At 37.6% G+C, this 115,343-nt stretch carries 92 protein-coding genes (1 of these 92 running past the window's edge); 66 read left to right on the top strand and 26 right to left on the bottom strand.

Annotated features, from left to right (window positions below):
- A protein-coding gene (locus BUC16_RS14665) for an RNA polymerase sigma factor (protein ID WP_073371555.1) crosses the window boundary here: on the bottom strand, nucleotides 1-336 show its 5' portion. 180 nt of this gene lie to the left of the window's left edge; the window shows 336 of its 516 coding nt (coding positions 1-336); its start codon is at nucleotides 334-336; its stop codon lies beyond the left edge, outside the window.
- Nucleotides 337-596: 260 nt separating this feature from the next.
- Between BUC16_RS14665 and BUC16_RS14660 the strand changes: the two genes are divergently transcribed.
- The 4 genes from BUC16_RS14660 (at nucleotide 597) to BUC16_RS14645 (ending at nucleotide 4,808) form a co-directional block, all read left to right on the top strand.
- Nucleotides 597-1,640: a hypothetical protein gene (locus BUC16_RS14660; RefSeq protein ID WP_073371554.1), complete on the top strand. Its 1,044-nt coding sequence runs from the start codon at nucleotides 597-599 to the stop codon at nucleotides 1,638-1,640.
- Between the two features lie 268 nt (nucleotides 1,641-1,908).
- Nucleotides 1,909-2,490 (top strand): porin family protein, encoded by a 582-nt coding sequence (locus BUC16_RS14655; RefSeq protein WP_084546283.1) that lies wholly within the window; start codon nucleotides 1,909-1,911, stop codon nucleotides 2,488-2,490.
- A 480-nt stretch (nucleotides 2,491-2,970) separates the two neighbouring features.
- Entirely contained in the window at nucleotides 2,971-3,738 is a 768-nt protein-coding gene (locus BUC16_RS14650; RefSeq protein ID WP_073371552.1) for a membrane metalloprotease, read from the top strand.
- Between the two features lie 287 nt (nucleotides 3,739-4,025).
- Entirely contained in the window at nucleotides 4,026-4,808 is a 783-nt protein-coding gene (locus BUC16_RS14645; protein ID WP_073371551.1) for a sulfite exporter TauE/SafE family protein, read from the top strand.
- Between the two features lie 86 nt (nucleotides 4,809-4,894).
- On the opposite strand, the gene BUC16_RS14640 is transcribed toward BUC16_RS14645, so the two are convergent.
- From BUC16_RS14640 to BUC16_RS14625, 4 genes are all read right to left on the bottom strand, one after another.
- The gene (locus BUC16_RS14640; protein WP_073371550.1) at nucleotides 4,895-5,284 is read right to left on the bottom strand and encodes a DUF1398 domain-containing protein; all 390 of its coding nucleotides are present in this window, start codon (nucleotides 5,282-5,284) and stop codon (nucleotides 4,895-4,897) included.
- Between the two features lie 19 nt (nucleotides 5,285-5,303).
- A complete protein-coding gene (locus BUC16_RS14635; RefSeq protein ID WP_073371549.1) occupies nucleotides 5,304-5,738 on the bottom strand; it encodes an acyl-CoA thioesterase in 435 nt (144 codons plus the stop codon).
- Nucleotides 5,739-5,954: 216 nt separating this feature from the next.
- The gene (locus BUC16_RS14630; protein WP_073371548.1) at nucleotides 5,955-7,454 is read right to left on the bottom strand and encodes an MltF family protein; all 1,500 of its coding nucleotides are present in this window, start codon (nucleotides 7,452-7,454) and stop codon (nucleotides 5,955-5,957) included.
- Between the two features lie 87 nt (nucleotides 7,455-7,541).
- Nucleotides 7,542-8,396 carry an EamA family transporter gene (locus BUC16_RS14625; RefSeq protein WP_073371547.1) on the bottom strand — a complete coding sequence of 285 codons (855 nt, stop codon included), beginning with the start codon at nucleotides 8,394-8,396 and terminating at the stop codon, nucleotides 7,542-7,544.
- Between the two features lie 354 nt (nucleotides 8,397-8,750).
- On the opposite strand from BUC16_RS14625, the gene BUC16_RS17755 reads away from it, so the two are divergent.
- Nucleotides 8,751-8,894 carry a hypothetical protein gene (locus BUC16_RS17755; RefSeq protein ID WP_170860882.1) on the top strand — a complete coding sequence of 48 codons (144 nt, stop codon included), beginning with the start codon at nucleotides 8,751-8,753 and terminating at the stop codon, nucleotides 8,892-8,894.
- A 414-nt stretch (nucleotides 8,895-9,308) separates the two neighbouring features.
- Here the strand turns inward: BUC16_RS17755 and BUC16_RS14615 are convergent, their stop codons facing one another.
- Nucleotides 9,309-9,995 (bottom strand): hypothetical protein, encoded by a 687-nt coding sequence (locus BUC16_RS14615; RefSeq protein ID WP_073371545.1) that lies wholly within the window; start codon nucleotides 9,993-9,995, stop codon nucleotides 9,309-9,311.
- Nucleotides 9,996-10,473: 478 nt separating this feature from the next.
- Here BUC16_RS14615 and dnaK point away from each other — a divergent pair, with 478 nt between their 5' ends.
- From dnaK to BUC16_RS14595, 4 genes are all read left to right on the top strand, one after another.
- Complete coding sequence (gene dnaK / locus BUC16_RS14610; RefSeq protein WP_073371544.1) at nucleotides 10,474-12,360, top strand: molecular chaperone DnaK; 1,887 nt, start codon at nucleotides 10,474-10,476, stop codon at nucleotides 12,358-12,360.
- Between the two features lie 448 nt (nucleotides 12,361-12,808).
- Complete coding sequence (gene corA, locus BUC16_RS14605) at nucleotides 12,809-13,879, top strand: magnesium/cobalt transporter CorA (RefSeq protein ID WP_073371543.1); 1,071 nt, start codon at nucleotides 12,809-12,811, stop codon at nucleotides 13,877-13,879.
- Nucleotides 13,880-13,939: 60 nt separating this feature from the next.
- On the top strand, nucleotides 13,940-16,033 hold the full coding sequence (pta, locus tag BUC16_RS14600) for a phosphate acetyltransferase (RefSeq protein ID WP_073371542.1): 2,094 nt from the start codon (nucleotides 13,940-13,942) through the stop codon (nucleotides 16,031-16,033).
- A 62-nt stretch (nucleotides 16,034-16,095) separates the two neighbouring features.
- Complete coding sequence (locus BUC16_RS14595) at nucleotides 16,096-17,292, top strand: acetate/propionate family kinase (RefSeq protein ID WP_073371624.1); 1,197 nt, start codon at nucleotides 16,096-16,098, stop codon at nucleotides 17,290-17,292.
- 76 nt (nucleotides 17,293-17,368) lie between these two features.
- Here BUC16_RS14595 and fumC read toward each other — a convergent pair whose 3' ends face one another.
- Nucleotides 17,369-18,754 carry a class II fumarate hydratase gene (gene fumC / locus BUC16_RS14590; RefSeq protein WP_073371623.1) on the bottom strand — a complete coding sequence of 462 codons (1,386 nt, stop codon included), beginning with the start codon at nucleotides 18,752-18,754 and terminating at the stop codon, nucleotides 17,369-17,371.
- A 188-nt stretch (nucleotides 18,755-18,942) separates the two neighbouring features.
- Here fumC and BUC16_RS17655 point away from each other — a divergent pair, with 188 nt between their 5' ends.
- The 14 genes from BUC16_RS17655 (at nucleotide 18,943) to BUC16_RS14520 (ending at nucleotide 45,952) form a co-directional block, all read left to right on the top strand.
- Nucleotides 18,943-19,107 (top strand): hypothetical protein, encoded by a 165-nt coding sequence (locus BUC16_RS17655; protein WP_132006427.1) that lies wholly within the window; start codon nucleotides 18,943-18,945, stop codon nucleotides 19,105-19,107.
- Nucleotides 19,108-19,439: 332 nt separating this feature from the next.
- On the top strand, nucleotides 19,440-21,839 hold the full coding sequence (locus BUC16_RS14585; RefSeq protein WP_073371541.1) for a glycoside hydrolase family 31 protein: 2,400 nt from the start codon (nucleotides 19,440-19,442) through the stop codon (nucleotides 21,837-21,839).
- 77 nt (nucleotides 21,840-21,916) lie between these two features.
- Nucleotides 21,917-23,923 (top strand): glycoside hydrolase family 97 protein, encoded by a 2,007-nt coding sequence (locus BUC16_RS14580; RefSeq protein ID WP_073371540.1) that lies wholly within the window; start codon nucleotides 21,917-21,919, stop codon nucleotides 23,921-23,923.
- A gap of 3 nt (nucleotides 23,924-23,926) precedes the next feature.
- The gene (locus tag BUC16_RS14575; RefSeq protein ID WP_073371539.1) at nucleotides 23,927-25,519 is read left to right on the top strand and encodes a GH39 family glycosyl hydrolase; all 1,593 of its coding nucleotides are present in this window, start codon (nucleotides 23,927-23,929) and stop codon (nucleotides 25,517-25,519) included.
- A gap of 32 nt (nucleotides 25,520-25,551) precedes the next feature.
- On the top strand, nucleotides 25,552-27,777 hold the full coding sequence (locus BUC16_RS14570; protein ID WP_084546268.1) for a glycoside hydrolase family 3 C-terminal domain-containing protein: 2,226 nt from the start codon (nucleotides 25,552-25,554) through the stop codon (nucleotides 27,775-27,777).
- Nucleotides 27,778-27,785: 8 nt separating this feature from the next.
- A complete protein-coding gene (locus tag BUC16_RS14565; protein WP_073371538.1) occupies nucleotides 27,786-29,288 on the top strand; it encodes a cellulase family glycosylhydrolase in 1,503 nt (500 codons plus the stop codon).
- Between the two features lie 70 nt (nucleotides 29,289-29,358).
- Nucleotides 29,359-30,861 (top strand): family 43 glycosylhydrolase, encoded by a 1,503-nt coding sequence (locus BUC16_RS14560; protein WP_073371537.1) that lies wholly within the window; start codon nucleotides 29,359-29,361, stop codon nucleotides 30,859-30,861.
- A gap of 41 nt (nucleotides 30,862-30,902) precedes the next feature.
- The gene (locus BUC16_RS14555) at nucleotides 30,903-33,311 is read left to right on the top strand and encodes a glycoside hydrolase family 95 protein (protein WP_073371536.1); all 2,409 of its coding nucleotides are present in this window, start codon (nucleotides 30,903-30,905) and stop codon (nucleotides 33,309-33,311) included.
- Nucleotides 33,312-33,596: 285 nt separating this feature from the next.
- Entirely contained in the window at nucleotides 33,597-37,196 is a 3,600-nt protein-coding gene (locus BUC16_RS14550; RefSeq protein ID WP_170860881.1) for a hybrid sensor histidine kinase/response regulator transcription factor, read from the top strand.
- Between the two features lie 426 nt (nucleotides 37,197-37,622).
- Entirely contained in the window at nucleotides 37,623-40,610 is a 2,988-nt protein-coding gene (locus BUC16_RS14545) for a glycoside hydrolase family 2 protein (RefSeq protein WP_073371534.1), read from the top strand.
- Nucleotides 40,611-40,841: 231 nt separating this feature from the next.
- Nucleotides 40,842-42,149 carry a rhamnogalacturonan acetylesterase gene (locus tag BUC16_RS14540; RefSeq protein ID WP_073371533.1) on the top strand — a complete coding sequence of 436 codons (1,308 nt, stop codon included), beginning with the start codon at nucleotides 40,842-40,844 and terminating at the stop codon, nucleotides 42,147-42,149.
- Between the two features lie 482 nt (nucleotides 42,150-42,631).
- The gene (locus BUC16_RS14530; protein WP_170860880.1) at nucleotides 42,632-43,972 is read left to right on the top strand and encodes a DUF8694 domain-containing protein; all 1,341 of its coding nucleotides are present in this window, start codon (nucleotides 42,632-42,634) and stop codon (nucleotides 43,970-43,972) included.
- Nucleotides 43,973-44,093: 121 nt separating this feature from the next.
- Nucleotides 44,094-44,405, top strand: a complete 312-nt coding sequence (locus BUC16_RS14525; protein ID WP_073371530.1) for a hypothetical protein — start codon at nucleotides 44,094-44,096, stop codon at nucleotides 44,403-44,405.
- A 107-nt stretch (nucleotides 44,406-44,512) separates the two neighbouring features.
- Entirely contained in the window at nucleotides 44,513-45,952 is a 1,440-nt protein-coding gene (locus BUC16_RS14520; protein WP_073371529.1) for a sialate O-acetylesterase, read from the top strand.
- A gap of 132 nt (nucleotides 45,953-46,084) precedes the next feature.
- On the opposite strand, the gene BUC16_RS14515 is transcribed toward BUC16_RS14520, so the two are convergent.
- Nucleotides 46,085-47,239 (bottom strand): HupE/UreJ family protein, encoded by a 1,155-nt coding sequence (locus BUC16_RS14515; RefSeq protein WP_084546264.1) that lies wholly within the window; start codon nucleotides 47,237-47,239, stop codon nucleotides 46,085-46,087.
- A gap of 487 nt (nucleotides 47,240-47,726) precedes the next feature.
- On the opposite strand from BUC16_RS14515, the gene BUC16_RS14510 reads away from it, so the two are divergent.
- The 5 genes from BUC16_RS14510 (at nucleotide 47,727) to BUC16_RS14490 (ending at nucleotide 56,019) form a co-directional block, all read left to right on the top strand.
- Nucleotides 47,727-52,262: a rhamnogalacturonan lyase family protein gene (locus BUC16_RS14510; RefSeq protein WP_073371527.1), complete on the top strand. Its 4,536-nt coding sequence runs from the start codon at nucleotides 47,727-47,729 to the stop codon at nucleotides 52,260-52,262.
- A 218-nt stretch (nucleotides 52,263-52,480) separates the two neighbouring features.
- Nucleotides 52,481-53,182, top strand: coding sequence for a DUF2225 domain-containing protein (locus BUC16_RS14505; RefSeq protein ID WP_170860879.1), 702 nt, complete (start codon nucleotides 52,481-52,483; stop codon nucleotides 53,180-53,182).
- 342 nt (nucleotides 53,183-53,524) lie between these two features.
- On the top strand, nucleotides 53,525-54,673 hold the full coding sequence (locus BUC16_RS14500; protein ID WP_073371525.1) for a BamA/TamA family outer membrane protein: 1,149 nt from the start codon (nucleotides 53,525-53,527) through the stop codon (nucleotides 54,671-54,673).
- 41 nt (nucleotides 54,674-54,714) lie between these two features.
- Nucleotides 54,715-55,323 (top strand): hypothetical protein, encoded by a 609-nt coding sequence (locus BUC16_RS14495; RefSeq protein ID WP_073371524.1) that lies wholly within the window; start codon nucleotides 54,715-54,717, stop codon nucleotides 55,321-55,323.
- Between the two features lie 102 nt (nucleotides 55,324-55,425).
- The gene (locus BUC16_RS14490) at nucleotides 55,426-56,019 is read left to right on the top strand and encodes a hypothetical protein (RefSeq protein ID WP_073371523.1); all 594 of its coding nucleotides are present in this window, start codon (nucleotides 55,426-55,428) and stop codon (nucleotides 56,017-56,019) included.
- Nucleotides 56,020-56,033: 14 nt separating this feature from the next.
- On the opposite strand, the gene BUC16_RS14485 is transcribed toward BUC16_RS14490, so the two are convergent.
- Nucleotides 56,034-57,296 (bottom strand): NAD(P)/FAD-dependent oxidoreductase, encoded by a 1,263-nt coding sequence (locus BUC16_RS14485; RefSeq protein WP_073371522.1) that lies wholly within the window; start codon nucleotides 57,294-57,296, stop codon nucleotides 56,034-56,036.
- A 15-nt stretch (nucleotides 57,297-57,311) separates the two neighbouring features.
- On the bottom strand, nucleotides 57,312-58,373 hold the full coding sequence (locus BUC16_RS14480; RefSeq protein ID WP_073371521.1) for a class I SAM-dependent methyltransferase: 1,062 nt from the start codon (nucleotides 58,371-58,373) through the stop codon (nucleotides 57,312-57,314).
- A gap of 192 nt (nucleotides 58,374-58,565) precedes the next feature.
- On the opposite strand from BUC16_RS14480, the gene flxA reads away from it, so the two are divergent.
- From flxA to flxY, 32 genes are all read left to right on the top strand, one after another.
- Nucleotides 58,566-60,086, top strand: a complete 1,521-nt coding sequence (gene flxA, locus BUC16_RS14475; protein WP_073371520.1) for a flexirubin biosynthesis tyrosine ammonia-lyase FlxA — start codon at nucleotides 58,566-58,568, stop codon at nucleotides 60,084-60,086.
- 34 nt (nucleotides 60,087-60,120) lie between these two features.
- Nucleotides 60,121-61,236 carry a WG repeat-containing protein gene (locus BUC16_RS14470; protein WP_073371519.1) on the top strand — a complete coding sequence of 372 codons (1,116 nt, stop codon included), beginning with the start codon at nucleotides 60,121-60,123 and terminating at the stop codon, nucleotides 61,234-61,236.
- Between the two features lie 16 nt (nucleotides 61,237-61,252).
- Nucleotides 61,253-61,984 (top strand): flexirubin biosynthesis SDR family reductase FlxB, encoded by a 732-nt coding sequence (gene flxB, locus BUC16_RS14465; RefSeq protein WP_073371518.1) that lies wholly within the window; start codon nucleotides 61,253-61,255, stop codon nucleotides 61,982-61,984.
- A gap of 18 nt (nucleotides 61,985-62,002) precedes the next feature.
- Nucleotides 62,003-63,238, top strand: coding sequence for a beta-ketoacyl-[acyl-carrier-protein] synthase family protein (locus BUC16_RS14460; protein ID WP_073371517.1), 1,236 nt, complete (start codon nucleotides 62,003-62,005; stop codon nucleotides 63,236-63,238).
- Complete coding sequence (locus tag BUC16_RS14455; RefSeq protein ID WP_073371516.1) at nucleotides 63,231-63,482, top strand: acyl carrier protein; 252 nt, start codon at nucleotides 63,231-63,233, stop codon at nucleotides 63,480-63,482. Before BUC16_RS14460 ends, BUC16_RS14455 begins: the two co-directional genes overlap by 8 nt.
- A 68-nt stretch (nucleotides 63,483-63,550) precedes the next feature.
- A complete protein-coding gene (locus tag BUC16_RS14450; RefSeq protein ID WP_073371515.1) occupies nucleotides 63,551-64,444 on the top strand; it encodes a lysophospholipid acyltransferase family protein in 894 nt (297 codons plus the stop codon).
- Between the two features lie 273 nt (nucleotides 64,445-64,717).
- Complete coding sequence (locus BUC16_RS14445; RefSeq protein ID WP_073371514.1) at nucleotides 64,718-65,626, top strand: NADPH-dependent FMN reductase family protein; 909 nt, start codon at nucleotides 64,718-64,720, stop codon at nucleotides 65,624-65,626.
- 10 nt (nucleotides 65,627-65,636) lie between these two features.
- Nucleotides 65,637-66,770: a dialkylresorcinol biosynthesis protein DarB gene (gene darB, locus BUC16_RS14440; protein ID WP_073371513.1), complete on the top strand. Its 1,134-nt coding sequence runs from the start codon at nucleotides 65,637-65,639 to the stop codon at nucleotides 66,768-66,770.
- Between the two features lie 5 nt (nucleotides 66,771-66,775).
- A complete protein-coding gene (locus BUC16_RS14435; protein WP_073371621.1) occupies nucleotides 66,776-67,210 on the top strand; it encodes a hotdog family protein in 435 nt (144 codons plus the stop codon).
- A gap of 12 nt (nucleotides 67,211-67,222) precedes the next feature.
- A complete protein-coding gene (locus BUC16_RS14430) occupies nucleotides 67,223-67,687 on the top strand; it encodes a hotdog family protein (protein WP_073371512.1) in 465 nt (154 codons plus the stop codon).
- Nucleotides 67,688-67,691: 4 nt separating this feature from the next.
- On the top strand, nucleotides 67,692-68,096 hold the full coding sequence (gene DarG / locus BUC16_RS14425) for a flexirubin biosynthesis protein DarG (protein WP_073371511.1): 405 nt from the start codon (nucleotides 67,692-67,694) through the stop codon (nucleotides 68,094-68,096).
- Entirely contained in the window at nucleotides 68,096-69,094 is a 999-nt protein-coding gene (darH, locus tag BUC16_RS14420) for a BtrH-related acyltransferase DarH (RefSeq protein WP_073371510.1), read from the top strand. Before DarG ends, darH begins: the two co-directional genes overlap by 1 nt.
- A gap of 9 nt (nucleotides 69,095-69,103) precedes the next feature.
- Nucleotides 69,104-69,856: an ABC transporter ATP-binding protein gene (locus BUC16_RS14415; protein ID WP_073371509.1), complete on the top strand. Its 753-nt coding sequence runs from the start codon at nucleotides 69,104-69,106 to the stop codon at nucleotides 69,854-69,856.
- Nucleotides 69,846-71,129, top strand: coding sequence for an ABC transporter permease (locus BUC16_RS14410; protein ID WP_073371508.1), 1,284 nt, complete (start codon nucleotides 69,846-69,848; stop codon nucleotides 71,127-71,129). The genes BUC16_RS14415 and BUC16_RS14410 overlap by 11 nt, the downstream gene beginning before the upstream one ends.
- Nucleotides 71,104-71,550 (top strand): acyl-CoA thioesterase, encoded by a 447-nt coding sequence (locus BUC16_RS14405; RefSeq protein ID WP_073371507.1) that lies wholly within the window; start codon nucleotides 71,104-71,106, stop codon nucleotides 71,548-71,550. Before BUC16_RS14410 ends, BUC16_RS14405 begins: the two co-directional genes overlap by 26 nt.
- A gap of 139 nt (nucleotides 71,551-71,689) precedes the next feature.
- Nucleotides 71,690-72,823 carry a beta-ketoacyl-[acyl-carrier-protein] synthase family protein gene (locus BUC16_RS14400; protein ID WP_073371620.1) on the top strand — a complete coding sequence of 378 codons (1,134 nt, stop codon included), beginning with the start codon at nucleotides 71,690-71,692 and terminating at the stop codon, nucleotides 72,821-72,823.
- Nucleotides 72,823-73,440: a 3-oxoacyl-ACP synthase gene (locus tag BUC16_RS14395; RefSeq protein WP_073371506.1), complete on the top strand. Its 618-nt coding sequence runs from the start codon at nucleotides 72,823-72,825 to the stop codon at nucleotides 73,438-73,440. The genes BUC16_RS14400 and BUC16_RS14395 overlap by 1 nt, the downstream gene beginning before the upstream one ends.
- 2 nt (nucleotides 73,441-73,442) lie before the next feature.
- Nucleotides 73,443-73,700, top strand: coding sequence for a phosphopantetheine-binding protein (locus BUC16_RS14390; RefSeq protein WP_073371505.1), 258 nt, complete (start codon nucleotides 73,443-73,445; stop codon nucleotides 73,698-73,700).
- Between the two features lie 145 nt (nucleotides 73,701-73,845).
- Nucleotides 73,846-75,048 carry a beta-ketoacyl-[acyl-carrier-protein] synthase family protein gene (locus BUC16_RS14385; RefSeq protein ID WP_073371504.1) on the top strand — a complete coding sequence of 401 codons (1,203 nt, stop codon included), beginning with the start codon at nucleotides 73,846-73,848 and terminating at the stop codon, nucleotides 75,046-75,048.
- Nucleotides 75,045-76,109, top strand: coding sequence for a beta-ketoacyl synthase N-terminal-like domain-containing protein (locus tag BUC16_RS14380; protein WP_073371503.1), 1,065 nt, complete (start codon nucleotides 75,045-75,047; stop codon nucleotides 76,107-76,109). Before BUC16_RS14385 ends, BUC16_RS14380 begins: the two co-directional genes overlap by 4 nt.
- Nucleotides 76,103-76,876 (top strand): polysaccharide deacetylase family protein, encoded by a 774-nt coding sequence (locus tag BUC16_RS14375; protein ID WP_073371502.1) that lies wholly within the window; start codon nucleotides 76,103-76,105, stop codon nucleotides 76,874-76,876. The genes BUC16_RS14380 and BUC16_RS14375 overlap by 7 nt, the downstream gene beginning before the upstream one ends.
- Nucleotides 76,866-77,501, top strand: coding sequence for a flexirubin biosynthesis/transport protein LolA2 (gene lolA2 / locus BUC16_RS14370; protein ID WP_073371501.1), 636 nt, complete (start codon nucleotides 76,866-76,868; stop codon nucleotides 77,499-77,501). Before BUC16_RS14375 ends, lolA2 begins: the two co-directional genes overlap by 11 nt.
- Complete coding sequence (gene lolB2 / locus BUC16_RS14365) at nucleotides 77,467-78,114, top strand: flexirubin biosynthesis protein LolB2 (RefSeq protein ID WP_073371500.1); 648 nt, start codon at nucleotides 77,467-77,469, stop codon at nucleotides 78,112-78,114. The genes lolA2 and lolB2 overlap by 35 nt, the downstream gene beginning before the upstream one ends.
- Nucleotides 78,115-78,119: 5 nt before the next feature.
- The gene (locus tag BUC16_RS14360) at nucleotides 78,120-78,716 is read left to right on the top strand and encodes an outer membrane beta-barrel protein (RefSeq protein ID WP_073371499.1); all 597 of its coding nucleotides are present in this window, start codon (nucleotides 78,120-78,122) and stop codon (nucleotides 78,714-78,716) included.
- Nucleotides 78,717-78,720: 4 nt separating this feature from the next.
- The gene (locus BUC16_RS14355; protein ID WP_073371498.1) at nucleotides 78,721-79,356 is read left to right on the top strand and encodes a porin family protein; all 636 of its coding nucleotides are present in this window, start codon (nucleotides 78,721-78,723) and stop codon (nucleotides 79,354-79,356) included.
- 5 nt (nucleotides 79,357-79,361) lie between these two features.
- Nucleotides 79,362-79,733 carry an ApeI family dehydratase gene (locus BUC16_RS14350; RefSeq protein ID WP_073371497.1) on the top strand — a complete coding sequence of 124 codons (372 nt, stop codon included), beginning with the start codon at nucleotides 79,362-79,364 and terminating at the stop codon, nucleotides 79,731-79,733.
- A gap of 16 nt (nucleotides 79,734-79,749) precedes the next feature.
- Nucleotides 79,750-80,235 carry a hypothetical protein gene (locus BUC16_RS14345; RefSeq protein WP_073371496.1) on the top strand — a complete coding sequence of 162 codons (486 nt, stop codon included), beginning with the start codon at nucleotides 79,750-79,752 and terminating at the stop codon, nucleotides 80,233-80,235.
- 44 nt (nucleotides 80,236-80,279) lie between these two features.
- Nucleotides 80,280-81,431: a DUF2062 domain-containing protein gene (locus BUC16_RS14340; protein WP_141226168.1), complete on the top strand. Its 1,152-nt coding sequence runs from the start codon at nucleotides 80,280-80,282 to the stop codon at nucleotides 81,429-81,431.
- Nucleotides 81,432-81,434: 3 nt separating this feature from the next.
- On the top strand, nucleotides 81,435-85,118 hold the full coding sequence (locus BUC16_RS14335) for an MMPL family transporter (RefSeq protein ID WP_073371495.1): 3,684 nt from the start codon (nucleotides 81,435-81,437) through the stop codon (nucleotides 85,116-85,118).
- On the top strand, nucleotides 85,115-86,632 hold the full coding sequence (locus BUC16_RS14330) for a phytoene desaturase family protein (protein WP_073371494.1): 1,518 nt from the start codon (nucleotides 85,115-85,117) through the stop codon (nucleotides 86,630-86,632). Before BUC16_RS14335 ends, BUC16_RS14330 begins: the two co-directional genes overlap by 4 nt.
- Nucleotides 86,633-86,646: 14 nt before the next feature.
- On the top strand, nucleotides 86,647-88,317 hold the full coding sequence (locus BUC16_RS14325) for a C45 family autoproteolytic acyltransferase/hydrolase (RefSeq protein ID WP_073371493.1): 1,671 nt from the start codon (nucleotides 86,647-86,649) through the stop codon (nucleotides 88,315-88,317).
- Nucleotides 88,314-89,612: a flexirubin biosynthesis putative acyl-CoA ligase FlxY gene (gene flxY / locus BUC16_RS14320; protein ID WP_073371492.1), complete on the top strand. Its 1,299-nt coding sequence runs from the start codon at nucleotides 88,314-88,316 to the stop codon at nucleotides 89,610-89,612. The genes BUC16_RS14325 and flxY overlap by 4 nt, the downstream gene beginning before the upstream one ends.
- Nucleotides 89,613-89,670: 58 nt before the next feature.
- Here flxY and BUC16_RS14315 read toward each other — a convergent pair whose 3' ends face one another.
- On the bottom strand, nucleotides 89,671-91,755 hold the full coding sequence (locus BUC16_RS14315) for a TonB-dependent receptor family protein (RefSeq protein ID WP_073371491.1): 2,085 nt from the start codon (nucleotides 91,753-91,755) through the stop codon (nucleotides 89,671-89,673).
- Nucleotides 91,756-91,780: 25 nt separating this feature from the next.
- The gene (locus tag BUC16_RS14310) at nucleotides 91,781-92,344 is read right to left on the bottom strand and encodes a helix-turn-helix domain-containing protein (protein WP_244534372.1); all 564 of its coding nucleotides are present in this window, start codon (nucleotides 92,342-92,344) and stop codon (nucleotides 91,781-91,783) included.
- 214 nt (nucleotides 92,345-92,558) lie between these two features.
- Here BUC16_RS14310 and BUC16_RS14305 point away from each other — a divergent pair, with 214 nt between their 5' ends.
- Both BUC16_RS14305 and BUC16_RS14300 read left to right on the top strand, forming a co-directional pair.
- Nucleotides 92,559-94,241, top strand: coding sequence for a GH39 family glycosyl hydrolase (locus tag BUC16_RS14305; protein WP_073371490.1), 1,683 nt, complete (start codon nucleotides 92,559-92,561; stop codon nucleotides 94,239-94,241).
- 203 nt (nucleotides 94,242-94,444) lie between these two features.
- On the top strand, nucleotides 94,445-95,143 hold the full coding sequence (locus BUC16_RS14300) for a DUF1826 domain-containing protein (protein WP_073371489.1): 699 nt from the start codon (nucleotides 94,445-94,447) through the stop codon (nucleotides 95,141-95,143).
- 86 nt (nucleotides 95,144-95,229) lie between these two features.
- On the opposite strand, the gene BUC16_RS14295 is transcribed toward BUC16_RS14300, so the two are convergent.
- From BUC16_RS14295 to BUC16_RS14240, 12 genes are all read right to left on the bottom strand, one after another.
- Nucleotides 95,230-97,134 carry a discoidin domain-containing protein gene (locus BUC16_RS14295; protein ID WP_073371488.1) on the bottom strand — a complete coding sequence of 635 codons (1,905 nt, stop codon included), beginning with the start codon at nucleotides 97,132-97,134 and terminating at the stop codon, nucleotides 95,230-95,232.
- A 41-nt stretch (nucleotides 97,135-97,175) separates the two neighbouring features.
- Entirely contained in the window at nucleotides 97,176-97,961 is a 786-nt protein-coding gene (locus BUC16_RS14290; protein WP_073371487.1) for a glycerophosphodiester phosphodiesterase family protein, read from the bottom strand.
- 85 nt (nucleotides 97,962-98,046) lie between these two features.
- Entirely contained in the window at nucleotides 98,047-100,347 is a 2,301-nt protein-coding gene (gene bglX / locus BUC16_RS14285) for a beta-glucosidase BglX (RefSeq protein ID WP_073371486.1), read from the bottom strand.
- A gap of 41 nt (nucleotides 100,348-100,388) precedes the next feature.
- Nucleotides 100,389-101,756, bottom strand: coding sequence for a glucoamylase family protein (locus BUC16_RS14280; RefSeq protein ID WP_073371485.1), 1,368 nt, complete (start codon nucleotides 101,754-101,756; stop codon nucleotides 100,389-100,391).
- Between the two features lie 64 nt (nucleotides 101,757-101,820).
- Complete coding sequence (locus BUC16_RS14275) at nucleotides 101,821-102,651, bottom strand: LamG domain-containing protein (protein ID WP_073371484.1); 831 nt, start codon at nucleotides 102,649-102,651, stop codon at nucleotides 101,821-101,823.
- 28 nt (nucleotides 102,652-102,679) lie between these two features.
- On the bottom strand, nucleotides 102,680-104,146 hold the full coding sequence (locus tag BUC16_RS14270) for a RagB/SusD family nutrient uptake outer membrane protein (RefSeq protein ID WP_073371483.1): 1,467 nt from the start codon (nucleotides 104,144-104,146) through the stop codon (nucleotides 102,680-102,682).
- A 19-nt stretch (nucleotides 104,147-104,165) separates the two neighbouring features.
- The gene (locus BUC16_RS14265; protein WP_073371482.1) at nucleotides 104,166-107,159 is read right to left on the bottom strand and encodes a SusC/RagA family TonB-linked outer membrane protein; all 2,994 of its coding nucleotides are present in this window, start codon (nucleotides 107,157-107,159) and stop codon (nucleotides 104,166-104,168) included.
- A gap of 244 nt (nucleotides 107,160-107,403) precedes the next feature.
- On the bottom strand, nucleotides 107,404-110,151 hold the full coding sequence (locus tag BUC16_RS14260; protein ID WP_073371481.1) for a helix-turn-helix and ligand-binding sensor domain-containing protein: 2,748 nt from the start codon (nucleotides 110,149-110,151) through the stop codon (nucleotides 107,404-107,406).
- A gap of 560 nt (nucleotides 110,152-110,711) precedes the next feature.
- Nucleotides 110,712-110,894, bottom strand: a complete 183-nt coding sequence (locus BUC16_RS14255; RefSeq protein WP_244534371.1) for a hypothetical protein — start codon at nucleotides 110,892-110,894, stop codon at nucleotides 110,712-110,714.
- Nucleotides 110,895-111,008: 114 nt separating this feature from the next.
- Nucleotides 111,009-111,965, bottom strand: coding sequence for a HipA domain-containing protein (locus BUC16_RS14250; RefSeq protein ID WP_073371479.1), 957 nt, complete (start codon nucleotides 111,963-111,965; stop codon nucleotides 111,009-111,011).
- Nucleotides 111,958-112,290, bottom strand: coding sequence for a HipA N-terminal domain-containing protein (locus BUC16_RS14245; protein WP_073371478.1), 333 nt, complete (start codon nucleotides 112,288-112,290; stop codon nucleotides 111,958-111,960). The genes BUC16_RS14250 and BUC16_RS14245 overlap by 8 nt, the downstream gene beginning before the upstream one ends.
- Before the next feature lie 5 nt (nucleotides 112,291-112,295).
- A complete protein-coding gene (locus BUC16_RS14240; RefSeq protein WP_073371617.1) occupies nucleotides 112,296-112,514 on the bottom strand; it encodes a helix-turn-helix domain-containing protein in 219 nt (72 codons plus the stop codon).
- A 381-nt stretch (nucleotides 112,515-112,895) separates the two neighbouring features.
- On the opposite strand from BUC16_RS14240, the gene BUC16_RS14235 reads away from it, so the two are divergent.
- The 4 genes from BUC16_RS14235 to BUC16_RS14220 are packed head-to-tail and all read left to right on the top strand — an operon-like array spanning nucleotide 112,896 to nucleotide 114,452.
- Nucleotides 112,896-113,651 (top strand): hypothetical protein, encoded by a 756-nt coding sequence (locus BUC16_RS14235; RefSeq protein WP_073371477.1) that lies wholly within the window; start codon nucleotides 112,896-112,898, stop codon nucleotides 113,649-113,651.
- Nucleotide 113,652: 1 nt separating this feature from the next.
- Nucleotides 113,653-114,048 (top strand): DUF5675 family protein, encoded by a 396-nt coding sequence (locus BUC16_RS14230; RefSeq protein WP_073371476.1) that lies wholly within the window; start codon nucleotides 113,653-113,655, stop codon nucleotides 114,046-114,048.
- 10 nt (nucleotides 114,049-114,058) lie between these two features.
- On the top strand, nucleotides 114,059-114,283 hold the full coding sequence (locus BUC16_RS14225; RefSeq protein WP_073371475.1) for a hypothetical protein: 225 nt from the start codon (nucleotides 114,059-114,061) through the stop codon (nucleotides 114,281-114,283).
- Nucleotides 114,270-114,452, top strand: a complete 183-nt coding sequence (locus tag BUC16_RS14220) for a hypothetical protein (protein ID WP_073371474.1) — start codon at nucleotides 114,270-114,272, stop codon at nucleotides 114,450-114,452. Before BUC16_RS14225 ends, BUC16_RS14220 begins: the two co-directional genes overlap by 14 nt.
- 78 nt (nucleotides 114,453-114,530) lie before the next feature.
- On the opposite strand, the gene BUC16_RS14215 is transcribed toward BUC16_RS14220, so the two are convergent.
- Together BUC16_RS14215 and BUC16_RS14210 are read right to left on the bottom strand one after the other, a co-directional pair.
- Nucleotides 114,531-114,710 (bottom strand): hypothetical protein, encoded by a 180-nt coding sequence (locus tag BUC16_RS14215; protein ID WP_073371473.1) that lies wholly within the window; start codon nucleotides 114,708-114,710, stop codon nucleotides 114,531-114,533.
- 28 nt (nucleotides 114,711-114,738) lie between these two features.
- The gene (locus BUC16_RS14210) at nucleotides 114,739-115,188 is read right to left on the bottom strand and encodes a DUF6943 family protein (RefSeq protein ID WP_244534370.1); all 450 of its coding nucleotides are present in this window, start codon (nucleotides 115,186-115,188) and stop codon (nucleotides 114,739-114,741) included.
- Between the last annotated feature and the right edge of the window lie 155 nt (nucleotides 115,189-115,343).

Genomic DNA, 115,343 nt, shown 5'->3' with positions numbered 1-115,343 from the left:
TTGCTTGAATTCTTCTTCTTCCAATAAATATTCGGGGCTTTGATTGTTGGTGTCCAAATTGGGTGCGTCTTTGGCATATCTCAATACCACTTTTTGATGCTTTACGTTGTTCAGGAATAAATGGTTGATGCTGGTGAACAAATAGGTTTTTACTTTACCAAAGTCGATTTTGGAACAATTCTCCCAAATTTTGGCAAAGGCATCCTGCACCAAATCCAATGCCGCTTCATCATCGCCACATTTGTAATACGCAAAATTATTGGCCGATTGCACGTGCTTCAAGTAAAAATCCCTAAAGTGATTTTCGTCGCAAAGTTTACTGTTTTCGTCGCTCATTTGGTATCTATTCTTTTTTGTGTAGGTTGTAAAAGTAAATTATTTTTTCAAAAAGCAGTTGAGTTAATTATAACTCCTTTTTCATAAAAAATATTTTAAAATGTAATTTGCTGTTTTTTAGTTTTTTGTGAATTTATTTGTAAAATTTTAGATTTTTTGTAAAATTTTGGTAGGGTAAAAAGGGAGGTAGTTGTCTTACTTACAGAAAGGCGGTGAAAACATCGCTTGTGAAAATAAAAAATATACTAAATTTGAAAATTATGAAAAATTTGAAAACCATTACAGGAGTTGCATTGATGATACTAATCTGTTTTACATCATGCCAAAGTGAAATCGATGACGTACAGGGACAAAATCCCAATACGAATTCAGCCAACTCGACCACAACCAATAACCTGGAACGTACTTCCATGTATGATGGTTCATTTGATGATTTCTTGGATGGAGCATCATGTTCTTCCATTTTATTGCCTGTTAGTGCCAAAGTAAACGGAGTTCAAGTTTCTATTTTGAGTCAATTGGATTACCAACAAGTTATTTCCATTTTTGGACAGTTCAACAATGACCAAGACACGGTTGTGTTGCAATTTCCTTTCAAAGTTAAATTGAGTAATTATACCGAGGCTACGGTTAATAACCAAACGGAGTATAATGCCATTCTTAATGCGTGTACATCGGCGGAAGCCTCAGGTGAAGATGCCATTTCTTCGGTAAATATTACATTCCCCATTACAATTTTAACGTATAATTTAAGCTTGCAACAAACGGGAAGTGTCGTGATTACATCCGAACAGCAATTGTATGCGTATATGTCCAATGTAAGCAGCACAGAATTGTATTCGGTAAAGTACCCAATTTCAGTGACAATTGCTGATGGAACTAAACTGACGATTTCAAGTGACGCCGAATTGCAAGCCGCCATAACTGCTTCTCTAAAAACGGATGCAGCGATGGAAGCAGCTGTCGAAAATTCGAAAAAACTGGAAGCCATCCTTGTCAACGGAAAGTTTAAAGTAGATTCATTTGTGAGCGCAGGAGTGAACTCAGCAACGAATTATAAAGATTATACAGTGGATTTTGCCAATAATTTGTCGGTATCTGCTGTAAATTTGTTGAATACCACTGTAAATGGTACCTATGCGGTAAGTTCACAAGTAGATGTTTTTCTGAATCTAAATTTTTCGGGTAATGCCTCGTTTTTATTATTGAACAATAAATGGAAAGTAACAAGTTTTACTGCAAGTACAATATCAATGCAAAGTTCAACCAATGCCGCTGTTACATTAGTGTTAAAACAAATATAGGCACAGCTTGACTGGTTTTTAAAAGAACAGCTGCCAAATTTGATGCAGCTGTTTTTTTAAAATAAACGCATAATTTATAAATAACTATGAAGAAATAATTACTGTACTAATGGCTTGAGGTATTGGTCATCAAAAACAGGATATGATATTTCAAATATGGTTTCAGGCAGAACAGCACCCCAATTGGATGTGCAATGTATAGCAGATCTCTATGGTAAAGGTGGAAAATAGAAAATATAATTTGAATAACTTTAAAAATAGAAAACAGATGAAAGTAAAATATATAACACTAGCTTTATTTTTTGGTATAATAGCAACGATAAAAGCGCAAGAAAATACAATCCATAAATCAAATGCAGGCATAAAAGGAGGTTATAATCTGGCTGCCGTAAGTTTTGATGGAGATGGAGAAACAGAACAACGACACAGCTTTCATGTAGGGGTTTATGGTGAGTCATTTATTAGCGAGAGTTTTTCTATACAACCAGAATTAATGTATTCTCAACAAGGATATGTGATTACAGATAGTAACGGAACATTTACCCAAAAATTGAATTACATCAATTTGCCGCTAATGCTTAAAGCCTATCCTTCGCAAAACTTCTTTTTGGAAGCAGGACCACAAATTGGATTGGCTGTTTCGCATAAAGAGGAATATGAAGGACTTTTTAGCAGTTCCCAAGAGTTTGATCCCAAGAGTTTTGATTGGGGATTTAACTTTGGTGGTGGTTTTAAAACAGATTCTAGCATCAGCTTTGGCGTTCGTTATCACCTAGGTTTAGGAGATTTATATGATGAAAGTAAAGCATACAACAGGGTTTGGCATTTCTCTATAGGCTTTGATTTATAAAATTAAACGCTATGCACTAAACTTTCAAACGAAAAAAAAACAAAATTGCAAATACTGAATTTTATGCCCAGACTTATGACATTAATGGAGACCATAATCTCTTTGTTTTTTAATTAAATTGGAAGCTGAACTTGATATTTGGTACGACAGAAAATGCAAGAAATGGTTTGAAATGCAGTATCGTTTAGGTTTTTCATCGGATTATTTTTCTAAAACAGACATCAATTTTTTAATGGACGGAATGTTTATCACGAAAGTCAGGATTTTTAAAAAATATTTACCTTAGGCATTATGCCATATTGAAAGGAGATTTGTTGGAAACCCCTTTGAAACCTTATTACAAGCAAACTATTTTATTGAGTTATGCCAAAAGTTTTTGAATAAGTGTCTGACCTTAAAATAATGAAATTTATAATAAGTACTATTTTTTTGAGTTAATTTTATCATAGAAAATCAGTCATAATTAATATACCTAGAATCTTGAGAAAAATATTAGCAATTTTAACTATAGGGTTTGTCCTGTTTGTTTCCTGTTCGAGAGAAGATGATCCAATAGATAGAGGTTATGTCGTTAATCCCATTACCAATAAACAAGCAACAGGAAGTTCTTCCAACGATTTGTTGTCGGATAAAAAGTTTACGAGTATGGTGATAGAAGTGGTTTATGTCACGGGATTTGAACCATCAACGGCAGCCATTAATAATTTTGTGTCTTTTATTACGGCAAGAACTTATAAACCGAATGGAATAACCGTTCAAAAAAGAGCGATTCCATCTCCTGGAAAAGCAACTTTCACGGTTACGGAAATTGCTGAAATAGAAAAAGCCAACAGAACCAAATACAATACCGCTGACCAAATCGCGGTTTGGGTACTTTTTGTGGATGGAAAATCATCAGTTGACACCAGTACGTCTGTTGTTTTGGGTCAGGCTTATTGGAATACCTCTTTCGTTATTTACGAAAAAACAGTTCAAGGTTTGAGCGACAGTCCATTGGAACCCAATAGAACTTTGATTGAAACCACTGTAATTACGCATGAGTTTGGACATATTCTGGGTCTTGTCAATTTGGGAGCTACCATGCAAACCAATCACGAAGATACATCCCATCCCAAACATTGCAATGCATCGACTTGTTTGATGTATTGGGAATCAGAATCAGGTAAAAATTTTTCAAATATGGGATCCACGGCACCACAGTTGGATGCCCAATGTCTTGCAGATCTCCGTGCCAAAGGAGGAAGGTAAAACGACAACCACAATGTGCAACAAATTACTACCTTAAACACCAAAAAGAGCCTAAATTAATTTTGCTGTTTTTTAGTTGTAAAGCATTAATTATTTTAATTACATTTGTCCCATAAAGTCTATTTGATTGATGGAACTTGTGGTGAATATTTAGTATTTTTTCATTTATGATGAGTTTTTTTTTAAATCATGTCCATAATAATGATATTTAGTTACTGAATTTAGTATTTGATGAATGGTTTTATAATTTAAAAATAGATTTTGGTTTAAAAAAATAATAAGTTTTTATGGATTTTGAAATAGGGTTGGTAATTGCAGGTTTGGTGGTTGGTTTTATTGTTGGTTTGACTGGTGTTGGAGGAGGTTCGCTCATGACTCCTATTTTATTGTGGTTCGGGATTAGTCCCACTACTGCCGTTGGAACCGATCTATTGTATGCTGCCATAACCAAATCCGGTGGTGTCTATGTTCACAATAAAAAGAAAAACATTAACTGGACTATTACAGGTTGGCTTTCATTGGGTAGTATTCCTGCGGCCTTGTTGACATTATACATACTTCACGTTCTAAATGCTGATACTACAGCCTTGAATAATGTAATTAAGTTCAGTTTGGGTTGGGCGCTGGTTATAACTTCCGTTGCCATTATATTCAAACATAAAATAATGGTATTTTCACAAAAACATGCCGGTGATAAATTTCATAAAGAAAGTAAAACACAAAATGTATTGACAGTTGGCATTGGTGTTTTGTTGGGGGTGACCGTAACTCTTACTTCCATTGGAGCGGGAGCTTTGGGAACGGTAACGCTCTTTTTTCTGTACCCACTTTTGCCAACGCCACGATTGGTGGGAACCGAAATTGCCCACGCCGTACCTTTGACGCTTGTTGCAGGATTGGGACACGCCACTATGGGGAATCTGGATTTAGTTTTATTGGGACAGTTGTTGTTGGGATCGCTTCCCGGTATTTATATTGGAAGTATGTTGAGTGGAAAAGTGCCCGATTTAGTGCTTAGAAACGCCTTGGCCCTGATGTTGCTTACTGTGGGGTTGAAGTATATTACCTAGATTTAAAAAATAGAATCAACCAAAGAGGCTGTCTATTTTAGACAGCCTCTTTGGTTAAATTAAAAATCGAATCTGCGAGATAAAAGCTAGCTTGGAATTTTTTCAATTAAAATGGGAGCATCAGACAAGTCAAAATAAGTGCATGTCATTTCGATGATGTTCACGCTCCATTTTGCAATGCCGCATTGTGCCGCGTGATTGCAAAAAGTAAGATAATCGGTTTGACCGTCTTGGTGCATCACCAGAAATTCGATGAAACGTTCTTTGTTCGCCGATGGCAAAACAGAAATGTTGTTGTAAGTATCAGTCGCGGCTGCCCTATAATTATCGACACCAAAATACTCCACGTGGCCGTCGTTGACAAAAGTGTCGTAACCTTGAACCCCTAAATCGATTAAGTCTTGAATGTAAGCAGGAAAATCAGCACCGGATTTGACCTTGGAATGTGCTTCTTTTATTTGGGGAATCGTGAACATAATGGAATAGTTTTTTAAATTACAAAGCTTTGAAATCAGTTGTTTTTGGGAAAATACTTAGCGCATTTACAACAATTTGTGGAGTGGGAGTAGCCAGTTTACGTAGTTTGGTATCCATCCAGGCTCCATCCACGGTAATGACGGCGCACAACGCGTCGTCCCTGTAAAACTCGTGAACGATAGACCAACGGGAAGCATCGGCATTCATTTTTGCCATTTTGGTTTCCATGATAATTATGTCAGAGAGGTTGATTTCTCTTTTGAAAACACACTCTTCCCTAAACAATACGGGACCAATATGCTGTGCCTGCATTACTCTTAGGGTCAACCCTAATTGTGTTAGAATTTCGACACGGTGTTGTGCTCCAAAATCATAATATGCACTGTGTCTCAAGTGAAAATTGGGGTCTAAATCCGACCAGCGAAAAGACAATTGTTTGCTAAATGTAGCCATTAAGGTTTAAATTTTTTGTTGGCTAAAATTATGAATAAAAGTTGGGATGTCATAAAAAACAGCTATTCATTTTATGGTAAAAAAAAATTAAACCCATATGTTTAATTGGCAAATATGCAGGTTTTAATAATCTGGAATAGATACTAAATGTTCCGAAATGCAACGAACGAATTAAGTAAATCGGGACAGTGGGTTCTATTTGTGATTTAACTGGGTTTAAGGTCTTAGTTTTTTGCCACGTTGTTCGGCATAGTAACTCAACGCTCTATAGGACGCATAAAACTTGTATATATTACTTACATATTGTGTCGTTTCGCTACCAATTTCTCGGGCTGCAATTATTTCTACATTGTCAAACCATAGATTTGGATTCAGGCCTTTTGTTTTTGCGATTTTTCGCAATTCGTTTACCTGTCCCGGACCTGCGTTATAAGCAGCCAGTGCAAGTAAGTGTCGATTCAGTTCATCGATTTCGGGATCAGTAAAATACTGGTCAATCAACCAGCGCATGTACATTGTGCCTGCGTGAATATTACTGTCCACTTTTCTAATATCCCTTATGTAGAAAGGTTTACTGGCAGCGGTGGAAGGTAAAACCTGCATAATGCCCACGGCACCTCTATTGCTCACAAGCTTTTGATTTAATCCTGATTCCTGATACCCCTGTGCAACCAAAAGTAGCCAATCAAGGTTGTATCTATCGGCATATTTCAGAAAAGGTGCTTTAAGTACATTAACCTGTGAAAAGGTTTTGTTGGTGTATATTTTGGGTAGCAGGTTCGCATTTTTGACATACTTATTGTATAGAGAGTTGCCTATCAAAGTGCCTTTTGCGTGTTTTTCCAAGAACTGGTCCGCAGCTTTTCTTAATTTTGGGGAATCCTTCCTGAAAACCCAACCATAGGAAATATTCTGGGCCAGTGGAATTTTATCATACAACACCAAATTAGGCATTACTTTGGACCATAGCGCTGCCAAATCTTCGACTACTGCCGAAAAGGGTATGACACCGGAGTTGACCATTTCGAGTACATCTTCTGTTTCCAAATAAGGATCCAGTGTTTTAATAATGACAGGTTTTAGCCCTTTGTTTTTCAGAGAATGATTTAGCTTTATGGCAGCGGATTCATAACTGCTTCCTTCACGAAGATAAATTTCCTGTCCAGAAAGATCGGCCAGGGTATTCAATTTTGGTGATTTTGAACCTCCCACAACAATTTCTTTAAGTCCAGTAATGGAGGGGATGGAGAAATCAACCAATTTTTTCCTTTCATCGGTAATTGTCATGCCGGCAAAGGCTAGGTCGCCATAGCCTTCACGTAAAAGAGGTATTATCTGGCTGCGATTTACGGGTATGAATATTATCTGTATTTGCTGAGGTTTCAAACGCAATTGTTTGTTGAGCGATTTTTCAAAAAGGGAAAGTGCTTCAAAGGCAATACCGCTTCGTTGTTTCATGTTTATGGTATAGTAAAGATAGGTATAGGGAACCAATGCTCTTATCTTTCTGCGGACGACCATACTGTCGAGATCCCCAAACTGTGCTTTTCCCAGTCCCAAAAATTCATTCTCGGAATTGAAATTGTACCATGTAGTATCTTTGGCGGCACCATTTGTTTTTGTCGAATCTGGAATTGTGGTTTGTTTTTCTTGCCTACAGGAAACACCGCTAAAGGAAATAATTAAAAAGGCAAGCACTATTCTTGCTGTTTTCATCCTCTATATGTTTTTTGGTTGAAATAAAGTTACATAAAAAAAAAATGATTATTAGGTAGTTGGCCATTTCTTTTAAAATACAAATTATTAATTCAATTGGGAAACCACAATGAAAACCACTGCAAGCAAGGCTAGAAATAGACCTATAATGTTTTGTTTTGTTACTTTTTCCTTGAAAATAAAAATACCGACAAGACTGCCAATGACAATAACGCCCATATTCATTCCGGCAAAAACGGTGGAGGGATTTTGTGTAAATGCCTGATGTGCCTTGAGATAAAACAGGATGTTTCCAAAATTGAAAACTCCGACCAAACCTCCGAAAATGATGCTTTTGAAATCCATTTTAGCTTTTTGGAAAAGTATTTCATACGCATTGAAAAAGATCATTAATACAAGTGCCATAGAAAAAATAACAAACAACGAACTCGTAAATGGCAGAGTGGAAGTGAGGGCGATTTGCTTAAAAAGAAGGTCTATCGCACCAAAACCAAGCAATACAAGAGCGGGGTAAATCCATTTGTTTTCCTTGTTTTCGGTAGGTTTGTCCAAAATAAGGACTATTGCCGGAAATCCGAACAAAAGTGCCGTCAACTTAAGTCCACTGAATTGCTCTCCAAAAAACAACCAAGCTCCTAAAATGGAGATAATCAGAGACAATCGTTGGGCTACATCCGTTTTTACGATCCCCATATGTTTTATGGAAGTCGCCAGAAAAAGAAACACGACAGGCAACAAAATACCTAATGGAACAAGAATTTCCCAAGGCGAGGATGCGTCCAAAACCGTTAAATCTGGGGAGAAAGACAAATAACACAGCACCAAGGCGAATACATAATTAGAGGCTACAATTTGCGTGGCAGAAGCATTGTACTTGCGGGCAATTTTGAAAATCACGCCCACTGTCACACTGCAAATCACGCTCAGAATAAGAAACAACATATTTCCATTTTTATTCCTGCAAAAATACTGTTTATAAGTCGGCCTACAAAACTACGCTAACGTATGTTGAGAGAAAATTTAGTGTATATCATAGGACGTCTGGCTCCGCAAAGTCTCCGACTTTGAGGTAGTGATTTTCGGTTTTCAACCGACTTTATTTTGTGTTTAATTTTAAGTCAGTCACAGACTGACAAACGCATCCTCAAAGTCGGAGACTTTGCGGAGCGGGGTTAAATTGGCACGCAAACTTTTCCATTTTCCATTTTTTTTTCCAAAATTGAAAGCAACTTAACGACGCTTTTGTAACAAAAACGAACTTTTCTAATTATATATATAACTATAAAATTTTTTAAAATGGAAAAATTAGATTTTATTGGAATTTTTGGAACAATTGGCTCAATAGCAACAATCATTCAATTAATTATGACTTTCAAAAAGAAAAAACCAAAACCACGAAAAAAAGGTTCGGGTTGTGATTTAACAAGAGGTCGATATTAAATAATTTTTTTTTTTACTAAAATATTTTTCGGCTTCTTTTCTGTTGATTGTTTTTTGGTAAATAAGATAAGAGCTTAGTACTAACGTTCCGCGGCTTGGCGCATTAGCTTAATTGTGGTAGAAGTTTGAATCGTGATGGTTGGTTGGGGTAGTTAATTCAGTATTAGGCTCCGCAAAGTCTGCGACTTTGAGGTAGTGATTTTCGGTTTTAAACCGACTTTATTTTGGGTTTAATGCTGTGCGATTTAATGCTGTACGAAGTCTCCCGACTTCGTACCTAATCCAATATGCTTTTATAATTAATTCGTTGGTATCGATAGTGTTAATCAAATATGGTAATGGGTACGAAGTTGGGAGACTTCGCACAGCAATCCCACTTTCAAGAAACACTTCGGGTAGCGGAGAGTTTGCTTATTATTTAAAAATTTCTTTAATCAAAACGCCAAGATATTCTTCACATGTAGTTGTAAAGTCCTTTAAAAATTCAACAGTGTTTATTTTAAAACTAACTTCTTCCTGAAAATATTCAATTTTATGCTGTTTAAGTTTACGCATTCCACGTATTGAATTTAAGTTTTTTGTCTTTGTTTTATTTAATTGGTTTTCATTGTGAACAATTGCGTTACGGATATTTCTAAATTCTTCAATATCAGCCCAAAGTTTTTCACTTGACTTTGCTGAATCAAGTTCACAAACTAAATTCATATATTTTCTTATTGTATCAATGTCGCTTGTTCCTTTCAAATCTTTGATTTTAAGGTCGCTTTCAGACAATTCTTCACATATTTTCCCAAGTTTAGCAAATTGTATTTCAAACAATGAAAACAGATTTATAAAAATTGAATTGTAAAAAAGATAGTCGAATTCGAATAAATACACTCCTTGACTTTTTAGATCATCACTATTTACTTTAAAAAATTCAGTGAATTTATCATCATCTAATAAATCTTCTGGTGAAATATCTAGTTTCTCGTTTAAATATTCAAGTTTTTGCTCTCGAAATGAAACAACATCTTGACAGATAGTAAGCAATGAGTCAAAACTCTTTTTAATATCAATGTGAACCTTTATTAACTTTATGATAATCTCGTCTTTTTTCATGGGGATGTCGTGCAAATTACCGCTAACTCGTTTATTAGGTGAAACAAACCTTAGTATATACACCCAAAAAAGGTTAGATTGGGGGAGTTTTGTTTCGTTTTATATTTCATCAAATATATTTATTTTTTCTTACAAATTATATTGTTTGCGTACAGATGCTTTCTAAATAAAACTAATCCTTTAATTTACTCGAAATTCTCTAGCCCAGATGGTTAAATTGCTCTCGCAATTACCTCTTGTGGCGGTGTTCGCCACAAGAGATACAGTGAACAGCTGGATTGGCTCCTCGCAATGACATCACCCCGACCTTCGGCCACCCCCTCAAAAGGGGAATTAAAATGCCATCTTGTCATATCTTTTTCCGCCAATTTTAACACAACCTGACAATTTATTTCTATTTTTTCTAATTGGCACAAAGATTGACTATTGCAACTCGAACTGTAAAATAAGTATTCAATAAAATTAAATATAAATAAAAATGGGTAAAATAATCGGAATTGATTTAGGTACTACAAACTCTTGTGTTTCTGTAATGGAAGGTAATGAAGCAGTTGTTATTCCTAATGCAGAAGGAAAAAGAACAACACCATCTATCATCGCTTTTGTTGAAGGTGGAGAAATTAAAGTGGGTGATCCTGCGAAAAGACAAGCAGTAACTAATCCAACTAAGACTATTGCTTCTATCAAACGTTTTATGGGACATTCTTTTGCTGAAATCACTGAAGAAGCAAAAAGAGTTCCTTATTCAGTAGTAAAAGGAGACAACAATACGCCACGTGTGGATATTGACGGTCGTTTGTATACTGCACAAGAATTGTCGGCCATGACACTTCAAAAAATGAAAAAAACTGCTGAAGACTATTTAGGTCAAACAGTTACTGAAGCGGTTATCACCGTTCCTGCTTACTTTAACGATGCACAACGTCAAGCTACAAAAGAAGCTGGTGAAATTGCAGGTCTTAAAGTAATGCGTATTATCAACGAACCTACTGCTGCTGCTTTGGCTTATGGTTTGGACAAAAAAGGTAAAGATCAAAAAATTGCCGTTTACGATTTAGGTGGTGGTACTTTTGATATTTCTGTTCTTGAATTAGGAGACGGAGTTTTCGAAGTATTGTCTACAGACGGAGACACTCACTTAGGAGGAGACGATTTTGACCACGAAATTATTGACTGGTTGGCTGACGAATTCAAAGCTGAAGAAGGTATCGATTTGCGTTTGGATCCAATGTCATTGCAACGTATCAAAGAAGCTGCCGAGAAAGCTAAAATTGAATTGTCATCTTCTGCTGAAACTGAAATCAACTTGCCTTACGTAACTGCTACAGCTTCAGGACCAAAACACTTGGTTAAAAAATTAACTAGAGCTAAATTCGAACAATTGACAGATGCATTAGTAAAACGTTCTATGGCTCCAGTGGCTAAAGCGTTGAAAAATGCTAACTTGAGCGTTTCTGATATTGACGAAGTTATCTTGGTAGGAGGTTCTACTCGTATCCCAAGAATCGTTGAAGAAGTAGAGAAATTCTTCGGTAAAAAAGCGTCTAAAGGAGTTAACCCTGATGAGGTTGTTGCAATTGGAGCAGCTATTCAAGGTGGAGTTCTTTCTGGAGATGTGAAAGATGTATTGTTATTGGACGTTACACCTTTGTCTTTAGGTATCGAAACTATGGGTGGAGTTATGACTACATTAATTGAGTCTAATACAACTATCCCAACTAAAAAATCTCAGGTATTCTCTACTGCTTCTGATTCTCAACCATCTGTTGAGCTTCACGTATTGCAAGGAGCTAGAGCAATGGCTGCTGATAACAAAACTATCGGTCGTTTCCACTTAGATGGTATTCCACCAGCACCAAGAGGAGTTCCTCAAATTGAAGTAACTTTTGATATTGATGCTAATGGTATCATCAAAGTAACTGCTACTGACAAAGGAACAGGTAAATCTCACGACATTCGTATCGAAGCTTCTTCTGGATTGACTTCTGAAGAAATCGAAAGAATGAAACAAGATGCTGAAGCTAATGCTGAATCTGACAAAATTGCAAGAGAAAGAGCTGAAAAATTGAACGAAGCTGACGGAATGATCTTCCAAACTGAGTCTCAATTGAAAGAACTTGGAGCTAAATTGACTGATGATAACAAAGTGGCTATCGAGTATGCATTGACTGAATTGAGAATGGCTCACCAATCTCAAGACATTCCTGCAATTCAAACTGCTCTTGACAACATCAACGCAGCTTGGAAAAAAGCTACTGAAGCAATGTACGCTCAAGGAGAACAAGGTCAACAAGAAGCACAACCACAAGGTGATGCTCAACAAGGAGACAATGTTGAAGACGTTGAATTCGAAGAAGTAAAGTAAGCAGAGAACCAATTTTGAACAACAAAATTGCGTGAATCGCTTATCCCGATTTTTATCGGGATATTAAATAAGAAAAACCGAGCCAGAAATGGCTCGGTTTTTTTGTTTTGATAAGAAACCCGACATTTTTTTGAAAGCTGTCGGGTTTCTTATTTGATTAAAACTTGCCATATAGGTTTTAAATTTATTGTGATAAATTAATCTAACGCTATGTATTTCATTATTTTTTGAAAACATTAATGTTTGTCGGAAGTCTAGTTTGTTTTTATAGTAATTTTATTTATAAAAATCAAATGATTTATCTCATAAAAGTCCTTATTATTTGTAAATACATTTGCAACGTATAAGAAATATGCGGAAAAATTTTTTTGTTTCAGGAAATCAAAATTTATAAATAGAGGCAAACTTTTTAAAAGATTTTCGTAATATTACTATATAAAACGATTTGATGAGAAAGATTAAGTACAAGAAAGGCAGAAAAATCCAACCTTATAATCTGGAATATACCGGAATTCATAAAAGAACAGATTCGGAAATGCAGCTGTTTGTTTATGATGACAATAATATGTTTGAGTATCCTGAATTTGAAACTTCTGACTTGGAAAAATGTATTGATGTACAAAAAACAAATTGGCTCAACATACACGGTCTTAATGACCTCGATTTGTTGAAAACTGTCGGCAATCATTTCAAGATAGACAATTTTATGCTTGCGGATATTTTGAACACGAGCAAAAGAACGAAAATTGAAGAACAGCACGATATTTTGTTTTTCAACATCAAATCATTGTTGCCAATAGAAGATTCAGATAGCATTAAAGCGGAGCAAATCAGTTTTTTGATAAAAAACGGAATCCTGATTTCTTTCCAGGAAAAGCGTTCTGACTTTTTTACCCATATCAGGGAGCGAATAAGGACCCATTCCGGAATAGTGAGAACAAAAAAGGCCGATTACTTGTTGTATATCCTTCTGGATGCCATCATGGAAAATTTTTATATCACCATTGAAAATGAAGAGGATAAAATTGAGGAATTAATCGATTCGACCAAAAGCAGTGCCGACCCGATAATTCTGGAACGAATAGAGCAACACCGGGACAATTTTAATTTTCTGAAACGTTCCATTATTCCGCTTCGGGATTCTTTGTATGAAATAAAAAACATTAAAGATGACAATGTGTTTAATGAGATAGAACCGGAAAACTTTACTTTTTTTTCCAGACTGCATCAAAAAAGCCTGGAGCTTTTGGAACAAATTGAATCCGATATGGGGTCATTGGAAAGTGCTTCCAATTTCTTTTTTTCGGCACAAACGCACAAGATGAATGAAATCATGAAAACGCTGACCGTTATTTCGGTGATATTTATTCCACTTACTTTTATTGTGGGAGTTTATGGAATGAATTTCGACCGTATGCCGGAATTGAGATATGAATATGGTTATTTCTCCGTTTTGGGCTTTATGTTTTTGGTCGTATTGGGGATGATTTTTTATTTTAAAAGAAGACGTTGGTTTTGATTGAAAACGCAAAAAAGAATAGCAACTGACAAAAAGAAATAAATTTAAAAATTAGAAAAAATGAACAAAGCTATCTACATAGCTACTAGCGAAGAGAGTAGTGGTAAATCGATTATTACCTTGGGATTGATGAGCATGCTTATCGGTAAAACAGCCAAAGTTGGTTATTTTAGACCTATAGTGGAAGATTTTGAAGAAGGAAAAATGGACAATCACATTGAAACCGTTATAAGTCATTTCGGTCTGGATATTGATTATCATGATGCTTATGCCATTACCAAAAGCAAGTTGATCAAAAAGAAAAATAAAGGAAAAATAGGAGAGGTCATCGACTTGATTATCGAAAAATACAAACGTCTGGAAGAACAATTTGATTTTGTCTTGGTCGAAGGAACCAGTTTTATGGGAGAAGGAACCGTTATCGAAATGGACATGAACGTTCTTATTGCCAAAAATTTGGGGATTCCAACCATTATTGTGGGAACGGGAGAAGGAAAAACTTTGGACGAATTTGTGGACAGCCTTTATTTGGCTTACGATTCCTTCAAGGTAAAAGACGTGGAAGTTTTGGCTGTGATTGCCAATAAAGTGCAACCCGAGAATTTGGAATTGGTAACCGAACGTTTAAAAACTAGCTTGCCGGAAGAAGTAATGATCAATACGATTCCCATTATTTCAAGTTTGAACAATCCAACCATTCAAGAAATTGTAAAAGAATTGGATGCCAAAGTTTTATTTGGAGCCGCTTTTTTGAACAACCAAATCGGAAGTTTTAGCGTAGGCGCAATGCAACTTCGAAATTATTTGTTGAACCTGAAAGAAAATGGATTGGTAATCACTCCTGGCGACAGGGCCGACATCATCCTGGGTGCATTGCAAGCCAACGAATCAGTGAATTATCCAGCCATTTCCGGTATTGTTTTGACAGGTAATATCTTGCCGGAAGACAGTATTTTGAAATTAATTGAAGGACTTTCCACCATTGTGCCCATCATTGCGGTAGAAGGAGGAACTTATAATATTACCAATAAAATAGGTTCCATAAAACCTAAAATTTATGCCAACAATAGACAGAAAATTCTAACCTCCATCAACACTTTCGAAAATTATGTGGATTTGGATAATTTGATCGAAAAATTCATCAAGTTTGAAGCCGAGGGGATGACGCCAAAAATGTTTCAGTACAATATGGTGAAAAGAGCCAAAAAACATAGAAAACATATTGTCTTGCCGGAAGGAAACGACGACAGGATCATCATTGCCGCTTCTCGATTATTGTCGATGGACGTGGTTGATATTTCCATTATTGGCGACAAAAAACAAATCGAGAACAAGGTGGCAGAATTAGGTTTGGCTTTCGATTTTTCCAAAGTGAACATCATTAGTCCAAGAAAGGATTCGCATTATGATGATTATGTGAATACCTATTATGAGTTGCGAAAAGCCAAAAAAATGACAGTGGAAGTGGCCAGGGATTTAATGGAAGACGGTTCTTATTTTGGCACCATGATGGTGTACAAAGGGCATGCGGACGGAATGGTTTCCGGAGCAGCCCACACCACACAGCACACCATTTTACCGGCTTTGCAATTCATTAAAACCAAACCAAATTGTTCCATTGTTTCTTCCGTGTTTTTTATGTGTTTGGAAGACCGCGTTTCTATTTTTGGAGATTGCGCCATCAATCCAAATCCTACGGCAGAACAATTGGCAGAAATAGCCATTTCATCGGCTGAATCCAGTTTGGCTTTCGGAATTGAGCCAAAAATTGCAATGCTTTCTTATTCATCCGGTTCGTCTGGAAAAGGTGATGAGGTGGACAAAGTAAGGGCAGCAACCGAAATTGTTCGTCAAAAACGTCCCGATTTGAAAATCGAAGGACCAATTCAATACGATGCCGCCGTAGATCCTTCAGTGGGACAAAGCAAAATGCCGAATTCAGAAGTGGCAGGTCACGCCAGCGTATTGGTTTTTCCTGATTTGAATACTGGAAACAACACTTACAAAGCGGTTCAAAGAGAAACAGGCGCTTTGGCAATTGGTCCAATGTTGCAAGGACTGAACAAACCGGTGAATGATTTGAGCAGGGGTTGTACAGTGGACGATATCATCAACACGGTAGTGATAACAGCCATTCAAGCACAAGGATTTTAAAAAACAAAAAACTTTGCGACTTAGTGTCTTCGTTGCAAAAACAAAAATATAAAACGATACAAATGAAAATAGTAATTATAAATTCGGGAAGTTCTTCCATAAAATACCAACTCATCGAAATGCCGGCAAAAGAGGTCATTTGTTCGGGGATGATTGACAGAATAGGATTGGAAACTTCAAATTTTAGCTATGTGACCAATTCGGTCAAAGTGGAGGAAACTTTGCCTATTGCCAATCATAAAATTGGACTCAATAAAATTGCCCAATTGTTGATGGATGATGAAAAAGGGGTAATCAAAAGTACCAAAGAAATAGAAGCCGTGGGACATCGCGTGGTACATGGCGGAAGTGCTTTTTCAGACACGGTGTTGATTACCAAAGAAGTAAAAGAGGAAATTAGACAATTATGCAGTTTGGCTCCTTTGCACAATCCGGCGCATTTGGAAGGCATCATTGTTGCAGAAGAGATTTTTTCCGATGCCAAACAGGTTGCCGTTTTTGATACTGCCTTCCATCAAACAATGCCTGCGGTTGCTTATAAATATGCAATTCCTAATTATTTGTTGAGCGAAAATAAAATTCGTGCCTATGGTTTTCACGGGACTTCCCATAAATATGTTTCGGAAAACGCCATTGGATACCTAAAATCAATCAACGCGCCCCATAAAAATATTATAACGGTACATTTGGGTAATGGTTGCAGCATTACTGCGGTAAAAGACGGAAAAAGTGTCGATCACTCCATGGGATTTAGCCCAAGCAACGGACTGATTATGGGGACCAGGGCAGGAGACATCGATCAATCCGTGATATTTTACATGGTCAATACATTGGGATATTCATTGAATGATGTCAATACCATGTTGAACAAACAAAGTGGAATGCTTGGACTTACCGGTTTCAGCGATTTGAGGGATATTCAATCGAATGCCGCAGAAGGAAACAAAGAATGTCAATTGGCTTTGGAGATGAATGCCTATCGAATCAAGAAATTTATTGGTTCTTATGCAGCCGCTTTAAACGGCTTGGATGCGATTGTTTTTACGGCAGGTATTGGTGAGAATTCTGCTTATATGCGAAAATTGGTTTGTACGGACATGGAGTATTTTGGACTGGAATTGGACGATGCCGTAAATGAAATCCGTTCGAAAGAAATTCGTGAAATAAACCTGCCACAAGCGAAAGCTAAAATTTTGGTTGTTCCTACCAATGAAGAAATCGAAATTGCCAATCAAGTGCACCATTTAATTTTGAGTTAAGATTTTTTGAGAAAATAGTTTTATAAAAAAGCCTGCAATATTGAAATTGCAGGCTTTTTTATGATTTTTGGTGATTTCAAACCATGTCTTCTGGCTTTACCCAAGCATCAAAATCTTCTGCCGAAACATATCCCAAACGGATGGCTTCTTCCCTTAAAGTGGTGCCGTTTTTATGTGCGGTTTGGGCAATTTCTGCTGCTTTGTAATAACCAATTTTGGTGTTCAAGGCCGTAACGAGCATCAAGGAATTATTGACTAATTCTTCAATACGTTTGTAATTGGGTTCTATGCCGCTGGCGCAATGCACTTCAAACGACAGGCAAGCATCTCCCAACAATCGCGCCGATTGCAGGAAGTTGGCAGCCATCAGGGGTTTGAAAACATTCAATTCATAATGACCTTGCATTCCTCCAACAGAAATGGCCACGTCATTTCCCATCACTTGGGCACAAACCATGGTCAAGGCTTCGCATTGGGTTGGATTTACTTTTCCCGGCATGATGGAAGAACCTGGTTCGTTTTCAGGAATGATGATTTCGCCAATTCCCGAGCGCGGTCCAGAAGCCAGCATCCGAACATCATTGGCAATTTTGTTCAAGGAAACTGCCAATTGTTTCAAGGCTCCGTGGGTTTCCACAATGGCATCGTGGGCGGCCAAAGCTTCAAATTTGTTCGGTGCGGTCACGAAAGGATGTCCCGTGAATTGGGCAATATATTCGGCGACTTTCACGTCATAACCTTCGGGCGTGTTCAAGCCGGTTCCGACGGCAGTTCCGCCCAAGGCAATTTCCGATAAATGTGCCAAAGTGTTTTTTACCGCTTTCAAACCATAACTCAATTGGGCTGCATATCCCGAGATTTCTTGTCCCAAGGTCAATGGCGTGGCATCCATCAAATGCGTGCGACCTATTTTTACGACCGTTTTGAATTTTAACGCTTTTGCCCGAAGCGTGTCTCTTAATTTTTCGACAGCCGGAATGGTGGTTTCCACAACTGCTTTGTAGGCGGCAATGTGCATTCCCGTCGGGAAGGTATCGTTGGAAGATTGTGATTTATTAACGTCGTCATTGGCCTTGATAAAGGATTCGCCTTCGCCAATGGTCAATCCTTTCAAAACTTGTGCTCGATTGGCAATCACTTCATTCACGTTCATGTTGCTCTGGGTTCCTGAACCCGTTTGCCAAATTACCAACGGAAATTCGTCGGCCAGTTTGCCGTCAAGGATTTCGTCGCAAACGGCGGCAATGGCATCCCGCTTTTCTACGGGAAGAACTCCCAAGTCACAATTGGCGTAAGCAGCCGCTTTTTTTAGATAAGCAAATCCCTCAATGATTTCCTTTGGCATCGAAGCCGATGGTCCAATTTTGAAATTGTTTCTGGAACGCTCGGTTTGTGCTCCCCAGTATTTGTCGGCAGGGACTTGGACTTCGCCCATAGTGTCTTTTTCAATTCTGTATTTCATTTTATTGGAGGTTGTTTTTTTTGACATTTTTGAACAAATTCAGCGCATAACTGCTAAAGTAATGGAATTCAAATGTTTCTAAATTTACAAATTAGTTTTTGTTTTTTTTTAAATATTATCAGTTATTTTATTGGTAAGAAAAAATATAAAACATACATTTGTCGCTACATTCAAAAATTCCGGAAAACATGTTTGAATTTCAACAGTATTTAGGCTTTTTACTTTTCTTGACCGTCCTTACCATAGGATTCTGGTTGATGTTTTTTTTGGTTGGTTTCGTATCCTATTGGGTAGGTGGAGCAACTTGGGAAGCATACAAAGAAAAGAGAGCAAAAAAGAAAGAATCACTTTAAAATGATTCTCCAATAAAAAAGGATTCGTGAAAACGAGTCCTTTTTTTATGCTTAAATTTTTCCTTTTTTTATCTCCTATTTCTTGGGTCTTTTTCTTGAATAAAAAATCAATTTTCAGGTTGATATAGTATTAGTTTTTGTTGAAATAATATTATAAGCACAATCATATTAGAATTAATTTTAAGATTGTTATTTTTATCTTGTAAAAATATGTTGATTTGAAAAAAAAATATCATTTTTATTGCAGTTTTTGTTTTTCTGGGATAATGGAGAGATTGTTTTTCTATCGCTTTTTAATGTATAAAGAATCCTAAAATTAATTTTAAAAACCAATGAGTAAACCACCAAAAGTATCACTATTTTTAGTCCTCTTTTTAAATCTTTTAATCACGCCAAAAGCTACTGCCCAGATACAAAATGCAGACGTACTCAATGCACCCATTGACATCAGCAAAGATTTCGAGAATTACCTGAACACCTTTTATTTTGCCGATGAGTTGGCGGGTTTTGATCCACAAACCGGAAAAGGAACGGTAAAATACTTGAGACATACCTACCAAACGCGCCAAGCATTCAATAATATTGAAATGAAACCTAGCCCAGTTGTGGCCAATGAATTTCCTACCACCGAGTATGAAGCTTCGCCGGTATTGCCTTTCCAAATACAGTTTGTTTCCGATAGAACGTTGAGAATAAAAATGACGTCTGGACCACAATTTCATCCCGAAAAGGAATCCTTGATGTTGGTTGACGGAGTAGCACCCAATCATCCCGAATTATGGAAATATGCCAAAATTGAAGGAGGTTATAAATTTACCAGCAAACACGGTTCGGTAGAAATCCAGACCAAGCCTTGGCACGTAAAAATATTCGATGAAAAAGGAAAATTGTTGACGGGAACCCTTCATAATTCTGATTTTACAAATACCTACACGCCAGCACTTCCATTTTCGTATGTTCGCAGAAGCAGCGATTATTCCAGAAGTATGGGCGCGGCTTTCAGCTTGGAGCCGGACGAAAAAATATTTGGTTGCGGAGAATCTTTCACGCAGTTCAACAAACGTGGACAAAAAGTGGTTCTTTGGACGGATGATGCCAACGGAATCCAGAACGAAACGATGTACAAACCGGTTCCATTTTATATGAGCAGCCGTGGTTACGGGGTTTTTATGCACCATTCCACACCGATTACTGTCGATTTTGGAAAATATTTTGGCAGCGCCAACGAAATGTATATTGGTGACGACGAAGCTGATTTGTTTTTCTTCATTGGTGAACCAAAAGAGATATTGGACGAATACACCAATCTTACAGGAAAAGCCGCGATGCCACCACTTTGGTCATTCGGATTTTGGATGAGTCGCATCACTTATTTTTCCGAAAAAGAAGGTCGTGAAGTAGCCAAAAATCTACGTGCCTATAAAATCCCGACCGACGTGATTCATTACGACACAGGCTGGTTTGACGTGGATTGGCGCAACAATTACGAATTTGCAAAAAAACGTTTTGAAGACCCGGTTAAAATGATGGCTGATTTAAAAGAAGACGGATTCCACGTTTGTTTGTGGCAATTGCCTTATTTCTCGCCAAAAAATACCTTGTTCAACGAAATTGTGGACAAAAATTTGGCCGTAAAAGACCGCAAAGGAAACCTTCCTTATGAAGATGCCGTACTGGATTTTTCGAACCCTGCAACCGTGACTTGGTACCAAGCCAAATTAAAAAGTTTGTTCGATCAAGGCGTGAGCGTTTTCAAGGTAGATTTTGGAGAAGCCGCACCGCCAGACGGAATTTATTTCAATGGACGAACTGGTTTCTATGAGCATAATTTATACCCATTGCGTTACAACAAAGCCGTTGCCGAAATTACCCAAAAAGAAAAAGGATACACCTTGATCTGGGCGAGGAGCACTTGGGCAGGAAGCCAACGTTACCCATTGCATTGGGGTGGCGATGCCGAAACTTCCAACGGAGCGATGTCGGCCGAATTGAGGGGTGGACTTTCCTTGGGATTGTGTGGTTTCAGTTTTTGGAGTCATGACGTGGGTGGATTCGTGACCAAATCTCCCGAAAACTTGTACCGTCGTTGGGCGCCTTTTGGAATGTTCACTTCCCACGTGAGAAGCCATGGCGAGCCTCCACGCGAGCCTTGGTTGTACAGCAAAGATTTGTTGGAAACCTTCCGAAATGCCGACAATATGCGTTACGAATTAATGCCTTACATCTATGCCCAAGCCAAAGAAAGCTCGCAAAAAGGATTGCCAATGATGCGCGCCTTGTTCATAGAATATCCAAATGATCCAGGTTCTTGGTTGGTGGACAACGAGTATTTATTTGGTTCCAGTATGTTGGTTGCGCCTTTATTTGAAGAGGTTACAGGCAGAGATGTTTATCTTCCGGAAGGAACCTGGATTGATTACCAAACCAAAAAAGTATATCAAGGCGGATGGCATAAAATTGAGGCGGGTGAAGTGCCAATTATTGTTTTAGTTCGAAACGGCTCGGCAATTCCACACATCAAATTGGCTCAATCTACCAAAGACATGGATTGGAGTAAATTGACGCTCAAAGTATATGCAACCGACAATACAAATGCCGCAACGGCAAAAGTTTTTCTTCCAGAAGGCGATGGGGTGAAAACCATCTCACTTTCCAAAAAAGGAACTGATTTCAACATAAATGAAAATCCAATCAGCAATAAAACCACTTTCAAAATTGAAAGAATAAAATAGTTAGTTAAGTTAGTTTTGAAATCGGGGTAATGAGTTAGTCCATACCTCGATTTTTTTATAAAAAAATAAATAGTACAATGATAAAAAAACTGATGCTTCCCGCTTTATTACTATCCATAAGTATAAGTAATGCCCAAGGCAAAAAAACAAAAGTCTATGAATTGGCTTCTCCAGAAGGGAAAAACAAAATTCAATTCGAATTGGTCAATAGTGCACCAAAATATGCCGTTTCGCACGGAAAAACATTGGTGATTACGCCATCGGACATGGGATTTTTGTTGAAAAACAATGAAAATTTCAGCACCGATTTTGAAATTGTGAAAGTGGAAAACAGCACTTTCGACGAAACTTGGGAACAGGTTTGGGGAGAAAAGAAAAAAATCAGGAATCACTACAACCAAATGGTGGTAAAACTGCAACAAAAAAACAAGGAAAAACGCCAGCTCGAAATCCAGTTTCGTGCTTTTGATGATGGAATTGCTTTTCGATACGTATATCCAAAACAGGTATCCAAAGACAGTATTTTCATTATGGACGAAAAAACCACTTTCAACCTAAAAGATGATGGTAAAGCTTGGTGGATTCCCGCCAATAGAGTAGACCGTGACGAATATCTTTTTAAGGATTCGCCGGTAAGCACGCTCGACACCGTTTTGACTCCATTGACTATCGAAAGCAAAAGTGGATTGGCATTGAGTTTTCACGAAGCCAATTTGGTGGATTTTGCCAGCATGACTTTGGTCAACAACACGGGAACGCAACTAAAAATCGATTTGGTGCCTTGGGCTGATGGCGTGAAAGTGCGCGTGAAAGACAGTTTTACTTCATCGTGGAGAACCATTCAAATTGCCGAAAAACCTACGGACTTGATTACCTCGTATTTGATTTTAAATCTGAATGAACCCAATAAATTGGCCAATACCAGTTATTTCAAACCCTACAAATATTTTGGGATTTGGTGGGGAATGCACATTGGGAAATACTCTTTTTGGGAAAGTCCAAAACAAGGTGCCACCACCGAACACGCCAAACAATACATTGATTTTACCGCCAAAGAAGGATTCCACAACTTGTTGATTGAAGGCTGGAACAAAGGTTGGACGCCTGATTGGTACAAAAATAAAATGCACATGTTCAGTTTTACCAAATCTGCCGATAATTTCGACATCGAAAAAGTGGTGGAATACGGAAAACAAAAAGGAGTGGAACTTATGGGTTACCACGAAACGGGTTCCAACTTGATTAATTACCTAAAAGAAATTGACGAAGGTTTTGCTTTGTACAAAAAGTTGGGAATTCATACCGTTAAAATTGGTCACGTAGGTTCAAAATTAAACATGAAAGAGTGGCATTTTGGTCAATTTGGCGTGAATTATTTCAGATACGTTTTGGAAAAAGCAGCCCAATATGACTTGGCTGTTTTGTACCACGAGTCCATAAAAGATACCGGAGAACGCCGTACTTATCCGAACATGATTTCAAGGGAAGCCGCAAGAGGACAAGAATACAATGCATGGAGCGAAGGCAATCCACCCAATCATTTGACCATTATTCCTTTTACGAGATTGCTGTCTGGACCAATGGATTTCACGCCCGGAATCTTTGATGTTGAAGTTAAACAAGGTTATCCCGGCAGAAGAGTTCACGGCACGACGGCACAACAATTGGCATTATATGTAACCATTTATGCCCCAATTCAAATGATGGCCGACCTTCCTGAAAATTACGAAGGAAAACCAGCTTTACAATTCTTGAAAGATGTTCCAACAGATTGGGAAACCACCAAAGTATTGAATGGAGAAATCGGACAATACATCACTACGGCTCGTAAAGACAAAAACAGTGAAGATTGGTTTTTGGGCAGTATCACCAACGAGAAAGCCAGGGATTTAACCATTTCATTATCGTTTTTAGATGACAAAGCCACCTATGAAGCCCAAATTTATGCCGATGCCGATGGAACCGATGAAACACACAATCCATCTGCAGTTGCGATTTCCAAGAAAACGGTAAAAGCTTCGGATGTATTGAAACTGCATTTGGGTGGAGCAGGAGGAACAGCCATTCGATTCAAAAAAATATAAATTATGAAACGAATTTTAGTATTACTGACCATTCTTCTATGCTTAACCAACGTTAAAACATTAGGACAAGATTCAAATTCAAAAAAATCGACCTACAAGGATAGAATCATCAAAGTGGATTACAACAAATCCGCTGGACAAATGAACACGATGTATAAAGAGTGCATTGGAGCAGGAAGAGCCAACGAAGGTTTGCGCGCCGATTGGCAACAACAATTGGCTTTGGTCAAGAAAGAATGCGATTTCAAATACATTAGGATGCACGGTTTATTGACGGACGACATGGCGGTTTACCGTGAAGACAACAAAGGAAATCCAGAATACAATTATCAATATGTCGATGTCTTGTTTGATTATATTTTGAGTATCGACATGAAACCTTTCGTCGAATTGGGCTTTATGCCATCGGCTCTGGCCAGTGGAAAAGAAACCATTTTTTGGTGGAAAGGCAATGTGACACCGCCCAAAGATTACAAAAAATGGGAAGACTTGATTCGCAACTTGACGCAACATTTTACCGAACGTTATGGAGTGGAGGAAGTAAAAACTTGGTATTTCGAGGTTTGGAACGAGCCCAATTTAACTCCGGGTTTTTGGACGGGAACCCAAGCCGAATATTTCAAATTGTATGATTACAGCACTCGAGCCATCAAGAGCGTAAATGCCGCCTACAAAGTGGGCGGGCCAGGTACTGCGGGCGCTGCTTGGGAAAGCGAGATGATTGATTTTTGTGAAAAAAACAAGGTGCCCATCGATTTTATTTCAACACATTCCTACGGTGTTGGGCAAGGATTTTTAGATGAATTTGGGCAAAGTGGAACTGTTTTGAGCAAAGATAATGAAGCAGTAAGTGGTGATGTGTTGCAATCAAGAAAAGAAATTGCAGCCTCAACAAAACCCAATCTCGAATTGCATTATACCGAGTGGAGTTCATCCTACACACCGGCCGATCCCATTCACGACAGTTATCATTCCGCGGCTTATATTCTTCAAAAATTGAAACAAGTTGGTAACGCTGCCAACTCGATGTCGTATTGGGTTTTTACCGATATTTTTGAAGAACCTGGGCCACGATTTACGCCTTTTCACGGTGGTTTCGGATTGTTGAATACACAGGGAATCAAGAAACCAGCTTATTTTTCGTATTCCTTTTTGAACAAATTGGGAGAAACAGAACTTCAAAATACCGACACATCTTCTTGGGCAACCAAAAATGCAAAGGGGAATGTCCAGGTTTTGTTTTGGGATTTCACCTATACTTTGCCGGAGGCTACAAACAATCAGCAATATTATGTAAAAGATTTGCCGTCCAAACCCAAAGGTACCGTGAAAATTGAGGTGGCAGGACTCCAAAAAGGAAATTATATATTTGAAATTTACAAAGTAGGTTACAAAGAAAATGACGCTTTTACGGATTATTTCGGGATGAACAAACCCAGCCAGTTGACCAAACAACAAGTGAATACGCTCAAAGAGAAAAATAACGGTGCCCCAATTGCTACGGAAACTGTGACAATTGATGCCGACGGAATTTTTAAAAAGGATTTCAAAATGAATGAGAACGACGTGCTGTTGCTGAATTTTGTGAAGCAATAGTCTTAAAAACAATAAAAATAAATTTTGCATATATGAAAAATAAAATAATCACATTGTCCCTTTTTTCAATGTTGCTGTTTACGGGATACCAAGCGAATTCCCAAACTGCTAAAAGCACAAAGACAGCGGCAAAATCTTTGACTTCAAAATACGATGCCGAAATAGACAAATTGATTGCACAAATGACACTCGAAGAAAAAATCGGGATGTTGCACGGCAATAGCATGTTTTCTACCGGTGGCGTAAAACGTTTGGGCATTCCCGAATTGAAAATGGCCGATGGCCCTTTGGGAGTTCGTGAAGAAATTAATCGTGACAATTGGGGAGCAGCAGGTTGGACAAATGATTTTGCCACCTATTATCCGGCTTCTGGAGCCTTGGCCGCCACTTGGAACACGACGATGGCGTACACTTTCGGGAATAGCGTGGGGCAGGAAATGCGTGCCAGGGACAAGGACATGTTGCTTTCACCTGCCATTAATATCGTGAGAACGCCATTGGGAGGTAGAACTTATGAATATTCTACCGAAGATCCTTTTCTGAACAAAAAAATGGCAGTGCCCTTGATTGTTGGATTGCAAGACAACGATGTTATGGCTTGCGTCAAACATTTCGCAGCCAATAACCAAGAAACAAATCGTGATTTTGTCGATGTTCAAATTGACGAAAGAACCTTGCGTGAAATTTACTTGCCGGCCTTCGAAGCTGCCGTAAAAGAAGCTAATGCCTACAGTATTATGGGAGCTTACAACAAATTCAGGGGAGATTATTTATGCGAGAACGATTATATGCTCAACACCATTTTGCGTGACGAATGGGGTTTCAAGGGCGTGGTTGTTTCGGATTGGGCAGCGGTGCATTCTACCGTTAAAACCTTGAAAAACGGATTGGATATCGAAATGGGAACTCCAAAAGCATTCAACGAATTTTTCTTGGCCGATAAATTAATCGCTGCTGCCAAGGCGGGAGAAATCTCGGAAGCAGAAATCGACAAACACGTGAAAAGAATTTTAAATGTTTTGTTCCAAGTAAAAGCTATGGGAACTGAACAAAAAAACCGCGTGAAAGGAAGTATTGCCACAGAAGCTCATTACCAAGATGCCTACAAAATAGCATCGGAAGCGGTGGTTTTGTTGAAAAATGACAAAAATGTTTTGCCTTTGAAATTGGATGGAATAAAATCCATTGCCGTAATCGGGAACAATGCCACCAAGAAAAATGCCTTGGGAGGATTTGGCGCAGGGGTTAAAACCAAAAGAGAAATTACGCCTTTGGAAGGGTTGAAAAACAGGTTGCCGGCCTCCATCAAAATCAATTATGCAGAAGGGTATTTGGAACGTTATGACAAGAGAAACGCCGGAAATTTGGGAAACATCACTGCAAATGGTCCGGTAACCATCGACCAATTGGATCCGGCCAAATTGCAGGAAGCCATCGAAGCAGCCAAAAAATCGGATATGGCCATCGTTTTTGCAGGTTCCAACCGGGATTACGAGACCGAAGCATCGGATCGCAGGAACTTGAAACTACCTTTTGCACAAGAAGAATTGATTGACAAAGTTAGAGCCGTCAATCCAAATACAATCGTTGTCATTATCGCTGGAGCTCCTTTTGATCTTGTTGATTTGAACCAAAAATCACCAACATTGGTTTGGAGTTGGTTCAACGGTTCCGAAGGAGGAAATGCTTTGGCCGACGTATTGTTGGGAAAAATAAATCCGTCAGGAAAATTGCCTTGGACAATGCCTAAAAAGATTGAAGATTCTCCTGCTCACGCCACCAACAGTTTTCCCGGTGACAAAACAGTTACTTATGCCGAAGGAATTTTGGTTGGATATCGTTGGTTTGACACCAAAAAAATCGAACCTCTTTATCCATTTGGTTTCGGATTGTCCTACACCACTTTTGCTTTCGACAATGCCAAAACGGACAAAAAATCGTATGCGGACAATGAAACAATTGCGGTTTCCATAACCGTTAAAAACACCGGAACAGTGGATGGACAAGAAGTGGTACAATTGTATTCTTCTAAATTGGATTCGAAAATCAGTCGTGCCGCCCAAGAGTTGAAAGGTTTCCAAAAAGTATTGGTAAAAGCAGGAAAATCAGAAACTGTAACTATTCAAGTTCCCGTAAAAGAATTGGCCTATTACAATGTCGAAACCAAAAAATGGACGGTAGAACCAGGAAATTATACCTTGAAATTGGGAAGTTCATCGAGAGATATTAAAAAGGAAGTTGTCGTAACCATTAAATAAAACCAGGAATGAAAAAAAAATTCGTTGCTATTCTATGCTTGATTTTTTTAGGAATTGGGGCTTGTAGTTCCGATTCAGGATCGACTCCCGAGACAAAACCAACAGCCAAAACACTCACTGTAAATGTAAGTTCCATTGAATTTATTAGTACAGGAAACAGTTCAGGAATTTCAATTACGACGAATGCTGATTCTTGGTCAATCAGTAGTTCAGATACCAGTTGGATTCAAATAAGTAAAACTTCTGGAGTGGCAGGCTCAACCTCGGTTTCCATTACTGCTACTGCCAATCCGGGAACAGTGGCACGCACAGCAACCCTAACCATTAGTTCGAATCAAGTAGCTTCTGTGCAAATTACAATTACTCAGCCCGCACCAGTGGTGGTTCTTCCAGTGACTTATCCGAGTTATAACACCAATCCAATTGCCGCTGACGCAATCGGAATGAGCAGTTCGGCCGTGCAATTAGCTGCCAAAATAAAATTGGGTTGGAACATAGGCAATACGTTGGAAGCCACCGGAGGCGAAACAGCTTGGGGAAACCCAAAAGTGACCAAAGCCTTGATTGATTTGGTTAAGGCCAATGGTTTCAATGCCATTCGAATTCCTTGTTCCTGGAATCAAAATATGGCCAATTCTGCCACTGCCCAAATTAGTGCAACATGGCTGGCTAGAGTAAAAGAAGTAGTCCAATATTGTGTTGATAACGACATGTATGTTTTGGTCAACATCCACTGGGACGGCGGCTGGCTCGAAAATAATTGTACCGATGCCAAAAAAGCAGAAAATAACGCCAAACAAAAAGCATTTTGGGAACAAATTGCCACCAGTTTAAGGGATTTTGACGAACATTTACTTTTTGCCAGTGCCAATGAGCCAAGTGTCGATGATGCCGCCCAAATGGCAGTTTTGACATCTTACCACCAAACATTTATCGATGCCGTAAGAGCTACTGGAGGAAAAAATGCCTATCGTACTTTGGTAGTTCAAGGGCCAACAACGGATATTGACAAAACGAATAAATTGATGTTGACTTTGCCAACCGATAAAGTGGCTAGCCGAATGATGGTGGAAGTCCATTATTACACGCCTTGGAATTTTTGTGGGATGGAAAAAGACGAAACTTGGGGCAAAATGTTCTATTATTGGGGAGCCAATTACCATTCCACAACCGATACTGCACACAATTCCAATTATGGAGAAGAAGCAGAATTGGACAAGCTTTTCAAATCAATGAAAACGCAATTTGTCGACAAAGGAATTCCCGTGGTTTTGGGTGAATTTGGGGCAATTAGACGTTCGAATTTGACGGGTAGCGATTTGACTTTGCACTTGGCTTCAAGAGCTTTTTTCTTGAAATATGTGGTTCAACAAGCAAAAGCGAATGGTTTATTGCCATTTTATTGGGATGCAGGAGGAATGGGTAACAATGGTTCAGCCATTTTTAACAGAACAAATAATACCATATTCGACAATCAAGCCTTGACAGGATTGCTTGACGGTTTGAAATAATTAAACTTTATTGGTAATTTAACTGGATGAATATTCCAGTTGAATTGCCATTTTTTTTATAATCTAAAAAATGAAAAAAAAAATCCTCTTATTTGTGTTTTCCATTTCGCTTGCAATCCATGCACAGCAACAGAGTCCTAAAGTGGGTAACGAATTTTATCAAAATCCGATATTTGCCGGAGATTACCCCGATCCATCAGTCATCAGGGATGGTGAAGATTATTATATCGTGCATTCTTCCTTCAATTATTATCCGGGTTTATTGATTTGGACTTCCAAAGATTTGGTGAATTGGAAGCCCATAACACACGCTCTCCAAAAAAGTGTCGGCTCGGTTTGGGCGCCAGATTTGGTCAAATACAACAACAAATTTTACATCTATTTTCCTGCCAATAATACCAATTACGTGGTATGGGCAGATACCATAAATGGTCCTTGGAGTGATCCGATAGATTTGAAAATTGGCAATATTGACCCGGGACATTTTGTGGATGATAAAGGCAATCGGTTTATTTATTTTAGCGATGGCAGTTATGTGCCTCTTTCTCCTGACGGACTTTCGGTTGTAGGTAAAACAACTCACGCTTATGATGGTTGGAAAATCCCGAATGATTGGTCTATCGAATGTTTTTGTCTGGAAGGTCCCAAAATGCTGAAAAGAGGTGATTATTATTACTTAACGGTTGCCGAAGGCGGAACGGCAGGCCCAGCTACCAGCCATATGGTAATATCGGCACGATCAAAATCTCCTTTTGGTCCTTGGGAAAATTCGCCCTACAATCCCATAATTAGAACTAAAGATAGTTCCGAAAAATGGTGGTCGAAAGGACACGCCACGATAATTGACGACATCAATGGAAAATGGTGGATGGTTTTTCACGGTTATGAGAATGGGTATTACAATATGGGACGTCAAACGCTTTTACAACCCATAGAATGGACAAAGGATGGTTGGTTCAAAATGAAAGAGGGTATTAAAACCGAAGATGTCATAAAAAAACCGGCAGGTGAATCCATAAAAAGTGATTTCATGCTTTCGGATGCTTTTACCGGGGCGAAGCTCAATCCGCAATGGCAGTTTTTTGACGAATATGATTCTCAAAGAACCACATTTTCTTCCAATGGAATAAAAATCAAGGGAAAAGGAGCGGGAATTGGTCAAAGTTCTCCCTTGTTATGCACGCCTTCCGATCATTCCTACACCGCTGAAGTTGAAGTTGAAATAGAAGGTAATGCATCGGCTGGACTGGTTCTTTTCTACGATACTAAATTATTTACGGGTATCGCTTTCGATAAAGAAAATATTATGGCGATTCTAAGAGTTTGGCAATTTCCCACCGTAAAAGGAGTGAATAAAACACATTTGTTTTTGCGCTTGGAAAAAAAGGAACAGATTGTAAATATGTTCTACAGTTTGGATGGAAAAGACTGGGTTAAAATTGAAAATTCTGCCGAGGTTTCCTCATTTAATCATAATGTGTTGAGTGGTTTTATGAGTCTTAGATTGGGACTATCTGCTGTTGGGGAAGGTTTGGTTACTTTTAAAAATTTTATCTACAGGCCTATTTTTTAAATGGTAAATGATTAAATTTAAACAAAATTTATTTATAAAATATGCAATCAAACCGCTTAAATAAACTATTCTTAGTTGTCATTTGTTTTTCTTTTTGTGCAAGTGTTTCTGCGCAATCAGACCATATTCTTTGGTACAAACAAGCAGCAGATTATTTCGAGGAAAGCCTTGTTTTGGGCAATGGAAAAATGGGGGCAACCGTTTTTGGAGGTGTCGATTCGGACAAGATTTATTTGAACGACATCACGCTTTGGTCGGGTGAACCCGTAAATGCGAACATGAATCCCGAGGCTTACAAGAACTTGCCGGCCATTCGCGAAGCATTGAAAAACGAAAATTACAAACTCGCTGAAGAATTGAATAAAAAGATTCAAGGCAAAAATTCCGAATCTTTTGCGCCGCTGGGAACGCTGAATATTGACAATCATCACACAGGAAAAGCCACCAATTATTACAGGGAACTGGATATTTCCAAAGCCATTTCGAAAGTAAGTTATGAAATTGATGGGGTGAAATTTACCCGTGAATACTTTGTTTCGGCACCAGACCAAATTATGGTGATCAGGCTTACCAGCAGCAAGAAAGGAGCCTTGAATTTTGACATCAATTCGAATAGTTTATTAAAATTCAAAATGGAAGCCAAGGATAATGTGCTTTCGATGAATGGCGTTGCACCCATTCACGAAAACCCGGGTTATCAAGTTGTGCCTACTTTTCTTTTGGAAAAAGAACGAGGAACACGATTCACCACTTTGATAAAAATTAAAAACACGGACGGAACAATTACAAGTTCCACTTCGAGTTTGGGATTAAAAGACGCCACCGAAGCCTTGATTTATGTTTCCATCGCCACCAGTTTTAACGGTTTCGACAAGAATCCAGCCACCAAGGGATTGAACGACAAAGCCATTGCCTTGGATAATTTGAACAAAGCCTTTTCCAAATCATTCGACAAATTAAAACAATCCCACATAGCCGATTACCAAAAGTTTTACAACCGAGTTACCTTGAATTTAGGAAAAACAGAAGCCCCGAATTTGCCGACCGACGAACGTTTGTTGCGCTATGCTGATGGAAAAGAAGACAAGAATCTGGAAATTTTGTACTTCCAATATGGTCGTTATTTACTCATCAGCAGTTCCAGAACAATGGGCGTTCCTGCCAATTTGCAAGGACTTTGGAATCCATATCTCAATCCGCCTTGGAGCAGCAATTACACGATGAACATCAATTTGGAAGAGAATTATTGGCTTGCCGAAATCACGAATCTTTCGGAAATGCATTTGCCACTTTTGAGTTTTATCAAAAATCTTTCGGTGACGGGAAAAGTGACCGCCAAGACTTTTTACGGCGTTGACGAAGGTTGGGCAGCAGCGCATAATTCTGATATTTGGGCAATGACCAATCCTGTTGGAGTTTTTGGGAAAGAAGAACCGATGTGGGCGTGTTGGCCAATGGCGGGAGCTTGGTTGAGTACCCATATTTGGGAGCATTATGCGTTTACGCAAGATAAAGATTATCTCAAAAACGAGGGTTACGAACTAATGAAAGGCGCAGCACAATTTTGCCTGAAATGGTTGGTTGAAGACCAAAACGGCAATTTAATCACTTCGCCATCGACTTCTCCAGAAAATCAATACATTACCCCAGATGGTTTTATTGGAGCCACAATCTACGGTGGAACAGCCGATTTGGCAATGATTCGAGAATGTTTCGACAAAACCATTAAAGCCTCAAAAGTGTTGAATGTGGATGCGGAATTTAGGACAAAACTCGAAACCGCACTTTCCAAATTGCATCCTTACCAAATTGGAAAAAAAGGAAACTTGCAGGAATGGTATTTCGACTGGAATGACAAAGATCCCAAACACCGCCATCAATCGCAGTTGTTCGGACTTTTTCCTGGCGACCACATCACGCCATTGAAAACCCCTGAATTGGCCAGTGCTTCCAGACGAACTTTGGAGATAAAAGGCGACGAAACCACGGGTTGGTCCAAGGGCTGGCGCATCAATCTTTGGGCACGACTTTGGGACGGCAATCGTTCTTATAAAATGTTCCGTGAACTGCTTCGTTATGTCGATCCAGACAAAAAGAAAACGGAGAAACCAAGGCGAGGAGGAGGGACGTATCCCAACTTGTTTGATGCGCATCCACCGTTTCAAATTGACGGGAATTTCGGTGGTGCGGCTGCCGTTGCCGAAATGTTGGTTCAGTCCAACGAATCCGAAATCAGGTTGCTTCCAGCCTTACCCGATGCTTGGGAAAGCGGTTCCGTAAAAGGAATTTGTGCCCGAGGAGGATTTGAAATATCGATGGAATGGAATGCCAAAACCCTGAAAAAAGTGACTGTTTTTTCTAAAAATGGTGGAAAAACAACACTTATCAGTGGCGACAAAAACAAGGCAATCACTTTGAAAAAAGGACAGAGAATAGAAATAATTTGGTAAAATTAGTTGGCAACCGAAATGAAAAATATCTTTTTTTGCCAACAAACAATTTAAAACATTTCAAGACTTTTGGCTAATTTGGAGATATTATTTTGCTTATAAAGAGATGAAACAATTTTAAATTAGGTTCATTTTTTTTATTTCATATTGTATTCATCAAATATTACCATAATTTTACAACTCATTAGTAAGAAAGATTTTTTACTTTATTTGAGAAAAGGAATGTATAGAAAAAGGCTTGTTTTGTTTTGTTTTTTGCTTAACAATTTGTTTGTGCTTAATTGTTTGGGTCAAGACCTTTTTTTTGAAAAGATTTCGGGTCGAGAAGCGAACCCCGTTACCCAAATACATGGTATTGCCAAGGATTCCATAGGCTACATTTGGTTTGGAAGCTGGAATGGTGCTTATCGATATGATGGAAGAACATTTGACTTTTTTTACCACAATCCAAAAAACAAGACTTCATTACCCAATAATCGGATACGCAATATCGTTTCCGACAACAAATTGGGACTTTGGTTTTTAACCTTCGACAGGAAATACGTTCGATTTAACTATCAGTTAAATTCGTTTAAAATTGTTGCCAATACTAAAGTACCCAAGATTATAATTGACAAGCTGGCAAGCAATTCCAATGAATTAAATAAAGATCGAATTGTAAATGGGAAAAGGTATGTTTTATCCTCACACCTGTTGACTTCCCAGGATATAAAATCAGGCAAAGAATATCGTTATACGGCCAACATCAATCGTCCAGGACAATTATTGGATGATTATGTCACCGATTTTTTTATAGATGATGAAAATATTATTTGGCTTGGCACTAAGGGAGGCGATGTGTATAAGGCCAATCCAAGCAGGAATCCTTTCGAATTGCATTACAGCTATAGAAAGGCTAGTGAAAACACCAAATTGGCTACTGTTAAAGGCATTTTAAAAGTAAATGATGAAATATGGCTAGCTACTGATGAAGGCATATTAATCTACAATAAGGAAGGCTTGGATTATAATCATCCTTTTTATAAATCGAATAGCCAGATCAAAAATACACGTAGTTTTTTCAAGGACAATAAAGGCAGAATTTGGATAGGTGGCATAAATGGATTGGAGTGTTATGATCCCAAGAGTAATCAATGCAAGACTGTAATCAATAGAGCTTTAAGTCCTAATTTGGGGATTTGGTCCGTGTATGCCTTGGAAGCATCCGGGAATACTAATTTGTGGGTAGGTTTGTACAATGGCATAGCTTGCATCAATTTAGCCAATGATAAAATTAGCTTTTATGATTTAGCTGCTACAATCCATAATGGCAGTGTCATGGATGTTTTATCCGTTAACGGTCGAGAACTGTGGTTGGCAACCGAGGGAAGTGGGGTTATTCGATTAAAAATAAATGGCAAAGGGAAGCTATATGATAAATTAGTACTGAATACTTTTGACAAGCATCTTGAAAACAAGATTTCGGGAAATATTATTTATGCTTTGCATAGAGACAAACGGGGAGCAATTTGGGTAGGTTCCAGCGAAGGACTGAATAAAATTTACCCGAATACAAATCCGATGCGAATTGAAAAAATACAATTGCAATCGGAAAGTCCAACTATTTATATTTCATCAATCACTGATGACGCCAAAGGAAATCTTTGGATAGCTCATAAACAAGGCCTTTCGATGATTGATATTGCCACGAATAAAATTTCCAATTATAGAAAAGAGGACCAGTTTGGGTCATGGACATTTTCAGAAAGAGCTTTTCATAAAGACGTGGCAAATCAGAAATTATATTTTGGGGATAAAAACGGTTATCTCTCTTTTCGTCCAAATGAAATTAAAACGAATTCGGTCAATGATAAATTGATTTTCAAAACCTTGTATTTGTCGAATGAGAAAGTAATTCCGATGGATACAATTAACGATCAAATTGTTTTGACCAAAGATTTGTCGCAAACCCAATCGATTCAGTTGGATTATGATAATAGAAGTTTTACGATAGAATTAGCCTCGTTTAATTACGGGAATACGAACAAGATGGTATATGAGTACACCTTGGAAGGCTATGAAGATAAATGGATCAAGACCAACAGCAGTAAAATAACGTATAATAGATTACCTCCGGGTGATTATGTTTTCAAGGCTCGTGTTGTTTCTCCAAACGACACAAAATCGCCAATAAGGGAATTAGATATTGATGTCAGTGCGCCTTGGTATGGAACCTGGTTGGCCAAAATCGTGTTTTTAATGTTGTTGGGACTCATTTTATATTGGGTTTTCAAGGAGATATTATATCGAGATCGCCTAAAAAACGAAATCAAGCTGGAGCGTCTCAATTTGGAACAACAGGAAGCTTTGAACAAGGAAAAACTGGAATTTTTTACCAATATTTCCCATGATTTGAAAACGCCTTTAACCTTGATTGCCGACCCTTTAAAACGTCTTCAAGACAACAAGGTGGCACCGGAAGATCGAGAAGTCTATTATTCCATCGTAAACAGGAATATCAGCTATTTGACAAAGTTGATTCATCAAATATTGGATTTTCGTAAATCCGAGATGGGGAAATTAAAATTAAAACCGGTTGCCCAGGATTTTAAAGTGTTTATGGAAGAATGCCATACCACTTTTAAACATATAGCGATAAACAGGAATATAGACCTCAAACTTCAAATAAGTGATGAGCCATTGTACTGCTATTTGGATTTTGAAAAATTGGAACAAATCATCAACAACATTGTGTCCAATGCATTCAAATACACGCCGGATGGAGGAACAATACAACTTTCCGCGAGTTTTGACAAAGCAAAATCCACGATAGCAATAAGTATCGAAGATAACGGAATTGGAATTGAAGCCGCGGCTCTGGAAAAAATATTTGAACCTTTCAATAACGTGGGACCAAGTCCTTATTATGGTTCGTCATCTGGAATCGGATTGTCATTGTCGCGAAATTTAATCGAACTTTTAGAAGGTTCTATCTCCATGGAGAGCACTCCCAATAAAGGAACCAAAGCATTGATAACCTTACCTTGCTTAATGGCTAAAAATGAGGACATTTCTCCAGTCAAAGAGGAACCAGTTTTTCTGAATGAAGATTATGAAGAGGAATTGGAGCCCACTTCTTTTGAAAATGGCAAGCCAACGCTACTGATTGTGGAAGACAATCTTGATGTTCAAACCTATTTGGGCAAAGAATTGGGCAAAGAATATTCCTTGATTCAGGAGTATGACGGAAAGAGAGGTCTTGCGGCTGCCATAAAATACATACCGGATATTATTGTGTCGGATATCATGATGCCGGAAATGGAGGGAACGGAATTTTGCAAAGAACTCAAAAGCAACGAAAACACATCCCATATTCCGTTAATCTTTTTGACGGCAAAAGCCTCTGATGCCGATCAAATAGAGGGTTTTAATTTGGGTGCCGAAGCTTATGTGATGAAACCCTTTAATGTGGATATATTAAATGCACAAATAAAAAGTGTTTTAGAAAACAGGATTATTTTACAAAATAGGCTTGGTACCATAAAAAAGATAGACCAGCTGCAAGAGGAAGTGACCAGCGTGGACAATGGCTTTCTTGATAAAGTGATCGAAATAATTACCCTCAACATCGAAGATACCGATTTTAATTCGGATGAATTGGCACAAGCTTTAGGCATTAGCCAAAGACAACTCTTTCGAAAATTAAAAGGCATAAGCGGAAGTACGGTTCATGAATTCATAACCAAAGTCAAGATGAATCAAGCCGAAGAATTGCTCAAGAATTCCGGTCTCAGTATATCACAAATTGCCTATAAGGTGGGATTTTCGGAGCCTTCCAATTTCTCGCGAACTTTTTCCAAACATTTTGGATGCAGTCCTTCGCAATATTTAAGCAAAGGGGCTTAAATGATTGCTGATTTTTGATGTAACAGCCCTCGTAAAATCGACAATCAAATATTTGCCAACATCAAACCTGACCCGAGCGATAGCGAACTGGCGAAGCAAATCAAAAACCGTTACCCGAGCCTGAAAGGCGAACAGGCGAAGCAATCTTCAATCTAAAATCTTTTGACTCGAACTAACAAATTGGGCTGTTTTATAAAATTATAGGTATAATATTCCTGTCGTTCCTGTTTTTTTAGTTGTCATATCTGGCTATTTCATGTCGTATTTTGCCATTTGGCAGGTTTTGATAGGCAATGGCAACTATTGATAATATTAAGCAAAGAGATCAAATATATATTTGTACTTCTTTGTTGATAATTATGGATGCCATACTTTTTGACAATAAAAATTATTAGACTAAAAAATTAATAAATCAAAAATTAGATAATGAACATTAAAAGATTTTTTTACGCATTCAGTTTTGCAATCCTATTGGCAAATACAGTAAGCGCACAGGAAAACAAATCAGACAGAGAAAAATACAATTTCAATTACGGCTGGAAATTAAATGTTGGAGCTGCTGAAGAAGCTAAAAAGCCAGAGTTTGACGATCAAAAATGGACTGTTGTCAATCTTCCTTTTGCCTGGAATCAAGCCGAGGCGTTCAAAAAAGACATAACGCAATTATCCACGGGAATTGCTTGGTACCGCAAGACCTTTCAACTGCCTAAAGACTCGAACGACAAGAAAGTCTTTATCGAGTTTGAAGGAGTGCGTCAAATGGGGGAAATCTATTTGAATGGAACTTTTATAGGACGACATGAAAATGGTGTAATGGCTTTTGGTTTTGATTTGACACCTTATGTAAAACCTTTTCCCCAAGAAAACGTGATTGCCGTAAAAACAGACAATGACTGGAAATACAGGGAAAAAGTAAGTAATTCTGGATTCCAATGGAACAACAATAATTTCAATGCCAATTACGGTGGACTTCCGAAAAATGTATTCTTGCACGTGAAATCCAAAGTGTACCAAACACTTCCTTTATTTTCGACATTGGGAACGACGGGTACTTATGTGTACGCAACAGATTTCAACATTGCCGAAAAGAAGGCGGTTATCAATGTTTCGTCACAGGTAAAAAATGAACTTTCAACCCCCGTCAAAGCGCAATTGAAAGTGAGCGTGGTGGATATGGAAGGAAAAGAAGTGGCTTCCTTTTTGGGAGATTCTTATACCGTAAATCCAAATGAGAAAAAGGATTTGAAAGCATCCAAAGCCTTGAGCAATCTTAATTTTTGGAGTTGGGGTTACGGTTATTTATACACCGTTTCCTCTGAGGTATTGGTTGACAATAAAGCGGTTGACAAGGTTACTGTTCGCACAGGATTCCGTAAAGCGAAATTCGAAAAAGGAATGGTTTACTTGAATGACCGCGTGATTCAAATGAAGGGTTATGCACAACGCACCAGCAATGAATGGCCTTCCGTGGGGATGTCGGTTCCAGCTTGGATGAGTGATTACAGCAACAGTTTGATGGTAAAAAGTAACGGAAACTTGGTAAGATGGATGCACGTAACACCTTGGAAACAAGACGTGGAATCTTGTGACAGGGTAGGTTTGATACAAGCCATGCCGGCAGGAGATGCCGAAGCAGATGTTACGGGTCGCCGATGGGAACAACGCACCGAATTGATGCGTGATGCCATCATATACAATCGCAACAATCCAAGTATTTTATTTTATGAATGCGGAAACGAAAGTATTTCGGAAGACCACATGAAAGAAATGTTGGCTATCAGAAATCTATACGATTCTTATGGAGGTCGTGCCATAGGAAGCAGGGAAATGCTCGACAGCAAAGTGGCCGAATATGGAGGCGAAATGTTGTACATCAACAAAAGTGCAAAACTTCCTTTTTGGGCAACCGAATACAGCAGGGACGAAGGTTTGCGTAAATATTGGGACGAATTCACGCCACCTTTCCATAAAAATGGAACAGGAGGAACCACTCATCAAAACGTGAATGGCACAAAAGTGGCTGATGCCAGTTCTTACAACCGCAATCAAGATACCCATGCCGTTGAAAATGTGGCGCGTTGGTACGATTATTGGGAAATGCGTCCGGGTACTGGCGAACGTGTAAGTTCCGGCGGTGTAAACATTATATTCAGTGATTCGAATACCCATTACAGAGGGCAGGAAAACTACAGAAGAAGTGGAGAAGTGGATGCGATGCGAATTCCAAAAGACAACTTTTATGCCCATCAGGTAATCTGGGACGGCTGGGTGGATACTGATACGCCAAAGGCGCATATCGTAGGGCATTGGAATTATGAAAAAGAAATAACGAAAGATATTACGGTAATTTCGACTGCCGATGCGGTAGAATTGTTTGTCAACAATGTGAGTCTTGGTAAAGGTGTGCAGAGCAAAAGATTCTTGTTTGCCTTCAAAAATGTTCAATTCAAACCTGGAAGCATCAAAGCCATTGGTTACGATAAATCAGGAAAACGAGTTTGCGAAAATGAAATCCGTACAGCCGGAAAACCTTACGCACTTAAATTAAGCACGATAGAAAGACCGGGTGGTACTTTGGCCAATGCCAATGATTTAGCCATCGTGCAAGTGGAAGTAATGGATGATAAAGGGAATCGTTGTCCCACGGCATTGAACATGATAGATTTTGAAGTAAAAGGACAAGGGACTTTTGTGGGCGGAATTGCGCAAGGACCGGATAATTATATTGGTGCCAGCAGTCTTCCTGTAGAATGTGGCGTAAACAGAATCATGGTGAGATCAACTGAAGTGGAAGGAGTAATTACTATCAAGGCTGCTTCTAATTCGCTCAAGAGTGATGCAATTGATGTAAAAACGGTTAAGACCGATTTAGGAAAATTGTCGGCAAATTTGCCAAATGAAAACTTGCCGTCTTTCACGGAAAAAGGACCAACACCAGCAACGCCATCTTTCACGAGAACAAGATTGGCAGTGCCGATTATTGGAGCCAAAACGGCATCTAATCAGGCCGATGCATTCAAAAGCTATGACGACAATGAGTTGACGCAATGGTCATACGGAAAAAATGACAAAGCGTTGATCGAATATGAATTGGAGCGTGAAGCAAACATCAATCAGGTCGTGATGAAATTGGCCGGATGGAAAAGCAAAAAATATCCAATCAGAATTTTTGTTGATGGCAAGAAAGTATTTGAAGGTCAAACCCCAACAGGGTTGGGATATGCAACCTTGGACGTGACTCCAACCAAAGGAAAAAAAGTTCAAATAGAATTATTGGGCTCTGCCAAAGACAGTGATGCCATTAATTTGGTCGAAATTACCGGAAAAGTGGACGATGCAGGTTTGGGTAAAGGAGGTAAAACCATACAACGTTTACCTATTATTGAAGTGGAATTTTACGAACCCATTCGTTAACCCATTTTAGGATTGGAATAAAATTCAGGGCATAAAATTCACACTATTTGGTGATTTAAAAATATATAAAATTAGGTTATTGGTTAGTTATTAGCCTATCAGGTATATTGGTAGTATTCTGGTAGGCTTTTTTTAAATTATTGAATTATTGATTAAAAAATTAAATTGTGGGCATTACTCAATTCTTAAACTCCAATTTGTTTTTTAGTAATTTAATAAAAAAAAAGCACAATGAAATACACAAAAAAACTCTTTTTTTCTTTTTTAAGCCTCGGCTTATTTTTCAATACAGCAGCTCAAATGAAAGCAGCAACCCAAGAATTTTATTTCGGGGAAAAAGCAAACGCCAAATCCGGAATAGTCCTAAATAAGGCAATAGTATATACGGACAACCTTGGTTACGGATTTGATTTACAATCCGATAAAGATGTGGTGTTTGACAAAAAATCAATATCGGCAAAGAGTCCGTTCTATTTTTCGGTAAAACTTCCAGAAGGGAATTATACTGTTGAAGTCGTCTTGGGAGGGAATAGCAGTGGAATCACAACCGTAAATGCGGAATCCCGAAGATTGATGTTGAGAGAAATTAAAACAGCCGAGAAAGAAACTAAATCAGAACGTTTTATAGTCAATGTGAGAACCGCAAAATTTGACACAAATAATAGTGTTCGTCTTAAGCCTGGTGAAATTAGTGGTTTGAATTGGGACGATAAATTGACTTTGGGTTTTTTGGGAACATCAATTGTTCAAAGCATCAAAATCACTCCTGTTTCAAAAATTAAAACCCTCTTTATAGCAGGGGATTCCACTGTTACGGATCAAGACAACGAACCTTGGGGATCTTGGGGACAGTTTTTCCCGGGTTATTTGACTACTGACGTGGTAGTTGCCAATTATGCTTGTTCAGGTTTGGCATTAAGTTCTTTTAAATCGGGAAATCGATTGGAGAAAATCTTGTACTTGATGCAAGCGGGTGATTATCTTTTTATCGAGTTTGGCCACAATGACGAAAAAGCAAAAGGAGAAGGAAAGGGAGCTTGGGGGCAGTATACCACTTTGCTGAAGGAATATGTTACCAGAGCCAGAACTAAAGGCGGAATTCCGGTATTGATCACACCAACACAAAGACGTCATTTTAATGCTGACGGAACTTTAAATCCTACACACGGCGAGTTTCCCGACGCAATGCGAAAAGTGGCTCAAGAGTTGCAAGTACCTTTGATAGATGTTACCAATATGACCACATTTATGTATGAAAGCTGGGGCGATGAACTTTCAAAAAAGGCATTCGTACAGTATCCTGCAAATACCTTTCCCGGACAAACAAAAGCCTTGGCAGACAATACGCACTTTGGTAGTTTTGGTGCCAATGAAGTGGCCAAATGCGTGGTGCAAGGCATCAGGGATTTGGGTTTGGACATAGCTAAAAACATAAAACCTGCCGTTCCTGCGTATAATCCTAAAAATCCTAGCAAACCAAGTGACTGGACAGTTCCTATGAGCAACAGATTTCAAATTGCTAAACCAGACGGTAATTAAAAATTTACCATACTGAATGGCTGTATCTTAAAATGGTTTACCCACTAGATTTTTTTAAATCTTGTGGGTATTTTTTTTGATACTTACTACAGAATCCAAAAAAATCCTTGCAGGAAAATAATTCCATGCCTTTGAATAATAAAACAATTGATTGGATGTAGGGTAATTCAGTCCTCCATTGGGATTCTTTTTCTTGAAATAAATAACTATCTGTTTTGATGGTTTCGATGAAATCAAAATAGTTGTCAAAAAATAATTTATAAATATTTGATTTTTAAGTATTTAAAATCCATGTCTTATTTTGACATGCATTGGCAGGATATGATAATGGGAAAAAAGAGGTTAAAGTTATTTTTGATATCAAGAATTATTAACGATTAAATTATCAACATCTAAAATTATTAACCATTAAATTATTTATTATGAAAAAACAATTACTTTTTAATTTCTCAAAGTCACTTGCCCGTAAGATGCCTTTTAGAATGGCTGCTTTTACAGCTTTGACACTTTTGACTGCACAGGCCTCTTTTGCACAGACTTGGGCGGGTGGAACATCTGTTGAATTTACAGAGCCATTGAACTGGAGTACTGCGCCGGATTTTTCTCTTAGTAATACTTATTCTATTGGAGCAGTCGTTGCACCCAATAATAATCCGGTGCTTAATACACCTTTGTCTGCAGCCAGTTTTGGAATTTTAAATATGGGTATTGGATCGAATTTTACAATAAATGCTAGTCTTACAACTAATCATAGTACTAATAGTAGTGTAGATGGAACATTGAATGTTAATGCCGGTACTTTTAAACTGCAAAAACTTTATATTGGTGTTGCTTCTGGTGCTTCAGCTGTTGTAAATGTTGCAACTGGAGGTATTTTAAACGGAACAGGAGTATGGAGAATAGGATCGCAGAATAATTCAGGTACTCATAATTTATTTATCAAAGATGGAGGAAAGTTTATTATGGACTTAGGGTCTAGTTTAACCATTGGAACCACAAGTTCAAGAAGAGGGGTTTTAACTGTTAATACTGGTGGACTTGCACAAATATCTGGAGGACTTACTATTTCTACCACAGGTTCTACTACGGTTTCGAATGGTACTATTAATGTTGACGGAGGGTCATTGGAGTATAATCCAGTAGATTTAAATATAGGTGCTGGAAAAATAAATATTTCTGCTGGATCATTCAAGTTGCTTAATACGACAGGTACTACCACCATAACTAACTCCTCTACTACTGCGGATGTGGCTGTAATAAAAATTACTGGTGGTTCACTAGATGTTGCAGGACCATTGGCAATAGGAAATAGCACAGTGGCTGGTCTTGTTACTGTTAATCTAACTGGAGGAACAATGAATATTGCTGGAAATCTAACAATCTCAGAATTTGCTGGTGCAAAAACTGCCGTGTTTAATATTGATGCAGGTAGTATAGTATTGGCAGGAGACCAAAAGAGTGCTATAGATGCACTTGTTACTGCTGGAGCAATAAAAGCAACAACATTAAGAACGATTTCGGTTGCGTATGATGGTACCAAAACAACAATTGTTGCAAACGTAACACCACTTGGTGTTAATGATGTTGCGCTTGATGCGAATGCCATCGTGGTTTACGCACAAAACCAAAACATCAACATCCAGTCAGGAAATGCAGCTTTGTCCGAAGTGAAAGTATATGATTTAAATGGTCGTTTAGTTGCCAGTAAAAGCAGCATTGAATCAAAAGAAACCAGCATTCCTTTGAATAACTCAAACGGAGTGTATGTGGTGAAAGTAACGACTACCGATGGTGCTGTCGTGACTAAAAAAATAATTCAATAGAAATTTAGTGTTTTTTTAATATTGGAAATTTAAAATGCTATTCAATACACTACAATTTCAGTGTATGGAATAGCATTTAATTTAAAAAACTTTATTAACAATTAAAATTAAAACAAAACAAATGAAAAAAATATTTATCGTGGCCTTATTGGCTTTGGGATTGAGCGGATTTGCGCAAGAAGCATCAGCTTGGTCGTTGAAAAAAGTAGATAAAATGACAACGGAATTGACGTTGACTGCAGAACAACAAAAATTGATGTTGCCTTTATTGGAAGAACAAAAAGTGCTGTATGATGACATTAAGGCAAATCCAGACAACAAAGATGCCGATAGAGCAAAAATCAGGGAAATCGGAAAAAAAATGAACGCGATTTTGACACCGGAACAAGTAGAACTTCAAAAGACGCTTAAAGCAGCAGCAAAAAAAGAATAATGACTTATCTCTAAATCCCGTTATTTTTGGCGGGATTTTACTTTTTAATTTTCTAAAAAAGATAGTAAACAGCAGCCTAAAATAATGCTGCCAAAACATTTTTTAAAATGAACCTAAAATTGAAAATTGTATTTAAAATAACAGCGTGTTTAGTGTGTTGCCTTGGTTTTAATGCTTATGGACAAACAGTCAATCCAAGCAAGCCCATGGAAGTGTATTTGCTCATTGGCCAGTCCAATATGGCAGGTCGTGGCACTGTTGATACACAAAGCCAGATTACATCCGATGCTGTTTTAATGTTGGACAAAACGAATAATTGGGTTCCAGCCAAGGATCCAGTACATTTTGATAAACCCGTTGCTGGAGTTGGACCAGCCATAAGTTTTGCCCAAGCGATGCTTAAGGATAAAAAAAATACCCAAATAGGGCTTATCCCTTGTGCGTGGGGAGGCTCTCCAATAAAAGTATGGCAACCGGGAGCCAAGTATTTTGAAAATTTCCCGTATGATGAGGCGATTCAACGGGCAAAAATAGCCATGCAAAAAGGCGTTTTGAAAGGAATTCTTTGGCATCAGGGAGAGTCCGACAACGATCCCAAAAGAGCGGAAGCGTATTTAGAAAAATTAAAAACCTTGGTTACTAATTTGAGAAGAGACTTAAATGCACCCAGCCTTCCATTTGTGGCGGGTGAAATAGGGTATTTTAATAAAGAGAATTACATCAATGCCATCATCAATAAACTGCCTGCCGAAGTAGAAAATGCGGCCGTGGTTTCTGCAAAGGATTTGACTGATAGAGGGGATCATTTGCATTTTGACGCTTCTTCTGCCCGAGAACTCGGCAAAAGGTATGCAGCTGCCATGAAAAAAATGGAACAAAAATCTTCCAAGGAATCCAAGAAACCTACCGTGGTGCTCACTTTTGACGACGCCGAGATTTCACATTATAATAATGTGGCTCCTTTATTGTCTAAATATGGTTATAACGCAACCTTCTTTGTTTGCGAATTTCCGATTAAAAATCCAGGAGAAGAAAAAGAATTCATGAATTGGAACCAGATTCGTGAATTGCATAAAAAAGGTTTTGAAATAGGAAACCATACGGGACATCATAAAAACTTGACCAAGTTGAGTCCTGATGATATCAAAAAAGAAGTAAGTTACATTGAGGAGAAATGCAAAGAATTTGGAATTCCAAAACCAATATCGCTTGCCTATCCGGGGAATCGTAACGATAGCATATCCCAAAGGGTTTTAAAGGAAATGGGGTATCAGTTTGCAAGAGCTGGCGATGCCAAATATTATAAAGTAAATGAAGATTTAAAACTGGCCATTCCAAGTTATACCGTAATCTCTTCCGATAAATACAAAACGCGCACCATGAAAGCGTTGCAAGATCTAAAAGGAGATGATGTCTTGGTCTTGACTTTTCATGGAGTGCCGGACATACTTCATCCGGATTACTCTACTTCAATTGATTTTTTGAAGGAAATTCTGCAGTACTTGAAAGAAAACAACTTTCGGGTAATTGAGATGAGAAATTTATAATGAACACAAGAATAAAATTAAAAACAAATAGTTACAAACAGATTAATTATTTTAAAAATGGAAAATTAACAACTATTTTTAACCACATTACCTGTTTTTAATAAAGTAATGTGGTTTCTTTCTGACTGGGAATTACATTAAAACGACCACTCTTTCATAAAACCAAAATAGGGAAACAACAATCGTGGCTATGGAAAATACAATCCTCACGGCATGAAATTCTTTGAATTTACTGATAAGCAAAATTGGAAACACAACGGCCATTATGACAAGTTGTATGGTTTCAATCCCTAAATTGAATCCCAACATGCTTATTACCTTGTTGAAAGGGGAAAGTTCCAAGCCAGAAATACTTTCGGAAAAAGCCAAGCCATGGATAATTCCGAACCCAAACCCAATTAGGGATTCCTTGTATGGGAAAACTGGTTTTAAAGCGTGTAGGGCCGAAGCTACAATAGTCAAAGAGATCAGGATTTCTATGTATTCTATTCTGAATTGAATTAAGTTGAATGCACCTAAAAACAACGAAATGGAATGCCCTAAAGTGAAGAGTATGCTGATGCTTAAAAAACGTTTCAAGGTGTATTTTGTGCCTTGAAATAAAGACCATTTTTTGTCGATGTTTCTTAAGGGCGCAATCAATAATAATATGATAATAAACAACATGTGATCCAGACCATAAATGATGTGGTCAATGCCTAATACGTACATACTTTTGAAGCCAATAAAAGAAGTGCCTTTTTCTAGTTTGATTGGTAAGGCATCTGTTTTTCCGAGAGGTAAATTATAAGATGTTGTGCCAAGATATACGGGCGGGTCATCTGTTAATTGTCCGTTTTCCCAATCTTCGGTGAGGAAAACCATGATGGATTCGTTGAATACTTCGCGAGTGATCACGTCGAGTTGCAAGTCAAAATTCCTGAGGTTTTTTATGTTTGCCGGGTACAGTTTAAAAAGTAGGGTGACTTCATCGTATTTTCCTGTATCGGATGCAATTTGAGTCCCTGTGTAAATGGTGTCAATTTTGGTTTTCCATATTTCATTGTTGTTTTGGGCAACAATATGGTCCAAAAAATAAGAGGACAAAGTATTGATGTCTTTAATTGATTTTTGTTTGAGCGCCTTCTCATAATCAGCTAAAGGAGCTTTCAGTGTACCAACAATATAGGATTCCTTGATTTGAAGTTGCAAATAGGATTTAGGCATGGGATGTGGATAGAGGAGACCCATACCCAACAAGATAAATAACAAGCACAACTTGATATGCGAAATTGGGGTTATTCTCATGGAGGTTTAATTTGTGGGGATAAAAATGCGAATGATATATTGTGAAACTATAGCTCTTTAAAGGAAGAAATTATACCATTGAAAATGGTAAAAGCCAAAGATAAATATTTATTTATCGCTAATTGAATTTATTTTTTTAAATATAAATAAACCAATTTTTACTGTTTCCAGTGAATGGTTGTGTCGCGATAATTCAATAAAGATTCTTTAAAGAGTCATTTGCTTCAGTTTAAATTTATCCTTAAAAATAACTGTTACATTGTTTTTTTAAGGCTTAATCAAGTAAAAATTATAATTATTGTAAACGAATAAAAACAGTTATAAAATTACTTACTGTGGAATTTAAAACCAATGAAAATATCAAATAGTCCAGAATTTATGGGGAATGGCAATGAATGATATGTTTTGGCTTGTTTTGATAACTAGCGATTTTGGTTTAAAGTATAGTTTTGTCAGCCAACTAACTAAACTAATAAGTTAATAGATTATGAAAAATTTTACTTTGAAATTGTTTTGTATTATTTGTCTAGCTTTTATTCCTATAACGATGGATGCGCAGCGTATAGTCCAGGATCTGGACAGGGGAGTTGTTGCAATTCGTACGGGTACTGCCAAGGCATTTGTTTCCTGGCGTTTATTTGCGACGGAACCTTTCAATACGGGATTTAACCTTTATCGTTCCGCAGGCGGAACAACGGCCGTGAAATTAAATACAGCGGTGCTTACTGCCGCCACCAATTTTACGGATGCAACATTGAATATTGCGGTATCCAATGAATATTTTGTAAAAGCCGTGGTAAACGGTGTGGAGCAAGCAGCCAGCAGGTCTTTTGTAATGCCTGCCAATACTCCATGGCGATCTTATATGAGCATACCCATAAATCAAGTTCCGGCGGGATATACTACGAACTATGTGAGAGTAGGAGATTTAGATGCTGATGGTGATTATGATTTTGTTTTGGTCAAATTCCCGCCAAGTGGAGGAGGATCAATATTAGCGGAAGCTTATTTACAAGACGGAACTTTTTTATGGCAATTGGATTGTGGTCCCAACAGTCTTGATACCTATAATAATGAGCCAGGTTCTTCCACATTGGATTGCGGTCACGGAGATAATATCGAAGTGTATGATATCAACGAGGATGGTAAAGCGGAGGTGATTATTAGAACTGCCAACGGAGTGAAATTTGGAGATGGAACAGTTTTAAATTATCCATCCAATAATAATGTTCAATTTATATCTGTTTTGAATGGAATGACCGGAGCAGAGATTTCACGAACCCAATATAATAATCCCTATTTGGTAGAAGGACCCATGAATGGGCATTTTGGGATTGCCTATCTGGACGGTATTCACCCAAGTGTGGTTTGGGAAGCAAAGAATAGGACAGGAGACACAAATTTTAATGACATGACCACTGCCTGGGATTGGAAAAACGGCACACTGGTTCAAAAATGGCAGTTTATTTCAGATCAACAGGGTAAATCTCTTCCAACAGGACATCAAATACGAATTATTGATGTGGATGGTGACGGGAAAGATGAAATATGTCCGCAGGGTTTTGTTATTGATGATAATGGTACTTTGCTTTATACATTAGCAGATAAGGACATCTATCATGGGGATCGTTTTTTTATTGGAGACATGGATCCCAATAGACCCGGTTTGGAGCAATATGGAATTCAACAGGGGTATAGTAAATCTGGGATTATGTGGTATTATGCCGATGCCAAAACAGGAGCCCTTTTGTTGACTCAAAAAGACCCGGCCAATCGAGATATGGCAAGAGGGAATGTTGGGGATTTTGACCCGCGTTTTTCTGGTTTCGAGTTTCATACGTTTACAGATCATTTGTATAATATATCTGGAGCCCCTACCTCTGTTGTAAATATGCCTTCTTCGTATCCTAATTTTAGAATTTTTTGGGATGGAGATCTATTGACGGAGAATTTGGACTATGCGAGAATGACCAAATGGAATTATCTGGGAGATTCCGAATCAAGAATTCAAATAGATGGGAATAGTAGTTTTTTTGGTGTAAATCCTAATGTGGGCCCCAATACCCCTAGTTTTGTCGGAGACATTTTAGGAGATTGGCGAGAAGAGGTGGTTTACGCATCTTCAGACCAGAAGGAATTGAGAATTTATACCACTCCAATTACTACCAATGAAAGGATATATACGCTGTCCCAAAACCCGGCTTATTTAAACAGTATCCATGTCAGAGGCTATTATCAAGGCCATTTAACCGATTTTTATATTGGAGACGGCATGCAGGAACCTCCCATTTCGCCTATTCAAAAAGCGGATAAATATTGGACGGGAACCACCACTTCCGTATGGGACAAAACAACCTCAAACTGGGCAACGAATTCAGGAAGCGCTTTGTTTGTCGATTCCAATAGCGTAATGTTCGATGCTAGAGGAAATAACAGCAATCCAATAAATCTAACCGGTGATTTTTCGCCTGCCAAGATTTGGGCAATGAATGCTGAAGGCAAGGATTATGTTTTCTCTGGGACAGGAAAACTTACGGGAGCGATGGATTTTGTAAAATCATTGTCCGGTTCCATTACATTCAACGGTAATTATGATTATACCGGGACAACACTGGTTTCCGATGGGGCATTAAATGTAAACGGAAGTTTGGAAAGCAGGGTAACGATAAAACCCAAAGGAGCCATCGGAGGAATCGGAACCTATAAAGGAGGAGTCGTTTTAGAAAAAGGGTTTAACATCAACGGGGGCAGGATTAATCCAGGAAATGGTACTGACGCAAATTCAATAGGTTCTTTGGTTATCAATGGAGACCTAGTAGTTCTAGGAAACAATAATTTCGCTTTCGACATCGTTCCGGGATCGACAAAGGTAAATGATGATTTAATTGTAAACGGCAACATCAATTTTTCAGGTAAAAACAACATTATCGTCGCGTTCAAGGATGGAGTTGCAAAAGAAGGGATTTATTCACTTATAAAATCCACTGCAACACTTACAGCGGTTGCAACCGATTTTGTAGTCGTAGGCATAAATGGCATTCCTAATGAAATTATTATTGAAAACAACGAAATCAAACTTAAAATTTTGGCTTTGCGTAATCCGGGAACGATCATATGGAAAGGGTTGATTGACAATAAATGGGATTCCAATACAAAAAATTTCAACTTGGCAGGCGTTCAAGAAGCTTTTACTCCAAAAGATGAGGTGATTTTTGATGAGACAGGACAAAACAAAGCAGTTCAGCTTTCGGTTATTGCCACTACTTTAGGAGTAAGTTTTGATGCAACAAGTGATTATAGTATTGGTGGAACGGGAGCAATTGACGGTACCGGTGATTTAGTAAAATCGAATACCAATAAAGTAACCCTGGACTTAACGAAAAACACCTATACAGGTAAAACATTAGTAAATGGAGGGACTTTGGCGGTTGCCACTATCAATAATGGAGGAGAACTTTCGTCCTTAGGAATCACGGCCAATACGGCAGGAAATCTCGTTGTCAATAATGCCACATTGCAAATCAATCATAACAGTACCACCGACAGGATATTGACCATTACGGGAACTTCTACGGTTACAACTCCTTCTGCAACTGAGTATGCAATTTTTACCGGAGATGTTATGGGTTCAGGGAATTTGGTAAAAGATGGCCCAGGGGCAATGTATTTTTTAAATAATAATTCCTATTCAGGAACGACGACCTTAAAAGATGGTAAAATATTATTGAGAGGTGCTTTAGGGAATACAAGCGGGCTAGGAACATTAGGGAAATTAACCATTGAATCCGGCTCTCTTATTATGGAGGATAGACAGGCTTATGATGCTCCTTTTTGGAATATTGAAGTACCTGCCGGAAAAACAGGAACATTTATAACTGATGGACGTTGTACGTTAAATGGTAAATTGACGGGGGCAGGTACCTTAAATGTGACGATGCCATTTATTCGAACTGAGTTTAGAGGCGACTGGTCGGCTTTTACGGGTGTACTTAACATCAATGGAGATTTTAGATTAAATAATACATTCGGTTATGCCAATGCAACAGTAAATTTTACAGGAAACGGTTTGGATGGCACTATACCGAATGCTTATTCTTTAACCTCGTCAAGAACAATTAAATTTGGAGCGCTAAATGGTATTGCTACTTCAAAACTATCTAGTGCCAATTGGGAAATTGGAGCTAAAAATATTGATTCACAATATGATGGAGTGATTTCCAGTAATTTGCTTACCAAAGTGGGTACGGGATCTTTGATATTGACAAATGCCAATACTTATACAGGCGTTACCAATGTAAATGGAGGAAAACTGGTTGTAAACAATACAACAGGAAGCGGTGCCGGTACAGGAGCCCTTACCATCAATACTGGAGGAACATTATCTGGAAAGGGGATTTTGTCCAACACGATCAGTGTTGCCAGCGGAGGAACTTTGGCTCCAGGATATCCTTTATTGGGAACACTTACGGTAAACAAAGCCGTAACGATGCAGGCAGGAAGTACTTATGAAGCTGATGTGTATGCCGACACAAATACTTCGGATCTTTTATCGACGGGAGCTAATGTATTAACGTTAAACGGAACTCTTAATGTAGTCAATCGAAGTGGAGTTAATTTTGCAGTGGGCAATTCCTTTAAAATCTTTAATGCGACCACAATCACGGGGAATTTTGCCGCCATTAATCCTGCAACTCCAGGGGCAGGCTTAAGTTGGGACATTTCATTGTTGAAAAGCAGTGGAATATTAAAAGTGTCAACTGCTTTGTCAACAAATTCAGTTACCAAAGACAGTGAAATAAGCATTTTCCCGAATCCAGTAAAAAATAGTTTTACAATCGATTTGCCAAATGAGCTTTTAGGAGCAACTGTTGAAATCTACAATGTTTTAGGCATAAAATTAAAAACAATACAAACAAAAGACGAACACGTTAAAGTGGATATTCAAAATTATGCTGCTGGAATTTATGTTGTCAAAATCTCTAAAGAAGGATTGTCGTTTAGCGAAAGAATAGCAAAAGAATAATAGGGATTAGCGCTAAATCTGTAACCTGATATTACAATAAATACTATCTGTGGACATGATAAAAGTTCATGGATAGTTTTGTAATTTATAACAAACCTATAATTTCAATAAGTAAAATAAAAGATGAAATCGCCACTAACAATGAGTTTGTTGCAAACAAACACAGATAAGAAAAGGCGATACCATATATGACCACTAAAAAATATAAAATTACATATATGAAAAAAACAATATTGCTATTAGTGTTTTTCTTGACAACTAAATTGCTTTTTGCCCATGATTGTCTCCCGCAATTGGCCAAGTGTCCAATTGACAATACGGAAGTGAAATTTTGTGTTTATGGACCTTCAGCAGCTTTTGGAATTTTTACTGACTTTCAGCTAAAAGTGGACATAGACGATTATTACGAAGTACAAATTAAAAGTTGTCCCAAATGCCATTTTTCGGGATTCCTGGCTGATTTTAAAGTAGTGTACAATGATAAAGAAAAAAGCGAAATAAAGGGATTCCTGTCCAAGTATAACAGTATTGCCATTGACGATGTCAAGGAATGCCAAATAGCAGGCGAACTAAAAGAATTTCAAAAAGAAAGCAATGATAAAATTGGTAATTGTTTTTTGATTGGCTCGTATATCTTGAAAATAAGGCCTAATAAAATGGAAATTCGAAAAGAGTTGCAAAACAAGGCCAGGCACTATTTTATGAAAGCTGTTGCCGATAAAGAATACAAGAATCCAAACGAACTGGCCTCCATAAATTACTTGATCGCCGAGATGTACAGAAGAACGGCTGATTTTAAAAATGCAATAAAATTCTATAATGTAGTTGTCAAAAATCCTAAAAAAAGTCCTTGGATTGAAGAAATGGTAGTTATACAAAAGGAACTTGCCGTTAAAAAAAATGAAATCAATACGATTTAAAAAACAAGTTTTTGAGTAATTGATATTGCAAATAAAAACGGATTAATCCTAAAAAGTCAAAACCCTTTAAACTTTAAAGTTTAAAGGGCTTTGACTTTTATGTTTCTTTTGAAACAAACTTTTAGCATAAAACACAAATTTATTGGTTTGATAAAACGCATTGATTTCTTGTTCAAATGGCATATTTTTGATTAAGACAATTATTAAAAAAAGCTTTGAGATTTAAATTCCAAAAATGATAAATGAATTTGTACATAAATTTTTATTTATTATATTAAAAAGTATCTTTACACTCGTTAAATTTAGTAAGCGAAAAATTTCAATCAATAATCCTATACTACAATGATTAAAAAAAACATACTAGTTCTATTTTTATTTTTTTTGGCCAATGTAGTCTTTGCCCAAACGGACACCATAACAAAAAAGAAAGTAGAGACAAAATCAGATAGTCTTTCGAAATTTGATAATTTCAATAAAAAAGCCGAGGCTTTTTTTAAAGTGTGTCCGGTGCCAATTTATACACATACTCCTGAAGCAGGCAATATTTATGGATTGGCAAAATTTAATGTGCTTAATTTATCCAAAAAAGACACGATTTCAAAACCTTCAAAATTAAGTGAGGTGGTTTCCTTTTCTTCCAATGGAAGAATTAATGCTTCTGTTGCGACCGAATTAATTTTCAAAGAGAATAAACGGGTTGTAGTGGCTTACATCAATTATCAAAAGCAGCCTGATTATATTTTTGGAATTGGAAACGATGTCAAAAGAGAAGATATTGAAGAAATTCAGTTGGAAAGGATAAAATTCTTTGCAACCTACATGTTCCAGGTAAAGAAAGATTTTTATGTTGGTTTCCCAATTAATTTTGCCCACTATTTTAATATAAAAACGGAACCAGACAGTTTCCTGATAACGGATAATATTACAGGCGTAAAAGGAGGAACATCAGTGGGTTCGGGTCTTGCGATTGCATACGATACCAGGGATAATCGATACAATCCCCAACAAGGCGGATATGTGATAGGCTATGCATTGACACATCCAAAATTTCTGGGCAGTACCTATCAGTATTCAAAGTATGAAATCGACATGCGAAAATATTTTAATCCTTGGCTAAAGCATATCATTGCTTTGCAGGCTACCACCAGTAACACGACGGGAGATACTCCGTTTTATGAGCTTTCGATGTTGGGAAGTGATGCCCAAATGAGGGGTTATTATAAAGGAGCCTACAGAGATAACGTGCTTGTGGATTCCCAAATAGAATATCGTGCCCCCATCTGGAATATTTTTGGAGTTACCGGTTGGGTTGGAACTGGGCGCGTAGCCAGTAATTACAAGGATTTGTCGCTTAACGGCTGGAAACTGAATTATGGTGCAGGTTTGAGAATTCGAGTTGATACAGAGCACAACACCAATTTGAGAATAGATTATGGATTTGGACCCGATGGTATTTCTGGAGTCTATTTTGCTTTTGCAGAAGCTTTCTAACTTAATTTATAAATATAATAACTAAATTGAAAATTTAAAAAATGAAAAAATTAATGATGCTTGCAGGATTGTTTGTTTCTTGCACAATGATGTCTCAAGACTTGAATGTTGTCAAAGGTGATTTTGGGTTTCTTAAAGATCAAAAAGAGATTAATGTCGAATTTGACTATAGCAAAATGACTTTGATGAAAGAGAAAAAAACGGAAGCTCAATATGTTGAAGACAGGACAAAGGAATTAAATGATGACAAAAAAGGGGTTGGAGATATATGGAAAAAGAAATGGAATCCAAGTAAAGAAATGATATGGAATCCTAAATTTCTAGAATTAATAAATGTTGTTTTGTTGAAAGATGATAAAGAGGTTAATTATCAAGAAGATTTAAAAACGGCAAAATATACTTTAATAGTTGAAACGGTATGGATTTATCCAGGATGGGATGCAGGAATAATGAAGCAGCCAGCAAAAGTTACCACCAATTTAAAATTTGTTGAAACAGCCAATAAATCGAATGTTTTACTTGAAATTTCCAGCGAAAATGCTCCGGGTGATCAATGGGGAAATAATTATAGCAATGAAAGTAGAATTGGTGAAGGATATGCCAAAACCGCGAAATCCTTGGCAAAAATGTTGTTGAAAAAAGCATATTAATCAAATTTCTGTCAAACGAAGAAAAACTTAGTTTTCACTATGTTTTTCTTCGTTTTTTAATTTATTTTTATTGGTAACGTCATAAAAATTAAAAGATTAAAAATGAAAAAAACTTTAATTTTAATATTCTTGTTTGTTGTTTCGATTGCGTCTGCCCAACGATATAATGTATTGTCGGGTGATCTCAAAAACCTCAAAGGGATTGCGTTATACAATGTCACTTTTGATTATTCAGGCCAGAACGTGCAAGGTTTTGAAACGGAAGAAGCTTTTCTAAAAGAGAAAATGGATAAAAGAAAAGAAAAGGATGGTGCTGCCGAAAAATTCAAAAAAGATTGGTATGAAGACAGGGAAAATAAGTACGAACCAAAATTCATTGAATATTTCAATAAACGTTTTGAAAAAGGGGAGATAAAAGTCGGAAAAAATATCGACGCAAAATACACCATGAATATAAAAACGACTTGGATTTATCCCGGTTATAACGTGGTTGCAGGAGCAGAACCAGCAAAAATAAGCGCAATAATTACTGTTGTAGAAACAGAAAATCCAAAAAATATTTTGGTTTCTTTGGAATTTTATAAATCGATTGGATTGGAACAAGGCCAATTTGATTTTGACCAAGGCTATAGAATTGCCGGTGCTTATGAAAGACTGGCCAAAAATTTGCTCATTCAATTGAAAAGATTTGTTTAACCAAAAAAACCTAGCTAATTGCTAGGTTTTTTTTGGTTTTTATTGCTTTCCATTTCTATTAAATAAGCCATGTTTTTGATTAAATTGTCGTGTTTCTTCACAAATGGATTGGTTTCGTCCCAAACATAACCGGCAAGAACGGAGCATATTTTTCTTTTGACATCAGGATCTTCCGGTTGGTGGAAAAACAGGGTTTGAAGATTTCCAGTGTACCATTCCTTTACATAAGTGGTGAAAACGGCAATCCCGCGTTTCATGTAACCCGTAAATTCTTCTTCCCAATTTACGCTAATTCCTTGTGATTCTTTTAAATATAGTTTTGCGGCAAGCATTCCCGATTCAGTGGCAAAAGCAACTCCCGAAGAAAAAACGGGATCCAAAAATTCCGAACTGTTGCCTGTCAAAGCAAAACCGTCTCCATACATTTGTTTTACCGAACGGGAGTAGTTTTCCAATTTTACGGGTTCGAACAAGAAGTCAACTCCCGCAAATCGGCGGATGTAATAATCCGATAACTTGATGGCGTTGTTTAAGGCTTCTCGATTGTCCTTGTTCTCGGAGAGTGAATTGACGAAATCTGTTGGACCAACAACTCCCAAACTGGTGTTTCCGTTTGAAAAAGGGATAACCCATAGCCAAACCTGGGTTTCCAGAATATCGAATGAAATCAACGTTCCTTCTTCGCCTTCAGGACGATTAATGTCTTTGACGTGTGTGAATATTGATGAATGTGGGTCTAATTTTGAGGGCGTGTCCAAGTCCAGGAGTCTTGGTAGAACCCTGCCGTAGCCACTGGAATCAATGATGAATTTGGCGTGAATTTCTTTAAAATTTCCGTTTATATCTTTGACAACCGTTGTCGAATTTTTTCCTTCGAAAGCAACAGATATCACCTCGGATTCAAATTCCAAGTCGATTCCTTTTCTGGTTACTTCTTGCGCCATGGTGTTGTCAAAATCGGCTCTCGGCACTTGCCAAGTCCAATCCCAACCTTCACCATATTTTTTGCTAAAATCGAAAACGCAAATTTCTTCGCCGCGAATGAAACGGGCTCCCAATTTTTTTTCAAAATTCATTGCGTCCAAACATTCAAATAATTCAGCTTCGGCAAAATGATCCATGACGCGAGGAATCAGGCTTTCACCAACAACAAGTCTGGGGAATTTTGTCTTTTCGACTACTTTTATTTTCACGCCTTTTTTATGTAGATATGAGGCCGAAACGCATCCAGACGGGCCAGCACCTATTATTAAAACATCTACGTATTCTTTTAACATGATTTTATTTTTAAATTATTTTTTCTTGCATTTAATCAGCGTGTGGCTCATTCCTATCATTTCGTGAAGTTCATCAACAACAAAACCTGCTTTTTCGATAACAGCCAAAATATCTTCAGAATGAAACATTTGGCTATTTCCATTGGCTACAGCCGTAAAATATAACGAGGTTGCATGCAAACTATAGGTAGAAGCTTGAAATTTTTGTAAATCCCAAAAGGTTTCCAAAATATAAAAACTGGCATCATCTGTCATGGCGTCATAAGCCCTTTTAAAGAGTCCACTTATTTCTTCCAATGAAAAACAATCTATAAATTGACTCATCCAAATGATGTCAAAACCTTTTGGAAAAGGAATGGTATTGTCCAATAAATTGGTGTCAATAGCCGAGATTCTATCTTCAAAACCTGCCTCGGCAATGTTTTTTCGAGCAACGGCCGCTTGTCCCGGCAAATCCAAAATGGTAATTTTTACCGTAGGGTCATAATTTGCACATTGCATGGAAAATTTACCCGTATTGCCGCCTACATCCAAAAAAGACTTAGGTTTATTGCCAAATAATATGGGCATAATTTCTGGAAAAGTATAATCGGAGTAAAAATGATCAAAGTCAAACCAACTTTTTTTGATTTTTTCGGGTAGTTCGGAAAGACCTATGTAAACGGTATCCCAATCGCCCAGTTCCTTTAATCCTTCGGGTTTTCCATTTACGATTGATTCTTCAAGATGATTTATCGCCAGATAATTCACGTCTTGGGTAAAATCCATGTTGATATTGGTCATTTTATCCCTCAATATGAAATAACCCGTTTTGGTCAGGATGAACTCGTCATCTTTTAGATAAACCATTTCTAAACTTAATCCTGCTTCCAGTAATACTTTTACACCATAAACCGACAGGTTTAATTCGGTGGCGATGGTATTGATTGTTGCTTTATTGTTTTGAAAAAGGTATTCCAGAATTCCCAAATTTCGTAAAGATTTCGCCGCTTGAAACATAATGGGCGCAAATGCAATTTTTTGTGCATCCAAATTTGCTTGGACAACATTTTTTTTATCAGAACCAAAATCTTTCATTTTTGCTTTTATATTTGTAAGTGGTTGTTTATTAGCAGGTTTTGTTTGAATTTGAATAGTTGGAAAAAATGAGTTTTGATGTTCTTTTCTAAGCTATATTATCCTACATTTGCTCACTTCAAATTAACCACAATAAATTCTAAATAAAAACTAATTTTTAAGTTTTTTAGATAAATTAATACGAAAAGTTGAATGAACACGATAAAAGAATATTTAAGCATCAAAGAGTTTGAGTCAATAATCTTTGAAAACGGCAAAATAGCCATTAGCGATCTTGTGTTGAACAGGGTAAATGAAAGCTTTAATTTTTTGAAGGATTTCTCCCAGAACAAAGTTATTTATGGCGTGAATACTGGTTTTGGACCAATGGCACAGTATCGCATTCAAGACGAAGACAGGCTTCAATTGCAGTACAATTTAATTAGAAGCCATTCTTCGGGAACGGGAAAACCGCTAAATGCAATTTGCGTGAAAGCGGCTATTTTGGCAAGATTGAACACACTTTCTCTAGGAAATTCAGGAGTTCATCCATCAGTGATTCATTTAATGAAGGAATTTATCAATAGAGATATTACGCCCTTGATTTTTGAACACGGTGGGGTTGGAGCCAGTGGCGATTTAGTGCAGTTAGCCCATTTAGCATTAACATTAATTGGTGAAGGAGAAGTTTTTTACAAAGGCGAAAGAAGATCAACCAAAGAGGTTTTCGAATTGGAAAACCTGAAACCCATCGAGGTTGAAATCAGGGAAGGTTTGGCCTTGATTAACGGAACATCGGTAATGACCGGAATTGGTGTCGTGAATGTTCATTATGCCAATAAATTATTGGATTGGTCTTTAAAGTTTTCTTGTGCCATCAACGAAATTGTTCAAGCTTTTGACGATCATTTTTCGGAAGAATTGAATAACACCAAACGTCATGAAGGACAAAGAGAAGTAGCCGCAAGAATGAGGGAAAATCTTGCCGACAGCACCTTGATTCGAAAAAGGGAAGACCATTTATACACGGGTGAAAATACCGAAGACATATTCAAGGAAAAAGTGCAGGAATATTATTCCTTGCGTTGTGTTCCCCAAATTTTGGGACCAGTTCTTGAAACAATAAACAACGTGTCTTCCATTCTTGAAGACGAATTTAACTCGGCAAACGACAATCCAATAATTGACGTAAAAAATCAACATGTGTATCACGGCGGAAATTTCCACGGAGATTATATTTCACTGGAAATGGACAAGTTAAAAATTGTAATTACCAAATTGACAATGCTTTCCGAACGTCAATTAAACTATTTGTTGAACTCAAAAATCAACGAAATTCTGCCTCCGTTCGTGAATCTGGGAACTTTGGGATTCAACTTTGGAATGCAGGGCGTGCAGTTTACGGCGACTTCAACCACGGCCGAAAATCAAATGTTGTCCAACCCAATGTATGTCCACAGTATTCCAAACAACAATGACAATCAAGACATCGTAAGTATGGGAACCAATGCGGCCGTAATCACGGCAAAAGTGATTGAAAATGCATTCGAAGTTTTGGCAATTGAATTGATAACCATTGTTCAGGCGATTGACTATTTAGAACAAAATGGCAAGATTTCGTCCGTGACCAAAAAAATGTACGATGATGTTCGTGCCATTATCCCAACATTCAAGGAAGATCAGGTAATGTATCCTTTTGTACAAAAAGTAAAAGATTATTTGATAAATAATTAGTACTTTGGTCTGTTCTAATTATAATCGTGCTGTCATGAAAAAACTAGTTTTTCTTTTGTTCTTGTTGACTCAATTTGCGAATGCCCAAGAGTTGGCATTGGTAAGAAAAGACGGAAAATTTGGATATATCTCCAAAAGCGGAGAATTTGCCATTCAGCCCAAATATAAAACAGCAAAAAATTTTTCTGAAGGATTGGCTGCCGCCGAAGAAAACGGAAAATGGGGTTTTATCGACGCAAAAGGAGAATGGGTTATTCCAGCTACTTTTGACGATGCAAAATATTTCGCCAATGGAATTTGTGTAGTGTCAAAAAATAAAAAATGGGTCTACATTAATGCAAAAGGAGAAATACTCACGGCGCCTGCGTCAGACAAGGTTTATGATTTTGAGGATGGTGTTGCTTTCATAAGACAAGGAGACAAGGTTGGTTTAATCAACAATAAAATGGAAGTTGTTTTAGAACCAAAATATGATGTGATTAAATCGTTCCAAAAAGGGTATGCCAGAGTGAAAAACAGTGATTTTTGGGGAATTATCGACAATACCGGAAAGGTAGTAGTTGAAATAAAATACGAAGAAGTTGGTAATTTCTATAAAAACACCACTTGGGCAAAATCAGGAAAGACTTTCGGATTAGTAAACAATGGAAAATTTATTGTCGTTGAAGGCGTAGATAAAATCTGGGATTTTAATGTTCAAGATGTTACTTATGCCAGAAAAAACAATAAAATTGGTTTTATAAATTTAGAAGGCAAATGGATTGTTGAACCAAAATTTGACAAAGCAAAAGCATTCGTGAAAAATCTGGCACCAGTGGCTTCAGGAGGAAAATGGGGTTATATCAATCTAAAAGGAGATTTTGTCATAGAACCAAAATATGATGACGCTGAAATTTTCAGCAAAGATGGATTAGCTCCCGTGAAAGACTCAAAATGGGGTTTTATTGATGAAACTGAAGTTAAGGTAATTCCAATGCAATACGAAATTTCAACAAATGCGGGTATTATGGCAATGTTTGGAAGCGATGAAAAAGGTTTTATCAATGGTTTAGCCAGGGTAAAAAGCGATAAAGGATGGGGATTTATTAAGCCAGACGGTCAAGTGTTGGGAAATCAATGGTTTGAAAACGCAGAGCTTTTCCAAAAATAAAAATTAAAGTTAAAATATGAAGTGTGCATTAGTAACAGGTGGTTCAAGAGGAATTGGCAGTGCAATTTGTCAAAAATTGGCAATTGACACAGATTATCATATCCTGATCAACTATCAATTCAACAAAGAAGAAGCCGAAAATACATTAGAAAAAATAATCGCAAAAGGAGCTACGGGGGAAATTTTGAAATTTGACGTTACTAATTTTGATGAAGTGAAATCAGTATTGACTGAATGGCAGGATGCAAATCCTGAAGCAGTTGTTGAAGCAATTATAAATAATGCTGGAATTACTAAAGACGGGCTGTTCATGTGGATGAGTCAGGAAGATTGGTCTAGCGTTATCAATACCAGCTTGAATGGATTTTTTAACGTGACCAACTTTTTTATGCAAAAAATGTTGCGCAATAAATTCGGTCGAATTGTAAACATAGTATCTCTTTCGGGAGTAAAAGGAACGGCCGGACAAACCAATTATTCTGCCGCAAAAGGTGGAGTTGTTGCCGCCACAAAAGCATTGGCACAAGAGATTGCCAAACGAAACATAACCGTAAACGCAGTGGCACCCGGTTTCATCAGGACCGACATGACCAGCGAATTGGACGAAAAAGAATTGATAAAAATGATTCCCGTGAATCGTTTTGGCGAAGCCGAAGAAGTGGCCGACTTGGTAAGCTTTCTAGTTTCAAAAAAAGCAAGTTACATTACTGGCGAAGTTATTAACATAAATGGAGGTATTTATTCTTAAAAAATTACTTTAACGATAATGAATAAAAGAGTTGTCATAACAGGAATGGGTATTTACTCATGTATTGGAACGTCACTGGATGAAGTAAAAGATTCATTGTATCAGGGAAAATCGGGAATTGTGTTTGATCCTGAACGAAAAGAATTTGGTTTCCAATCCGCTCTGACAGGAGTGGTTCCCAAACCGGATTTGAAAAATTTACTGAACAGGAGACAAAGAATAAGCCTAGGTGAAGAAACGGAATATGCCTATATGGCAACAATAGAAGCCTTGAAAAATGCCAATATTGACGATGCTTTTTTTGATGAAAACGAGGTTGGAATCATGTATGGCAATGACAGCGTTTCAAAAGCCATTATTGAAGCCACTGATATTATTCGAGAAAAAACAGACACGGCTTTAATAGGTTCCGGCGCTATTTTCAAATCGATGAATTCTACTGTAACGATGAATCTTTCAACGATTTTTAAGTTAAGAGGAATCAATCTTACCATTAGTGCTGCCTGTGCCAGCGGTTCACATTCAATAGGTCTGGCTTATTTTTTGATTAAAAGCGGTTTTCAGGAAATGATAATTTGTGGAGGAGCACAAGAAATCAACAAATATGCGATGTGCAGCTTTGATGGTTTGGGTGTTTTTTCTCCTAGAGAAGAAGAGCCTACAAAGGCTTCCAGACCGTTTGACGTTAGTCGTGACGGATTAATCCCAAGTGGAGGTGGAGCAACATTAATTCTGGAAAGCTACGAATCAGCCATAAAAAGAGGCGCAAACATTATTGCCGAAGTTGTGGGTTATGGATTTTCATCCAACGGTGGACATATTTCGACTCCCAATGTGGAAGGGCCTTCCATAGCCATGCAAAGAGCATTGGACGATGCCAATTTAAAATCTAGCGATATCGATTACATAAATGCGCACGCGACTTCGACTCCAGTGGGTGACGGCAATGAAGCCAAAGCCATTTTTGAAGTTTTTGGCGAAAGCAATCCTTATGTAAGTTCAACAAAATCAATGACTGGACACGAATGTTGGATGGCTGGCGCAAGCGAAGTCATCTATTCTATTCTGATGATGCAAAACGATTTTATTGCTCCAAACATTAATCTGGAAAACCCGGATGAAGATGCTGCAAAATTAAATTTGGTTAAAACCACATTAAATAAAAAAATTGATATATTTTTGTCGAATTCCTTCGGATTTGGAGGAACAAATTCTGCATTAGTAGTTAAAAAGTTTAAAAAGAATAATGAATAAAGAAGCAATAATTGAGAAGGTAAAAGAATTTTTGATTGAAGAATTCGAAGTAGATGGGGATGATATTCAATCTGAAGCTAATTTAAAAGACACTTTAGGATTAGATAGTTTGGATTATGTTGATTTGGTAGTTTCTATTGAATCAAATTTTGGCGTGAAATTAGTTGAAATAGATTTCGTTGGAATTGATTCTTTTCAAAGTTTTTACGACTTAATTGAAAACAAACTCAAACAGAAAGTTTAAAAATTCAACCAAAATTTCGGGACAAAAACGGCTCCTGAAAACTTCGGGACTAATATCTAAAATCTACCATGAGTCAATGGGATGGAAAATCTAAAGGAACAGTTTTAGGATACAAAATATTTGTTTTTTTTATCAAAAAAGTTGGAATCAAGTCGGCTTATTTTATCCTTTATTTTGTAGCCTCTTACTATTTTGTTTTTCTCAAAAAAAGCAATAAAGCCATTTTTTATTATTTCAAAGAAAGACTGGGTTATTCCTATTTCAAGTCAAAAAGAATGGTTTTCTGGAGTTATTATACTTTTGGACAAGTTATTCTGGACAAGATTTCCATTTCGGCAGGATTGCGAAATAAATTCACTTATGAATTTGATGGGGAAGAAATATTGAAAAAACTTTTGGCTGAAAAAAAAGGAGGAATTCTTATCAGCGCCCATATTGGCAATTTTGAAATAGCGGAACATTTTTTTGGGGAAATTGACATTGATTTTCAAATTAACCTTGTCACAACTGACTTGGAGCATTCTGCAATAAAAAAATATCTCGAAAAAATCACCCAAAAACCTAGCGTAAAATTTATTATCATAAAGGATGACATGTCCCACGTTTTTGAGATAAGTGCTGCTTTGGGAAGAAACGAATTGATTTGTTTTACGGGCGACAGATATTTTGAAGGAGTGAAATCTATGTCGGAAAAATTATTGGGTCAAGAAGCCCAATTTCCTGCGGGACCTTTTCTTATTGCTTCCCGTTTGAAAGTTCCGGTTGTTTTTGTTTATGTGATGAAAGAGCATAATTTGCATTACCATTTGTATACAAGAGAGGCTAAAACAAAACACCGTGACGAAAAAGGGTTGCTCAAAGCCTACACGGAAAACGTCGAGTCGATGCTTCAAAAATATCCGCTGCAGTGGTTCAATTATTTTGATTTTTGGGACCAATTGGATAATGATGAGACAAAATAGATTTTAATATTGCAAACACCAATGATTTGCAAAAAAAATAGAATTAGTTCAATTATCAAAAATTCCGCATATCCCAACGGCAATATAAAAAGCCATGATGTTTTTTTAAAATTAATTCTATATGGGTTATTTTTTAAATATTTGAAATTCAATAATTTGAATGTGTTGTTGTTTCTTTTTTAAACAATTTTTTTACTTTAAAATATTAATCGAATTTAGTTATTAGGATAAATTATATTTTTTATTTAGATTCGCTTTCATAAATTGCATAAAATGAAAAATGTCCTTGTTGTCTATTATTCCCAAAGCGGACAATTGGAATCCATTGCAAGAAACATTGCAAAGCCCCTTTTGGATTCAGATGAGATTAATGTTGTATTTCATGAAATTAAGTTAGAAAAACCATTTCCTTTTCCTTGGAATAGCGAGGCTTTTTTTGATGCTTTTCCGGAATCTTTTTTGCAAATCCCAACGCCTTTAAAACCAATTTCCACAGAAATTTTGAATACAAAATTTGATTTGATTCTATTGAATTATCAGGTTTGGTATTTGTCTCCTTCCATTCCCGTGAATTCTTTTTTGAAAAGTCCGGAAGCAAAAATACTTTTTAATAATACCCCTGTAATAACCATCAGCGGATCCAGAAATATGTGGATACTTGCCCAGGAAAAAATAAAAAAATTATTAAAGCAAAACAATGCCCAACTCAAGGGAAATATTGCTTTGGTAGACCGAGCTGGAAATTTAATTAGCGTTGTTACCATATTTGATTGGATGCTTTCAGGAATTAAAAGAAAGTATTTGGGAATTTTTCCATTGCCGGGAGTTTCGGATAAAGATGTTGAAGAATCATCAAAATTTGGAAAAGCTATTCTTTCCTGTTTAAATGACAATAATTTAGAGAATTTGCAATCTAGATTAATTGAACTTGATGCCGTGAAAGTGAAGCCATTTCTAATTACTGTAGATAGAACGGGGAACAAGATTTTTACTATGTGGTCCAATCTGATCATTAAAAAAGGAGAATCAAGAAAAACATGGCTCAAAGTTTTCAAAATGTATTTGTTTGTTGCAATTTGGGTAATCTCGCCAATAGTGTTTGTGTTTTACCTTATTTTTTATCCATTGATGATGAATAAAATAAAAAAAGAAAAATCGTATTATAAAGGAATAGTAATTTAAAATTAAAAATATGTTTGATGTTTATATAACAAAGACAAGTAAGTTTTTGCCTAATAAAGTAATTTCTAATGATGAAATGGAATCTTATTTGGGCTTGATCAATAATACCATATCAAAAGTAAAAAACTTGATTCTAAGAAATAACAAGATTACTTCTCGCTATTATGCCTTGGATAAAAACGGAAAAGCCACACACACGAATGCAGAATTGACATTCAAGGCAATTGAGGCTTTATTTGACGATGAATTCACAAAAGACGACATGGAAGTTTTGTCTTGCGGAACTTCATCTCCTGATTACTTGTTGCCTTCTCATGCTTCAATGGTTCACGGATTTTTCACAAACAAATCGGTGGAATTAAATTCGTCGGCAGGTGTTTGCAATGCCGGCATGAATGCCCTGAAATTTGGTTTTTTGTCGGTACGATCCGGGAATTCTAAAACAGCAGTTTGTACAGGTTCCGAAAGATTTTCGTCCATGTTGCTTGCAGACCGATTCGAATATGAGGTAGTCAATTTAAAAACACTCGAGGAGCAACCCATATTGGCTTTCAAAAAGGATTTTTTACGTTTTATGTTGTCAGATGGAGCATCTGCTTTTTTATTGGAGAATGAACCAAAAGGAAAAAATCCAATAAAAATAGAGTGGATGGAAGCGTATTCTTTTGCACACGAATTGGAAACTTGCATGTATGCCGGAGGAGATAAAATGGAAAACGGGGATATTAAACCTTGGAGTGATTATAAGTCGGACGAATGGTTGGAACAATCTGTTTTTTCAATAAAACAAGATGTTAAACTTTTAGATGTAAACATCATTGTAAAAGGAGCTGATTGCATAAAAATGGCATTAGAAAAAAATAATGTCAAACCAGAAGAGGTTACTTATTTGATGCCTCATATTTCTTCTTATTATTTTGAAGACAGACTGGCGAACAGACTCGTAGAATTAGGTATTGATTTACCAAAAGAAAGATGGTTTATAAACTTGAAAGATGTAGGTAATGTTGGGGCTGCTTCCGCTTTTTTAATGGTGGAGGAATTAATGAATTCAGGCCGTTTGAAAAAAGGAGATACAATATTGCTTGCTATTCCAGAAAGCGGTAGATTTTCGTATGCATTAGCCTATTTAAAAGTTTGTTAAGGGCCGTGAGCGAGTCTGGTAAGGTGTTCGAGAAAGATTTCGTGGAAAAATTATTGCCGCAAAAGTTCCCTTTTGTAATGGTGGACAAAATGTATGATTATACGGAAACATCATTGGTTTCGGGGTTTACAATTCAAAAAGAGTCTATTTTTTTTCAGGATGGAAATTTCGTGGAATCGGGGTTGATTGAACATATTGCACAATCTATCGCTTTGCATACCGGGTATGAATTTTTTTTAAAAAATGAGCCGGCACCCACTGGTTACATCGGTTCAATTAAAGATGTTGAAATACGACAACTCCCAAAACTTGGTGACGAAATACAAACAACGGTTTCAATTCTTCAAGAATTTGCAGGCATTACTCTAGTCGATGCGGTTACAAAATGGAATGATATTGTAATTGCTGCCGGCCAGATGAAAACAGTTTTAGCTAAATAATGCTCATTGAGAATGGATGAAACCTTAATCAACATAACAAAATATTTGCCACATAGGACACCCATGCTTATGGTGGACATAATTTTGATCATGGATGATGAAAAAGTGGAAACCATTTTTGATATTAAAGCCGATAATATTTTTATTGAAAACAACTTTCTTGCAGAATCAGGATTGATTGAAAATATGGCACAAACTTGCTCTTCGGTAGTGGCCAAAGATTTTTTTGTTGACGCAAATAATCATCATAAAGAAGATGTTGATGTTGTAGGATTTATAAGTGCCATCAAAACAGTAAAAATTCACAAACTTCCAAAAGTGGGAGACACCATCAAGACCATTGCAACATTGGTTTCAAAATTTGTGACCAATGAATATAGCTTGTGCTTGATGAATTGCAAAACCTTCCACGAGGACGAATTACTGTTGGAAGGCGAAATCAACCTTTTTATTCAAGAAAATAATTCAAAGGATTAGAATCATGAAAAAAGAAGAAGTACCGCAGGACAAAGGAAATCTTTCCAATAAAAACATGAAAGAATTGGTTTATGCCACCGATGAAAACGGCAATTACACGACTGCTCTAAGCACCGGTTGGGAGCCAAAAACCATTGCGCTTTCTAATTCTATCGATGAAATAAGTGAACGTGTTGCCATTGCAAAAGCGCAGGTAGAAAATAATGAAGCAAGTCCGATTGTGTATTTCATGGAATACTGCAGAATGGATGTTGGGGTGCTTTCCAGTTATGTGGGAATGTGGCAATGGCGCGTGAAAAGACATTTCAAACCCAAAGTATTTGCCAAATTAAACGACAAAATTTTGCAGAAGTATGCCGAGACTTTCGATATATCTATTGACGAATTAAGAAATTTTAAAACCCATTAATGGAAACAAACTTTATACATCATCAATCTGCACATTGCGAAAATGGAGTAGCTTCCAATTTGTTGAAACACAATGGCTTGAATATTAGCGAGCCAATGGTTTTTGGAATTGGCTCAGGCCTTTTCTTTGTTTATTTGCCTTTTTTGAAAGTGAATTATGGTCCGGCAATAAGTTATAGACCCTTGCCCGGATTAATTTTTAATAAGGTGGCGAAACGATTGGGACTGAAAATAAAACGACAAAAATTCTCCAGTGAGGCCAATGCCGTTAAGGCTTTGGACGACAATCTAAAAAATAATATACCGTCAGGATTACAGGTTGGGGTTTATAATTTGACTTATTTCCCTGATGAGTATCGTTTCCATTTTAACGCCCACAATTTGGTGGTTTATGGAAAAACGGAGACTGATTATTTAATCAGCGATCCCATCATGGAAAACGTGACTACCTTGACACACGAGGAGTTGAGAAAAGTGCGTTTTGCCAAAGGTGCTTTTGCTCCAAGAGGTCAAATCTATTACCCAATTCAAATTCCTGAAACAGTCGATTTGAAAGGAGCCATCATCAAAGGAATAAAAAATACCTGTCGCGACATGCTGGCTCCAATGCCAATTATCGGTGTTCGAGGAATGCGACTTGTAGCCCGACTAATCAGGAGATGGCCCGTGAAACACGGAACCAAAAAAGCAAACCATTATCTGGCTCAAATGGTTAGAATGCAGGAGGAAATTGGTACTGGAGGTGGCGGTTTTAGATTTATATATGCGGCTTTTTTAGAAGAAGCTTCCGGAGTTTTAGAAAATCCAAAGTTGAAAGAATTGTCAAAGGAAATGACCGAAATTGGCGATTTGTGGAGAGATTTTGCCGTCGAAGCTTCCAGGATTTACAAAAACAGAAGCACTCAAGTGGATGTTTACAACCGCATTGCCGACCAACTTGTGGATATTTCCAATAAAGAAGAAGTGTTTTTTAAAAAATTAAAACTAGCCATTAGCTAAAGCCGAAATTTGCAACCCATCATTCAAATAACAAAACTTTCAAAAAAGTACAAAGATGCCGAAACGTATTCTTTGAACGACTTTTCATTGTCGGTAACCGAAGGTCAAATTTTTGGGTTATTGGGACCAAACGGTGCCGGAAAAACAACCTTGATTTCGATGCTTTGCGGATTGATAAAACCTACCTCAGGTAGTTTTTCAATCCATAATTTGACTTATGCCGACAATCCGAATGAAATAAAAAAAATTATTGGAGTCGTTCCCCAGGAATATGCCTTGTATCCAACATTGACAGCAAGGGAAAACCTGATGTATTTTGGGAGTATGTACGGTTTGAAAGGGGAGAATCTAAAAGAAAAAATAATAGAAAGCCTTGATTTTCTTGGACTTTTAAAATTTGCCGACAAGCGAATCGAAACTTTTTCTGGCGGAATGAAACGCAGGGTGAATTTAATTGCCGGGATTTTGCACAATCCTAAAATACTTTTTTTGGATGAACCCACTGTTGGTGTTGATGTACAATCCAAAAGTGCCATAATTGATTATCTAAAACAACTCAACAAGAACGGCACAACCATTATTTACACTTCGCATCATTTATCTGAAGCGGAGGATTTTTGTACTGACATCGCCATTATCGACAGAGGACAATTGTATGCCCAAGATACTCCTGAAAATTTAATTCGTTCGACTGCAAATGCCAATAATCTCGAAGATGTATTTATTTCGTTAACTGGAAAAGAATTGCGGGATGATATATAAATTAGCCATGTCGGTATACAAAGAATTCCTGCTTCTCAAAAGAGATTTAGGCGGTTTATTGACCTTGTTCGTGATGCCTTTGGTGTTGCTAATTGCCGTGACGATAATTCAGGACAGTACTTTCGTTTCAGCTAGCAAGGCAAAAATCCCCATCCTTTTGGTGGATAACGACAACGGAAAAGTATCAAAAACGGTTTATGATAATTTGCAGCAAAGCACCATTTTTACGGTTGTTACCAAAATTGACAATGAACCATTAACGGAATCCATTGCCAAAGAAGCCGTTTTCAAGGGAAAATACCAATTGGCCATCATCATTCCCGAAAAATTAAGTGTTGATTTACAAGCCAAAATAGACCAAAATGTCGAAAAAATTACCAGTAATTTGGGAATGACCGACACTTTGGCGAAAACTCAAAAGACTAACATTGTCAATCAAAAAGAAGTAAAACTCTATTTTGATCCCGCGGTGCAAATGAGTTTCAAGAATGCCGTAATGAGTTCGGTTGACAAGATGATTTCGCAAATAGAAACCAAATCCATCTATGCCACTTTTCAGGAACAATTGGGTGATGGAGACGTTAGTTTTGAACAAAAAAGTTTTATTAGTTTCAAGGAAATTGTCCCTAGAGTTAACGACGAAGAAATTATTCCCAATTCCGTGCAACACAATGTTCCGGCTTGGACACTTTTCGCGATGTTTTTCATTGTCCTTCCGTTGTCCATCAATATTGTAAAAGAAAAAACACAGGGGACTTTTGTTCGGTTGCGAACCAATCCGGTTTCCAACAGTATTGTATTGGCTGGAAAAACCGTGGCCTATTTAATCATTTGCATGATTCAATTTTACATGATGGTGGCTGTCGCCATTTTCTTGTTTCCTCATTTAGGGTTACCTTCGCTCAATGTGCAAGGGCATTTATTGATGATGAGTGTCGTGGCATTGTTTGCTGGATTTGCGGCTATTGGTTTTGGAATATTACTGGGAACAATCGCCAAAACCCAAGAACAATCAGCTCCTTTTGGCGCCACCTCCGTAATTATTCTCGCAGCAATAGGAGGCGTCTGGGTTCCTGTTTTTGCCATGTCAAAAGCCATGCAAATTATAGCGGAATCGTCTCCCATGAACTGGGGGTTGAATGCCTTTTACGATGTGCTTTTGAGAAATGGTTCCCTTTTGGACATTTTACCGGAAATAAGTTTGTTATTTTTGTTTTTCATAATCACCACAACCATAGCATTGCTGTATGACAAGAAGAAAAGAACTGTATAAGGAAGCAACCGAATTGACTGTTGTAAAAGACATCAGGGTTCGATTTAACGAAACCGATCCGCTCGGAATCGTTTGGCACGGCTATTATATTACCTATTTCGAAGACGGTCGCGAAGCTTTCGGGAGGCATCACGGGATTTCCTATTTGGATGTCAATGATGAAGGATTCACGACGCCCATTGTCAAATCTATCTGCGAGCATAAATTGTCTTTGCGTTACGGCGATGTTGCCCGAATTGAAACCACGATTGTGGACACTCCTGCAGCAAAAATGATTTTTAGATACACCATCTTTGATGCCAATAATGAAATTGCCTGCACGGGCGAAACCGTCCAGGTTTTTCTGGATAAAAATGGGGAATTGATGTTGACAAATCCGCCATTTTATGAAGAATGGAAGAAAAAAGTTGGATTAATTTAGTAATCAGAGCCCAGTCTCAGTATTCAGTTTGAAAAAATGCTTAACAGTGACATAAGTCTAACAAAATAATAGCCACGAATTCACGAATTTTCGTAAATTAAAATTTAAAAAATTCGTGAATTCGTGGCAAAAAGAATATATGCAAAAAGAAGTTTTTATAACCGAAACCAATTGTATCACGCCCATAGGGTTTGATGTGGCTACCAATATTCAAAATATTGTTGGCAGTGTTTCCGGTATTCAATGGCATCAAAATACGGACTTGATGAAAATGCCTTTTTATGCTTCCATAATTAATGATGAAGCATTAAACTCGGCTTTCGCCAAAATTTCGACAGCGGAAAAGTACACCCGATTGGAAAAAATGATGATTTTGGCTTTGCAACCCATAGTCGAAAAATCAAAATTGGATGAGAGAACAGGTTTCATTCTTTCGACGACCAAAGGAAATATTACCGCTTTAGAAAATCCTTCATCGGACAATTTTCAACAAGCACATTTGGGTCATTTGGCAAAAAACGTGGCTGATTTCTTCGGCTTTGCAACCGAACCAATTGTTGTTTCCAACGCTTGTGTCTCGGGAATATTGGCTGTTTCAATTGCCAAAAGACTGATTCAGGGCGAAATGTTTGACAACGTATTTATCATTGCCGGCGACGAAGTTTCCGAATTTGTTTTATCGGGATTCAATTCTTTTCAAGCAATGAGTGATTCGCCTTGCAGACCTTATTCCAAAAATAGGAACGGGGTGACTTTGGGCGAAGCAACGGCTGCGGTTTTAGTTTCTTCTGACAAAGAAAATGCCAAAATAAAAGTTATTGGAGACGGTTCCATCAACGATGCCAACCATATTTCCGGGCCATCAAGAACTGGAGAAGGGCTGTTTAGGAGCATCGAAAGTGCTTTGGCGGAAGCCAAAATCAACGCCAACCAAATCGATTATATTTCGGCTCACGGCACGGCAACGCCTTTTAACGACGAAATGGAAGCCATTGCTTTCAATAGATTGGGGCTTGAAAATGTTCCCGTGAATAGCCTGAAAGGTTTTTACGGACATACTCTCGGAGCTTCAGGATTACTGGAAACCGTCATCGGAATTGAATCTGTTTTAGAAAGCAAATTGTTTGTTTCTTTGGGTTTTGATGAAATGGGAGTGAGTCAGCCTATTAATATCATTGAAAAAAATGAAAACAAGAACATGAATTATTTCCTGAAAACGGCTTCCGGTTTTGGAGGTTGCAATACGGCGGTTTTATTCGAAAAAGGGAGATAATGGTGGAAAACAAAACCTACATACAATCTTTTTGCACCATTCAAAATAACGAAATTATTTTGGAAGGAGCATCCATTTTCAAATTGGAACCAACATTGTTTTCGGACTTTTCAAAGAAAGCCTACCAGAATTTCGAAATGAATTATCCCAAGTTTTTCAAAATGGACAGCTTGAGTAAATTGGCTTTTCTTGGGGCAGAATTACTTTTGAAAAATGAAAATAGTGAATCCAAAGAGAACAATACAGCCTTGCTTTTTGCCAACAATTCGTCGAGTTTGGACACTGACGTGAAATACCAAAACTCGATTTCCGACCCAGAAAATTATTTTCCCAGTCCGGCAGTTTTTGTTTATACCTTGCCCAATATTTGCCTGGGGGAAATTAGCATCAGGCATCAACTGAAAAGCGAGAATTCTTTCTTTATCTTTGAAACTTTCAATCCTGTTTTTATGGCAAATTATGCCAAGATACTTTTGAATTCAAATAAAGCGGAGAAAGTGCTTTGCGGTTGGGTAGAATATTATGACGAAGAATACAAAGCATTCCTTTATTTAGTGGCAAAAGAAGGAAATTTAGAACATAAAATAGAAACATTACTAACTGAATATAACAAATAAACATGGAAGCATTAAAGCAAGAATTAAAAGAAAAAATTATAGATGTTTTAAATTTGGAAGACATTAAACTGGAAGAAATCAATGATAATGATGCTTTGTTTGGAGATGGTTTAGGCTTGGATTCAATCGATGCATTGGAACTTATCGTGATGTTGGATAAAGATTACGGAATCAAATTGGTGGATCCAAAAGAGGGGAAAGTCATCTTTAAATCCATTGAAACAATGGCCGCTTACATAAAAGAAAATAGAGCGAAATAATTTTAGATTTTAGATTAACGATTTTTGATTTCAGAAGTAGAGCTACGAGTTTTCGTTGAAAATCTAGGGTGTCTACACTTTTTTAATCTTTAAAATTGGCAAGAAATCAAAAATCGTCAATCAACACTCAAAAATCAAAAATCTAATGAGTAGAGGAATTGCCATAACAGGAATGGGGATTATTTCGGCTATCGGGAATACGGTGGAGGAGAATTATGTTTCGTTGGTAAATAATAAAATGGGAATTACGACCATCGAAAATATTTCGACGGTACATTCTGGCGAAATAAAAGTGGGCGAGATAAAAAAAACGAATCAACAATTGGTTGCCGAATTGGAACTTTCTCCAGACAATAATTTTTCACGAACCGCAATGATTGGTACAATTGCGGCCAAACAAGCAATTCAAGAAGCCCAGATTTCTTCGATTAACGAATATAAAACCGGATTGATTTCGGCCACCAGCGTTGGCGGAATGGACATGACGGAAGCTCATTATTACGACTATTTTGAAGACGAAAATCTTGTAAAATACATCAGTTGCCACGAGGGCGGAGATGTGGCCCATAAAATTGCCGATGAATTGGGTTTAAAGGGAATGGTTACCACAATCAGCACGGCCTGTTCTTCGGCGGCGAATTCGATTATGCTGGGAGCAAGACTGATACAATCAGGGAAATTAGACCGGGTAATTGTAGGCGGAACCGATGCTTTGGCAAAATTCACGATCAACGGTTTCAAGACTTTAATGATTTTATCCGATGGTTACAACAGCCCTTTTGACGATAACCGTAAAGGGTTGAATTTAGGAGAAGCCGCAGCGTATTTGGTATTGGAATCTGATGAAATTGTAAAGAAAGAAAACAAAAAAGTCTTGGCTCGGGTTTCCGGTTACGGAAATGCGAATGATGCTTTTCATCAAACCGCTTCTTCAGAAAACGGTGATGGCGCTTTTCTGGCAATGGAAAAAGCGTTGAAAGTGGCCAATTTAAAGCCCGAACAAATCGATTACATCAACGTGCATGGAACGGCAACCCCCAACAATGATTTGTCCGAAGGAAGGGCTATTGTGAGGATTTTTGGAGAAGAAAAAGCACCCGATTTTAGTTCTACAAAACCATTGACTGGTCACACTTTGGCGGCTGCAGCTGCGATTGAGGCTGTTTACAGCGTTTTGGCTATCCAGAACAACGTGGTTTTTCCAAACCTGAATTTCCAAACACCAATGCAGGAATTTAACCTGATTCCGCAAACGACTTTGAAACATAAAAACATTGAACACGTATTGTCCAATTCTTTTGGATTTGGAGGAAATTGTTCGACCCTAATATTTTCTAAAAGCGAATGAGAAAGACATATATCAACGGATTAGGTTGTATTTCGGTTCAGGAAACATTCGACACGATTTTTTTAGAAAAAGCCGAAATCAATGAAAATGACACGATTCTTCCTGTAAAAACTCCCGTTTACAAAGATTTCATTTCGCCTGTTGCCATCAGAAGAATGGCAAAAGGAGTGAAAAACGGAATTGTGGCTTCGGCGATGGCAATGAAGGAGGCGAATGTCTCGACTGTTGACGCCATCATTACCGGAACTGGAATGGGTTGCATAGAAGATTCGGAGAAATTTTTGAAAGCAATTATCGACAATAAAGAAGAATTTTTGACACCTACTTCTTTTATTCAGTCGACACACAATACGGTTGGAGCGCAAATTGCTTTGGGATTGCAGTGCAAAGCCTATAACTTGACCTATGTAAATGGTTCCATTTCTTTTGAATCGGCACTTTTGGATGCCAAAATGAAAATCGAGGAAGAGGAAGCCAACATCATTTTGGTTGGTGGAATTGACGAAAATGCCGATTATACCACTTCACTTTTTAAATTGGCTGGATTTATAAAAAGAGAAAATGAAGGGCCATACAAAGTTTTAAACGCTACCACAAAAGGGGCAGTTTATGGAGAAGGAGCGACTTTTTTTGTTTTGGAAAATGAAAAAAAGAGTACTACTTATGCCGAAATTTTGGATGTGGAAATCATAAACAAACTGGATGTAAATGAAGTTGAATCAAAATGCAGTGCTTTTTTGGAAGCCAATGGTTTGCAAGTTTCCGATATTGATACCATCGTTTTAGGTTTTAACGGCGATGTGGAATTTGATCCTTACTACAAAATCCTTTCTGAAAACAGTTTCAAAAACACGCCACAAGCCTTTTATAAACAGCTGTCCGGCGAATACAATACGGCATCCGCTTTTGGATTATGGGTTGGTGCAAAAATCATCAAAACGCAAGAAGTACCGGAAATTATCAGTGTCAATAATTTGGAAAAACCAGCTTATAAAACAATCCTTTTATACAATCAATACAAAGGAATTGACCATAGTTTCACCTTGATTTCAAAATGTTGAACTACCAAAAAACAAATTTTATTTCCCTTGCCGTTTTACTTGTTTTACTGGCTTCAAGCTTTTTTGTGTCCATAAATTGGTGGTGGTTTCTATTGGTTTTCATCGTTCGATTCGTGATTCTTTTTATTGGTTCTTTCTTTATTTCTTCGAATTTTCACGTTAAAACTTATTGTGCTAATTCATTGGAAAACAGAAAGATAATGGCACTTACTTTTGATGATGGTCCAAATGAAAATACGTTATCCATTTTAGACATATTGAAAAAAAATAATGTCAATGCGACTTTTTTTTGCATTGGAAAAAACATCGAAAAACACCCTGGAATCTTGAAACGAATTATGGAAGAAGGTCATGTCGTGGGAAATCATTCGTACAGTCATTCCAACTTTTTTGACTTTTACAGAAAAAAACGTTTGATTGCCGAAATTCGAAAAACGGATGCTTTAATTGAAAGTATTTCCGGGAAGAAGGTGCAACTTTTTCGACCACCTTATGGCGTAACGAATCCTTCGATTAGAAGGGCTTTGGAAGTGACCAAACACAAAGTCATCGGCTGGAATATTCGTTCCTTGGACGGCATTCTTAAAGATGAAAAAATTATCTTTGCCCGGATTAAAAAAAGAATAGCTCCAGGCGGAATTGTTCTTTTGCACGATACGTCACACACGGTAGCTATTTTGGAACGGTTAATGCTATATTTGGAGGAGAATGAATATAAAGTGGTTTCGATTGAGGAACTTTTGAATATCAAAGCGTATGAAAATTAGAGTCTATTTTGTTTTGTTGGTTTTATGTATTTGTCCTGTTGTTTCGTTCGCCCAGGAGCAAAAAATGTCTGAAAGCGAAATCGTGATTTTCAAACAAAATGTCAAGGAAGTTTCCAAAAAAATCAAAACTTTGAGTACTGATTTTGTGCAATACAAGCATTTGGATTTTTTGTCCAAAGACATCGAATCTTCGGGTAAAATGGTTTTTGTGGCGCCGAGTTTGTTGCAATGGCAATATAAAAAACCGTACAATTATTCGATTGTTTTCAAAAGTGGCAAGATTTTGATTAACGATGAAGGCAAAAAAAGTGCGGTTGACGTGGGCAACAGCAAAATATTCGGCAAAATCAACAAACTGATTGCCGGCAGCGTAAGCGGCGACATGTTTGACGACAAGGAATTTGCCATTTCCTATTATAAAAACAAGACCAACACGATTGCCAGATTCATTCCAAAAGACGCCAATTTGAAGAAATACATCAAGCAAATCGAGCTGACTTTTGACAAGGATGACACAACCGTAATTCAGGTAAAACTCCTGGAATCATCTGAAGATTATACCAGAATTGTATTGAAAAACAAAGTATTAAATGCGAAAATCGACAGTTCTATATTCAATAATTAGTGTTTTTTCAGCGCTGATTCTATCTTCTTGTTCCAGCTTGGATGTTGTAAAAGGATATAATCCGATAGCATTGGAAAAAACAGCATTTGAAGTTTCGTATTTTTCAAGTACTGAAATGGACTATGTTTATAAAGCCAATATCACGATTTATGGAAATGAATTGTCGGGTATTTTTATTGCCAAAAAAATAAACGACAGCACGCATCGAGTCGTTTTCACGACGGAATTTGGCAATAAACTATTGGATTTTGAAATTTCGGAAACGGATTTTAAAGTCAATTCAATTGTGGATGAATTGGATCGAAAAGTACTGATCAACACTTTGAGAACTGATTTTAGATTGCTTTTGAAAAATAGTTATCGGATTAAACAACAATACGATAATTCGAAAAGTAAAGTTTATCTAACGGAAGATGCTAAAACAAACAATTATCTTTTTATTTCGAAAGCGGATAACAAACTGGATAAAATAGTCAATGCTTCTAAAAGAAAAGAAAGAATAAACCTCTTTTTTACTTCAGAAAACAATATTTTTGCCACAAAAATTATTATTCAGCATTATAATATAAAATTAAGGATTGAACTAAATTATTTACAGACAAAACTAAATTAACCATTATGAAATTAAATAATCAGATTGCCAAAGGACTAATTGTTGTCATTTTTGCTCTTTTTGGAATAGTGCAAACACAAGCCCAGGTTACTTTTAAACCAGGATTAAGGGGTGGAGCCAATTTTTCGCATTTCACGAAAGGAGATTATTATTATTCCAACAATAATAATATCGATTATGACACGCATACTGATTTCTATCTTGGTTTTTATGGGGCATTAAAACTATCAAAATATTATACTTTGCAACCTGAAATTGATTATTCTGCCCAAGGGTCAAATTATAGTTCAAATATAGAATCAAGAAATTATAATGTTGATTATTTACAATTAGGTGTTGTAAACAAGTTTACTTTTAACGATCAATTTAATATTCATTTAGGACCTACCCTTGATTTTGTAGTAAGTCAAAATTTCAATACTGAAGCAGATGTCGACATGGCTTTTGTTTTGGGTGCAGGTTTCAATTTTACGCCAAATTTTGGGATTGAAGCAAGGGTCAAAAAGGGAATAATTCCGGTGAGATATAATGATCTGACGGATTCCTATCATACAAATGTTGTATTCTCTTTAGGAGCCACTTATACTTTTGACCTAAAATAGAACAATGAAAAAACTGATTATCGCATTATTTATGGTGATTGGAATTGCTCAATCATCAGAGGCTCAGGTAACATTGAAACCAGGTATTCGTGCTGGTGTAAACTTTTCAAAGCTCACTAATTATGATACCGATTTCAAAACGGGGTTTTATGTAGGGGGTGAATTGGCCATAAAATTCAATAAATTATACACTTTGCAACCTGAATTGGTGTATTCACGACAAGGTGGAAATAGTGAAGATAGGTATGTTTACAATATAGACGACATGCTTTTTTATAGTGACAATAAAATCATATATACGATTGACTATATTTCTTTAAGTGCCATTAATAAATTCCATTTTGGAACTGGATTTCATCTTTTGGTTGGACCCTCATTGGATTTTAAAGTGAATGACAACTTTGACAACAATTTTTACTATGAACAGCCAATTGGATTTGATTTCTCTCTAGTTGGAGGTTTTGGCTATTCTTTGCCAAATGGACTTTCTTTTGAAGCGCGATTCAAGCAAGGAATGGTAGATATTTATGGAAACAATTACAACATGAATATGGATCAAAACAATAACGGCAATTATGACGAAGTTGTTTTGAATCAATCCTTTCAGTTGGGAATTTCTTATACATTTGACGTAAAATAAAAACAATGCTACTAAAAGATTTTTACAAAGTTGTTTCTCTAGAAAACACAGGCGAGAATAAACACTTGGTCCTGATTCACGTCAATGCGGAACACGAGGTTTTCAAGGGACATTTTCCGGGTAATCCAATTATGCCGGGCGTTTGCATGATGCAAATCATCAAGGAACTTGTGGAACAAATTTCGGGAAACTCCCTGTTCATGCAATCTTTGTCCAATGTCAAGTTTATGGCATTGATCAATCCGTTCAACACGCCGGAATTACGATTGGAACTTGAAATTTCAATGGCTGAAAATGACTTGGTAAAAGTAAAAAACGTGACTTATTTCAACGATACGCTGGCTTTGAAACTAAACAGCGTTTATAGAAAAGTTTAGTAAACTACCACGAGACATGAAATTATTTCTTTCCATTTTCCTTTTTCTAAGTCTTTCCAATAGTCCTGAAATTGCGGATATTAGGAAAATGTATTCTTCCGTGGTAATTTCTGAGGGCAATGCCAAAGAATTTGCTTCAAAGCTGGCCAATATTGAAAATGAAGACAATAAAACATTGGTCGCCTACAAAGGGGCTTCGATAGTGATCATGTCGAGATACAAAAAAGAAATTTCGGAGAAGTCCAAAAATTTTAAAGTAGGAGCAAAGATGATTGAATTTGCTGTCACAAGCGAACCCAACAACATCGAAATACGATTGATTCGATTGAGTATTCAGGAAAAAGCTCCAAAAATAGTCAATTACAACAAAAACAAGAAGGAAGACAAAGACTTCTTGTTAGACCATTACAAAGAGCAATCAGGAAACTTGAAAGCGTACATAAAAAACTTTATGCTGCAATCTAAAAGTTTTTCAACTGCCGAAAAGCAAACGATAAATTAGTGGAAGAAATAAAAACAAGCTTGGATTTATCAAATAATGAACGGATGAATCAAAATAAGATTTGTGTTATTGTACCGACGTATAATAACCACAAAACGTTGAAACGTGTTTTAGATTCAGTTTTACTTTATACGGCAAACATTATTGTTGTCAATGACGGTTCAACGGATGAAACTTCCAGGATTCTTGAGGATTACCAGCAATTGGCCCAAATTCATTTTCCTAAAAACAGTGGAAAAGGAATGGCCCTGCGAAAAGGTTTCAAGGAAGCCATTCGGTTGGGCTATGATTATGCCATAACAATTGATTCCGATGGACAACATTTTGCATCCGATATTCCGAATTTTGTAAGTGAATTATCGAATGACAGCCCGCTGTTGCTCATAGGCAGCCGGAACATGATGCAGGAAGGTGTTCCCAAAAAGAGTAGTTTTGGAAACAAATTTTCCAATTTTTGGTTTTGGTTTGAAACCGGAACTCGTTTGGAGGACACGCAATCCGGCTTTAGATTGTATCCGTTGAAACACATTCCTAAAAATTATTTTACCAATAAATTTGAATTCGAAATTGAAGTAATCGTTCGTTCTGCATGGAAAGGAATTCAAGTGAAAAACATCCCGATCAAAGTTTTATATGACCCAACGGAAAGGGTTTCCCATTTCAGGCCATTTCAAGATTTTACAAGAATAAGTGTTCTCAACACGGCCTTGGTTTTTGTGGCACTTTTTTACATCAAGCCAAGAGATATTTTTAATAAACTAAAAAAAAAAGGAATTAGGAAATTTTTTCTGGAAAACATCCTGGAAAGCAACGATTCAAATACAACAAAATCTCTTTCGATTGCTTTAGGTGTTTTTATTGGAATTTCCCCGTTTTGGGGACTTCAGACTGTTATTGTTTTGGCTTTGGCGGTACTTTTTAAACTGAACAAAGTCATTTCATTTACATTTTCCAACATTAGTTTTCCTCCACTTATTCCTTTCATCATTTATGGTTCCCTAAAAATTGGAAGCAACTTCATTCAAAGCTCAAAGCCTTTGCTTTTTGACAGTTCGATGACTTTTTCGGATATTCAGGTTAATATTAATCAATATCTTGTCGGAAGTTTTATTTTAGCCGCACTGATGGCAATACTTTTTGGACTTTCAGGCTACTTATTATTGACAATTTTTAGTACTTTTAGAAACAAAAAATAAAGAATGCACCACTATTTTTTCGCCATTCATTCCTTTGTGAATAGAAGGAAATTCCTTTCTGTTGCATTGTTTATTGGAATGCTTTTTATATTCCTGTTCTTTGCTTCCAAAATTAAATTTAGCGAAGACATCACCAAATTAATACCGACAAACGACAAATCCGACGTCACGGCAAAGGTGTTGAACCAATTGAATTTTGCCGATAAAATCACCGTCACGATTCATCTCGAAAAAGATGGAACCACGGAGGATTTAGCCGAATATGCCCAAGTTTTTCTAGACAGCATTTCCAAGGAATGCAAACCCTATATTACTTCAATTCAGGGGAAAATTGACGAGGAAAACATTCAGGAAACGATGGATTTTGTACACAACAATTTGCCGTTATTTCTGGACGAGAAAGACTATGAAACCATTCAGGGAAAATTGCAAAAAGACAGCATTGCAGCTGTTGTTGCAGGTAATTACAAAACCATAATTTCGCCAACGGGAATTGTTACCAAAGATTTCATACTTAATGATCCATTGGGAATTTCTTTCATTGGATTGAAAAAACTCCAACAACTCAACATAGGCGACGACTTTCAATTGGAAAACGGTTTTGTGATGACCAAGGACAAAAAAAAATTGCTTCTGTTTATCACGCCCAATTTACCTTCGAGCGAAACGGAAAAAAACACTTTTTTTGTAGCCAAACTCAATTCGATAAAAGACCATTTAAACCAGCAATTTAAAACAAAAGCCGAAGCCAATTATTTTGGCTCCACGCTTATAGCCGTGGCCAACGCCAACCAGATTAAAAGCGATATTGTCATGACGACTTCGGTTGCCATGATTGCACTAATGTTGATTTTAATCCTGTTTTACAGAAACATTTACATTCCACTTATCGTTTTTTTGCCCACTGTTTTTGGCGGACTTTTCGCCATTGCGTTATTGTATTTTATAAAGGGAACTATTTCGGCAATTTCATTGGGAATTGGTTCCATTTTGTTGGGGATAACAATTGATTATTCGCTGCATATTCTCACGCATTACAAACACAACAGCGATGTGAAAACATTGTACAAGGACATTACGATGCCTTTGATCATGAGCAGCACGACAACGGCTGTCGCTTTTTTGTGCCTGCTTTTCGTAAAGTCGGAAGCCTTGAAGGATTTAGGGATTTTTGCGGCAATTATTGTAGTGGCTTCGGCGGTGTTTTCGTTGCTTTTTGTTCCTCATTTGTACAATCCCAAAACTGAAGATGGTGCCCACAAAAAGAATATTATCGACAATGTATCTGATTTCTCTTTTCATAAAAATAAATTCCTGATCGGGAGTTGCATCATCATCATGATTGTTTGTTTTTTCACCTCCAATAAAGTGGTTTTCAACAACGATTTGTCACAATTGAATTTTGTTCCAAAAGAAATTAGGGCTGCCGAAAAGGAATTGGAAGAAAGTTCCAATATTACTTCAAAATCAATCTATCTGGCTTCCTACGGCAATTCCTTGGAAGAAGTTTTACAGAACAACAGCCAGCTATTTTCAAGCTTGTCCAAACAAAAAGAAAATCAGAAGATTCTAAGTTACAGTTCCATTGGCGGCATCGTGATTTCCGAAAAAGAGCAACAAAAAAGAATTGATAAATGGAATTCCTTTTGGAACGAAAACAAGAAAACGGTTTTAACATCAAATTTAGTCTCTGAAGGTTCAAAATTTGGTTTTAAACCATCGACATACCATCTTTTTTTCGAGCATTTGAAAACGAAGTTTCAACCGCTGACTTTTGAAGAATATGGGCAGCTAAAAGCTTTGCAGCTACAGGAATTTGTAACCGAGAAAAAAGGTTTTTTTACGATTTCGACTTTAGTGAAAGTGGCTAACGAGCAACGCGATACTTTTGTCAAATCGATGTCGTCCCAAGCCAAATTGAAGGTTATCGACAGACAGCAAATGAACGAAACCTTTCTTGGCCAGCTCAAAACCGAGTTCAATACCTTGGTCAATTATTCTTTTATAGCCGTGATTCTTATCTTGTTTTTCTTTTTCAGGAGAATAGAATTGGTCATTATCAGTTGCATTCCCATTGTCATTACTGGAGTCGTTACGGCTGGAATTATGGGCATTTTCAATATTCAGTTGAATATTTTTAGCGTGATTGTTTGTACTTTAATTTTTGGTCACGGCGTTGATTTCAGTATTTTTATGACCAGTGCCTTGCAAAAAGAATATACCAACGGGAAAAACGAAATTGCGATTTATCGAACCTCCATAATTTTGGCCGCCATAACAACCATTTTAGGAATTGGAGCCTTGATTTTTGCGAAACATCCGGCATTGATTTCCATTTCTTCGGTTTCGCTGATTGGGGTTTTTGCAGCCTTGATAATTACGTTTATTTTCTATCCAATTTTATTCAAATTATTTTTGTCCAATAGACCCAAAAACGGAAAAGCGCCTTTCGAAATCAAAAGATTGTTGCATTCGATTCTTTCCTTTACATATTACGGATTGGGAGGTTTCCTGCTGTCGATCATCAGCGTTGGTTTAATGAAGATTATTCCTGTTTCCAGAAAAAGAAAGGAGATGGCATTTCATTTTTTAATGTCTAAATTCATGCAATCGGTGTTGATGTCTTATCCGTCGATTAAACGAAAAATAATTAATGTCCAAAAAGAAACTTTTGAAAAACCAGCTGTAATCATTGCAAACCACACTTCGTTTTTGGATATTTTGGCGGTTGGAATGTTAAGTCCAAAAATCATATTTTTGGTTAGTGATTGGGTTTATAATTCGCCTATTTTTGGTGCTGGCGTTCGTCTGGCGGGATTTTATCCGGTTTCCAACGGAATTGATAATGGAGTTGAACATTTGAAAGCCAAAGTTGACCAGGGATTTTCATTGATGGTTTTTCCCGAGGGAACCCGTTCTTCGGACAATTCTATTAAACGTTTTCACAAAGGAGCTTTTTATTTGGCGGAACAACTGCAGTTGGATATTGTTCCCGTTGTCATTCATGGTTATTCCGAAGTATTGCCAAAAGGGGATTTCGTAATCAATGGTGGGAGAACCACGGTGGAAATATTGGACAGGATTCCTGTAAATGATGCTGCTTTTGGCAAAGAATATTCCGAGCGAACAAAGAAAATGAGTGCTTTTTTCAAAGCCCATTTCAAAAAAATGCGTGAGGAGTTGGAAGGACCAAGCTATTTCAAGAAAATGATTCTCAACAGTTTTGATTATAAAGAACCTGAAGTTGTCAGGGATGTAAAGAGAGATTTTGACCAACATTTAGAATTATATCATGAATTGGTTTCGGTGATTTCTCCAAAGGCAAAAATTTTGCATTTGTCCAATGATTACGGTCAATTGGACGTGTTGCTTTCGCTGCAGGAATCACAAAGAAAAATTGATTCTTTTATTGCCGATGAAGAAAAAAGAGCGGTTGCCAAAACAAATTACATAGTTCGGAAAAGAACGATTCATTATTTGGAAAACAGGAAAAATTTTGAAAAGAAGAACTATGAGGTTGTACTGATTTCTGACGATAAACAGGAGGTAGGCATAGAAATAAGTGAGTTGGCGAACACCGTTATTTTAGTAAATTCGTCTAATCTAAAAGAAGTTATAGCATCATTAGGTTTTGATATTGAGATTGAAAGTGAAAATTTAATTGTTTTAAAGAAAAAAAGACCATGAAAAAACAATATGACGTTGTCATTGTAGGAAGTGGTCTAGGAGGACTGGCTTCGGGTATTATTTTGGCCAAAGAAGGTTATAGTGTTTGCGTGCTCGAAAAAAATAATCAATTTGGAGGAAACCTCCAAACTTTTGTACGCGATAAAACCATTTTCGATACGGGAATTCATTACATAGGGGGGTTGAGCGAAGGTCAAAATTTGAATAAATATTTCAAATATTTAGGCATCATGGACGATTTGAAACTTCAAAAAATGGATGAAGACGGTTTCGACATCATCTCTTTTGAAGATGACTCCCAAGAATATCCCCATGCCCAAGGCTACGACAATTTTGTCAATCAGTTAGTGAAGTTTTTTCCCGAAGAGCAGGAAACCATTCAGAAATATTGCCAAGAGGTTGCCAAAACCTGCAGTTCTTTCCCTTTGTATAATTTGGAGTGGGAGGGGAAATACGACAGTGAAATACTGGGTATAAATGCCAAACAATATATTGACGAACTAATCCCAAACAAGAAATTAAGAGCGGTTCTGGCAGGGTCTAATTTTCTTTATGCCGGAGTCGACAAATCACCTTTTTATGTCCACGCATTATCCGTTAATTCCTATATTCAAAGTGCTTGGCGTTGCATAAATGGAGGAAGTCAAATTACGAAACAGTTGATAAAACAACTCAAAAAATACGGGGGAGAAATTTACAAATACAAGGAAGTTGTACAATTTGAAGTAGAAGACAACGCAGTTTCTGCTGTAAAAATGAAAGATGGAACAGAAATTTTGGCCAACATTTTTATTTCTAATGTTGACCCAAAAGCAACATTGCAAATGGCCGGAGTGGACAAATTCAGGAAATCGTTTTACAATCGAATCGAGAGTTTGGAGGGAGGGATTTCAGCTTTTAGTTTGTACGTGGTTTTCAAACCTAAAACTTTCAAATACCTAAATCACAATTATTATCATTTCAAGAATAGTGAAGAAGTCTGGACTGCCCACGAATATGATGATGAATCTTGGCCAAAAGCATTTATGGCTTCGATGAACACTTCAAAAAACACTGAAGTTTGGGCCGAGGGCATGACGTTTATCACTTACATGAAATATGAGGATTTAAAAGTGTGGGAACAAACATTCAACACTACTGCCGAAGAATCGGATAGAGGAGAGAGCTACGAAGCATTTAAAATCAAGAAAACAGAAAAATTTCTTCAAGAAATTGAATTCAAATTTCCGGGAATTAGAGATTGTATCCAGTCAGTACATAGTTCAACGCCATTGTCCTACAGGGATTATATTGGCGGTTACAACGGCAACATGTATGGTTACGTGAAAGATTCCAACAATCCGATGAAAACGTTCATTGCTTCAAAAACCAAACTGGATAATTTATATTTGACAGGCCAAAGCATCAATATGCATGGCGTTTTGGGTGTGACGATTGGCGCAGTGGTGACTTGTTCTGAAATTATAGGAAAAGAATATTTGGTCAATAAAATCAATCAATTCTCAGAAAAATAATAAGATATTTGAATATGAAATCACTTTTTCAGTTCCTGTTTTTATCCTTTTTTTTCCTGACAATCGTTTCTTGCGGTATTTCAAAATCATTACACGATCAACCTCAATTGGAGGGTTACAACAAGGCAATTCCAGTTGTAAACAAACAATCGAAAACTGCTTTTTCCACGGGAAATAATTTTATGTTGAAAAACAAGCAAAACCTCTGGGAGCTTTATGTGGAAGGTGATCCGCTCGAAAGGGGCTTGGCTACAGGAAGTTTGACTGATTCATTGTTAAAGAAGCAGCAAAAAGTTTTCTTTGGTAAAATAAATGAGATGTTGCCTTCAAAATTCAAACAAAACACACTCAAGACTTTTCTGAAATGGTACGGAAGGAAACTTTATCTCAACGTTCCCGAAGAATACAAAACCGAAATATATGGGGTTTCAGAATACAGTTCGCACGATTTTGACAACATTGCACCGCGCTATTTGAGGAGTTTGTATTTGCATGGCGCCCACGATATTGGTCACGCCTTACAGGATTTGATGTTGGTGGGTTGTTCCTCATTTGCTGCTTGGGGCGAAAAATCCGAAGACGGAAACTTGATTTTGGGACGCAATTTCGATTTTTATGCGGGCGATGATTTTGCCAAAGATAAAATCGTTGCCTTCATCAATCCGAAAGAAGGGCATCCTTTCATGATGGTGACATGGGCAGGAATGATTGGTGCCGTTTCCGGAATGAATAGGGAAGGCTTGACCGTGACCATAAATGCGGCAAAATCAAGAATTCCGTTGGTGGCAAAAACTCCAATTTCAATTCTGACAAGAGAGATTTTGCAATATGCGGCGACTCTTGACGAAGCCATCGCTATTGCCAAAAAACGAAAGGTTTTTGTCTCGGAATCAATAATGGTGGGCAGTGCCAATGATGGAAAGGCAATTATAATTGAAGTTACGCCACATAATTTTGGCGTTTATGAAGTTCCAAACAGCAACCAATTGATCTGTTCCAATCATTTTCAAAGCACGGAATTAAAAAACGAGAAAAATAATCAGCTTCAAATAGAAAACAGTCATTCCAAATACCGTTTTGATAGAATGGAACAATTATTTGATGCAAACCCCAAAATAAATCCTCAAATTGCGGCCGACATTCTTCGAAACAAGGAAGGCTTGAGTAATTTGGCTTTGGGTTATGGCAATGAAAAAGCCCTGAATCAGCTTATGGCACATCATGCAATTATTTTCAAACCCAAAGAACGCTTGGTTTGGATTTCTTCAAATCCTTATCAATTGGGCGAATTTGTATGTTATGATTTGAATAAAGTCTTCGAAAAGAGGAGTGCCAAAGATTCCATTGTTTCATTACAGGTAGAAAAATCAAACATTCCGAAAGATGCTTTTTTGGAAACCACCGAATATGCCAATTATGAAAAATTCAGGATTGAAGACCGAAAGATGGATGCTTTTAGAGAAAATAAAAAGGATTTACCCATAGATTTTGTTGAAAAATACCAATCTTTGAATCCTGATTATTGGGTGGTTCATTATAAAATTGGATTGTATTATTATCAAAAAAAATCATACCAATTGGCCCAAAAACATTTTGAGAAAGCGTTGTCCAAAGAAATCACGACCCTTCCCAAAAAAGAAGAAATACAAAAGTATTTAAAGAAAATTAAAAGAAAATTATCATGATTCCCCCAATAGAAAAAGCTGCTGCATCAGAAATTAAGGCATTACAAGAGCAAAAACTTTTGGAAGTTTTGAGTTATGTCAATCAAAATTCTCCTTTTTATAAAAGACTTTTTTCTAAAGAAAAAATAGATGTCAACAGTATCAAGACAATTGAGGATTTGCAGTATTTGCCGGTGACAACCAAGGAAGATTTGCAAAAATACAACGATGATTTTCTGTGTGTGCCAGCCAACAAAATTATAGATTATGCCACGACCTCCGGTACATTGGGAGATCCCGTAACCTTTGGTTTGACCGATAAAGATTTAGACCGATTGGCTTATAACGAAGCAATTTCGTTTGATTGCGCCGGAATTAAAGAAGGCGACATCGTGCAGTTGATGACCACAATCGACAGGAGGTTTATGGCCGGTTTAGCCTATTTCTTGGGATTGCGAAAAATGAAAGTAGGCGTAATTCGTGTGGGTGCCGGAATTCCGGAATTGCAGTGGGATTCTATTTTGAAATACAAGCCTACTTATTTAATCACGGTTCCATCTTTTTTGCTAAAACTGATTGAATATGCCGAAACAAACAATATTGATTACAACAACTCTGGTATAAAAGGAGCAATTTGCATTGGTGAATCCCTTAGAAACCAGGATTTTTCGATGACCGTTTTGTCCAAAAAAATCACCGACAAATGGAATATCAAGTTGTTTTCGACTTATGCTTCGACCGAAATGAGCACGGCATTTACGGAATGTGAGCATTCAATAGGTGGTCATCATCATCCCGAATTGATTATAGTTGAAGTTTTGGATGAAAACAACCAACCCGTAAAAGAGGGGGAATCGGGTGAATTGACTTTTACCACTTTGGGAATTGAAGCCATGCCATTGGTACGTTTTAAAACGGGAGACATTGTACAATTGCATACAACTCCGTGTGCTTGCGGGCGTAATACGTTGCGTGTTGGTCCAGTTGTTGGTAGAAAACAGCAAATGATAAAGTACAAGGGAACTACCTTGTATCCGCCGGCAATGATTGATATTTTGAACGATTTCGACACTATAGAAAATTACATCATCGTAATTTCTACCAATGAACTGGGAACGGATGAAATCGTAATCAAGATTGCCGTAAAACAGGAATCAGAATCTATTTTGCATAAAATAAAAGACCATTTCAGGGCCAAATTGAGAGTGACTCCAAAAATTGAATTTACCACCAAAGAAGAGTTGCAGGCATTGATTTATAATCCAATGAGCAGAAAGCCAATTCATTTTTTTGACAATAGAAAGAATTTACTTTAGTTGGTATTGCATTGTTAATTAAAGTATTTCAAGCCTTTAGTAGTGTTTAGGGATGGTTTTAAAATAAATAAGTTAGCTGAAATCCACCATAGAAATTCCTTGGGTTTCCGGGATAATAATAACGGGGAGGAGCGGTTCCAACACCAACTGCATTGGGCAAAATACTGGACGAATATTTTTCGTTCAAGATGTTTTGCATTCCAGTATTTATTTCTGTTTTTAATTTTTTTAGAACAACAAAAGCATAGGCTACTTTTGCATCGAATAATTGGTAGCTTTTGGTGTATTTTGAATTGGCATCATCCATTGGCATCTTGCCAAAAAAGCCGTAGTTGGCGTTGATGTTCAGGCCAAAATCAGTACTCAAATCAAACCCTGAATTCAATTGAACATTGGGTACGGCGGGAAGCTTGTTTCCTGAAAAATCGTTGTTTTTATCTACAAAGTCAGTAAACTTGAAATCATTTATCGTCCCGGAAAAGTAGGGACGAAGTTGGAGGTTTGAATTAGGAATCCATTTGTAATTCACCAAGAATTCGATACCTCGATGGGAACTTTTCCCGGCATTGATTCCCATATATTGGTCATCGGCAATGCGACGGGCGACCAATAAATTTTCTACCTCTAAATCATAAAATACCAGTTCCGTATAGAGTTTGGAATTCAGGAAATTGCCTTTGAAACCCACTTCATAATTAATTCCTGTTTCTGGTTTTAAATCCGTGTTGATTTGCCCTTCTGGCGTCAAGGTTTCGGCAACGGTAGGTGTTGAAAAACCTTTGCTTATGGAAGCAAACATATTTTTTCCAGTGGATAATTTATAGGAAAGACCCAGGCGAGGTGACCAAATCGATCCAAAAGTATAATTCTTTTCGTCTGTTTTATTTTCGATAAGAACATCATTTTGCTCATAATTGGTGGAGTTGTAAGCGAGGCCGGATTCCAGGTACAGTTTTTTTAGAAGTTGTATGTTCATTTGCACAAAGGCATTTGAATTGTTTCTTTTTTGGTTGATTTCGCTAAAACGCTCACCCTGAATGCTTCCTTGTCCCGGTTGTGATTGATATAAATTTTTATAAAGCGAAAAGTCATAATTTTCTGTTATGGATTCAATCCCAATGCTAAAAGTGGCAGGAATTGAAAAAAAGTTGGTTGTATGGTTGATTTTGGATCTAAAGTTGAAAGAACCGCTTTTGTCTTCCAAGATATCAAAAGGGCGGGCTTCATATCCGTTTTTGAATGAAGTGGCAATACTTGTGTTCAAAGACCAATTTTCAGAGAAATGATGTTGATACCCCAATCCAATCAAGGCTTTGTCATACGATTCAAACCCTTTGGCAGCTTCCCAAGTTGCTGCAGCTTTTTGAGGAGAATTGATGTAGTTATTTTCACTGAGAGAACTAGGAATATAAGATTTCAGTCGGGTGCCGATTGCGAAAAGGGAAAGGATGCCATTCTTGGAAAGATGTTGTTTTCCAAACAAGTTGAACGACTTGCGATCATAGCTGCTATTGGATCGGTAGCCTTCATTTTGTAGTGTACTGTAATTGGTGTAAAAATTTGATTTTTCATCACTGTATCCAGCAGATAATACCTGTTTTAGTAGCTCGAAACTTCCTATGGTGGTGCCTGTTTTTACAAAAGAATTTTCATTGGGGGTTTTATTTGCCTGTAGATTGATTACGCCTCCAAGTCCAGCTCCAAATCCAGTTGAATTGGGGCCTTTTATGATTTCAATGCCATCTATGGCTTCTAAATCAATATCTTCCAATGTGGTTTCCCCTTCGGCACTGGTAAGCGGAATTTCTTCAAAATAGGCCTTGATGCGAGTGGTGCTGTATTGTGATCTTGAACCAATGCCTCTAATGGTAATTTTATTGGTATTCAAGCTGCCTTGTTGCATATAAACTCCGGGAACTTTGTTGAGAATTGAGGTAAGAATTACTCCGTCGGCTTGCTTGATTTCTTTTTCCGTGACAATGGAAACTGATGCCGCCAAATTTTGAATGGAATTCTGGATGGGTAAACTTTTGACAATCAATTCCGAAAGTCCAATAGTGTCGTTTTTTACCTGTCCTGAAACAGAATGACAATACAAAAGGAATAGGAGATAAAGGAAAACGCCGGAAGATATTTGTCGCATTTTATTCTTTTAAATAAGATTTATTTTAAGCAAAAATATCAATGTAGGTTACTTCATCGGTAATGGGTATGATACCGTGTTTGTGCATGGCATTAAAGTATAGACTGTCACCTGATTTAAGGATGTATTCCGTTTCTCCCACTTGCATTTTCATGCTGCCTTCAATAACAAAAACAAACTCTTCGCCTTCGTGTGACAGCTGATGGGGAATCACTTCGCCCTTGCGGGCCACAAATAAAAAGGGCTGCATTTTTTTATCGTGAAACTCGGAAGCGTATGGGAAAATCAGGTATCCTTTTTCAGTCTTTATTAATTTTTCCATTGCCGTTTTCTGGCTTGTGACAATTGTTTTGCCCCAGCCTTCTTCCTCCAACAAACCTGAAATAGTCGTGCCTAGCGTTGCTGCTATTTTAACCAAAGTGGCAACCGAAGGAATGGTTTTGTCGTTTTCAATTTTAGAAATCATGCTTTTAGACAATCCACATTTATCCGCAACTTCCTGCAATGTGCGTTTTTGGTTTATGCGCAATAGTTTTATTCTCGTTCCCACTTCAAGAGTGTTTACTGTGGCAATTTTTTCTTTTTCCAAAATAATATTTTTAATTAGTATTTCGTAGTTTATTAAGGTGTGAATAATCCAACAATACATTTGATTATTGGAGTCAAGAAATGAAATATAAAATATAAAATTAAAAATACTGGTTTTAATAATATATAATTATATTTGTCAACATTGTTGAATACAAAGAAACAAATTTTATTAATACAAACTTGCGGAAACCCGCAATAAAACAAATTACAACATGCATAAACTAATAAAGTATTGCCTGATAGTTATTGTAGTACAGTATTTGGCTGCGCCATTGTATGCCCAAAGTCCTGAAATTACCGTGGATCTTAAACAAGAGATAGCTCCGATGACTCCGGTATGGGCTTGGTTTGGCTATGATGAGCCCAACTATACGTATATGAAAGACGGTAAAAAACTTCTTGGCGAAATTGCAGCTTTGAGTCCAGTTCCCGTATATGTGCGCACTCACAGTATGTTGGTGAGCGGTGATGGCGTTGCAGCTCTTAAATGGGGTTCTACCAATGCCTATACCGAAGACAGTTTGGGTAATCCAATATACAACTGGAAAATCGTGGACAGTATTTTTGATACTTATGTTTCACGTGGTATGAAACCCTTGGCGCAAATAGGTTTTATGCCTGAAGCATTGTCAACTCATCCGACACCATATAGACATTATTGGAAACCCGGTGATCCTTATACCGATATTATTACGGGATGGGCTTATCCGCCAAAAGATTATGATAAATGGCGAAAATTGGTGTACGAATGGGTCAAACATTCGGTGGAACGTTATGGTCAAAAAGAGGTGGAAAGCTGGTATTGGGAAGTATGGAACGAACCCAATGGTCACTATTGGAAAGGTACGCGAGAAGAATTTTTGAAAATGTACGACTATGCAGCCGATGGACTAAAGCAAGCTTTACCTACTGCAAAAATAGGTGGAATTAATATTGCCGGTACAAAAGGGAAGGGGGCCCAGGAGTGGACCAATGATTTTATTAAACACTGCATTAGCGGGACCAATTATGCAACGGGAAAAATAGGTTCGCCTATGGATGCGATTCTTTTTCACGCTAAAGGCAGTCCTAAATTGGTAGATGGTTCTGTTCGAATGAATATGGCACCACAGTTAAATGATATAGAGACAGGGTTTAAACTTACGATGTCGTATCCAGAAACAAAAAAATTGCCCATCATAATTGGAGAATCAGACCCAGAAGGCTGTGCAGCCTGCGGAATGGCCACCAATCCTGAAAATGCTTACCGAAATGGCACCATGTATTCCAGTTATACAGCGGCATCTTTTGCTCGAAAATACATATTGGCAGACCAGACAAAAGCAAATTTTCTTGGTGCAGTTTCATGGTCTTTTGAGTTTGAAAACCAACCATGGTTCTATGGCTTTCGCGACCTTGCAACCAACGGAGTGGACAAACCCGTACTTAATGTTTTCAGGATGTTTGGCATGATGTCGGGAAACCGTTTAGTTGTCAAAAGCAATCGTATGTATCCGATAGGCGAAATCTTAAAATCAAGTGTTCGCGGCACACAGTCAGATATTGGAGCATTGGCAAGCAAGGATTCAAAATCAGCAGCAATAATGGTCTGGAATTATCACGACGATGATAAACCAGGTCCAACAGAAAACGTAACTGTAACTATCGAAAATATTCCCGCTAAAAAAGTTGCACTAAGCATTTACTTAATTGACAAAGAAAACAGTAATTCTTATGAAGTTTGGAAAAAAATGGGTTCGCCACAAAATCCTACGCAAGAACAAATAGATACCCTTGAAAAATCTGGAAAACTAAAATGTATCTTGACTAAAAAAATTAAAATCAAATCTGCCAAAAGTGTAGTGCCTTTAAATTTAGAACGTCAAGGCGTGGCTCTGGTAAAATTGGATTGGTAATCGCTATTTATCAGTTTCATTTTTAGATACCCAGATTAACGAAAACACGAGAGGGGGAGATCGCTTGATTGCCCTCTGACTCAAATGCAGCCATTTTGGGTATCCAGTAAAAGAATAAAGGATATAGCGATAAAAATGCTGTAACTCCGTGTAATTCCATAATTTTGTGGTACATTAAGTAACTAACTTCTTGATATCACACTATGAGCAATACATTTTCTGACAGCAACCAAATTGGAATGGTATCCACTTTTTCTGAACTTGTAAATACTGATTTTAAGGGAGAAATGAATGCACTATGCTGGTACAGAAATTTGGAAGGAGATTTTAAAGAGATTGTAGGTAAACTGCAAATAAAAGAAAATATGACGGAAGTTTATCCTAAAGATCTATTGGCACTCCAACTATCAGAAAAGGGGAATAGAGCAAGGGAAATTATCTTGAATGATTTACTATTATTAACCGATTTTGGAGCTTCCCCCTCTCTTAATTTACTTAAATGTTATGAACGAGATGATGAATTTGATTTCATATCCACTGATGTGTATTCGTATCATGTCGATCGTTCGCCCATCGCAACAGACACTTTTTTATGTACCTATCACGGAGTGGCAAGTGATATTATTTCCAATGAGCAAGCCGAGCAAAAAATTCTAATTCCTGAAATTCGAAAAAAATTGGAAGAACTACATAACGGCCCATCAGAGGAATTTGAAAACTTTTTGAAGGAAAATTATTTTGATTTGCATTATCAGGCGCAACCCCATATAGTGCCTATTAATTTAGGATTAGGACATCTTTGGCGCCTGGCGGTGGATCATCCAAAACAGCAGGTTCTACCTTGTATTCACAGGGCACCAATGGAAAAGGAAGGGGAATATCGTTTGTTGTTGATTTGCTAAAAAAAAACAAGGGGTATTCAAATTGATTGGTAATTTGAATTAAAAAGGAGTAAGTCCGAGTTTAATATATCCTAATCATTGTTTTATTAATTGACTTTTAGGTTTTTGGTTACTTTTGATTTTCCACTTTCGTTAAAGGCTTCAATGCTGAAATAGAAGTCAGTTTCCTTGTCCAATCCTCTAAAATCATAAGAGTTTCCATTGTAAACCATTATGTTGTTGTATAATTTATCAGGAGCAATTCCGTAGTAAATGGTATAGCCAACAGCATCTGGCTGAGCATTCCAAGAAATCATGGCATTTCGGGAATCCTTGGCATTCCTGTCCACTTTGAATCGGGAAACTGGTTTAGGTTTCTCTGACAATCCATTTCCAAAAACCCGGAAATCTGAAACGGCGAACAATCCGGAAGCATTGTGGATATTCACCATTTTCACAAAACGTGCTTCAATAGGTTTTGTCAACTCAACATAATCATGAGGAACGTCTTTGTCATTTTTTGATTTATCAACCACCAATTTCCAGTTTTGTGCATCATCGGACATCAAGATTTGATACTGATAATAAATATCCATCGCCTTGTTGTATTGCGTGGCTTTGTGATCGGCATAATTAATCTGTAATGCATTTATTTGCATTTTACTACCCAAATCAATCTGCAACCATTCACCGGATTTGTCCGTTTTGGCGGACCAATACGTTTGAATATCTTCATCGGTGAGATTTTTGGTATCATAACAGATTTTTTCGAATACTTTTTTCCCGCCTGTGTCCACTCTGTGCGTCTGCACTTCCATGCATTCTTCGGAAGAGGATACTGTTGCCTTTTTTTTGTATGAAAGCAACATCCATCCTGACGAAGCCCCATTGACATGATCGCGTTTACCTGTGGGAAGCAAGATGGGGAAATCTCCATACGACGTGTTGGAATACATGACATCATCCTTGTCAAATCCGGCAGGGAACATGTCGATGCGTCGCTCGAAACGATCTTTTATGGAAATCTTGCAGGTTCCCGTATTCCAATAATTTCCATAATTGTCTGCAAATGTATTTCCGTGTCCGGCTCCAATTACAAATCCACCAGGCTTGTACGACATTGGATTGTGTTTTTGGTATGTGAAAGGTCCCAGCGGATTATCGCCAACGTGTACACCATTAGCATACCCTTTAAATTCAGTTGCCGGAGCTCCATATTGCATGTAATATTTGCCATTGTGTTTGGTCATCCAGGCACCTTCGATAAAATTCCCCCAAGGAGCAGGTTCCATGTCGTTGTTGGGCCCAAAACGTTCCCAACCGTGTGAAGCAGGATCCAAGCCAACAACTGCTTTTACTTCACCATACGGACGCTGAATATCCTCAACTTCTGTAGCTTTATATAATTTTGCATAATCTGCCTGATTCCCTTTTGGCAACCATGTTTTGTAATCCACTTCAACTCCCACCAAAGGCAATTTTCCGCTTGAACCGTAATACATGTATACTTTTTTGTCATCGTCCTGAAAAATGGCGGGATCCCAGGTTGGCAACATGGCGGTGTCAACGTGCCTTAGCCATCGACCCGATTTTGGATCGGCTGTTTTCCAAATTGGATGATCCCTTTTCCAGGTTGACCCCACATAAAACAAAGTATCGTTTACAACCCAGGCTGCTGGGGCACATTGATCGTCATCGCCCGGCTGTCTTTGAAAACTTCCGTAAACAAATTTCCAATCAGACAGGTCTTTGCTCCAGAAAAAACCTGCCTGATTGGTCGCGAACAAATAATATTCGCCTTTGAAAGTAATGATGACGGGATCTGCGCTTGAACGGCGAGATTCCGGAATTCCATTGTGATTGTAAGTCGTGTAATTGTAACCAATATTTATCGGGTTACAATACGTTGTCGCTGGTTTGTTTGGGTCGAACCATTCTGTTTTTTGTGCTGAGACATTGACATTAAATCCTGTCAAAAACAACAAAAGTAATAGTGAAGGTAGTTTATCCATTTCTTTTATTTTTATGTTATTTTAAAACAAACCTCTAAAGGCTATTTTTTATCCTTTATTTTTTGATTTAATAATTCAGGTTCATTGGTGGTGATATAATCAAAATTATTTTCAATAATCCAATCCATTACCTCAACCTCATTCACGGTCCAAGCGTTTAGCGTAATATTATTTTCTTTTGCTTCTTTTATCCATTCAGGATGTTTTTTAAAGACTGAATAATGATAATCAATTCCGGAGATGTTATCCAATTTTACTTCCTTTGGAGATTTATTGCCATCCAGGTATTGCAAGGAAGTTTTATTGTCCACTTGCCTGATTTGTTTTAGAATTTCGTAATCAAAACTAATGTAGCAGGTTATTTTTTCGGCTTTGAGTTTCTTTACGGTTTCAACAACTTTCAAGGCAGTCATTTTTCCTCTTTCCTTGTTTATTTCTGAAGGTTTTATTTCGCAAACCAAAAGAGTGTGTTTGTTGTTTCTTTTGCCCTCCGTAACATATTCGCTCAAAGTGGGCAGCTTCTCGCCATTTGAAAGTTTGAACTTTATCAAGTCGGCATAATTGGTTTCCTCGATGGGCAATTTGTTGTAATGTGGATCGTGATTGATGACCAGCGAATCATCGGCGGTTCTCCGAACGTCAAATTCAGAACCAGGTAGTTTCAATTCGATTGCGTGCCGTAATGCTGCAATGGAATTTTCCGGAAGATTGTTTTTTTTCCAAGCTCCACGATGTGCCACAACAGCGTTTTTCTTCGCATTGCAAGAAGAGAAAACAATTATTGCCAGCATAAAAAGAAATACTCCAAATCTTTTAATAGGCTTCATTTTTATAAAATTGAAATTATGATTGTTTATAAAAAAACCCTTCGCATAACCAGTACGAAGGGCAACTACTAAATTAACTAACCAATTATTTTGTTAACTCAAAACTAACTTTCTTGTCGGCATTTGAATTTCCTCCCACGAAAACATCAAATTGCCCTGGTTCCGCCACAAATTGCAATTCAGAATTATAAAATTTTAAATCTTCAATCGCAATGTCAAAAGTCACGGTTTGTTTTTCCCCTTTTTTGAGAGTTATTTTTTGGAATCCTTTCAATTCTCTAACGGGTCTTGTTACTGAACCAACTATATCCCTGATGTACAATTGAACAGTTTCTTTTCCGTCAAAATTTCCTGTATTGGCAACATCAACTGTTACTTTTAATTTCCCGCTGAAATTCATTTTATCGGAAGAAATTTTCAGGTTTGAATACTCAAAATTGGTATAACTCAAACCAAAACCAAATGGAAATAACGGCTCGTTTCTTTCGTCGATATAATTGGACCTGAACTTTTCGAATTTGCCTTCGGTATTGGAAAGTGGTCTTCCCGTGTTTTTGTGTGCATAATAAATGGGCACTTGTCCCACGCTTCTCGGGAAAGTGGCAGTTAATTTTCCGGAAGGATTTACATCACCAAACAAAACATCGGCAATGGCGAAACCCGCTTCACTACCTGCAAACCAAACATTTAAAATTGCGGGAACAGTTGCATTTTCATCATTTAATACCAAAGGTCGTCCGTCAAATAAAACCAAAACGACGGGTTTTCCTGTTTTCAACAACACATTCAATAAATCTTTTTGAGCCTGTGGAATTTCCAAGTTTGTACGGCTGCTGCTTTCTCCGCTCATTTCAGCAGATTCGCCAAGTGCCGCCACGATTACATCGGCTTGATTGGCAACTTTTAAGGCTTCTGCGATTAATTCGTCTTTGGAACGTTTGTCTCTGTTCAAGGTTTTACCAAACATGGTTGCATTGGTTTCAAAAGTTTCATCATAATCTAAATTGCTTCCTTTTGCATAAAGTACTTTCGTGGATTTTCCGGCTACTTCCTTAATTCCTGCCAATAATGAAACTGCATTTTCCATTTTTGTGGCCACGCTCCAAGTTCCCGGCATGTTTTCTTTGGCATCTGCCAATGGCCCAATCAGGGCAATAGTTCCTGATTTTTTAAGAGGCAATACCTGGTTTTGGTTTTTTAACAGCACCAATGACTGGGCAGCAATCTGGCGCGCTTCTTTTCTGCTGGCTGTCGTGAAAATCTCTGTTTTAGATCTTTTTTCATCACAATATTTATATGGATCGTGGAATAATCCCAAATCATATTTGGCATTCAAAATAAGAGTTACCGCATTGTCGATTTGCTGTATGGTCACTTTCTTTTCGTCCAATGATTTTTTTAAAGTAGTCAAGAATCCTTCACCTACCATGTCCATTTCAACTCCGGCGTTTAATGACATGGCTGTTACTGTTTGCAAATCGCCCATGCCATGTGCGATCATTTCTGGAATTCCGGTAAAATCAGTAACAACAAAACCTTTGAAGCCCCATTGTTTTCTTAAAACATCTGTCATCAGCCATTTATTTCCCGTGGCAGGAATACCGTCCACTTCATTGAAGGAAGCCATAACCGATCCCACTCCGGCATCGACAGCGGCTTTATAAGGTGGGAAATAATCGTTGAACATTCGGATGTGGCTCATATCGACCGTATTGTAATCGCGACCCCCTTCTGGAGCACCATACAATGCAAAGTGTTTGACACATGCCAAAATTGTATTGTTTTTTGAAAGATCATTTTGCTGATATCCATTCACCATCGCTTTGGCTATTTGGCTTCCTAAATAAGGATCCTCCCCGGAACCTTCAGAAACTCTTCCCCAACGTGGGTCACGAGAAATATCAACCATGGGGGAGAAGGTCCAGTTGATGCCATCGGCACTCGCTTCCTGTGCCGCGATTTGGGCACTTCTTTCGATCAAGTTCATGTCCCAAGTACAGGAAAGTCCAAGAGGTATAGGAAAAGTGGTTTCGTACCCGTGAATGACGTCCATGCCAAAAATCAAGGGAATTTTCAAACGGCTTTTTTCGACTGCAATTCGTTGTACCTCTTTTATTTTCTGTACAGATTTGATGTTGAACAAACCGCCAACCTTGCCTTCTTCGATTTTTTTGGCAACATCGGAACTATTGGCTTGACCAGTGGTTATATCGCCAGAAGTTGGTAAATTCAGTTGTCCTAATTTCTCGTCTAATGTCATTTTTGACATTAACTCTGATACAAACTCTGATTTAGGTTTAATTTTTACGGTACTTTTTGTGCTCTTTTTTTGAGAGTAACCTAAAACAGCACATACTAAAAAAAGTAAGACTAATTTGTTTTTCATTCTATGGTATTTATATGTTCTTGTTGTTCCTGTTTGAATGGCTAAAATCCGTATTTCGTTGAATGAAAACCTAGATTCAACAAGCCTTGTTTTACCTCGGGTGCATTCATGAATAATTTCCACAATAAGCCTGTTCGATAGTTCTCGATCATGGGAGCAATTGTTCCTTGGTCTATGGCTAAATAACGCGGCGTTACCCAATTAAAATGGGGAGAAAAAGCATCATAAGGCCCAGCAATTCCAATATATTTTGCTTTGTTTTCATCGTATAAATAATGTAAAAACTTCATGCTCTCAATTGGCGTGTACGGAAAAGAGGATAGTGCGGCTGTTGGAGTAATTACGCCTAAATCATTGTCGGTGTCATGGGCAGAATACCCAGTTGTTCCGTCTGCATTTCGGGAATAACTGGCTGTGAGTCCCCAACATTTTTCGGAATAGCCTTTCCATTTTTTTGGATTCACCAGACTGTGCTGTACCATAATCTTGGCATGATTCTGGGTCAAAACGCCATAATCCGCATATTTGTCTTTCAAGTTATTTGGATCTAATCCCAAGTATGAATATTGTGCCCAAAACAAAGGACCGGCATTTCCACTAACGGTATTGTATTTGAATATTAATGGAATTCCATACTGTGTCTTGTCGGTTGCAATAGTTCCGTTTCGTGTCCAGCCTTCGTGATATGCAGCGGCAGGAATCGGATGAGTTGTTGAAGCAGCACCCAAAATGTAAGCAATCAAACACTCATTGTATCCTTCCAATTTGAATTTCATTTCCCATTGATATGTGGGTGACCAATGCCAATACATCGCATTTTCTCCATTGGTGTACCAGCTCCATTCCACACCTTTCCATAAATTATCCGCTTTGGCAGCCAATGCTTTTTCTTGGACGTTGCCGTTTTTGAAATACTCCCGAACGGCAATCAATCCTTGGCACAAAAAAGCAGTTTCAACTATGTCTCCACCGTCGTCTTTATTTCCAAAAGAAATGGCTTTTCCTGTGTTTCCATCCATCCAATGTGCCCAAGCTCCGTGAAAACGATCTGCTTTTTCCAGAAAATCCATGGCAGTGGTCATTCGGGTAACGGCTTCGGCTCTTGGAATAAAACCTCTTTCCACTCCAACAATCAGGGACATTAGTCCAAAACCAGAACCACCAGTGGTTACTTTACTGGCTTCAAAACCTGGATTGTCTGTGTGGTAACGCTCTCTTCCTAATTTTGAATTGGGTTCCGCATAATCCCAAAAATACTTTATGGCATCTTTTTGAACCTGATCCATTGCTTCGACATCAGTCAATTGAACTGATTCCTGCTGTATGGGTTGTTCATTAACTTTTGTACTGTTGTTGCAACATAAAAGAAACACAAAAGTTGGGATTAATAAAAGTTTGATTTTTTTCATGCTGTAAAGTATAAAAATTTGCCAAAGTACTTTTGCACTTTGGCAAATCCTTTTTATTTAAATTTTAAAGTTTCCCGGTAAACAACTGGTTTGCCTCTGCGGCAGTCAATGCAGAAGCATACAACCTGAATTGATCCAATGCGCCAGTCCAGGAGTTCATCCATCCTTCTTCTGGATTTCCTGATCCTCCTATTCTAAAACTACCCACTTTTGAAGTGTTGAATTTTATGTTTCCATGATTTGTCCATTGGCTAAGAGGTTCGTATGCCACACCATCTCTGTAAAGCACCATTTTTGAAATTGTTCCATCATAAACAAATGCATAATGATGCCATTGATCGTCAAATATGCCAGGAACAGCTTTGGCATTTACCCATTCAAACCATTTGTCGGAACCTCCCGTGCTTGGCTGTTCATCCACAAAAAGTTTCAAAACCGGGTTTGCAGTTGTTCCTTCCACCATTACAAACATTGCCGCCTTTGCCCAGTTGTCACTTGTCAGTGCAAATGCAAATTCTGTTTGGGTTGGTGCTTTGTGTTTTGCCCAAAATGAAACTGTAAAACTCGCTGCTGTAGCTGCAAAATCATTTGCAGACGAATAGGATATGAATTTTTTTGCCACACCTCCTTGCGCTGCTTTTCCATTTATTCCTTCGGTTTGGGTTAGAGGATTGTCAGTGGGAAATTTTGCACGAATATTGTCCACGGCAAACCGCAGTGGATCTGTCGTGTTGTTGTCAAAAGGGACATAGAATTTCAAAGGTCCTCCCACAGGATTTTCATCTATAGGATAGTTTCCCAATTCCGGTCTGTCCATGTCCTGACATCCTATAAATACCATCGAAATAAACACTATTCCGAAAGCTTTCTTAATCATTGCTATATTGATGTTCATCTTATTTATTTTTTAAGTGGAATGGTTATTAATAATTAGGATTTTGTTTTAAAACCCCTCCAGATTGATCAACGGCTGTTTGGGGAATAGGATAGTATTTGTTTTTGTCCTGATATCCTAAACTGCTCAATACCGTTGTGGCATCACCCCAACGAACTAAATCATAGAAACGTTCTCCTTCCATTGCCAATTCTATTCTTCTTTCGTGTTTTATTGCATTTTTGAGGTTGGCATCTGCAGGTACGTCAGGAAGTATTCCAGCGGTGTTGCCTCTTGCTCTTTTACGAATTTGGTTGACATAACCAGCCGCTTTTGTTCTGTTTCCCAGTTCATTTGCAGCCTCGGCAGCCATTAAAATAACATCGCCATAGCGAATGATTTTCACGTTAAACCAAAAGTTTTTTCCTGTTCCTTGAAGGGCTCTGTAACTTGGTGTGGAATATGCTTTTTTGTTCCAATACGGCTGATCAACACTAAGAGGAACCACATTGCCGTAGCCATCGTCTTGTCCAGAAAAAAGAATCGTGGAGTTTTTACGTGGATCTCCCACTTCGTAAGCATTGAACAAATTAATGGTAGGAACATTGAATCCCCATCCTAAATCCCAAGCACCCGAACCCCTATAACCTTGTGATTCAAAATAATTGTTCGAATAATCAACACCATTTTGTCTCAGGAATTGCACTTCAAAAATGGCTTCACTGCAATTGTCACCTTGCTCTTTGAATAAAGTTTCGTACGAATTGAAAAGGGTATATTGCCCTGAGTTGATTACGATTTCAGATTTTTCCAATGCTTTTGCCCAATTGCCTTGGTACAAATAAAGTTTGGCCAATATCGAATTGGCAAAACCTTTGGTTGCCCTGCCTGGATAAGCAGGCCAGTTAAGAGGTAAATGGGTTGCTGCAAATTCCAGGTCACTTATAATTTGGACATCTACTTCAGCAACGGTAGATTTTGCTTTGATTCCATCGCTTGGACTGACTATTTTTTTCAAGATAATGGGCACTTCGCCATAATCCCTGCGCAATTCAAAATAAGCAAGTCCACGAATGGCTGAAGCCTCTGCTTTGTTTATAATGCTTCCGGCATCCGTTTTTCCGGAATTGTCAACATCGGCAATCAAATCATTGCAGGCAAAAATCAAGCTGTAATGACCATCCCAATTGGCAGCAAATTCAGTTGTGGAATAAACAAAACGATCCATTATGTTGCCTCTAGTTGCGGCATCTCCGGGAAAACTTCCTTTCATGGCATCGTCTGAACGAATATTTTGGAACCAGTACCTGTCCCAATCCGTAACACCTCCTTGGGTCCTCATTTTTCCGTATAGACCAAAAGCTTTTTCTTCAAAACCTCCCGCCGGCAAATCTCCTTCCACTGCGGTACCCAATGGTTTCCTGTCTAAAAAATCATCGTCATTACATGAATTTAAGGTCGGTAATGCAACAACGGCCAGTAGCGATATATATAGTATAGATTTAAAATTTCTCATTTTTATTCAAGTTTTAATGTTAAAAAGTTGCGTTCAAACCAATAGATGTAATCGCTGGAAGAGGATATCCTCCCGTGTCTTTTCCAAATGAAATTGGCGATCCGCCGGCTTCTGGAGTAAACCCTGAATTATGAGCCCAAGTAATTGGATTCTGTGAATTCAAGAATAGCCTTAAACTTTGGATAAATGTTTTCTCCAAAAATTTGGAATCAAAATCATAAGCCAACTGTACATTTCTTAGTCTCAAGTAACTACCGTCCTCAATCATGTAAGTTGAAGCCAATTTATTGTAACCAGAACCATCGTTTAGCCTTGGTTCCCAGTTTGATGTGCCAGCTCCGGTCCATCTGTCCAATCTTTCCGTTCTATAATTGAATGGTGCAAATGTGGAACCATTACCCCAATCCCTGTAAATTTCGTTTCCATAAACCCCTTGAAAATCAAGCGACAATGAAAATTGTTTATACGTTGCACTCAATGAGAAACCGTACATGACATCTGGAGTTGGATTACCAATTATGGTTCTGTCATCGGTATTGATTTTTCCGTCACCGTTTACATCTTTATATTTGAAATCTCCAGGACCGTAATCACCCAATGAACTTGGTGCAGAGGCGAGTACATCGGCATACGATTGGTAAACGCCATCCACGACATATCCGTAGAATGAACCAATAGGAGAACCTGCCGTAAGTATGGAAGGGCCGTCAAAAACTTGGAATCCAGGTTCGTAAACTGATTTCACGACATTTTTTAGTGTAGTGGCATTACCACTGATTGAATAACTCAAATCATCATTTATTTCATCATTCCAAGAAGCCGTAAATTCAAATCCTTTATTTTCGATTTCTCCCGCATTGGTATAGAATTTTTCGCTTCCAAGGTCAACAAAAGTCAATAAATCTTTGGTTGTTTTGTTGAAATAAGCCGTTTCAAAACTCAATCTGTTATCCAAAAGCTTCATTTCCAATCCTGCTTCATAAGAAGTTACGGTTTCCCATTGCAAATTTGGATTGTTTCGGTAGGCCAACACATAGGCCGGAACCACGGATTCTCCAAAAATAGCCGAACTTCCAGTAGTATATGCTGGATATGCCGGATAATGAATGGATGAATATTGATTCCCTAAAATACCATAAGAACCTTTAACTTTCAATTGGTTAAAAATGGTTTGGTCTTTCATGAAATCTTCTTTGACGATGTCCCAGGCGGCTCCAACAGACCAAAAGTTTTGGAAACGGTTTTCTTCGCTAAGTTCAGAAGAACCATCTCGACGGAAAGAGGCATTCACTATGTATTTTCCATCATAATTGTACAAAATACGAGCCAAATACGACACGCTTGACCTGTCCCATTGGTCTGAATTGGCAAAACGCGTTGTAGGGTCTCCGTAAGGATAAACATTTAGATACCACCATCTTTTATCATAAGGAATGGGTTCGCCGCCAACAAATTGTTTGACAGTTCCGTTCAGTCCTTCAAAATTTTCTTCCAATCGGTTGTAGCCGGCCAAAAGCGTAAAATCATGTTTTCCAAAAACTTTATTATAGGTAAAGTTATAATCCTGTTGTGCTCTTTTGAAATCATTTTTAAACTGATTGACGTTTGTAAGGGCATTTCCTCCGTATGGAGTTAACTGATCCGTCTCGGATACGTAAACATCAAAAACAGGAGTATAGCCTCTTCCTTTACTGTAACTGTTGTCAGACAAATAAGACCCTCTGAATTTTAGACCTTCAATGATTTTTATTTCTGCAAAAGCATTGGCAATGTATTTGGTTTCTTCATTCAATTGCGTGAATTGTTTTCCCTCCACATTTGCAAGTGGATTGCCAATTTGGGCGGCGCCAATTTCCAACGGCAATTGATTGTAGATTCCTTCGGCATTTCGTGGAGCAACAATTGGGGTTGCTCTCAAGGAACTTTCAAAATTATGCAACTGGGGTAGAGAAGAAGTATAACCATTCATTGCCACTCCAATTTTGATGGACTCTGTTAGTTGAGTTTCGTTGTTAATATTGAAGGTGAATTTTTTGTATTTTTCGTAATCAATTAATCCTTGATCTTCTATATATCCCAATCCTAAATAAAACTTGTTTTTATCTGTGCCATTTGACACACTCAAGTTATGTGTAATGATGGTTGCATTGTCATTTTTAATTTGATCAATCCAATTTGTGTCAGCATTGAACAAAGCGTATTGAGAATAAGGTGCCAAGCCTTGATTGCTTCTTTGTTCATCATATAACGTCCTGAATTGACTTGCATTTGTTAATGACGGCGTATCGGTTATGTTTTTAAATCCGATGGAAGTATTGTAATTTACGGTGGTTTTACCGTTTTTTGCTCTTTTGGAAGTAACAATGATTACACCATTTGCACCTCGCACACCAAAAATAGCCAAAGAGGAGGCGTCTTTCAAAATTTCCATGGATTCGATGTCGGAAGCATTCATGAATTTGATGTCGTCACAAAATATTCCGTCAACCACGTAGAGTGGTTTGGTTTGATATCGACTCACCGTACCACGAATTCTGACATCGGGATCTTCACCTGGTTTTCCAGAATTGACGATTGAAAGACCGGCCACTTTACCCTGAACCGAAACTATGGGGTTGGGGTTGGGCTTGTCGGCAATTTCTTTTGCCTGAACTTTCACGATCGAACCTGTCAAGTCTCTTTTCTTGGCAGTTCCATAACCAATGACCACAACTTCTTTCAGTGCGGTGTCTTGCGATTCTTTTAAATTGATATTCATTAAATCGGAAGTTGCCGCTACAGAAACAGCGTCAAACCCCAACATTGAAATCTTCAGAATTTCACCAGTTTTGGCATTTATGGTAAAATTACCGTCGAAATCTGTCTCAGCGGTAGTTTTGGATTCTTGAGCAACAATAATGGCTCCGGGAATTCCCAATCCACTACCATCCACTACTTTTCCTTTAATTGCCTGACCCGACATGTAAGCCGGTAGTAGCAATAGTGCTAAAAAGCTAAAAATAAAATTTCTCATAAGTTTTTGATTGATTAAGTTAGTAGAGCCAATTTAAGCAATTACAACGTTGTAGTACATCATGTAGTCCTACTACATGAGTACATCAAAATCAAAAAAAATAGATATATTTTACTGAAAATCAATATATTGTGTGCTAACAAAAATAGCTTTAACATATTGATATGATGTAGTAATGATGTATTGTAATAATGTATAAAAAGTGGTTTAAAAATAAAATATCCTTAAAATTTAACGAGATAAATTATATAGTAACTAAAAAATTGGACAAATTTTCCTCTTGAGAGAGGTTTAATTTCTTTCTCAAACGATAACGGTGAAGTTCCACACCCCTAAACGAGATGTTCATCATCGGAGCAATTTCTTTGGAAGAAAGATTCATTTTGAGATAAACACATAATTTTATGTCCTTTGAAGTAAGGTTTGGAAACTTTTTGGAAAGACTAATGATGAACTCGTTGTGAATCTGGTTTAGATTGGTTTCGAAGATTTCCCATTCGTGTTTGTTTACCTCATTAATCTTGATTGCTTTTTTGATTTCGCTTTTTAGTTTGTTGAAATCTTTTTCAGAATCCAAGATTTGAATAATATTGTCAATCATTTCACTTTGCTTGGCTATGGACAATGATTTTCCTGCAACTTCGGATGATTTGGTTTGCAATTCAAGTTCCAGGATGTGTTTTTCGTATTCTTGGATATTCAATTCATTCTCTGCTTTCAATTCCATTTCTAGAATTTCTTTCTGGTGTTTTAGTTCTTCTTCTTGCAATTTCAATTTTTGAATGTAACGCAACTTGTTCCATTTATAATAGAAAAAGAAAACAACTCCAATCAAAACGGCATACAACAATATCATCCAAAAAGAAAAATACCAAGGTTGCGCCACTTTAAAATCAAAACTGGAAAGCTCATCATAACTAACGCCATCGTTCTTGTAAATAACAACAGAATGAAGTCCGCTGCTTAAGTTGTTCAATACAATCAAACCATCAATAATGGGTACAAAGTTTTTTGTGTCATTGAGTTTGTAAAACAAATTGGGTTTTCTGGCGCCATAAATTCCTGAAACGACATGAATTCTTAATTCTGAATTAAAATTGATTTTATCATCATCACCAACAAGATTTTGATTGTTGAAGGCTTCTATTTTAAGGTCTAGATTTTGCTTGTTGCCGGTTTTTAATTGAAGTGAAATAAAACCATCATCCAGATTCAACAAGTAATTATTTTTGTCTCTAAAAATCTTCAAGTTGTCGTTAATCAATTTTCCTTTATAATATTTCTCCTGAATGATATTCCAAACGAACTTATTGCCATTGGCATAAATATGATATAAAATTCCATCTTGAAGCACCACAAAATGACTTTCGTCAATGGCCACGACATCCGAAATGTTTTTGAAATTCTCATTGAACATTTCGTTCTCTTCCAACTTGTTGGTCAATGAATTATAAGTATACCAAGAATTGTTGATCAAGAAGAGAATTTCTTTCCTGAATTCGAAAATCTTGACTCCAAAATCATTTTCTATCTTGCTTAGTTGGGTAATATTTTCAACCTTTATTGTTTGATACCCATCGTTGTATAGAACCCGGTATAAACCACGATAATTATCGGCAGCAAAAATTTCGTTCTTTTTATTTTGTGCCACATATTTTATGGGTTTCAGTATCTCTTTAATTGTTTTATGCTCGGTTGATTTAGTAATGTCGTCATAAACTAAAATTCCACTATAGGTTGACTGAAAACAGGTATTGTTAATGCTGCTTTTTGATAAATTCCAACCACCGTTTACATTGTTGATTTTATAAAAAGAACCATTGTCGTAACAGAATGTGCCATCGTTGTGGCCAATAATGTATTTATCATCAATTTTGGTAATATTCCAAGCTTGTCCTTGAGTATTGGGAAGCATGGTAAATTTCCCTGATTCATATTCGAAAACGCCGTGATTGGAAGCAATCAGATACCCTTTCGTGGTAGTTGCCACGGAATATACAGAGCCTAAAATTCCGGAATTATCGTAAAATATGGAGATGGGAGAATTTACTTCAACATGGGCAATGCCATTGTCCAGTCCCAGCCACAAATCGTCCTCTTTATCAAAACCGATACTCAAAATGGAGTTATTCATCAAGACATTGTCACGATCGATATTTTTGTAGGTATTGGTATTCAAGTCAAAAACATAAATCCCCTTATTGCCTGTACCGATAATCAGCTGATTGTTTTTTGTAAACCTTGCCACATTGATGGTGACTGTTTTTAATATTTCATTTAAGGGATTATGCCAAGCTGTGAGATTGTTGTTTTCGTGGATAAAAATTCCTTTTTTCTGGCTAAAAACATATACTTTGCCCTGATGTTTTTCAATGGCATGAACAACTGTGTTTTTGGGAACATTCCATCCTTTTGGTCGAGTAATTCTAGTGCCATCCATCTTGAAAATTCCTTTTTCCACAGATGCCACATACAGGTTTTTTTCAACTACAAAACAATAAGATATTAGAAATGGAAATCTGGTTTTTTGGATATGCTTGCCATTATAGATAAAAACAACATTAAAGGACTGAAAATAAATTGACCCGTTAAATTTGAAAATTTTCCAGATTTCTTCATTGTCTTTTTCATCAAATAGTCGCAGGTTTTTGGTAATAGACACATAATGCATTTTACCGTCTTTTCTGTGCCAATACCCAAATTCTTTATAAGAGCCGGAGTAAATCTTGTCTCCTTCTATCATGATGGAACGAATGATGGTTTTGTTGGGAAGTGTATATTTTTCCCACATCACGCCGTCATATCGCAACAAATAATGATTGTTTGCAAAATACATTGCCTTGTCATTTCCCTGGGCAACATTCCATATCTGGTTGTCTCCATGATAATGCAACTTGCTGTAATTTTCAACAAATGGCAGTATTTCTTGTGAATACAAATAGCAATTTTGAATTAGGAATAAAAGGAGAGCAAAAGTTTTTGTTTTTAGCATTTTGAAAAAAAATGTAATTATTGTTTTTTAATTAACGTGCGCTCGATTTAAAAAAAGTAAAAATATATTTGAAAAATGGAAATGATTGCCGTGAATTGATAGCTGACTACCAATTAGATTTAAAGTGCCTTCTTTGTTAGAGGCGAATAAAAATACAGAAATTTACTTTATTATGAACGAATTCTCTAAAGAATTTGATAAAACGCCAAAAGCTTTTAGAGTTCAATTAAGGGGAGGGAAGAAATATTGAATTCTTCCTTTTTAGACCAACTTATTCTTTAGGCCAAATTTTTATCGCTCTGCTGGTTTTGGGATTGAATGCGTTTTTTATTTGAAAGAGGGACAAAGAGGGACTTGTGACATTATGAACCCTCCTGTATTTACTGACTTTAAAGCCAATTCTCAAAATGAGTGCACCGAATTATGCACCCTTTTTTTTTGACTCAATTTAGTACCTAAATTGCATAGTCCAAATTTACAAAATTAAGTCCAATTATTCGTATTAAGTCAGCCAAAAAATGAACGGGTTGCCTCGGGATTTTTGATTTTCGAGAATGATTTTAATCGACGATCAAGGTCATTACCTGTTCCTGTTTCAGACTGGTGTATTGGCAGAATTCTTCTATGCTCACCAATTCGTTTTGGAGCTTGTTGAGCTCTTTGCGGATGGTTTGCATCATTCTCACGCTTTGGCGATAACTCTTCCCGGTAATGCGTTGTATGTCCTTCGGGTAGATACACAACCTCTTGTTTTCGATTTTCATACACTATCTATAGCTTTGATTAGGCTTTGATGTACGGCAAAGTACTGTTGGCCAAACTTTAGTGGAGTAAAATTAATCAAAAAAAGGATGCGTTTATTCCCGCTGAAACAAGCTGCGGTATCTTTCTTCCATCAGGGTTTTGTATTTCTCCTTGTATTCCTCCGACAGGAATGAATTGTTGATCCATTGGATGGCGACGGCCTTGTTTTTCTGGAAACGCTTGGCGATGCCTTTTATTTGTTTTTCGTTGAGACCGAGGTTGATGCCCAGCTTTTCGAAATTTTCCCATTTGAGTTTTTTCTTCTTGCCTTCGATGGTCAAGGCCAGTTCCTCGGTGTCGTCCGGATTTATTATAGCCACGTTCAATAAATCGTATGCCGGCGCCAATGTCCAGGTTTCGCCGGAATGGATCATGGAGAAGTTCTTCAGGTGCATGTCGTTGTTCCCGGTCAGGAAACTGAAAATGCCCAATTCCAGAAAATATAATTTGTCCAACAAAGTATTGTCCGAATACTCGTTTAGGGCTTTGCCGACTTTTTCCATCGAGCTTTTGTATTTGTCGAAAGCTTCCGTGATCTGGAACATGTCGAGCATGTGGATTTTCTCTCCGGTATCCGTTCGGTCGATTCGTTTGGTGATATAGGACAGTTCGCCCGATTGCAATCGGATCAGGCTCGACTTTACGGTGTTGATTCCGAAAGCTTCCGCGATTCGCATGGTCAGGTGTTCGTTTTCGGGCATTTCCGGAAACTGGTCTGAGGGTGGTTTGAAAATGTAATTTCCTCCCAAGGCTCCGACAACGGTTAGACGACCCTTGTTGCCGTCCTGCAGAGAGTCATTGACGATGGACAGAGATAGTTTGGGCTGCACGCCGGGAACCGCCACGCTACGCTCCACCACGTTTTTGGCTAATTCCGCCATTTGTTTTAGTGAATGTTCGAATGCCGGTGGCTGTTTGGTGCCGAAAAACTCCAGACTGCACTGTTCGTGGAAATCCACAATTGCCGTATCGTCTAATGACTTATAACAGTATAAACACTTCTTACTCATTTTCGTTTTGTATTGGTTGAATACTTACGGCTCCAATGCAATTCTGGCAACAGGCCAGAAGCAAACCCATACGGTCGTTTGGATTTATTTTCCAATTTTTGGAAGCGATATCCAAAAGCCAGCCTTCCGGGATCAAGCCTTCAAAAAACGGAAACAAACGTTTTTCGGTGTAGCTTTTTGAGCGTACCGGCATTGTCAGGCTGATGCCTTCTTTGGGATGTTCCAACGCATACTTTTCATCGTATTCGAAGGTGTAGTCCCCGTCGTCCGTTTCCGTGAGGATGCCCGCCAGAAACGTTTTGTAATATATGGCTGCTTTTCTCATGTTCTTTAGTCTTCATTTTTGGATAATTCCCTTGCATTGACCGGAGCCAGGGTATGCCCGAACATTTTGAGCACCTGGTTTACCTTTTCGAGGTTGAGGTTTTCCTTTCCCTGTTCTATTTTTCGAATCACGGTAAGTGCCACACCCGCGCGTTCCGCAAAGGCTTCCTGGGTAAGTTTTACTTCGTTTCGTTTCTCTTTTACAAAATCGGCTAATGGTTTCATAGGTTGAAGTTTATTGTTTTTTATTGGTCCCATGTAATCGCCATTTTAATGATTTCAACTTTATGTTGGCGATGTCATATTATATGCTTTTGCATTGATTTTAGACAAATGTAGTAAATTATATGTAAAAGCATATAATTTTGATTAATAAAATTAATTTATATGTAAAAGCATATAGGTTCTATTTGGTAATCAATTCCGATACAGGATGACATTTGTGTTTAAAAATGTCATTTATGCCACTGTAAGACAAATGGAACAGTACCCTATTTTAAATTATTGGTTTAAGTGTAATCTTTGTTTCGAAATCAATCGAAGGATGTTGCAACAGGATGATGATTGAGGGATTTTGAAACATTATTAATTTAAATTTTAGAAATTATGGCAAGGCAAAAAGGCATAATCAAGTTGAAAGGTACTATCGGGGATATTACTTTTTACAAAACCCAAGACGGGCATTTGGCTCGTGAAAAAGGAGGCATCGATGCGAGCAGAATTGCGAGCGATCCAGCATTCCAGAGAACCCGCGAGAACGGTTCCGAATTTGGAAGAGCCGGCAAGGCCGGGAAGATTTTGAGAACCTCCTTGAGAGCTTTGCTCTTGAATTCTGCGGACGGCAGAATGGTCAGTCGATTGACACAGGCAATGGTCAAGGTAATCCAGGCGGACGTGACCAGCGTGAGAGGGTTGAGAAACGTTATTGATGGCGAGGCGGAATTGCTTGCCGGCTTTGAATTCAACATCAGGGGAAAATTGGGCACCAGTTTGTTTGCCCCATTCGTGGGAGCAATTGATCGTGCGACCGGTGCAATCACCGTTGACCTGGATCCGTTTGTACCGGCCAACATGATTGCCGCACCAAGCGGAACAACCCATTTCAAGATTATTTCGGCCGGTGCAGAAATTGATTTTGAGGCGGAAACTTTTGTTGAAGCACATTCAGAAACTGCGATTTTGCCTTGGGACAGTGTTCCAACGGTGGCCATCAGTCAAACCAACCAGGTTACTCCAGCGAGTACCAAACCGTTGTTTTTGGCTTTGGGTGTCGAGTTTTACCAAGAAGTGAACGGCCAGATGTACCCATTGAAAAATGGTGCCTACAATCCATTGGCCTTGGTTCAGGTGAGCGGCTTGTAGGATGGTTTTAAAACTGTCCAGAACTTATTTCCCCGACGGAACCAACGGCAAACTCGAATGCGAGGGCAAATTCATCTGCAACACGATTGAATTGCCTTGGAAGAATAACGAAACGAAGGTTTCCTGCATTCCGGAGGGGAAATATTTTATCATAAAGCGTTACAGTCCAAAATTCAAGTGGCATTTGGAAATAATTGACGTAAAGAACAGAAGCTTGATTTTGTTTCATCCAGCCAATAACGCCCTGCTGGAATTGAATGGCTGCATTGCTCCCGTAACGAAACTTTCAGGATCCGGTTTAGGCCTGATGTCTCGAAAAGCTTTTACCCAATTAAAAAACTTGGTCTATAAAGCAATCGAAAACAATGAAAGCGTGTCGTTAATTGTTGAATCTTAAAACACTTATTATGAACCTCATAAAAAGAATAAAAAACCCAACGCCAAAATTTTTCAAAGTGCTTCGAAATATTGGTTTGGCATTGGCCGCCGTAGGCGGAACCCTCTTGGCCGCTCCCATAGCTTTGCCGGTGGTGGTAACCTCCATAGGCGGTTATTTGGCAGTAGCCGGAGGCGTGATTTCCGCGGTTAGTCAACTGACCACCTCAACCGAAAACGAAGATGCAACACAGTGATTCCACCGTGGTTGGTACCGCTGGCGGTACCATTTTGAGTGTTTTGCCGAATTTGCATTCGGAGGATGTCCTGAAAACGATCATTCTTGCCACCGTTGGTGCGGTTGTCAGTTTTTTGATATCTTTGATACTCAAACTTTTGATCAAGAAGCACAAAAAAATAGTTTGACTCTAGTTGTGGTGACCTTTGGGTTAAACTCTAAAATGCCCTTTCCGTTTGGATAGGGCATTTTTTTATTGCCAAAAATCAAACTTCTTCAAATAGATTGAGGGTCACTTCCAAAACGACCACTTCCGAATAGTGGTTGTATAATTCCTGCCATTTTGCGCTGTCGATGGCTTTGGCCCTGGTGTCAAAAACTCCAAAACACACTCTCGATGCCTTGGACTTCCAACTGTCGGTTTGGTACAAAATGAATAGTTTCATAGTATTGATATTTTAAGTTATTAAATAATTATTTTCTGCAGAAGCGGGATAAAATGGTTCTACGCAAGTCATTGATAAGCACGATGTCTTGATGCAGTTGATCTTGTTTTTGTTCCAGTAACCTCAACGCTTGGACTTGTTTCTGGTGCAGCTCGTGTTCCAGCATCATTTCATTGACTTTAGAGTCAAATTCTTCCTTGAAATCCTTGATACGCAAGAATGGAATAACAGACCCGATTAAAAATTGGTGCCAGAAGTTGGATTTCCAAAGGCTGTAGGCCAGCCAATAGACTGTTTCGGCATCCCTTTCATCAGGGAATACAATTACGAAGCTGTTGGAAAAGGGTTCTTTTTGGGGTTTTCCACTGTTCATTCCCTTATTGAGGATAAAGATTTGGTTTCCCTTGTAAACAGTGTCTTTTTGGTGGGTTTTGATGATGAAATTCAGCATGGCTTTATGGTTTAAAAAATTAAACATGATTTTTTCACTGTTTTCATTTTCTTTTGGATGCGAAGAATTATTTTCGAAAAGAAATAGTCATGATTAAAGAGCAATCACAAACCCGGATGAAAATGGAATGATGCGTAACTTTGTGTATAAATCTTAATGTTATGGAAGCTCAAATCTCATTT

The sequence above is a fragment of the Flavobacterium fluvii genome (assembly GCF_900129545.1).
Taxonomy (GTDB): domain Bacteria; phylum Bacteroidota; class Bacteroidia; order Flavobacteriales; family Flavobacteriaceae; genus Flavobacterium; species Flavobacterium fluvii.
The sequence above is the reverse complement of the archived record's forward strand: the minus strand, read 5'-3'. Positions and strand labels throughout refer to the sequence as shown.

Excerpts from the sequence above, each read along its gene's own strand:
- BUC16_RS14660 (WP_073371554.1), top strand. The coding sequence starts at position 597 with ATGAAAAATTTGAAAACCATTACAGGAGTTGCATTGATGATACTAATC.
- BUC16_RS14655 (WP_084546283.1), top strand. The coding sequence starts at position 1,909 with ATGAAAGTAAAATATATAACACTAGCTTTATTTTTTGGTATAATAGCA.
- BUC16_RS14645 (WP_073371551.1), top strand. The coding sequence starts at position 4,026 with ATGGATTTTGAAATAGGGTTGGTAATTGCAGGTTTGGTGGTTGGTTTT.
- BUC16_RS14640 (WP_073371550.1), bottom strand. The coding sequence starts at position 5,284 with ATGTTCACGATTCCCCAAATAAAAGAAGCACATTCCAAGGTCAAATCC.
- BUC16_RS14635 (WP_073371549.1), bottom strand. The coding sequence starts at position 5,738 with ATGGCTACATTTAGCAAACAATTGTCTTTTCGCTGGTCGGATTTAGAC.
- BUC16_RS14630 (WP_073371548.1), bottom strand. The coding sequence starts at position 7,454 with ATGAAAACAGCAAGAATAGTGCTTGCCTTTTTAATTATTTCCTTTAGC.
- BUC16_RS14625 (WP_073371547.1), bottom strand. The coding sequence starts at position 8,396 with ATGTTGTTTCTTATTCTGAGCGTGATTTGCAGTGTGACAGTGGGCGTG.
- BUC16_RS17755 (WP_170860882.1), top strand. The coding sequence starts at position 8,751 with ATGGAAAAATTAGATTTTATTGGAATTTTTGGAACAATTGGCTCAATA.
- BUC16_RS14615 (WP_073371545.1), bottom strand. The coding sequence starts at position 9,995 with ATGAAAAAAGACGAGATTATCATAAAGTTAATAAAGGTTCACATTGAT.
- dnaK (WP_073371544.1), top strand. The coding sequence starts at position 10,474 with ATGGGTAAAATAATCGGAATTGATTTAGGTACTACAAACTCTTGTGTT.
- corA (WP_073371543.1), top strand. The coding sequence starts at position 12,809 with ATGAGAAAGATTAAGTACAAGAAAGGCAGAAAAATCCAACCTTATAAT.
- pta (WP_073371542.1), top strand. The coding sequence starts at position 13,940 with ATGAACAAAGCTATCTACATAGCTACTAGCGAAGAGAGTAGTGGTAAA.
- BUC16_RS14595 (WP_073371624.1), top strand. The coding sequence starts at position 16,096 with ATGAAAATAGTAATTATAAATTCGGGAAGTTCTTCCATAAAATACCAA.
- fumC (WP_073371623.1), bottom strand. The coding sequence starts at position 18,754 with ATGAAATACAGAATTGAAAAAGACACTATGGGCGAAGTCCAAGTCCCT.
- BUC16_RS17655 (WP_132006427.1), top strand. The coding sequence starts at position 18,943 with ATGTTTGAATTTCAACAGTATTTAGGCTTTTTACTTTTCTTGACCGTC.
- BUC16_RS14585 (WP_073371541.1), top strand. The coding sequence starts at position 19,440 with ATGAGTAAACCACCAAAAGTATCACTATTTTTAGTCCTCTTTTTAAAT.
- BUC16_RS14580 (WP_073371540.1), top strand. The coding sequence starts at position 21,917 with ATGATAAAAAAACTGATGCTTCCCGCTTTATTACTATCCATAAGTATA.
- BUC16_RS14575 (WP_073371539.1), top strand. The coding sequence starts at position 23,927 with ATGAAACGAATTTTAGTATTACTGACCATTCTTCTATGCTTAACCAAC.
- BUC16_RS14570 (WP_084546268.1), top strand. The coding sequence starts at position 25,552 with ATGAAAAATAAAATAATCACATTGTCCCTTTTTTCAATGTTGCTGTTT.
- BUC16_RS14565 (WP_073371538.1), top strand. The coding sequence starts at position 27,786 with ATGAAAAAAAAATTCGTTGCTATTCTATGCTTGATTTTTTTAGGAATT.
- BUC16_RS14560 (WP_073371537.1), top strand. The coding sequence starts at position 29,359 with ATGAAAAAAAAAATCCTCTTATTTGTGTTTTCCATTTCGCTTGCAATC.
- BUC16_RS14555 (WP_073371536.1), top strand. The coding sequence starts at position 30,903 with ATGCAATCAAACCGCTTAAATAAACTATTCTTAGTTGTCATTTGTTTT.
- BUC16_RS14545 (WP_073371534.1), top strand. The coding sequence starts at position 37,623 with ATGAACATTAAAAGATTTTTTTACGCATTCAGTTTTGCAATCCTATTG.
- BUC16_RS14540 (WP_073371533.1), top strand. The coding sequence starts at position 40,842 with ATGAAATACACAAAAAAACTCTTTTTTTCTTTTTTAAGCCTCGGCTTA.
- BUC16_RS14530 (WP_170860880.1), top strand. The coding sequence starts at position 42,632 with ATGGCTGCTTTTACAGCTTTGACACTTTTGACTGCACAGGCCTCTTTT.
- BUC16_RS14525 (WP_073371530.1), top strand. The coding sequence starts at position 44,094 with ATGAAAAAAATATTTATCGTGGCCTTATTGGCTTTGGGATTGAGCGGA.
- BUC16_RS14520 (WP_073371529.1), top strand. The coding sequence starts at position 44,513 with ATGAACCTAAAATTGAAAATTGTATTTAAAATAACAGCGTGTTTAGTG.
- BUC16_RS14515 (WP_084546264.1), bottom strand. The coding sequence starts at position 47,239 with ATGAGAATAACCCCAATTTCGCATATCAAGTTGTGCTTGTTATTTATC.
- BUC16_RS14510 (WP_073371527.1), top strand. The coding sequence starts at position 47,727 with ATGAAAAATTTTACTTTGAAATTGTTTTGTATTATTTGTCTAGCTTTT.
- BUC16_RS14505 (WP_170860879.1), top strand. The coding sequence starts at position 52,481 with ATGAAAAAAACAATATTGCTATTAGTGTTTTTCTTGACAACTAAATTG.
- BUC16_RS14500 (WP_073371525.1), top strand. The coding sequence starts at position 53,525 with ATGATTAAAAAAAACATACTAGTTCTATTTTTATTTTTTTTGGCCAAT.
- BUC16_RS14495 (WP_073371524.1), top strand. The coding sequence starts at position 54,715 with ATGAAAAAATTAATGATGCTTGCAGGATTGTTTGTTTCTTGCACAATG.
- BUC16_RS14490 (WP_073371523.1), top strand. The coding sequence starts at position 55,426 with ATGAAAAAAACTTTAATTTTAATATTCTTGTTTGTTGTTTCGATTGCG.
- BUC16_RS14485 (WP_073371522.1), bottom strand. The coding sequence starts at position 57,296 with ATGTTAAAAGAATACGTAGATGTTTTAATAATAGGTGCTGGCCCGTCT.
- BUC16_RS14480 (WP_073371521.1), bottom strand. The coding sequence starts at position 58,373 with ATGAAAGATTTTGGTTCTGATAAAAAAAATGTTGTCCAAGCAAATTTG.
- flxA (WP_073371520.1), top strand. The coding sequence starts at position 58,566 with ATGAACACGATAAAAGAATATTTAAGCATCAAAGAGTTTGAGTCAATA.
- BUC16_RS14470 (WP_073371519.1), top strand. The coding sequence starts at position 60,121 with ATGAAAAAACTAGTTTTTCTTTTGTTCTTGTTGACTCAATTTGCGAAT.
- flxB (WP_073371518.1), top strand. The coding sequence starts at position 61,253 with ATGAAGTGTGCATTAGTAACAGGTGGTTCAAGAGGAATTGGCAGTGCA.
- BUC16_RS14460 (WP_073371517.1), top strand. The coding sequence starts at position 62,003 with ATGAATAAAAGAGTTGTCATAACAGGAATGGGTATTTACTCATGTATT.
- BUC16_RS14455 (WP_073371516.1), top strand. The coding sequence starts at position 63,231 with ATGAATAAAGAAGCAATAATTGAGAAGGTAAAAGAATTTTTGATTGAA.
- BUC16_RS14450 (WP_073371515.1), top strand. The coding sequence starts at position 63,551 with ATGAGTCAATGGGATGGAAAATCTAAAGGAACAGTTTTAGGATACAAA.
- BUC16_RS14445 (WP_073371514.1), top strand. The coding sequence starts at position 64,718 with ATGAAAAATGTCCTTGTTGTCTATTATTCCCAAAGCGGACAATTGGAA.
- darB (WP_073371513.1), top strand. The coding sequence starts at position 65,637 with ATGTTTGATGTTTATATAACAAAGACAAGTAAGTTTTTGCCTAATAAA.
- BUC16_RS14430 (WP_073371512.1), top strand. The coding sequence starts at position 67,223 with ATGGATGAAACCTTAATCAACATAACAAAATATTTGCCACATAGGACA.
- DarG (WP_073371511.1), top strand. The coding sequence starts at position 67,692 with ATGAAAAAAGAAGAAGTACCGCAGGACAAAGGAAATCTTTCCAATAAA.
- darH (WP_073371510.1), top strand. The coding sequence starts at position 68,096 with ATGGAAACAAACTTTATACATCATCAATCTGCACATTGCGAAAATGGA.
- BUC16_RS14410 (WP_073371508.1), top strand. The coding sequence starts at position 69,846 with ATGATATATAAATTAGCCATGTCGGTATACAAAGAATTCCTGCTTCTC.
- BUC16_RS14405 (WP_073371507.1), top strand. The coding sequence starts at position 71,104 with ATGACAAGAAGAAAAGAACTGTATAAGGAAGCAACCGAATTGACTGTT.
- BUC16_RS14400 (WP_073371620.1), top strand. The coding sequence starts at position 71,690 with ATGCAAAAAGAAGTTTTTATAACCGAAACCAATTGTATCACGCCCATA.
- BUC16_RS14395 (WP_073371506.1), top strand. The coding sequence starts at position 72,823 with ATGGTGGAAAACAAAACCTACATACAATCTTTTTGCACCATTCAAAAT.
- BUC16_RS14390 (WP_073371505.1), top strand. The coding sequence starts at position 73,443 with ATGGAAGCATTAAAGCAAGAATTAAAAGAAAAAATTATAGATGTTTTA.
- BUC16_RS14385 (WP_073371504.1), top strand. The coding sequence starts at position 73,846 with ATGAGTAGAGGAATTGCCATAACAGGAATGGGGATTATTTCGGCTATC.
- BUC16_RS14380 (WP_073371503.1), top strand. The coding sequence starts at position 75,045 with ATGAGAAAGACATATATCAACGGATTAGGTTGTATTTCGGTTCAGGAA.
- BUC16_RS14375 (WP_073371502.1), top strand. The coding sequence starts at position 76,103 with ATGTTGAACTACCAAAAAACAAATTTTATTTCCCTTGCCGTTTTACTT.
- lolA2 (WP_073371501.1), top strand. The coding sequence starts at position 76,866 with ATGAAAATTAGAGTCTATTTTGTTTTGTTGGTTTTATGTATTTGTCCT.
- lolB2 (WP_073371500.1), top strand. The coding sequence starts at position 77,467 with ATGCGAAAATCGACAGTTCTATATTCAATAATTAGTGTTTTTTCAGCG.
- BUC16_RS14360 (WP_073371499.1), top strand. The coding sequence starts at position 78,120 with ATGAAATTAAATAATCAGATTGCCAAAGGACTAATTGTTGTCATTTTT.
- BUC16_RS14355 (WP_073371498.1), top strand. The coding sequence starts at position 78,721 with ATGAAAAAACTGATTATCGCATTATTTATGGTGATTGGAATTGCTCAA.
- BUC16_RS14350 (WP_073371497.1), top strand. The coding sequence starts at position 79,362 with ATGCTACTAAAAGATTTTTACAAAGTTGTTTCTCTAGAAAACACAGGC.
- BUC16_RS14345 (WP_073371496.1), top strand. The coding sequence starts at position 79,750 with ATGAAATTATTTCTTTCCATTTTCCTTTTTCTAAGTCTTTCCAATAGT.
- BUC16_RS14340 (WP_141226168.1), top strand. The coding sequence starts at position 80,280 with ATGAATCAAAATAAGATTTGTGTTATTGTACCGACGTATAATAACCAC.
- BUC16_RS14335 (WP_073371495.1), top strand. The coding sequence starts at position 81,435 with ATGCACCACTATTTTTTCGCCATTCATTCCTTTGTGAATAGAAGGAAA.
- BUC16_RS14330 (WP_073371494.1), top strand. The coding sequence starts at position 85,115 with ATGAAAAAACAATATGACGTTGTCATTGTAGGAAGTGGTCTAGGAGGA.
- BUC16_RS14325 (WP_073371493.1), top strand. The coding sequence starts at position 86,647 with ATGAAATCACTTTTTCAGTTCCTGTTTTTATCCTTTTTTTTCCTGACA.
- flxY (WP_073371492.1), top strand. The coding sequence starts at position 88,314 with ATGATTCCCCCAATAGAAAAAGCTGCTGCATCAGAAATTAAGGCATTA.
- BUC16_RS14315 (WP_073371491.1), bottom strand. The coding sequence starts at position 91,755 with ATGCGACAAATATCTTCCGGCGTTTTCCTTTATCTCCTATTCCTTTTG.
- BUC16_RS14305 (WP_073371490.1), top strand. The coding sequence starts at position 92,559 with ATGCATAAACTAATAAAGTATTGCCTGATAGTTATTGTAGTACAGTAT.
- BUC16_RS14300 (WP_073371489.1), top strand. The coding sequence starts at position 94,445 with ATGAGCAATACATTTTCTGACAGCAACCAAATTGGAATGGTATCCACT.
- BUC16_RS14295 (WP_073371488.1), bottom strand. The coding sequence starts at position 97,134 with ATGGATAAACTACCTTCACTATTACTTTTGTTGTTTTTGACAGGATTT.
- BUC16_RS14290 (WP_073371487.1), bottom strand. The coding sequence starts at position 97,961 with ATGAAGCCTATTAAAAGATTTGGAGTATTTCTTTTTATGCTGGCAATA.
- bglX (WP_073371486.1), bottom strand. The coding sequence starts at position 100,347 with ATGAAAAACAAATTAGTCTTACTTTTTTTAGTATGTGCTGTTTTAGGT.
- BUC16_RS14280 (WP_073371485.1), bottom strand. The coding sequence starts at position 101,756 with ATGAAAAAAATCAAACTTTTATTAATCCCAACTTTTGTGTTTCTTTTA.
- BUC16_RS14275 (WP_073371484.1), bottom strand. The coding sequence starts at position 102,651 with ATGAACATCAATATAGCAATGATTAAGAAAGCTTTCGGAATAGTGTTT.
- BUC16_RS14270 (WP_073371483.1), bottom strand. The coding sequence starts at position 104,146 with ATGAGAAATTTTAAATCTATACTATATATATCGCTACTGGCCGTTGTT.
- BUC16_RS14265 (WP_073371482.1), bottom strand. The coding sequence starts at position 107,159 with ATGAGAAATTTTATTTTTAGCTTTTTAGCACTATTGCTACTACCGGCT.
- BUC16_RS14260 (WP_073371481.1), bottom strand. The coding sequence starts at position 110,151 with ATGCTAAAAACAAAAACTTTTGCTCTCCTTTTATTCCTAATTCAAAAT.
- BUC16_RS14250 (WP_073371479.1), bottom strand. The coding sequence starts at position 111,965 with ATGAGTAAGAAGTGTTTATACTGTTATAAGTCATTAGACGATACGGCA.
- BUC16_RS14245 (WP_073371478.1), bottom strand. The coding sequence starts at position 112,290 with ATGAGAAAAGCAGCCATATATTACAAAACGTTTCTGGCGGGCATCCTC.
- BUC16_RS14240 (WP_073371617.1), bottom strand. The coding sequence starts at position 112,514 with ATGAAACCATTAGCCGATTTTGTAAAAGAGAAACGAAACGAAGTAAAA.
- BUC16_RS14235 (WP_073371477.1), top strand. The coding sequence starts at position 112,896 with ATGGCAAGGCAAAAAGGCATAATCAAGTTGAAAGGTACTATCGGGGAT.
- BUC16_RS14230 (WP_073371476.1), top strand. The coding sequence starts at position 113,653 with ATGGTTTTAAAACTGTCCAGAACTTATTTCCCCGACGGAACCAACGGC.
- BUC16_RS14225 (WP_073371475.1), top strand. The coding sequence starts at position 114,059 with ATGAACCTCATAAAAAGAATAAAAAACCCAACGCCAAAATTTTTCAAA.
- BUC16_RS14220 (WP_073371474.1), top strand. The coding sequence starts at position 114,270 with ATGCAACACAGTGATTCCACCGTGGTTGGTACCGCTGGCGGTACCATT.
- BUC16_RS14215 (WP_073371473.1), bottom strand. The coding sequence starts at position 114,710 with ATGAAACTATTCATTTTGTACCAAACCGACAGTTGGAAGTCCAAGGCA.
- BUC16_RS14210 (WP_244534370.1), bottom strand. The coding sequence starts at position 115,188 with ATGTTTAATTTTTTAAACCATAAAGCCATGCTGAATTTCATCATCAAA.